The organism is Bacillus sp. FSL R9-9834 (genome assembly GCF_038006905.1).
Lineage (GTDB): Bacteria > Bacillota > Bacilli > Bacillales > Bacillaceae_G > Bacillus_A > Bacillus_A pacificus.
The window spans coordinates 155,001-247,500 of the sequence record NZ_JBBOWD010000001.1; the positions used below are offsets into that span (position 1 = coordinate 155,001).

The window sequence follows — 92,500 nt, forward strand, 5'->3', positions numbered from 1 at the left end:
CGACGGGGAGGTTTGGCACCTCGATGTCGGCTCATCGCATCCTGGGGCTGTAGTCGGTCCCAAGGGTTGGGCTGTTCGCCCATTAAAGCGGTACGCGAGCTGGGTTCAGAACGTCGTGAGACAGTTCGGTCCCTATCCGTCGTGGGCGTAGGAAATTTGAGAGGAGCTGTCCTTAGTACGAGAGGACCGGGATGGACGCACCGCTGGTGTACCAGTTGTTCTGCCAAGGGCATAGCTGGGTAGCTATGTGCGGAAGGGATAAGTGCTGAAAGCATCTAAGCATGAAGCCCCCCTCAAGATGAGATTTCCCATAGCGTAAGCTAGTAAGATCCCTGAAAGATGATCAGGTTGATAGGTTCGAGGTGGAAGCATGGTGACATGTGGAGCTGACGAATACTAATAGATCGAGGACTTAACCATATAATATGTAGCAATGTTATCTAGTTTTGAAGGAATATATAATTTTCCTCTTGACATTTCGAAAGAAATGTTTATAATGATAAAAGTCTGGTAATGATGGCAGAGAGGTCACACCCGTTCCCATACCGAACACGGAAGTTAAGCTCTCTAGCGCCGATGGTAGTTGGGACCTTGTCCCTGTGAGAGTAGGACGTTGCCAGGCTAATATTATTCCGCAGTAGCTCAGTGGTAGAGCTATCGGCTGTTAACCGATCGGTCGTAGGTTCGAGTCCTACCTGCGGAGCCATTATGCTTCCATAGCTCAGCTGGTAGAGCACTTCCATGGTAAGGAAGAGGTCACCGGTTCAAGCCCGGTTGGAAGCTTGGGAATAGGTTTAAAACTTTTTTGGCCCGTTGGTCAAGTGGTTAAGACACCGCCCTTTCACGGCGGTAACACGGGTTCGAATCCCGTACGGGTCACCACTTTTGGAGGATTAGCTCAGCTGGGAGAGCACCTGCCTTACAAGCAGGGGGTCGGCGGTTCGATCCCGTCATCCTCCACCATATATATTTTAAATGTCGGAGGGGTAGCGAAGTGGCTAAACGCGGCGGACTGTAAATCCGCTCCTTCGGGTTCGGCAGTTCGAATCTGCCCCCCTCCACCATTTTCTTTAAAATAACCTGAGAGGGTTTATTTTTTTGAAAAGATAACCATACTAGTAAATATTAATGGGCTATAGCCAAGCGGTAAGGCAACGGACTTTGACTCCGTCATGCGCTGGTTCGAATCCAGCTAGCCCAGCCATTTACGAGCCATTAGCTCAGTTGGTAGAGCATCTGACTTTTAATCAGAGGGTCGAAGGTTCGAGTCCTTCATGGCTCACCATTTTCGCGGAAGTAGTTCAGTGGTAGAATACAACCTTGCCAAGGTTGGGGTCGCGGGTTCGAATCCCGTCTTCCGCTTAATTACTAAGGGGCCTTAGCTCAGCTGGGAGAGCGCCTGCCTTGCACGCAGGAGGTCAGCGGTTCGATCCCGCTAGGCTCCATCTAATAGAGAAAGCTTACATCATATGATGTAAGCTTTTTTTGTGTTTAAAAAGACAACTTTCATACTTGTCATTTAAAATGGAGAAAACGTGAAAATAAAGGATGGGGATAATTATGAAAGTTGTTATTGCATCTGATTCATATAAAGAAAGCTTAAAAGCTATAGAAGTATGTGAAGCTATTGAAAGAGGTTTTGGAGCAATTTTTCCTAAAGCAGAGTATGTAAAAATACCAATTGGAGACGGAGGGGAAGGAACGGTTGATTCCCTTGTTGATGCTACAAGCGGGAGGATTATATCATTTCATGTGACAGGACCGCTTAGAGAGAGCGTACAAGCCTTTTACGGTATGTCTAAAGATAAAAAGACAGCGTTTATTGAAATGGCAGCAGCATCAGGCTTACAACACGTTCCAGCTAAAAAGCGAAACCCACTTATTACGACGACGAAAGGAACAGGAGAACTTATACTACATGCGCTAGACGAAGGAGCTGAGCATATCATTTTAGGACTGGGAGGAAGTGCTACAAATGATGGAGGAGCGGGTATGTTGTCAGCTTTAGGAGTCAGGTTTATAAATGGAAAAGGAGAAGTAATAGAGCCGTCTGGTGGAACGTTACATTCGATTGTCTCTATTGATTTTTCACAAATGGATTCACGCTTAAAGCATATAAAGATAGAAGCAGCATGTGATGTAGATAATCCGTTAGTTGGAATAAGAGGAGCATCTTTCGTATTTGGGCGACAAAAGGGTGCGGATGAAGAGATGATGAAAGAGCTGGATGAGAATTTAAAGCATTATGCGCATATCCTTAAACAATACCTATTTTGCGACGTATCTAAAATACCTGGTGCAGGAGCTGCAGGAGGTATGGGAGCAGCTGTTATTGCAGTGCTGAAAGGAAGCTTGCGGAGGGGAATTGAAATTGTATTAGATTATACAAATTTTGATAAGCATATAGAAGGTGCAGATTTAATTATAACTGGCGAAGGGAGAATAGATGAACAAACAGCATATGGAAAGGCCCCAGTAGGTGTTGCGGAGCGTGCAAAGCTTTTTCATATTCCTGTCATTGCGATTGGGGGATCAGTATCTCCGAATTACTCGGCTGTTCATGAAAAAGGAATTGATGCAGTATTTAGTATTACAACAAGTCCGATGACATTAGAGGAGGCATATAAAGTAGCAGAAGAGAATATTGAAATGACAGCAAAGAATATTGCAGCAGTGTGGAAAATAGCATCAGAAAAACACTTCTAAATGCGGGAGTGTTTTTTATTATTATCTAATAATAATGATAGTAGTTGTTTCATTAAGTTAACTTTATACATAGAATAGTCTTAACATTTGGATTTTTAAGCGGATATAAGTGAATAATTTGTATATCCATACAGAAAAATGTCGAGTTGAGTCAGACTATATAAAAGATTTAAAATATTTAGTGAAGGCACAAAAGGGGGATACTATCTATGAAAAAAGAAATTTCAGTTATTGGAGTTCCAATGGATTTAGGCCAGATGCGTCGTGGAGTTGATATGGGGCCGAGCGCAATCCGTTATGCAGGTGTAATTGAAAGAATTGAAGAAATTGGATATGACGTTAAAGATATGGGAGATATATGTATAGAGAGAGAAAAAGAAGTAGATGTAAATACAAGCTTAAGAAACCTTACACAAGTTGCAACTGTATGTAACGAATTAGCAAGTAAGGTGGATCATATTATAGAAGAAGGGCGTTTTCCACTTGTATTAGGTGGCGATCATAGTATCGCTATTGGTACATTAGCTGGTGTTGCGAAACATTATAAAAACCTAGGTGTTATTTGGTATGATGCACATGGCGATTTAAATACAGAAGAAACTTCACCATCTGGAAATATTCACGGTATGTCACTTGCAGCAAGTTTAGGGTATGGACATCCGGCGCTTGTAGATTTATACGGGGCATATCCAAAGGTGAAAAAAGAGAATGTTGTAATTATCGGTGCACGTGCATTAGATGAAGGAGAAAAAGACTTTATTCGAAATGAAGGTATTAAAGTATTTTCAATGCACGAGATTGATCGTATGGGTATGACGGCTGTTATGGAAGAAACAATCGCGTATTTATCTCATACTGATGGTGTGCATTTATCATTAGATTTAGATGGTCTTGATCCTCATGATGCACCAGGAGTTGGAACACCTGTAATTGGTGGCTTATCTTATCGTGAAAGTCATTTAGCAATGGAGATGTTAGCGGAAGCTGATATTGTTACATCTGCCGAGTTTGTTGAGGTAAATACGATTTTAGATGAGCGAAATAGAACGGCAACAACAGCGGTTGCTTTAATGGGTTCTTTATTCGGTGAAAAACTAAAATAAATGTAAGAAAAGCAACTGAGAAGTTGCTTTTTTTATTTGAAAATAGGCGTATAATAATGATTTATATTATACTGTACGATAAGAATGTTTGACATCTTACCAATTTAGACTAAAGGGGGTTGTTTGTAATTGTCGTTTGTTTCATGTATGGTATAATTAACTAGTTGTTGGAAATACATACAGATAGAGCATAAAACAATATTTCAATATATGGATAGAATTGCTCGTAAGTAGGAGGAAGGGTTAGCATGCCTTTTGAAGATACGACCATTTTGAAATATCTTAGTACGGCATTAGATATTGCCGTTGTATGGTTTATTATATATAAGCTAATTCTCATAATCCGAGGGACGAAAGCTGTTCAACTTTTAAAAGGGATTACAGTTATTATTGTCGTTCGGATGATCAGTATTTTCCTTGGATTGCGAACGCTATATTGGCTAACTGAACAAGTATTAACGTGGGGATTTTTAGCCGTTATTATTATTTTCCAGCCAGAATTGCGAAGAGCGCTTGAGCAGCTAGGACGCGGGAGTTTATTTTCGCGTACTGGAACTCATGAGGATGATGAGCCTGAAATGGTTGCAACAGCGATAGCGAAAGCAACGGAATATATGGGAAAACGTAGAATTGGTGCATTAATTACCTTGTCAAAAGAGACCGGTATGGGTGATTATGTAGAAACGGGTATTCCGCTAAATGCAAACGTATCATCGGAATTACTCATTAATATTTTCATTCCAAACACACCTCTTCACGATGGAGCAGTAATTATGCAAGGAAGTACCATTAAAGCAGCAGCTTGCTATCTTCCGTTATCAGAAAGTCCATTTATCTCTAAGGAGTTAGGAACTAGGCATCGCGCTGCAATGGGAGTTAGTGAAGTTACTGATAGCATTACAGTAGTTGTGTCGGAAGAAACAGGCCAAATTTCTTTAACGAAAAATGGTAAGTTGCATCGTGATTTGAAGACAGAACAACTGAAAGATATGTTGTTAGCTGAATTTAGTGCGAACGAAAAAACGACTTCTTCGTCTTTATGGAATTGGAGGAGAAAGCGTCATGGATAAGTTAATGGAGAATCATTGGTTTTTAAAGGGGATCTCATTACTATTGGCGTGTATGCTTTTTATGTCAGCGACTTTAACTGAAAAAAATACGACATCGGGGATACTACCTTTTGCAAATGATGCGAAAGAAACATTAACTAATTATGCTATTAACGTTAAGTATGATGAAGAGAAATATATTGTAAGTGGTATTCCGGCAGAGGGCGTTAAGGTGAAGTTAGAGGGTCCAAAGGCAGCAGTTGCTACGGCAAAAGCGAAAAAACAATTTGATATACCAGTTGATTTGAGAGGTAGCGAAAAAGGAACGTATGAAGTTTCTTTGAAAACGAATGGACTTCCAGATGATGTGAAAGGAACAGTTCAGCCATCAACAATTAAAATTACTCTTCATGAAAAAGCGAGAAAATATGTTCATGTAGACTTGAAATTATCAAATGAGGATCAGATGTCAGCTGGTGCTACGCTCGAAAAATCAAACATTAAACCTGATACGGTTGAGGTAGTTGGGACGAAAGAAGAAATTGAAAGTATTTCATCTGCTAAGGCGTATGTTGATTTAAAAGGTGTTAATAAAACTGTTACAAAAACACCCGAAGTGACATTATACAATAAAGAAGGCAAACGTTTAAATGTAAGAACAAGTCCATCTAAAATTAGTGTAACGTTGAATGTGGCGACGCAAGCTACGGCCAATAATACTGAAAAAACTGTTCCTATAACATATGCGAAAAAGGGGAGTTTACCGGAAGGATTGGCCGTTACAAATGTTAGCGTTGAGCCGAGAGAAGTAACGATAGCAGGTCCAAAAGATATATTGGATAATATACAATCGATAGAGGGGGTCGAAGTAGATCTTAGTCAATTGACAGAGTCTACAACATTCGATACCTCTGTTTTATTACCAAAGGGTGTAACAAGTGCGAAGCCAAATCAAGTAAAGGTTTCAGTAGGCGTACAAAAAACAAAACAAACGAAAACAAGAACGATTGATGGTATATCAATTCAAAAAAATGGACTTTCTAAAGACGTTACGGCCCAGTTACTTTCGCCGCAAGATGGGAAGATAAGCGTTGATATTTCAGGAGAAACAAGTATAGTAGATAAAATAACAGCTGCTCAAATAACAGCAGTGATTAATCTACAAAATGTGTCTCCTGGGACGAAGGATGTTGCTATTCAAGTGAGTGGCCCTGGTAATATTTCAATAGAGCCAAAACAAAAAAGTGCTAAAGTCACAATTGTGAAGAAAGAAAATCCTGATAAAGAAGTACAGGGTAACGGTGAGCAACCAAATTCAAATAATAATAAAGATAATCAAACTGAAAAACCAAAAAATCCTGAACCTGAACCTAAGCCTGATCCAGAAAAGGAAAAGGAAAAGGAGAAGGAACCGGAACAAAATAAAGATAAAGAAACTAGCCAAGAGCCAACAGTAGATAATCAAAAAGAGCCAGAAAAAGGAGCGAATCATAATGGGTAAATATTTTGGTACAGATGGAGTACGCGGGGTTGCGAATCAGGAGTTAACACCTGAATTAGCGTTCAAAATTGGACGTTTTGGTGGTTATGTATTAACAAAAGATACAGACCGTCCAAAAGTAATTATCGGCCGTGATACACGTATATCAGGACATATGTTAGAAGGAGCTTTAGTAGCAGGTCTATTATCAACTGGAGCAGAAGTAATGCGTCTTGGTGTTATTTCTACACCAGGTGTTGCTTATTTAACGAAAGCGTTAGATGCACAAGCTGGTGTTATGATTTCTGCATCTCATAATCCAGTACAAGATAACGGAATTAAATTCTTCGGTTCAGACGGTTTTAAATTAACAGATGAGCAAGAAGCAGAAATCGAAGCTTTATTAGACAAAGAAGTGGATGAATTACCACGTCCAACAGGTACGAACCTTGGGCAAGTGAGTGATTATTTTGAAGGTGGACAAAAGTATTTACAATACATTAAACAAACTGTAGAGGAAGATTTCTCAGGTTTGCATATCGCTTTAGATTGTGCGCATGGTGCTACATCTTCTTTAGCTCCGTACTTATTTGCTGATTTAGAAGCTGATATTTCAACAATGGGAACTTCACCAAATGGTATGAACATTAACGATGGAGTAGGTTCTACACATCCAGAAGTATTAGCTGAATTAGTAAAAGAAAAAGGTGCTGATATTGGTCTTGCTTTCGATGGTGATGGTGACCGTTTAATCGCTGTAGATGAAAAAGGAAACATTGTTGATGGCGATCAAATTATGTTTATTTGTGCAAAGTACATGAAAGAAACTGGTCAACTAAAGCACAATACAGTTGTTTCAACAGTTATGAGTAACTTAGGTTTCTACAAAGCACTTGAAGCTAACGGTATTACAAGTGATAAAACAGCAGTTGGTGACCGCTACGTAATGGAAGAAATGAAGCGCGGAGGTTACAACTTAGGTGGAGAACAATCAGGACATATTATCTTACTTGATTACATTACAACTGGTGATGGAATGTTAAGTGCACTTCAACTTGTAAACATTATGAAAATGACGAAAAAACCATTATCTGAGCTTGCAGGAGAAATGACAAAATTCCCGCAATTACTAGTAAACGTTCGTGTAACAGATAAAAAACTAGCACTAGAAAACGAAAAAATTAAAGAAATTATTCGTGTTGTAGAGGAAGAAATGAACGGTGATGGCCGCATTCTTGTTCGTCCATCTGGAACAGAACCACTTATTCGTGTAATGGCAGAAGCACCAACACAAGAAGTTTGTGATGCATATGTACATCGCATTGTAGAAGTTGTGAAAGCGGAAGTTGGCGCTGAATAATTTAATAAATTTATTGAAAAGGAGCACAATAAGTGCTCCTTTTTCATATGTTTTATAGATGGTGAAAAAATTTTCATTGACGGTTTATCCATGTTTGTTATAAGATGGTCTTGTTCTTTTTCTCAAAGGAAATATTGTAAATTATAGAAGCGCCAGAACTACAAGTAGTGTAGTTGACGAGGTGGGGTTTATCGAGATTTCGGCGGATGGCTCCCGGTTGTTCATCACAACCGCAAGCTTTTACTTAAATCATTAAGGTGACTTAGTGGACAAAGGTGAAAGTGTGATGAGAGAAAAGGAACGGATACAAACTAGCTGTATAAGTATATACGGACTTAAACCCAATCGAGAGGAAGGTGAAAGCCGTTACAAGCTTACAGGGCTAGCAATATGTAATCCGTTTTTTAGTATAAATAAAAATGGTATCGGACTATGTCGTTACATGTTCGCAGAGCAGTGTAAGCATTTGTAACGGCGACTAAACATGTGTGGAATCGTAGGATTTATTGGAGAGCAAGATGCAAAGGAAATTTTATTAAAAGGTTTAGAAAAGCTAGAATATCGTGGATATGATTCAGCAGGTATTGCAGTACAAGCAGAGAACGGTGTTGTTGTATACAAAGAAAAAGGCCGTATTGCAAAACTTCGCGAAATCGTAGATGAGAACGTAGCAACAAGCGTGGGAATCGGTCACACACGCTGGGCTACACATGGTGTTCCGAGCAAAGTAAACGCGCATCCGCATCAAAGTACATCAAAGCGTTTTACACTAGTTCATAACGGTGTAATTGAAAACTATGAGTTAGTGAAGAAGGAATATTTACAAGATGTAACGTTCGTAAGTGAAACGGATACAGAGGTTATCGTACAGCTTATGGAACAACAAGTGAGCACAGGACTAAGTGTAGAAGAAGCGTTCCGTAATACGCTATCTCTTTTACATGGCTCTTATGCAATCGGATTACTTGATGCTGAAAATCCAAACATGATTTATGTTGCTAAAAACAAAAGCCCGCTATTAGTAGGTGTTGGTGACAACTTTAATGTTGTGGCGAGCGACGCTATGGCGATGTTACAAGTTACAGATCAATTTATTGAATTAATGGATAAAGAAATTGTAATTGTAACGAAAGAAAGTATTACAATTAAAAACTTACAAGGTGAAACGATTGAACGTGCACCGTTTACAGCGGAATTAGACGCAAGTGATATTGAAAAAGGAACATACCCTCATTTCATGCTTAAAGAAATCGATGAGCAACCACTTGTTATCCGTAATATAATTCAAAAGTATCAAGATGAAAATGGCGAGATTGAATTAGATCAAGACATCCGCAATGCGATTTTAGATAGCGATCGTATTTATATCATTGCATGTGGAACAAGTTATCATGCAGGTCTTGTTGGAAAACAATTTATCGAGAAGTTTGCAAAAATGCCAGTTGAAGTGCATGTAGCAAGTGAATTCTCTTATAACATGCCATTATTAACAGAAAGACCATTCTTCATTTACATTTCACAAAGTGGTGAAACAGCTGATAGCCGTGCAGTACTTGTACAAACAAATGAAATGGGTCATAAAGCATTAACGATTACAAACGTACCTGGTTCTACACTTTCTCGTGAAGCGGATTATACACTTCCGTTATACGCGGGACCAGAAATCGCAGTTGCATCAACGAAAGCTTACACAGCACAGCTTGCAGTACTTTCAATTTTAGCTGCAGATATTGCTAAAGCAAAAGGTGAAGTTCTTGGTTTTGACTTAACACACGAACTAGGACTTGTAGCAAATGCAATGGTACAACTTTGTGATCAAAAAGAAGAAATGGACGCATTAGCAAAACAATTTTTAGCAACAACGCGTAACTGCTTCTTCATCGGACGTAGCGTAGACTTCTACGTAGGATTAGAAGGTGCGTTAAAGCTAAAAGAAATCTCTTACATCCAAGCAGAAGGATTTGCTGGAGGAGAATTAAAACACGGTACAATCGCTTTAATCGAAAATGGTACACCAGTTATCGCACTTGCTACACAAGAGCACGTAAACCTTGGAATTCGTGGTAACGTGAAAGAAGTAGTAGCACGAGGAGCTAACCCATGTATCATCTCAATGAAAGGCTTAGAAATGGAAGGTGACAGCTTCGTATTACCAGCTGTACACGAAGCGCTAGCACCGCTAGTAGCAGTTATTCCATTACAACTTATCTCATACTACGCAGCACTTCACCGCGAGTGTGATGTTGATAAGCCACGTAACTTAGCTAAGTCTGTTACGGTTGAGTAGGAGATTAGTAGGTTAGTAAATATAGTGTTAATGAATAATAAAGTTGTTTAAATATGGAAGTTCAACATCCGTTCGCTTATAATTAAAATAAGTGAACGGATGTTTTTTGTTTTTAAGGAGTGAGAGCAGTGGAAATCACAGTAGAAAAACTAGAACTTTCTAGTATTGATAAGCGCTTGGAACACTTATCTCAAGAACAAATTATTGATCTTATGAAAAAATATTATGATGGAGAGAAAGTTGCAAATATTTTAGAAGAGTATGAGATTAAGATTAGTGCATCTCAACTATATTCAATATTTCCTCCTGTAGCTACAGAGGAAAAGTGTGTCTATTGTGGATCAGTAATGGTGCAACCATGGGAATCTAAGTCATGGTCTACATACATAAACTCACATAAGAAGTATTGTATAAAGTGTGGACATGAAGATTCTCAATACTGTTATTGTACCTATTGTAAAGAAATTAGGGAAAAGGCTCGGTTAGAAGAAATTGAAAGAAAAAAAGAAATTATAGAAAGAAAAAAAGCAACAATATCTAGTGTTTATGATGAGAAAAAATGGGCTTTAAAAGCAGAGATTGAATTAAGCTTAGAAGACAGACTATATTTAGCTGTAATTTTAAGGAGTTCATTGTCGGAAGATACTAGATATATAGAACCTTTAAATGAAGTGATAAGTAAATTAGCTCCAATTGAAGAATTTGAAATAGAAATCATTAAAACGTTAACAGGTAGAAAAATCTTAGTTCCACACGTGATATCTGATATAAATGCTTTTGATGTGACTTATAAAGAAGATGATACTTTTGAAATTGCTTACGGAATTTATAACGTTAACTATAGAATTAATATCGAACCATATGATTTGGATTACGATGAAATGATAAAAAGACTAATGTATCCAAGTCTAGATTCAGCTGAAAATTACAAAGAATTTTGTTTCAACATGTGGAAGAAAATTGCTTTAAATGAATGCCTACAATATCTGCTATATCAAATGGAAAAGGTTGGTTACTCATTTAATCCAGGGGAAAAAACAATTAGGGTGTTTGAACATCTACTAGAACATTTTTCTGTGTCACAAATATATGGAATTATTTATAGAGCAGTTGCTAATAGTACACAAAGGTATCAAGCAGGTGAAGTTACTAGGATACATGCTCAAAATTCTGTGATAACTTCATGTGAGGGCCATGGACAAAGAGCAATAGCTCAAGGGTGGAAGCTTTCATATTATTCTAGAATTAAAGATTTACCTGAGTCTTACATTAGCCAAGTTTTATATACATCAGTTATGCAAATTGCCGAGTTAGGGTTTTCTGAAAAACCTACTATAAATTTCTGATTATTTAAAGAGGTGAGATATCAATTGTATAATTCGAAAGGAGGTATAATACTTGAAGAGAAATTTCAAACTACTACACTATGTTGGATTATTAATAGCTTTTTCACCATTATTAATTTCAATGTTTTTTATAAAACAACAACTTGATTGGAAAATTGCAGTACCATTAATTTTATTCGGTGGTACACTTATGTTAATAGCAAAAATCCAAAAAAAAGAAGGCTGAATTCAGCCTTCTTTTTTAATTAATAATACCATTTGCCTAATTCTTTATAACTTAATATCTTAGATTTACCAGATGCTACAACTTGACCATTTTTATATAATAATGTTGAAACTTTATAGCTACCATTATTATGTCTATATAGAGTTTTTACAGCATAATCCCAGGTTTGATTACCATTTAAATAACCTATAATAGACGCCCCTAAACCTAACCAAAATCCGCCAGCTAATGAGTATAAACCTATAAGTAAACTTCTCTCATTTGCTGAATTTCTAACAGTTCTATTACTTACGTATTGATTATAGCCATCTCCACCACCAGGGTTAGGATTGACATATTGAATGTCACCATCATTACCTTTATTTAAAGCGCTTTCGTAAAGTGGTGTAGAAAAATTAGTAACATCTGCATTTACTGTTTCTTTTACATTTTTTTCAACTTCACTTGCTTGTGATATTGAAGGAAAAAAAGATACTACAGAAAATGCACAAGCGGTTGCTGTAACCCCAGATAATATTTTTTTAAAGTTTGTCATTCCATTCAATCCCCTTTTTTGAATTATTTTCCTTTTCAAATTAAATGTTAAATTACATTTAATGTAAACGCAATGATAAAAAGTTGATAAAAAATAAACGGAATATTCAATTTATTTAACCGGAGTAATTACTTCGTTTTTAGGTGAAAGTGCTGGCTAGGGTCTGAGGGCTAGTACCAATAAAAGGAGAATTTTGTATGCCTAAGAAAAATACAACAAAGAAAAAGAAGATTTCCTGTAAATTAAGGAATCAATCCTTTCTTTGTTGTTGTTTAATATTAAATGTAGCTTCTTCAAAACAGTACAAATCTATTTTAAATATATATAGCTTTAAAATATATATACGAATCTGTACCCCTTTAGATATGTTATCTAAAGGGGTATTTTTATGCCGAAAAAGAACATCGAAAATTGGTAAGTGGATAGAACCCTATAGATTAAATTTTCACTTTATCAGATTTGGTTTTATTTATCTGAATTTTTCGTTAATATTTTAAGTATCCGTAAACAACTTCCTTTATTATGACAAAAAGAGACGAGAGATTTATGGACATTACAAGGGGGCATATTGATGAAAGTGAGTGAAAAAACATATTTAAGTATAGAAGAGATTATTTCATTACCAACCTTATCAAGTACCAATATAAGCGATGATGGCAAAAATGTAGCATTTGTTAAGAGGACAGCTAACTGGAAAGACAATACATATAGAAATCATGTATGGATATATGAAAAAGGTAAAGGGCAAAGTTATCCATTAACAAATGGGGATATAGATAGTACATGCCCATTATGGTCTCCAAATTCTAGGGATATTGCATACCTTAGCCCTGTTGGTAATGGGAAAAGTCAAATCTTCGTTAAGTCATTAGATGGTTACGGTGGGGTACAAATTACTAATGAGGAAGAAGGGATCAGTACATTCAAATGGGATCCTACCGGTAAAGGTTTTTATTATATTACACAGTCAAAAGAATGTGAGGAAATAAAGAAACGTAAGGAGCTATATGGAGATTTTCAACATGTAGGTAAGGAACATCAGAATAATTGTTTATGCTACATTGAAATAGAAAAAGTGATACAAAATGATAAAGAGGAACGAGAGAGTAACGGTGTTTATCAATTAACGGATGGTAAGGATTTTTATATCCATGACTTTGATATTTCAAATGATGGGAAAAAGGTTGTATGTATGGCTACACCAAGCCTAAACGATCATATGAATGGTGATCTATATATATTAGATGTTGAAGCTGAGGAACTACAAAAGATGAATGTAGATAGGTTGTTGGGCGGGAGCGTTTGCTTTTCTCCTGAGGGCAGTAAAATGTGCTACGCAGCAAGCATAAGAGAGAAGGAGTATTATAGAAACCATATACAAGAGAGTACATTAGAGATATATGATATGCATACTGGAGAGGTAATTCAGCCCTTAACAAACTTTGATAGTACGGTTATGCCATTACAGTGGACAGCTAAAGGAATTTTAATTAGATGGCAGGATAAAACGAATTATCGTATTGGATTACTAGCTGAAGATAGCACTATGGAAGTATTAAGTGACAACGTAGATGGTTTTATAATGGATGCCTCTATAACAAAGGATGGAAATCATATAACCTATAGTAAGGCTATAACAAATGAAACCTTTGAAATCTATTTGGATGATAAAAAAATAACGAATGAAAATAGCTTTTTCGACGGGAAGCTTAAAAGTAACAGGGAAATCATCTCGTGGAAAAATAGTGATGGTCTTGAAATAGAGGGTATTTTATCAATCCCAGTAGAGTTTGACGCAAATAAAAAATATCCTTTATTAGTAGTAATTCATGGAGGTCCGGCTTGGGCATCCTTTCCGATATTTTCAGACTGCTTCAATGAGAAATATCCGATTGAACAGTTTGTTGAAAAAGGCTTTATCGTTTTAGAACCAAACTATAGAGGAAGTTCTGGTTACGGTAATGAGTTTTTAAAAGCAAACTATAGAAAACAAGGAATTGCTGATTATGATGATGTTATATCTGGAGTGGATGCACTAGTTGAACAAGGGATTGTAGATAAAGATAGAGTAGGAGCTATGGGATGGAGTAACGGAGGATATATATCAGCTTTCTGTTCGACATTTAGCAGTAGATTTAAAGCTATTTCAGTTGGAGGCGGAATTACGAACTGGAGTACCCATTATGTAAATACCGATATCCCTTACTTTATTAGCATGTATTTAGGAAATAATCCATGGAATGACCCAGAGATATATAAGAAGACATCACCAATGACATATATTAAATCAGCCTGTACGCCTACGTTAATTCAACACGGAGAAAAGGATGTAAGAATTCCCATTACAAATGCATATGAGCTATATGAAGGATTAAGAGAAATGGAAGTTGATACAGAATTAATGATATTTAAAGGAATGGCATATAGTTCTGATCAGCCAGGAATGAATGTAGCTATTATGAAACAGAACTTGATGTGGTTTTCACATTATATTCTTGGGGAAAGTATGGAGGGATTTCGTACTATATAATGGATATTCGTACAGGGATTTTTCGTTGTGTAATCGGGTCAGATTGTTGTAAACTGTATGCAAACCATTATGATTATAAGGAAACGTAATTCGGAGGACGAATATGACAGCGAATAAAAATGAGTTATCTGTAGAACAACGTGAAGAACTATTAAAAGCATTACAAGCTCGTTTTGAGAAAAACATGAACCGCCATGAAGGTCTTGAATGGGCTAAAGTTGAAGCGAAGATAGAAGCTAATGCTGAAAAATTATGGTCACTTAATGAAATGGAAGTAACAGGCGGTGAGCCGGATGTTGTTGGTTATGATGAAGAGAAGGACGAGTATATTTTCTGCGATTGCTCAAAGGAGAGTCCTAAAGGTCGTAGAAGCCTTTGTTATGATCTTGAAGCGTTAGAAGCAAGAAAGAAGCATAAACCGGAAAATAACGTTATTGATGTGGCAACTGCTATGGGTATTGAACTATTAACAGAAGAACAATATCGACAGTTGCAACAACTTGGGGAGTTCGATATGAAATCATCAAGCTGGGTACAAACGCCTTCAGATATTAGAGAGCTTGGTGGAGCTCTATTTTGCGATTATCGCTTTGGACACGTTTTTGTGTACCACAATGGAGCAGATTCATACTATGCTGCTAGAGGATTTCGTGGTTCGTTAAGAGTTTAAATTTGGAGTAAGTAAGAAAAGAGCCTATACTTAGGCTCTTTTCTTATTATTTCTCTGGTTTTATATATAGATAGAAAATCTCATCTTTATTTAAAACAGCATCCAGTTCTCGGTCTGTATATTGTAATTTTGAATAAATCTCTTCAGTTAAATAGATGTTCTGTTGCTCTTTTTTTCTCTTTAAGTCAATGTATTCATTTAATGCGACTCTGAAAAACCATGGACGTATGTTATCCTCGGTTAAGCTATCTAGCAATGTGTATACTTTATAGAAAGTATTTTGGATGATGTCTTCTGCGTCTTCTTTTATATCCCCTTTCGCTAGTAATAGTTTGAACACTTCCTCCCCTAAATGGATAAGATAGGAGGTCAATACATTTTCTTTTCTCATCATTTTTCCTCCCTACACTTATACAACGGATAGGTAATAGTAAATGTATACACTTAAGTTAAAATATTTGTGTTTAATTGAGTTTATTATATAAAAGCATTTTATAAATATTTATGTCCGCGGATTTCTTCTGCAGGTAAATGTTGTATCGATTTAATAAGGAAAAGTTAAAAATCTTTTGTGAGCTGTATATTGCCATTTTATATCCAATTGTTTATAATTACGAATAGAACAAATGTTTCGGTATGGTGTTTAATATGCGGTGGAGGAGAATGGTATTTTGAAGAAGAAAGACGTTAAGTCAAAAAATGACCAGAAAGCCTTATTTAAGAAATGGTTTAAAAGCCTTATTTTTAAGAAATGGTTTAAAATCTTTATTTTTGTAGTAATTGCAATTATTGCTTTTTTTACTTTTTTACACAGAACTAATATATTCGAAGTATTTCAGGCCATTGGGGGCTTAATTTATGAAAAGGTAGAAGGGCCCTCATTAAATACATGGAAGACTATCGGAATGCTAAGCGTAATCTTTATCACAATGATACTATCTTTTTATTTGATACGCGCATCGTATTTGGATTTAGACTATGTAAAAAAACGTAGTACAAGGTATATCTCGAGGTTCGTTTATTTTGTCAGTAATATATTTTTTGTTATATTTGAGGTTTTGATGTATGGAGTTTTATTCATGTTTGTTTTTTATCAGTCATTTCCACAAAAGATACCGAAGAATACTGCTGCAATAGAACTTTTTGGTAGACCAACCATTATAGGGCTCGTAATCATGGTGATAGGATATTTCACTTGTGAGGCTATTTTAAAATTTATTTTCAAAAAAATTTATGGTGATTTTATATTATTAGAGGAGCGAAAATGGAATCGAGATGGGATTGATACGATTGCAAGTGCGCTATTTATCGTCTCAATTGTTAGTTCGTTGGTTAATTTATTTGTTAAAGACTATAAATTCACTGATACAGAAGTGCAATTGCTATTTGGTGTCTCTGTATTTTCAATTTCTTTGTATGTAATAAAATGTATTAAGAGTATCAACATTACATATTTAGAAAATAAACAAAAGTGAAGAAGGTATCTCACACTGGTGAGATACCTTCTTTTTTAATCTTTCTTCAATCTTCTTGCAACACCATTCCCTAAAGACTGCAATCCTTGTACGAGGATAATTAAAATAAAGACAGTTGCATACATTACTTCAGGTTCATAGCGTAAATGCCCGAAGCGATATGCTAAGTCCCCTAGTCCACCAGCACCGACAAGACCAGCCATTGCTGTTGCGCCGATTAAGCCAATCGTTGCAATTGTTAATCCAAGTACAAGGGAGGGACGAGCTTCTTTCACCATGACGTGCCAAATAATTTTTATAGTAGAAACGCCCATCGCTTGGTAAGCTTCAATCACACCACGATCGACTTCTAATAATGCGGTCTCCATCAATCTTGCGATATAGGGAGCAGTGAAGACGACAAGCGGTACGATAACACCTTGCACACCAATGGATGTTCCCATTAGAAATTTTGTAAAAGGTAGAATGAAGAATAATAGAATGATAAATGGAAGAGAGCGAATGATATTAATAATTGTATTAAGAATTGGATAAATGATTTTGTTTTCTCGCTGTCCACCAGGTCTCGTTAAAACAAGTGTGACACCAAGTGGCAGTGCAATAAGGATCGAGATGAGTAATGAAATAGATGTCATTTGAAAGGTTTGTATGGTCGCCTCCCATATAACTTTACCCCATTCATCCAAAAAGGACTTGTTTTCCATGGTCTGTTCTACCTCCTTCTACGATGATTCCTTGTTCTTGTAAAAATGATAAAGCACGGTTGATTTCATTTTGTTCCCCTTGCATATGAATGACAAGTTTCCCGTATGCTTCATGTTTTAATTGAGTAATATTACCGGATAAAATATTCGGATATACTTGGAAACGTTTTGTAGCGATAGCTAATGCTGGTTCTCCTGAAGAATTTCCTATAAAAGAAAGAGTTACAATTTCACCAGTAGTTTGAAGTTCTTTTTGTACGTCTTCTGGAATTTTTGCTGCAAATGCACTATTTACAAATTTTTTCGTCGTTATATGTTGTGGGCTTGTGAATATATCCTTCACAGTCCCACTTTCGACTACTGATCCATGTTCCATAACAGCAACCCGGTCACATATACGCTGGATAACGTTCATTTCATGTGTAATTAATAAAATTGTGATCCCGATTTCTTCATTAATCTTTAATAAGAGGTCAAGAATAGAATCAGTTGTTTCTGGATCTAAAGCACTCGTTGCTTCGTCGCTTAATAACACTTCAGGTTCATGTGATAGTGCACGTGCAATGGCAACACGTTGTTTCTGGCCACCAGAAAGTTCACTTGGATAGGCATCCTTTCGAGTAAAAAGATCGACAATGCGTAAATACTTTTCTACTCTTTTTTCAATTTCTACTTTTGGAATGCCAGCAAGACGTAACGGTAATGCGATATTTTCATAAACGGTAACAGTTTTAAGTAAATTGAATCCTTGAAAAATCATCCCGATTTTTTGTCTCGCTTTTGCTAGTTCCTTTGCTGATAAAGTTGTTAAGTCTTGGCCGTTTACAATGATATTTCCTGTCGTTGGTTTTTCTAATAAATTTACACATCGAATTAACGTACTTTTGCCAGCGCCACTATATCCAATGATTCCAAATACTTCACCCTTTTTTACTTGAAGGGAAGTAGACTTAAGAGCTTCCACATTCCCTTTTTTTGTTGTAAATACTTTGGATACATTTTTCAATTCAATCATTATCGTCAGCTCCTACCAAGACGGTAAAACAGAACCATCAAATTTTTTCTCGATAAATTCTTTTACTTCTTTAGATTGATAAGCTTTCTTTAGTTTATTTATAACAGCATCATCTTTATTTTCAGTACGAACAACGATCCAGTTCACATATGGTGAATCTTTCCCCTCGCGGAAGATAGAGTCTTTTGCAGGGCTTAATTTTGCACCTAATGCAAAGTTTGTATTAATTGCAGCTGCTTTTACTTCACTTAGTTGTGTTGGTAATTGAGATGCCTCTAATTCAACAATCTTTAAATTTTTTGGATTTTCAATTACATCTTTTGCAGTCGCTTTTTCTGTAGCCTTTGGGTCAACTTTTAAAATACCTGCTTTTTCAAATAGTTTTAAAGCTCGAAGTTCATTCGTTGGGTCATTCGGTACAGCAATTGCATCGCCCTCTTTTAATTCTTTTACATCTTTTATGTCTTTAGAATATACGCCCATAGGGAATGTTACTGTTGAAAATACTTCGGTTAATTTCATATTACGTTCCGCTTTAAATACGTCTAAATATGATTTTGTTTGATAGCTATTTACATCAAGGCTTTTTTCATCGAGGGATACGTTCGGTGCTACATAATCATTAAATACTTTTATATCAATTTCGAGACCGTCTTTCGCTGCTACTTCTTTTACCTTTTCAAAAATTTGTTCATGCGGCCCTCCTGTTACACCGACAGTAATCTTTTTCTCATCTAACGCTTTTACTTCTTTATCTGAACTCCCGCTACATGCGCTTAATAATAATACAGCCCCACTTACAATGCTTAATAATACTTTCTTCATCTATAATTCCCCCTTAAATATACGTTCCAAAATAAAAAGCACCTCTCAAAAATAAGAGAGGTGCCGAATAGACAAAATAGATTCCTCTCTTATCTTCCAAAACGAAAACTCGTTTTGCAGGAATTAGCACCTTAGCTTATACGTTATAAGCTCGGTTGCCGGGCATCATCGGGCCAGTCCCTCCGCCACTCTTGATAAGAGTATGTGTATGTAGTTTTTTGATATGGTACTAATAGTAAATCTTACAAAAAGAATTGTCAACATTATTTTCTGAATATATTTTATTTTAAGGTAATCGAAACGTTACCTTTCTTATGTCCCTTTTCCACATACATATGAGCTTCAGCAATTTCTTCTAATCGGTAAGTTCTATCAATAACAGGTTTTAAATGTTCTGTTTCAGTTAGTTTTTTTAGTAGAATCATATCCTCTTTACTTACCTTTGCCATCATTCCATTAACAGATACATATATTCCATTAGGTGTTAATACTTGTTTACAAAAGGATTTTTTATATTTTCCAACTGCATCAAATATAACATCATAGTATTCCCCTCGCTTAGTAAAATCTTCTTTCGTATAATCGATTACTTTGTCAGCTCCTAAAGATTGCACGAGTTCAAAATTTGAATGACTACAAACAGCTGTAACGGTTGCGCCAAAATATTTAGCAAGTTGTACGGCAGCTGTTCCTACTGATCCAGATGCGCCATATATTAGTACTTGTTGCCCCCTTTTTATACGAGCCTTTCTTAGGAAGTGTAGTGCCGAAGTTGCGCCAAAGGGAATAACTGCTGCTTCCTCATACGTTACATTGTTAGGTTTTAATGCTACTAATCCACTTTCATGTACACATGTATATTCTGCATAACCACCGACATTAAGCTCTGTTAATGCAAAAATTTGATCTCCTTTTTTAAATTGAGTTACATCTGTTCCTATTTCTTCGATTTCGCCGGATAACTCTACACCGAGTATAGGCTTTCTCGGTTTTCTAAAACCTAATATGATCCGCATAGGAATCCAAAATAATAGAGGGCTATTAAATCCGCGTATTCTACAATCTCCAGTCGATACACTTGTTGCATGAATTTTAACTAATACTTCGTTCTTTTTAGGGGTAGGTTTCTCTATATTTTGAAGCTGAAGAACGTTAGGTGGTCCATACTGTGTGCAAATGATTGCTTTCATAATGACCTCCTGAAATGAGTTGTTGTTATTTATATCATATTTAAAGTCTTCATTAAACATGTCGCTATATAGCGAATATAGATTAAAAATTATATAGATTTCATAGGAAGAGAGGTGATATTATTTTGGGAAAGGGGGCGACAGTGTGAAAAAAATTATTTTTATTTCAAGTTTAGTGCTTGCAATCAGTCTAGGGGTAGGGTGTAGTAATGAGAAAACAGCAAAGACGGATGAGCCGAAAAAAGAATCAGTTCAAAAAGAAAAGGAATTAAAGGCGAAGGATGTTTTCAAGAAAACGAACGAAGCTTTTAAAAATGAAGAACATGTAACGATGACATATGGTGTAGGGGTAAAAGCTGAGGGAACAGAGATGGATATATTAAAGGCTAAGATGCAATTAGAGCCAAAGACAAAGAATTCTCGTTCTGAAATGAATATTTCCGGTACAGATGTTGTAGTGTATACTGTGGATGGTAAAGTTGCTGGTGAGGTAAAAAACCCTAATACGGGAGAAGTTATAACCGTACCAGAGGAGCAATTAAACGCTGGTGGAATGAAAGCAACTCAAGATATTATAGATAAGTTAGAAGTACCGGAAGTAGTTTTAGATAAAATGAAGATGGAGAAAAGCGGAGATAAATATAAACTGAAATTTACATTAAAAGGGCAAGAAACAGAAAGTATGTTAACTAGCATGGATGAAACGCAGAAGAAAATGTTACAAGCACAAAATGCGAAGATAGAAGAAGTGGATGCAGAATATATCATTACAAAAGATTTTAAATATGAATCAGCAAAGATAGACATGATTATGAGTAGTAATGGCAAGGATAAAGCACACATTATTACGAACGCAAAATATACGTCGTATGAAAAGTTTGATCCAATACAATTGCCAGCAGCAAAGTAACAGTTTTGATGAGGAGGGACCTAAAATAAGGTCCCTCTTTTTTATATTCTTTATTCATAGGAAAATAGGTACAATATGAAGAGGAAAAGATGTAGAAGAGGAGAGTGTCATTTGAAAAAAAGAAAGATAGCGGTGGTTATGATGGCTTATACAGTGTTGCTTGTGACATCTGTAAATACATATAAGGAGCAATTAAATCATCCGATTATGAGTGATGTAGGAAAGTTACTCCCGACAAAAATAAAACGTGTTGAAAGTGCTACGGATGAGCACTCGTTAATAAAATTAGTGCAAGATGCGAATGTTTCTGGGGAGAAGATTTCTATTGCTGGTATGCAACATAGTCAGGGCGGGCAGACATATTATCCGCATGGGACGATGCTTGATATGAAAGGGTATAATAAAATATTAGAATTTGATCCAGAGAAGAAGCGCATTACAGTTCAAAGTGGTGCCACGTGGAATGACATTCAGAAGAAAGTAAATCCATATGGTCTTGCTGTTCAGGTGATGCAGTCGCAAAATATTTTTACGGTTGGTGGTTCATTAAGTGTAAATGTACATGGTCGTGATATTCGTCATGAAGCATTGATTGATACAGTAGAGTCGTTTAGATTGTTAATGGCAGATGGTACGGTGCGTAATGTAAGTAGAGAAGAGAATGCGGATTTATTTCCTTATGTCATTGGCGGTTACGGGCTATTTGGTGTCATTTTAGATGTGACCTTAAAGTTAACAAATGATGAATTATATGAAACGCACACGAAAATGCTAGATTATAAAGAATACACGTCTTATTTCAAAGAGAAAGTGAAAAAAGATGAAAATGTTCGTATGCACTTAGCTCGTATTTCTGTTGCTCCAAATTCATTTTTAAGAGAAATGTATGTGACAGATTATACATTGGCACAAAACCAAAATATGAGGGAGGAGTATAGTAAATTAAAAGAAGAAACTATTATAGCAGCGCCTAAATTTTTACTTGGATTATCACGCTATAGTGATTGGGGAAAAGATACGTTTTGGGATATACAAAGAAGTTATTTTGAACGTACAGATGGAAAGTATGAGACGCGAAATAATGTTATGAGGTCAGATAGTGCCTTTATGGAATATGAAAATCCAAATAGGACAGAGGTGTTACAAGAATATTTTGTGCCTATAGATTCTTTCACGGAATACATAGATGATTTACGTAACGTATTAAATGAGGAAGAATTTAATTTGCTCAATATTACGGTTCGTTACGTGGAAAAGAATGAAAATGCAGTTTTATCCTATGCGAAAGATGATATGTTTGCACTGGTTCTTTTAATTAATCAAGGGCGTTCTGAACACGAGATAAAGAAAACAGAGAATGTTATTCAGAAGATGATTGATGTTACGTTAAAGCATAACGGTAGTTATTATTTACCGTATTATTCTTATCCAACGAAAGAACAGTTAAGGAGAGCATATCCTCGTATAGAAGAATTTCTTCAGAAGAAAAAAGAAGCGGATCCAAAAGAGAGATTTGTGAATTTATTTTATAGGGAGTATACGAAATGACATATAGAAGATTTGTAGCTTCACAAAGCATTATTATGATGGCTGGAAGTATGGTATTTCCTTTTTACATTCTATTGCTTCGGAATGTTGGAAATAGCTTCTCACAGTTTGGCTGGGCATATGGCTTATTTGCCTTAACTTCAGCTCTAGTATATCCGTTAGTTGGAAGAATCTCTGATAGAGTAGGTGATAGAAAGTTATTAATTATATACGCCTGGTCCATGGCGATATTAATGCTTTGTTTTCCTATTGCAACAGAAGTATGGCATGTATACATTCTTCAAATTTTAATGGGTATTTTAGGGGCTGTGCAGCGTAATACGGAGAAGACTTCGTTAGCACGAAAAGTTGTACAAGAAAATGCTGGTTATGAGATTGGAAAATATCATGTGTGGACATCGATTGGAGGGGCAGTAGCAATTATTGCAACAGGATATTTAGTAGATTTCTTTACGATCGGCACGATTTTTTATATTGCATCTATCTTATATGTAGTGAGCGGAGTTGTATTAAGTAGTAAAAAAATATAACGATTCCCATTTTTACCTGAATAACCTTTATTTGTTATACTAAAGAGGAAGACAAAAGAAAAGGGGACATTGCCTTTGATGAAATTTTTAATTTTAGCTATTCTCACTTTGTTTTTGATTCCATGGACAAGAAGAAGCGGTAGTAAACTTCGAGCAGTGGATAAAAAAGGGGATGAGAAGGTTGTAAAGGGTAAGAAATCATCTATTTTAGTTATTCCAGTTTTATTTTGGATAGGTATTGCAATCTATGAATATTTTTGGCTAATTGATGATCGAGCAGATTCAATTCTTACTCATTATTCTGTTGCAGTAGCGATTTTAATTGGGCTTGTTTTATTTTCCCAAGATCAAATAGGTAAATTAGAAGGTACGTTAAAAGGACTTCTAATGCTTGTTTTACTTGCAAGTTACGGCTACTTTGGTTATTTGCACGATATAGTAATCTCGCAAAAGAAATATGATTCTGTTGTAAAGGTAGAGAAAGATATTTCAGAGCCATTTACTGAAAATGATCAGCCATTTACAGTGCCGCCAAAGACAGCGGAGAATAAGATGAAAAAAGTATTTGGGGATATTCCGAAAGTAGCTTATTTTGAGCTAGGAGAATTAACGCCACAAATGGTAAATGGCGAGGCTTTATATGTAGCACCGATTGAAGTTTCAGGGTTTTTTAAAGCACGTAAAGCTGAGACAATTCCAGGGTACGTCACGATGTCAGGTACGAATCCTGATGCAGAAGCGAAACTGCACCTTGGTTATAAAATGAAATACGTGCCAAGCATGTTTTTCGGAAATAATTTAGAGCGTGTGGTAAGGCAAGCAGAACCAAATTTAATCTTTAAAGGAAAACCTAAATTTGAAGTGGATGATAAAGGGAAACCGTATTATACAATGACGTACGGTGAATTTATTTCAGGAAGATCTGGATTTGAGGTAGAGGGCGTTGTAGTAGTAGATGCACAAACAGGCGAAGTGAAAAGATACGATAAAGGAAAGGCACCTAAATTTGTTGATGGCGTATTAAATCACGAGACTGCATCTACGTTAAATACGTACTTCGGTAAATATATTCACGGATTTTGGAATACAAAATTCTCGCAAACTGATATGAAGATCCCGACTGAGTGGGGAACGAAAGAAGGAGTTACACCGATTTTCGGTAAGGATGGAACATTATATTACTTTACTGATTTCACTTCTCCGAAAGAGGGAGTAGATTCTGCACTAGGTTATTCACTTATCGATGCGCGTACAGGTAAGTTGTATTACTATAACGGAAAAGAAGTAAAGGGAATTATGGATGGTTCGGCTGCTTCGGAAGTCGTGGATAATTCTTTTAAGAGAGAAAAGTGGCATGGAACGATGCCGGTTATTTATAACGTGTACGGTAAACCTTCTTGGATTGTACCTGTTATTGATGACGGAGGATTAGTACGTGCCCATACTGTTATCTATGCTTCTAATGCGAAAATATTTGCAACAGGTTCGACGCAAAAAGAAGCGCTTGAGAATTATAAAAATGCGCTGAGTGGAAGCGGAGATTCATTTAGACCGACTTCAAATGGAAAAGAGGCGCAAAAAGAAGGCACTGTACAACGTGTATATAAAGAAAAATCAGGTGAAAATACAATCGTGTACGTACTGTTAGAGAATGAACAAAAAGTATTTATGATACCTGTGAAGAAATTCCCATATGCTATGTTTACAGAAGTGGGAGATCCAATTCAAATCACATATTTAGATACAGGAGAGGCGATGTCTTCCGTATCTAAATTTACAAATAGTAATTTGAACAAGTAAAGCGATAGAAATTCTATCGCTTTTTTTTACAAAATTAAACAGGAAAATGCGCTATACTTGACGTATGTTTATGTTGTAACTATAATTGTTACGATTTAGTATGTATAGGAAAGGGTGAATGAAAAAAGTGAATGAAGTTAATCAGGAAATATATAAGCCTGTAAAGATGAACAGGTTATGGATGATTCTTGTATTAGGAACACTTACGGCGATTGGGCCATTATCTATTGATATGTATTTGCCTTCGTTACCGAAATTAACGGATGACTTGCAAACAGGTGCATCACTAGCCCAACTTACATTAACAGCTTGTTTGCTTGGGCTTTCAGTAGGACAATTATTTGTTGGCTCAATTAGTGATATTTACGGAAGACGCAAACCTCTTATTATTGCTCTCATTATTTATGTTGCTTCTTCTTTACTTTGTGCTGTTGCGCCATCTATTTGGACGTTAGTGTTATTACGCTTCCTACAAGGAGCTTCGGGATCAGCCGGGATTGTTATATCACGTGCAATGGTACGTGACATGTATTCAGGTTCTGAAATGACGAAGTTCTTCTCACTACTTATGTTAGTAAACGGAGCAGCGCCTATTTTGGCACCGATTATTGGGGGACAATTATTACAATTTACAACGTGGCGCGGTGTTTTCATCGTTCTTGGAGCAATAAGTGTATTCATGTTAATATCAGCTACTTTCGTATTGCGTGAAACATTACCTCCTGAAGAAAGAGAAACAGGTGGTTTGTCAGGGACGTTAGCGACGTACGGAAAACTATTAAAGGATCGTTTGTTTATGGGATATGCATTGTCACAAGGATTAGTAACAGCGGCAATGTTTGCATACATTTCGGGCTCACCATTTGTGTTGCAGAACATATACGGAGCATCACCACAGCAATTTAGTTTATTCTTTGCAATCAATGGTATTGGTATTATTATTGCTAGTCAGGTAACAGGTCGTTTAGCGGGGAAAGTGAATGAGAAGACATTATTTGTCTCTGGTATCATTATTGCAGCTGTTGGTGGTTTATCTTTACTACTGACAATCTTACTAGGAATAGGGTTAATTGGCGTTTTATGCTCGTTATTTCTTGTCGTATCAAGTGTTGGGGTTGTCTCAACAACTGGGTTCTCGTTAGCGATGAGAAATCAGAAACAAGCTGCAGGAACAGCATCAGCTTTATTAGGCTTATTACAGTTCATTTCAGGAGCACTTGTTGCGCCGTTAGTAGGTATTGGGGGAAGTAACACCGCATTACCGATGGGTGTTGTAATAGCTCTTTGTGAAGTTGGTGCTGTGTTATGTTATTTGTTTATGGCCAGAAGAAGTGAGAAGCAGTTTGAACTGCAACAAAGACAAAATTTAGAGGCTTAACTTATAAAAAAGAACTGATTCAAATAATTTTTGAATCAGTTCTTTTTTCATTTCTTTGAAGTAACTAAGACAGCTTTGTAAGGTGATGCAAAAGTTATTTGCATAAAGTGACGATACTGTGACAAAAATGTAGGCATGTATATTAAGGTATCTTCTTAAGTGTAAAAAGTAGGATGTTCTCGGTATAATAACAAGTGGAGATAAAAGAAACTATAATGAGTAGTAGCTGTAGATAAAAGGAGAAGAAGAGATGAAGAAGGTTTTGGGTATTGCTGTAATGGGAAGTATGATCCTTCTAGCAGGATGTAATGGAAATAAAGATACGAAAGAACCGAAAGAAAAGGTAGAGCAATCTACCGAACAAACAGAAGAGATAAAAGAATACCTTGCAGTACATGAAAAATACGATATAAAAATAAATAAAGAGATTAATAAAGCACTACAGTTATTTGAAGTAGCAAAAGAAAAGGGCGGTAAGGAAATAACGAATGCTGCATATAAAGAAGATGTGCAAGAGGTAACGACGAGCATGTTAGAAGATATTGATCATATACGTAAAGAAATTCGTGTTCCAAAGTCGAAAGAGCAAGAACATGAAGTATATGTTGGTTTCTTGAATGAATCGGAACAAGCGATGAAAAAATTACAGACGTTAGCGAAAGAAGAAGATTCATCGCTGATTCGTGATATAGAAATTAACTTTGCAACAGCATCGACATACTATAAACGTTTTCAAGCAGAAACGAAAAAATAACCTTGCCTGTGCAAGGTTATTTTTTCCTCTTACCATCGCCATCTTCATCCTCGGATACTAATACCTTCTGTTCTTCGTGAAATTCGGAAATAGTTTGCCCGGTAATATTATCAAAGGGGGTGTAAAAAGAGGTAATGCTTTTCTTTTTAATGAAAAGTTTATAAAACCCAATGATAACAAGTATAACGATTGTTAATGGTAATCCTATAGTTGATAGAAGTAAGGGGTCCATCTTATAACTCCTTTCATATCTTTTTTTATTATAAGCGAAATACGACATAGATAAATGAAAGTATTAAAAACTGATTTTTCTAAATATATCCAATTTGATTGACTTTTCGTTTTTTCAGAATTATAATTCGAAATATACAATTTGAACCAAATAATAATATAGCAATTTACTTATCCAGAGAGGTAGAGGGACTGGCCCTATGACACCTCAGCAGCGGGTTCTGTAATAGGAACACCGTGCTAATTCCAGCAAGCAAGTCTTGAAAGATAAGTGATGGGCCTTTGTTTATTAAGCCTTGATCTTATTTTTTAAGATCAAGGCTTTTTGTATTCTAAAAAGAGAAAAGGGAGTAATGGAAAAAGTACGTTCATAAAACTAAGTAAATATATGTGTTTAGGGGGTTATTGGAGTGTATGTAATTAAAAAATTATCAGTTATGGTGTTCACGCTATGGGTTATTACGACGGTGACATTTCTAATTATGCATATTATTCCGGGGGATCCATTTTCATCAGATGCAAAAATCTTTCCTGAAGAAGTGATCCAAAACATGAGAGCGAAGTATCACCTTGATGAACCGCTATGGAATCAATATGTTGCTTATTTAGACGGCGTAGTTCATTTTGATTTTGGTGAATCTGTTCAATCAACCGGGCAAGGTGTATCAGAAATTATAACAACTGGTTTTGGTCCATCAGCAATTATTGGTTTACAAGCACTTATTATTTCATTGCTAGTCGGAATTGCTGCAGGTACATTTGCTGCTCTCTATCATGGGAAGGTAATTGATTACGGTGTAAGTTTACTTGCCATCCTCGGTATTTCTATTCCGAGTTTTATTTTAGCACCACTATTTATACAAGTATTCGCTATTCAATTCGAGCTCTTACCAGTAGCTTCTTGGGGTACATTTGAACATACGGTATTGCCATCCTTTGCATTAGCGTTAGGACCAATCGCAGTGATTACAAGATTTGTTCGCTCTAATATGATCGAAGTACTGCAGAGTGATTATATTAAGTTAGCGAGAGCGAAAGGTATACCGATTAAGAAGATTATTATAAGACATGCTCTTCGAAATGCGATTGTTCCAGTACTTACATTTGTTGGACCATTAATGGCGGGACTTTTAACAGGTACTTTCGTTATCGAAAAGATTTTTTCAATTCCTGGTCTCGGAAAATATTTTGTAGATAGTATTTTTAATCGAGATTATCCAGTGATTATGGGAACAACCATTTTTTATAGTGCACTTTTAATTGTATGTATTTTTATTACAGATATTATTCATCGTATTGTTGATCCACGTATTCGTTCTATTACGTAAGGAGGGAGATGTTTAAATGGGGGCTTATGAAATTAATGACCAGTTATTAACAAATGAAGAGAAAAAAGAATTAACAATAAATAAAGATCAGCAAAAGATTAGCCGAAAGAAAGAAGTGTTTCGTAAGTTTATATCGAATCCAATCGCAGTTTTAGGAACAGTGACGTTATTACTCATTATTATTTTCTCATTAATTGGCGAAAGTTTAACGTCATTTACTGCGAGTGAACAAGTGAAAGAAGCAACGAATTTACCTCCTAGTAGCGAGCATTGGTTCGGAACCGATGATTTAGGAAGAGACATATGGGCACGTACTTGGGCTGGTGGAAAAATTTCATTAACAGTTGGATTAGTGGCAGCTGCTCTTGATATAGGACTTGGTGTGCTAATCGGAGGATTTAGTGGATATGTAAGAGGGCGCAATCGCCTTGGGACATTAATTGATGAGTGGATTATACGAGGAATCGAAGTGTTATACGGTATCCCATATTTATTAATTGTTATTTTACTATTAATTGTTATGAAACCAGGTCTTTTTACCATTATCATCGCCCTTGCATTAACAGGATGGATTGGTATGGCACGTCTCGTTAGGGCGCAAGTCTTATCTTTAAAACAAAGAGAGTTTGTTATTGCAGCGGAGCGATTAGGTACATCACATATGAAAATTATATACGGGCATTTAATTCCGAACTTAACAGGCATTATTATCGTAAATTTATCATTTACAATTCCAGCAGCTATTTTCTCAGAATCATTTTTAAGCTTTATCGGACTAGGAGTGCAATCACCAGCAGCAAGCTGGGGGACGATGACGAATGATGCACTTGGGACATTATTGAGTGGAGAATGGTGGCAGCTATTCTTCCCAGCAATCATGATTGCGCTCATTATGTTCGCGTTTAATGCAATTGGTGATGGTTTACAAGATGCAATTGATCCAAAAATCGTAAAACAGAATCGAAAGGAGAAAAAACATGGGACAGCTCTTATCTTTAGAAAACGTAACGTTAGCCGTTGAAAAAGAGAATAGTAAACAAGCAATTGTGAAGCATGTTTCCTTTTCTATTAGCGAAGGTGAAATTGTTGCACTTGTAGGAGAAAGTGGTTCAGGGAAAAGTGTTACAGCACAATCCATTATTGGCTTAAATCAAGAATCAATTCATATTGATGATGGAAATATATCTTTTGAATCAGAGGAATTAACGAATCTACAAGAATCAGAATGGAATCAAATTCGTGGAAAAGATATTTCGTTTATTTTCCAAGACCCTCTGTCCTCTTTAAATCCGACGATGAAGGTGGGAAGACAAATTACAGAGGTGATTTTGCAACACGAAAAGAAATCGAAAAAAGAAGCAAAAGAAATTGCGATTAACTTATTAAATGATTTAGGGATACATGAAGCAGAGAAACGCTTTGAACAGTACCCACATCAATTAAGCGGAGGCATGAGGCAACGTATTTGTTTAGCAATCGCATTTGCCTGCCACCCAAAACTCGTTATTGCGGATGAACCTACGACAGCATTAGATGTAACAATTCAAAAGCAAATTATGGAGTTATTAAAGGAAAGAAAGGAAAAGCAAAATACGAGTATTTTACTAATTACGCATGATTTAGCACTTGTACGTGAAGTAGCGGATCGAGTAGTTGTGATGTATGGAGGACGTGTTGTTGAAAAAGGAACGATAGAGGAAGTGATAGGTTCCCCTAAACATCCATACACGAAAAGCTTATTACAAGCAATTCCGAATATGGATGATTCTGAAAAAGTATTACGTGCAATAGAAGGGACGACACCTTCCATTGAGACGTTAAATAGCTTTGGTTGTCCTTTTGTCAATCGTTGTCCAGTAGCGATAAAAGAATGTATTCATCGTTTCCCAGAGAGAACAACATATTCCAAGGAGCATAGTTCACATTGCTGGCAACATGTTCTGGAGCATAATAAGGCGAAATCAAAAGAGAAGGTGAATGCCTCATGACGACAGATTTAATTACTGTAAAGCAAGTAACGAAAACATATGGAAGTAAAAATAAAGAAATCGCAGCGTTAAAAGATATATCACTTTCTATCCCGAAAGGAACAACGCTTGGCATTATTGGCGAAAGTGGTTCAGGAAAAACAACACTTGGAAAGCTCATAGCTGGGATTGAGAGCCCAACGTCTGGTGAAATTGATTATAACGGTCAAGTCGTTCACAAACTGAAGGCAGCTCATAAACGTGATTTCTTACAGAAAGTACAGTTTATTTTTCAAGATTCCACAGCTGCATTAAATCCGCGCTGGAAAGTACGCGATAGCGTAACGGAAGGTTATATTTCATTCGGTTTAGGTGATAAAGGGTTGAAGGATAAAGTAGCAGGTGATGCGCTAGAGCGTGTTGGATTAGATAGAAGATATATTGATCGATATCCGCATGAATTTAGCGGAGGACAACGCCAACGTATCGCTATTGCAAGAGCGTTATTGTGTGAGCCAGAAGTATTGATTCTTGATGAACCAATTTCAGCATTAGATGTTTCATTGCAAATTCAAATTGTACATTTACTGCAAAAGATTCAAAAAGAACAAGGCTATACATATTTATTTATCGCGCACGATTTACCGATGGTTCACTATTTATGTGAAAAAGTGGCTGTCCTATATAAAGGAGAACTTGTTGAATTTGGAAATACGGATGAAGTATTCCGTAATCCACAACATTCTTATACAAAAACATTATTAGCATCAACACCAAAAATTTCAGGTTAAAGGAGAATGTAGGATGAAGAAGTTTTTACTGTTTGTCATTATGACTGTTTTAGCAATTACTTCTGTCGCTTGCGGTAAGAAAGAGACGCAAAAGGCGAGTGCTGGTAAGGGGGAAGGAGATCGATTAGTAACGAATATTGGTAGCGATCCATATACACTTGATTCCGCTATTGCGACAGATAGTACTTCAGGTTATGTAATTGGACATTTATTCTCAAGCTTATATACGCAAGATAGTGATGGGAAATATCAAAATGAATTAGCAGAGAAAGAAGAAGTAAATGCTGATGGAACTGAGTATACAATTCATTTAAAGAAAGATATTAAATGGTCAGATGGTTCTCCTATTACAGCAAATGATTTTGAATTTGCATGGAAGCGATTATTAAATCCGAAAACGGGTTCTATGAATGCAACAGAAATGTATTTTATTAAAGGGGCAGAAGCATACAATACTGGAAAAGGTGAAGAAGGACAAGTTGGCATTCAAGTCATTGATCCTCAAACATTAAAGGTAACACTTGAGCACCCAGTGTCTTCTATTAAACAAAAATTGGCAAGCTCATTATTCATTCCATTATCTAAAAAATCAATTGATGATAATAATAAATTAAAAACAGATCCAAAAGAGTTAATTACGAACGGACCATTCACATTAAAAGAATGGAAGCACAATCAGGCTATTACAGTACAAAAAAATAAAGAATACTATGATAAAAAGGTAACATTAAAAGAAATTGAGTTTCGTATTATTCCAGATTCTAAAACAGCGTACCAATTATACAAATCAAAAGAATTAGATTTACTAAGTGGTTTACCACAAGAGATGATTGAGAAAGAAAAAGGAAATAAAGAATACAAGCGTGTTGCAGGATTTTCATCTTATATTTATTCGTTTAATGTAGAAAAAGAGCCGTTCACAAATGCGAAAGTACGTAAAGCATTCTCATTAGCAGTTGATCGTAAGTTTATTGTTGAAAAACTGTATAAAAACAATGCACAAGAAGCAAATGCATTCGTTCCAGAAGGAGCAAAAACACAAAGTGGGCGTGATTTCCGTAAAGAAAAAGGTGGTTACGTTAAATTTGATCCAGCAGAAGCGAAAAAATTATTAGAAGAAGGTATGAAAGAACAAGGCTGGTCTACATTACCTGAAGTAACATTAAAATTCACTACAGATACACAACATAAAAAAGTAGCAGAAGCAATGCAAGAAATGTTTAAGAAAAATCTTGGTGTAGATATTAAATTAGAAAATAAAGAGTGGAAGAGTTACATCGACACATATAAGCAAAGTGATTTCCAATTAGCTTATATGGGATGGGGCGGTTCTCTATTAGACCCAATTACTAAATTAGATTTATATGCAGGTGATGGTCCAAACAATTATGCAAAATGGCATAATAAAGAATTTGATGCTTTAGTGAAGGAAGCAGAAGTGGAACAAAATGAAGATAAGCGTTTTGACTTATTGCATAAAGCAGAAGATATTATGTTTACAGATTCACCATTAATTCCAATTATATTCCCGTCGGATTCCTATTTACAAAAACAAACGGTATCTGGACTTCAATATTATGTTGGATCTAAACCAGATTTAAGATACGCAAAAATAAAGAAGTAGGCAACCGCCTACTTCTTTATTTTATTTCTCTTTTATATTCTTTTTTCGTTCCATCAGAGAAGACAACTTCTAAATCGAATTTTTGGTAGTCTTTATCAAGTTTGAACACGTTCACTACTTGATCGATTACTTCTTGGTCAGCAGTATCTTTATCAAATTTTAATTCTTGTAGAAGTGGGCTTAATTTTGTGATAGCCTCGTCTCCTGTTAATTTTACATCTGCTTTATGATCTTCAATTTTTGCTTCCATTTTCTTATCAGCTGCTACATTTTTATAGTCTGCTTCGTAGTCTTTCTTTGTATCTTGGTAGTCTGCCTTTAAATCGAATTCATTGAAGTTTAGTTTTAAATCTGCAGGAGCCTCGTTTTTTGCTTCTTCAGTTGTCTTTTTATTAGAAGTTGTGTCTTCTTTTGCAGGAGCTTTACATCCTGTTAATGCAGGTACTAGCATAAGAGCTAATAAAACTGATAGTAGAGTTCTCATTATAAATTCCTCCTTATGTAAATTCGTTCTATACAAGTTTTTCCCAAAATCATGTAATTATGTATGTGTTAAAAATAAATTATTATTCTGTAGTTGCAAGGGCTAATCCGCAATTTAAATCAAAAAAGATTTGTATGTATATGGTAAATTGAAGTTGTGAGGGAGGGACTAAAATGCATGAAGAATATAAAGAGATAATAAAAAAATCAATTGAATATATAGAAAATCACTTGCATGAGGAGCTTACAACAGAAAGAGTAGCATCTTACAGTGCGGTGTCGATGTACCATTTTCATCGTATTTTTCAAAGTTATATTGGTATGAGTGTAACGGATTACATTCGAAAGAGAAGATTAACTCATGCTGCACAAGCTTTAGTATCGACTGAAAGAGCAGTTATTGATATTGCAATGCAATATGGTTTTTCCTCACAAGAGGCATTTACGAGAGCTTTTAAAAGAATGTTTCAATGCAAAAAGAAGGAAAAGAGGATTGTTGACAATTATTTGAAAAGTTATATAATCTAAATGTAAGTGATCACTTGCATGAGGAAGAGAGGATTTTATGGCGCGCTCAAAGACGGCAGAAAAAATTATTCAAGCAGCGATTGAATTAGTGAAAGAAAAAGGATATAAAGCAGCGACAACGAAAGAAATTGCAATGCGTGCTGGTGTTAATGAAGTAACGATATTTCGCAATTTTAAAAGTAAGAAGGGTGTTATTGAAGCAGCGGTTGCTGAATTTTCATATGTACCGCATTTAAAAAAGTTTTTGCAAACAGAGATTGTATGGGAATTAGAAACAGATTTAAAAAACTTAGCAAGGCATTATCATAATTTTTTAGATGGGGTAAAAGATATCATTGCTATCGGTATACGTGAGGCTGGAGAATTTCCTGAATTAGACGGGGAAATTGCTAAAATACCACAAGGACTAAAAGAAGAATTAAGTATCTATTTTGCAAAAATGCAGGAAAAAGGAAACATTATTGATACGAATATTGAAGCGCAAGTAATGAACTTTATCTGGATCAATTTTGGATATTTCTTATCTAAATTACGTTTTGCTGATCGCCTGACAGAAGTTGATGATGAGAAATTTATTGAAAATAATATTGTTTTATATGCTAGGGCATTAAGACCCTAGTATTTATTTAAAATAAAATGCAAGTATGTACTTGCTTGCTAAAAGGAGAGCGGGAAGATGGATACATTAAAACAGTTTTTAAAAAGACCAGGTACGTATGTAGGAATGGTAGTAGCGCTATCGTTCCAACTTATTTTCTTTTGCGTGTGGTTAACAGCATATGATGGAGTGAATGAAAGAGCAGATCAAATGCGTATCGCTATTGTGAATGAAGATGTCAATATAGGTAATAAAATAGCAGAAGGCTTACAGAGAAATTTACCATTTCAAGTGAAAGCAGAACGGTCTGTAGAAAAAGCAAACAAAGAAATGAATGACCATGTGTACGATATGATTATTGAAATTCCTGCTTCTTTTTCAAAAGATATAAATGAAACAGGAAAATCAAATTTAAACTTCCACATTAATCAAGCGAATGCCATGATGGCAAAGCAAATGATGGAAGGAGCTGCAAAACAAATTCGAGATAATGTAAATAAAGAGGTAGCAAGTTATAAGAAACAAGCGATTGTCGGAAAGCTACAAGCTGTAGGACCTGAGAATGTAGAAGTGATAAAAGGGTTAACGGAAGATTCAATTGGTTTTACAGTTCATAAAGTAAATGATGTAAAAGGATTTTCAGTGAATATGGTACCGCTAATGATCGTATTAGCTTCATTTGTAGGAGCAATGATAATGAGTATGGAACTATCAAAAGTTGCAAAAGAAGTAAAGGGCGGTTGGAGTAATTTCTTATCAAGACAAATTATAAACGGTACAGTATCGATTTTACTTGCATGTATTACAATTGGTTTGATGAAAGGCTTCCAAATTGAGATGCACGAAACAGTAGGGAGTATATGGGTGTTTCAAGCAATAGTCTTCTTCGCATTTCTTTCATTAACACAAATGTTTCTAACTGTGTTTGGAAACGCAGGTATGATTTTTAATATTATCTCACTATCGTTACAACTTGTAAGTTCCGGTGTAATTGTCCCACATGAGATGCTTTCTAAAACATATCAAACAATCGGTGAACTATTTCCCGCAACATATGCAGCGAATGGCTATTATACAATAATATTTGGAGGAGTTAGTTTAGAGAGAAATATTATTTCATTATTAGTTATTGTATTGGTTACACAATCAGTAGCAGTGATGACTTTAGCCATAAAAGGAATGGTAAAGGGAAAAAGCTCTGTAGTTAAAGAAGCATAAAATAAAAAGGTATCCTCAATTGGATACCTTTTTATTAGCACTTATTATTTTGCAACTTCTGTCCACTTGTAGTTAAACTCACCACCGAAGTCAGTTGTTACAAGTCCTTTAATAAATCCGCGTTGTAAGTAAGAACGACCTTGTTGGTATAAAGGAGCGACAGCACCGTCTTGTAATAGAATTTTTTCAGCTTGCTTCATTGCTTCCCAGCGAGCTTTTTCATCACCAGCTAAATCTGTTTTTACTTTATGAATGAGCTCATCGTACTCTTTGTTAGAGTATTTATCGAAGTTATACGCACTATCTGTTGTAAATAAATCTAAGAATGTAATTGGGTCAGCGAAGTCAGGGCCCCAGCCATCAATACCGATTTCATAGTCACCACTTAATAGTAGTTTTAACTGTTGTTTACGTGGTTGTGGTTTTAAATTCACTGTTAATCCATCTAAGTTTTTTTCTAGTTCACCTTTTAAATATTCACCAGTCTTTTTAGCTAAAGCGTTATCACTTGTTAAGAGTTCAATTGTTACTTTGTCAGTACCAAGTTCTTGCTTCGCTTTTTTCCAGTTTTCTTTCGCTGTTTTCACATCATCTTTCACTAGATTTCCGTTTTCTTTACGGAAGTCGTTGCCTTCAGGGCTTTTTGCAAATTTCGCAGGAATCATTCCTTCAGCTGGAACAGCGCCGTTATTTAAAATTGTTTCTACGTATGCTTTTTTATTCATTGCGCCGTTAATAGCAAGGCGTGCGTGTTGATTTTTTAATGTTTCATTTTTTTGATTGAGTCGTAAAAATTGAATGCCAACTTCAGCACGTTCTTTGAAGTTTGGATCGCCCTTATATTTATCAACAAACTCCGCAGTTAAAGCAACGCGATCAATTTGTCCTGAATCATATAAGTTCACTTCTGTAGACTTATCTTTAACGATATTGAAGTTGATTTCTTCTAATTTTACCGTTTTAGCATCCCAATAGTTAGGGTTTTTCTTCAATTGGAAGCCTTGTTCGTGTTTCCAGTTATCTAATGTGAAAGCACCGTTGTAAATTAAATGATTTGTTTCTAAACCGTATTTATCGCCTTGAGACTTTAAGTACTCTTCATTAATTGGTAAGAATGTTGAGAATGTCGTTAAGCTTAAGAAGTAAGGAACAGGACGGTCTAGTTGTACTTCTAACGTTTTGTCATCAACAGCTTTAATACCTAATTGATCAACTGGTAATTGTTTTTGGTTTATTTGTTTCGCATTCTGTATATCGAAGAATAAGAATGCATATTCAGCTGCTGTGTCAGGGTTTACGGCACGTTGCCAAGCGAAGACGAAGTCCTTTGCTGTAACAGGAGTACCGTTTGACCATTTTGAATCACGCAGATGGAATGTATATTTTGTTTTATCGGGACTAACGTCAACCGACTCAGCAACACCAGGAATTGGTTTATTATCTTCTCCCATTGCGTATAAACCTTCAAAAACATTTCGCATTACGCTCATGGATTCCCCATCCGTTGCTTTTGCAACATCCATTGTTGGAATTTCTGAAGCGAATGATAAGTTAATTGCCTGCTTATCAGGTGCTTTATCTTTTGCTTTCGCTCCGCTTGCATGATCTTTATTTCCCCCGCAAGCAGTTAGTAATAGACTTGCCCCTAAAACAGATGCAACAACAGGTACAACTTTTTTCTTCATTGTTCGTTCCTCCCTAAATGTGTTGTTCGTAACGTCATAATGTCCATGTCTTGAAGTGTATTTATAGAAGAAGAGAAAACCTATTATAAATATGTATATGTAGGTAATCAGGTGTTCTATATGTATATACATGTTGAAATATAATGTATCGTTATATGTTTCAACATAGGAGACGTTATATTTTGATGGTGAAATATTTCGTTTCTTTGATTATTTAGAATATTAACACTGAGAAGAACTATATGTCAATAATAAAAAGTGGAGTATTAATTTTTTAAAATAATATATTAAAAAAGCGGATTTTCTCTTATTGAGAATCCGCTTTTAATACATTTTTTCAATAAAATAATTGTTGTAGATAGAAAAACTTCAATTCAGCTTGCCTTTTATTTTTCAATTTGTGCCCATTTGAAGTTTAATTGGCCTGCAAAGTCTACTTGCACAATTCCTTTCACATAAGAACGTTCTAAATAAGATTCGCCTTTTTGGTAAAGGGGAGCGATAACTGAGTCTTTAAATAATATTTTCTCAGATGCTAGTAATGCTTCCCAGCGAGCTTTTTCATCACCAGCTAAAGTCGTTTTCACTTTTTCAATTGTTTCATCGAACTCCTTATTAGAGTAATGATCCAAGTTGTAAGGGTTATTCGTTGTAAACAATTCAAGGAATGTAATTGGATCAGCAAAGTCAGGGCTCCAGCCGTCAATACCAATTTCATAGTCACCTTTTAATAAAAGTGAAACTTGTTGTTTACGTGGTTGTGGTTTCACATTTACTGTTAATCCATCTAAATTCTTTTCTAGTTGTCCTTTTAAGAACTCACCAGTTTTCTTATCAAGGTCAGCATCACTTGTTAATAATTCTAATGTTATTTTTTCAGAACCAAGCTCTTGTTTCGCCTTTTTCCATAACTCTTGTGCAGATTTTGTATCAACTTTGGTTAAATCTCCGTTTAAAGTACGGAAGTCTTTTCCATCAGGCCCTTTTGCAAAGTTTTTTGGAACGAGACCAAAGGTTGGTGTAGAGCCATCATTTAATAACGTATTTACAAAGGATTTTCGATCAATTGTTTGATCGATTGCTTGGCGTGCAGACACGTTTTGTAGTACTTTGTTTTGTTGGTTCATACGTAAAAATTGTACGCCTACGTTCGGGCGTTCTTTAAAGTTCGCATCTTTTTTATATTTATCAACGAAGTCGGATGTTAATTTTATACGGTCTAATTGTTTTGATTCGAATAGGTTTACTTCTGTTGATTTTTCTTTTACGACGTTAAAATTGATTTCCTCTAGTTTGACAGTATCTTTATCCCAATAGGTAGGGTTTTTCTTGAATTTAAAGCTTTGTTCATGCTTCCAATCGCTTAGTGTAAAAGCGCCGTTGTACAAGATTGTATTGTCTTCTAAAGCGTACTTATCACCTTGTTTTTTAAAGAATTCCTCGTTAATTGGTAGAAATGTTGGGAACGCTGTTAAGCTAATAAAATATGGAACAGGGCGTTCTAATTCTACCTCAAACGTATGGTCATCAACTGCTTTTACACCAAGTTGGTCGGCTGGAAGTTCTTTGTTGTTAATTTTTGTTGCATTTTTAATATCAAAGAATAGAAATGCATATTCAGAGGCTGTTGCTGGATCGACAGCTCTTTGCCAAGCGAAGACAAAATCTTTCGCTGTAACAGGAGTGCCGTTTGACCATTTTGAATCTCGCAGGTGGAATGTGTATTTCGTTTTATCGCCACTTACTTCATGAGATTTTGCAACACCAGGGACAGGTTTATTACCTTCACCAAGGTTATACAAACCTTCAAATACGTTTCTCATTACTTGACCAGAATCAGTATCTGTAGCACGAGCTGTATCCATTGTTCGTATTTCAGTAGGTGAAGAGAAGTTTAAAACCTGTTTACTAGGTGCCTCGTCTTTTGCATTTGCTCCGCTTGCTTCGTTTTTATAACTACCGCAACCAGTTAATAAAATACTTACTCCTACAACTGACGCAATACCGGGTACAAACTTTTTTTTCATTTGATTTTCCTCCTAAATAATTAAGTTTGGATGATGATGAGGGAAATGAAAAATAAAAAATCCCTCTTTTCATATTGAGAAAGAGGGATTTTTACGTACAAGTTATGCACCCGTATATAAACGAAGTCCCTCATTCTATCTTTCAAGCTATAAAGCTTGCAGGAAGTGGCACAGTATTCAAAAAATGAACCTGCTGCCGAGGTTTCAAAGGGCCAGTCCCTCCACCTCTCTTGATACAATGAGTAAACGAATAAACTTTATTAATTTTTGTGTTTCTTTGATAATTCAAAATCTTACACCTTGGATGATGAAGTGTCAACTGAATGAAATATAGTTTAAATTTTCAGTTTTCTTTAACAAAAAACCACTGCATATGGCAGTGGCTTTTCTACTAGAAGTTAAAGTTATCTGGATCTGGACCAACGCGACGGTCTTCATTTAAAGCTTGAATTGCTTTCATATCATCAGCACTTAATTCAAAGTCGAAGATGTTTGCATTTTCAATAATGCGATGTTCTTTAATAGATTTAGGGATTGTTACAACTTCGTTTTGTAGATCCCAGCGTAAAATAATTTGCGCAGTTGATTTATTATATTTTGTCGCAATTTCTTGCAACGTTGGATTATCTAATAGTTGTCCTTGCATTAATGGTGACCAAGCTTCAAGCTGGATATTATGTTCTTTACAGAAAGCGTGTAACTCTTCTTGTGCTAGACGTGGGTGGTATTCCACTTGATTGACCATTGGCTTAATTTCAGCAATTTCAAATACGTCTTGTAAGTGGTGAATATGGAAATTACTCACGCCAATTGCACGAACACGGCCGTCTTTATAAAGTTTTTCTAACGCTTTCCATGATTCAGTATATTTCCCTTTTACAGGCCAATGTACTAAATATAAATCTAAATACTCTAGTCCTAATTTTTCTAATGTAGTTTCAAATGCTTGAAGTGTTGTTTCATATCCTTGATCGCTATTCCATACTTTTGATGTAATAAATAATTCTTCACGTGAAACACCTGATTCACGAATTGCTTGGCCAACACCTTCTTCATTTTGATAAATTGCTGCAGTATCTATACTGCGGTAGCCATTTTTAATTGCTGCTTTCACAGACTCAATTACTTCTGAACCATCTTCTACTTTAAAAACACCTAAGCCGAACCAAGGCATTTTTACACCGTTATGTAATGTTGTATAGTCTTTTAAACTTGTTAAACTCATATTATTTCCCCCTAGCTTTTTTGTTTGTTGCTTCTACTGCTTTTTGAATTGCCCCTGAAAAATTATATTCATATAAAGCTTTGAGACCTTCAGCTGTGGAACCACCTGGTGTTGTTACTTGTTCGCGGAGGTTAGCTGGATCTTGCGTTCGTTCGAGCATAGAGGCAGAGCCAGAAATCATTTGAATGACAAGGTGTTTGGCAGTCGCTTCATCAACTCCATAACTTTTTGTTGCTTCAATTAAGCTTTCAGCAAAGTAATAAAGGAAGGCCGGTGCACTTCCCGTAACTGCAGTAAGCTGATGAACTTCTTCCTCAGTGCAAAGTTGCGAAGTACCAATACCTCTTAAAAGCAGTTGCAAGGTTTCCTGATGCATCTCGGTTACCGATTGTCCCATTGTATATAAGGAGATAGACTTTCCGATTTCAGCAGCTGTATTTGGCATAATCCAAGCAACAGGTGTTCCTTTAGGAAGTCTTTCTTCTAAATAAGATGGGCCAATGCCAGCAGCTACCGTTACGACAAGTTGACTCGATAGTAACGGAGATAATTCCGCTAATAAACCTTCATGTGCAGAAGGCGGCATTGCTAAAACAATCGTATCAACAGATGTAACATGCTGCTTCCAATCTGTTGTAGTAGACACATTATATCGCGTTTGTAATTGTTCTAGCTTTTCTACGTTGCTTCGGTTAGAAACGATAATTTCTTCGATGTATTCTTTGCTTGTTTTCAGTAATCCGGAAAATATAGCTTCTGCCATACGACCAGCACCAATAAATAGAATTCGATGTTTAGTTAGCATATCCTCTATTCCTTTCTAGTGGAGATATGTTATAAAAAACGATACCATTTTTAAGAGAATTTTGTAAAAAGAAAAGGCTTATTGTAGATGGAATAGATAATGAAAAGTAGGAAATTAATGGTGAAAGGGAGAGTGATTCCTTATACTGGTGATAGGGAATTTATTACACATCTGGGGAGAGATGATTATGATTAGAAGTCCGCTCTTTTTACTCATTACTAGTATTATTTGTGTATTGGTTGGATTGTATATTCAATCGAGCTATATTGAAATCTTTGCATCGGTCATGGGAATTATCAATGTTTGGCTATTAGCAAGAGAAAAAGTATCCAACTTTTTATTCGGTATGATTACTGTTGCGGTATTTCTATATATTTTTATTACACAAGGTTTATATGCAATGGCAGTATTGGCAGCCTTTCAATTTATCTTTAATGTATATGGTTGGTATTATTGGATTGCACGCAGTGGTGAAGAAGAGGTAAAAGCAACAGTTCGTTTAGATTTGAAAGGTTGGATTTTCTATATAGTCTTTATTTTAGCTGCATGGATTGGTTGGGGTTATTATCAAGTTCATTATTTAGAATCAACAAGTCCATATTTAGATGCTTTAAATGCTGTATTAGGCTTAGTAGCTCAATTTATGCTAAGTCGAAAAATCTTAGAAAACTGGCATTTATGGATTTTATATAATGTAGTTAGTATTTCAATTTATATTTCCTCCGGGTTATACGTTATGCTAATATTAGCTGTTATTAATCTCTTTATATGTATAGCTGGTTTACTAGAGTGGAAGAACAATTATAAGGGACAAAAACATACAAATAATTATATCTAGAAAATAATTAGAGTTGGAAAACCCCTGAAGCACATACGCTTCAGGGGTTTATTAATAGAATATAAGTTTATGCTTTTGTCATACCTAACAATACAGCGCCACCAATAATTAAAACACTACCTAGTGCAATAAAGATCAATTGACGTTTTGTTTTCTTTTCACCTAAGAAGACAATCGCACCGAATGTTGAGATAACGATTCCAGTTTGAGATAATGGGAAGCTTGTTGCTACTCCGACACGTGGTAGTGAAAGAAGTAAGAATAAGTTTCCAGTTCCCCATAGTAAACCAGATAAAGCATTACGGATTGCATATTTGTTAAAAGGTTTATGTTTAGATGTCAGTACAACCGCACCAACAAACATACCAACTGCTTGTGGTAAAATAGCAGACCAACCATCGATGTTATACCAACGAATAATAATTACATATACAAGATAGCCAAAAGTAGAAACAATTAAAGTAAGAAGTCCTTTTTTCAATTGTCCTGGTGGCTGAGCATTTTCTTTATCATCTAATGATGTGAATACAACACCAACTACGATTAATAGGATTGCAATCGTTCCCAGAATGATCGTTGTAGTAGTAGTCCACTCGCGGAAAGCGATAACCCCAAAGATAGAAGTTGCAACAAGTTGCATACCAGTAGAAATTGTTACAGTAGTTGAAACACCTAGTTTTTCAACTGTTTTTAATTGGTTTACTTGTCCTAAAGCCCAGAATAAACCTGAAATAAAACCAACAATCAAGATTGTCATTGTTAAAGCTGGTTGAGTAAATACATACATAATTGTTGCGAAGAATAGAGCACCGATTGTCATACCTACCGTTTGGCTATATGCACCACCGCCCATTTTTACGCTTACTAATAAGATGTTTCCCCATGCAATTGCAGGAAGAAGCGCTAATAAAATGTCCATTACAAGACTCCCTTCGTTTTGCTATACCAATATAATTACATATCGTTCTAACGATCGGTAATGCCCCACTACTAGAGTAGAAGATTACCGATCGCTAAAACAGGATGAAGAATTCACGATATAAATGCGTTTTCATTTCTTCATTTTTTCAAACACCTCCATATAATAACAGGAAATTGCCTATTTTAGAAAGTAAATTCAAATAGAATGTATATTTAAATAAAAGTTAAAATTCAGTTATTTCCCGATGGTATATTTTTATTTCCTAAGAAATAAAAAAGCAGCTTCAAAAAGAGCTGCCTTAAGAGTTAGTAATTCTTTTATTAATAAGCTGAATACATAGCAAAAATAGGAGGGACATACTAATAGTGATAACGACAAGTGTCCAGGCGAGTTGCATATTACTTGCATCAATCGCCATGTAAATTGCAGTTGGGATAGTCTGTGTTTTACCAGGAATATTTCCGGCAAACATGAGTGTAGCACCAAACTCACCAAGCGCACGAACGAAGCTCAAAATCATTCCGCTTAGTAAAGCAGGAAATGCAAGCGGAAGTGTGACGTGTAGAAAAACTTGATATTCACTTGCACCAAGGTCACGAGCACTTTCTTCAATTTGTACATTCGCGATAGAAAATCCTGTTTTTGCTGATTGATACATAAGCGGAAAAGCAACAACTGTAGAAGCAATGATTGCAGCAGTAGATGTGAACATAATAGATTGCTGAAATATTGATTCTATCCACATTCCAATGGGACTGTTATTTCCAAAAATAATAATGAGAAAAAAGCCGATTACAGTTGGCGGAAGTACCATTGGTAATAAGAAAATCGTTTCTAGTATTACTTTATATCTCCATGAGGAACGTGCTAGCGCTCTTCCGATTATCGTTCCTAAAATGGTAACGATAATGGTGGCACATGCGGCTACTCGTAAAGATAGAAAGATTGGTGATAAAATAGTATCAAAGCTCATGGCAATTATGATAGGACGGTAAATCCATATTTCTTAAAGATAGATTGTGCATCTTTTGACTGCAAATACTCATAAAATGAAGTCGCCTCTTTCTTATGCTTAGATTCTTTTATAACACCTAAAGGATAGTGAATTGGCTCATGAGAAGTAGCAGCTGCTGTCTCACCAATCTTCACTTTGTCTGAAATAAGAGCATCTGTTTTGTATACAATACCAGCATCGACATTCCCTGTTTCTACATATGTTAACACTTGGCGAACATCTTTTGTAAATACGACTTTATTTTGAACATCATTCCAAAGGTTTTCGTGTGTTAGAGAAGCTTTTGCATATTTGCCAGCAGGTACAGATTCAGGTGTACCAAGTGCAATTTTTTTGATTTTCTCATCTTTTAAATCTTGAAATTTTGTAAGAGAACTATCTTTAGGGATGACTAGAACTAGTTCATTTCCAAGAAGATTTTTCCCTTCCTTTTCATTAATGAATCCTTTTTTAACAAGAGTTTGGAATTTATCTTCTGCTGCTGAGAAGAATAAATCAGCGGGTGCGCCCTGTTCGATTTGTTGTTGAAGTGCACCAGAAGCACCGAAATTAAAAGAAAGTTTAATATTAGGTTCTTTTTCTTTATATTTTGTTTCAATTTCTTTTAATGCATCTTGTAAGCTTGCAGCTGCGGATATAGTAAGTTCAACTGTTTTTTCTTCTTTAGCGGTTGATTTCTCTTTCTTATCTCCGTTTGTACATGCAACGCTAAATATAAGAAGAAAAGAAAATATAAGCGCCCCTATGGATCGTAATGTAAACTTGTTCATAAGAAAATCCCCTTTCGTTTTGACATATTTAATTATAACTAATTATAACTAAATATAACTAGTTATAATTGAATATAATTTGAAAGATGTGGTTGCTCTTAAAATATAGGAGAAATATTCTTTTCTTTGTTACAATGAAGGAAGAAAGTGAGGAATCGTCTATGGATCATCATTCCTACACAACGGAAGAAGTAGCGAAGCGATTAAAAGTATCAAAATTAACTGTATACGATCTAATTAAAAAAGGAGAACTGCCTTCTTATAGAATTGGTAGACAGATGCGCATTGATTCAGCAGATTTAGAACAATATATTAAGCAAATGAAAACAGGTAACGTACAAGTTACTCCTGTAAAGAATGACAGTAATAGTATCTCGAATACATGTATTATTAGCGGACAAGAACTAACGTTAGACATGTTGGCAAAACGTATAGAAAATCGCCTGCCAAGTTCAAATATATTAAGGGCATATCAAGGTAGTTTAACGAGTCTAGTAAAAATGTATCAAGGAGAAGGAAGTATCGTTAGCTTGCATTTGTTTGATGGCGAAACGGGTACATATAATGTTCCTTACGTAAAACGTATTTTAGTAGGACAACCATGTACGATGATTAATTTATTAGTAAGGAACGTTGGGTTTTATGTGCAAAAGGGAAATCCAAAAAATATAAAAACATGGGCTGATTTATCTCAATCATCTATACGATTTGTAAATCGAGAAAAAGGTTCTGGTATTAGGGTGTTAGTCGATGAACAATTGCGCATTCAAAAGTTAAATAAAGAACGTATTAGCGGATATGAGTGGGAAGAATCGAACCATCTTGGTGTTGCCACGCAAGTCGCGAATGGAAAAGCTGACGTCGGAGTAGGGTCAGAAAAGTTTTCGCAAATTGTAAATGTAGACTTTATTCCAATCATGAAAGAACAGTATGATTTAGTGATTTTGAAGAATAAAGAAAATGAAGAGCTGATCGAAGTTGTGAAAGACATTCTGCAATCGGAAGAATTTCATAATGAATTAAAGGCGATTGGCGGATATGATATGACGAAAACAGGTCAAATTATATATGAAATAAAGTGAAACTTTAATCAGTGAGGGGGCTTCATCCCCCACTGATTATTAGTTGAACCAATCGGACTTTAATGGGCAGCCCGACCCCCACCTAACTTCTTTGCTTTCGCTGCATTTTGAGGTGGGGGTCTTACTGCCCATTAAAGCGGGACAAACTAAAAAGCTGCTTGTCTATAAGACGAGCAGCTTTTTCTCTATATAAAGGGGTTTGGGGAAACAAAGTGTTAAACAAGACTTTGAGCAAGTGTGTAAATGAAAGCTGTAAGAAGAGTCGCTCCACTTGCAAGTCCGAAAAAGTCTGATTTGTTAAATGTAATGTTGTTCATTATAATCTCTCCTTATTTGTTTAATGTAGTTGCAACGGCTTTTGCATCGACAAGTGCGGATAGCACCATGCCCATTGTATTTAAAAATTTGTTTGATTTCATTTTGTCCATCATGCGTATCCGCTCCTTTTCGAGTTGTTGTTGCCCTGCTGTATGTCTTAATTATAGGAAATATGATCGCCTGCAACTATCGAATTAGCTTACGGAAGACTTACACTTTTGTAAGAAAAAAAGACATTCGTGTAAGAATGTCTTTTAAAGCATATTAATGTGGTGGTGCTCTTCGATTGTTTTTAAAAAGCTACGCATTGAATTCGTCATATAGCTATCTTTACGGCGTATGAAAACTGTTGAAATACTACCATATTTTTCAGGAATTGCATGGCAATGCACTTTCCCTGCTTTAGAAAGATGGTGGACAGCAGACTGTGGTACGAGTGTAATTCCAAGGCCGAGTGCAACACTGTTTAATATTGTCTCTAATATATTGAATTCCATAATTCTTTTTGGAAGCAAACCTTCGTCTTTCAGCCATCGTTCTAGTTTGGAACGGTATCCACAACCTTGGTTAAAAACGAGTAGAGGCGTTGTTGTAAATTCTTCTATATGAAAAGCTTTATTTTGAGTTACGAGCATTAATTTCTCTGTACTAACATCGTATTGTTCAATAAGTGGGTGTTTTATTGGTCCTGATATAAAAGCGCCATCTAATTGATGATCGAGTACTTCTCTAATTAATTCTTCTGTTAAACCTGCTTGTAATGACAAATCGACGTTCGGATAGCTTTTATAGTAAGAAGATAAAATGGTAGGTAATGTACTTACTGTTTCGACTGTACCGATTTTTAATATGCCAGAGGGTGTCTCGCTATCTAAAAATACTTGTTTTAGCTCATCAACATCTTGCAAAATTTTGTTAACATAAACGAGCATTTTTCTTCCTTCAGCTGTTAAAGTCATACCTCGTTTATGACGATAGAAGAGCGGTGTTTTCAGCTCGTTTTCTAATTGTTTAATACGTGCAGTTACATTTGATTGTACGTAATTTAATTCCTTTGCTGCGCTACTTACACTACCTTGGTCGGCAACGCTCTGGAAGATTTGCAAGTCTCTTAATTCCATGATACTGTCCTCCTTGATGTTAACTATCATTATAAATGATAGTTAACATCATTTTGAATCATTTTACGTGATATATTTTTTCTTTTACAATTCTCTTTGTGCAAATAGAAAGAAGCGGGGGATTGTGGTGAGAAAAGGTCAAATGATAATAGGCGCTTTTACGTGTTTAATTGCAAGTATGTCATGGGGAGCAATGTTTCCAGTTGCTGATCATGCGTTAGAATACATAGATCCGTTTTATTTTTCTCTTATTCGCTATGGAGCGGTGGCGATAATGCTGATTGTATTGTTGTTAATGAAAGAAGGGAAACAGGCATTTCGTTTAGAAGGAAGAGGAAGGCTACTCGTCTTTTTCGGAACGATGGCGTTTACTGTATATAATGTACTTATATTTTTAGGTCAAATGTTAATGGGGAAATCAGGCGTCATGGTAGCCTCCATTATGGAAGCACTTATGCCGATGATTTCTATTTGTATTTTATGGGGATATAAGCATGTAAAACCGAAAAAATATATGATAACGAGCATGATTATCGCTTTTGTAGGGGCTGTATTTGTTATTACAAAGGGCGACATGAGTTTCTTTTTAACATTGAAAGATAACATGTTTTCACTAGCATGTATATTTGTTGGAGTTGTGGGCTGGGTTATTTATACGATGGGTGGTCAAACGTGTAGCGATTGGTCGACATTACGTTATTCTACGTTGACGTGTGTATTCGGTACGACCGTTACAGGAATTATAACGATAATTATTACAGCACTTGGATATGTTTCAGTCCCTAGTATGGGAACGATTTCTATCGTGAAATATGATTTATTGTTTATGATGACATTACCAGGCATTGTAGCATTACTTGCTTGGAATTACGGTGTGAAAATTTTATCATCTATTAATGGTATTTTATTTATTAACTTTGTACCTATTACGACTTTAGTTATTATGATGATGCAAGGATATCAAATCACAATGTTTGATATTGTAGGAACTTTATTTGTTATTGCAGCGCTTATTCGCAATAATGTTTGTCAGAGAAAAGAAGAAAATATAAATAAGAAGATGTTACAAGAAGAGCAATTACGTCAAGCTGTTTAATAGGCAATTGGAGGATTTCATATGTTAGAAAGTTTATTGTTTTTCTTCGCCGTTGGAGTTGCTTGTGAGCTTGCAGCAATTAATCGAAATGGTCGTAAGAAGATAAAACAACAAGCTGAAATGATACAGCTTTTAAAAGAGTTAAAAGAAAAAAACATTTAAAAAGACGACCGGGCATAGACGGTCGTCTTCTTCTATATAAAGGGGAAAGGGGACACAAAGTTATACAAGCGTAGCAGCGTAAATCAAAGTAGTAAGAAGAATCGAGCCGCTAGCTAATCCTAAAAAATCTAACTTGTTAAATGTGATGTTGTTCATCATGTATTCTCCTTACTTGTTTAATGTAGAAGCAACAGCTTTTGCATCGATAAGAGCGGAAAATACCATGCCCATTGTATGTAAAAGATTGTTCGTTTTCATTTTGTTCATCATATTGATCCGCTCCTTTTCGAATGGTTGTTGTTTCTTTCTGATTTAATTGTATGAAAAATGGTGGAGAGTAACTATCGAATTAGCTTACAAGATAATTACACTTTTGTAAGAATTGAAATTTAATATTTAAACCTTAAAATTATTACCAACTCCTAAAACTTAGTGTTATAATTATGGTAAGGAAATGATTATACTTCGGATGTTCAGAAAGGAACGAAACAAATGTATAAACCAATTACATTTTTGTTGAAATATATATTTAAAACAGCTGGGAAAGTAGAAGTGCAAGGCAGAGAAAAGCTACCAGAAGGTGGCCCGTATGTTGTTGCGTGTACACATACAAGTTTTATGGATGTATTAATGTTAGCTACAGGGATGTACCCAACAGAGATTCATTACATGGCCAAAAAAGAATTATTTGAAGGGAAATTCAAAAATTGGTTCTTTAAAAATGTAAATGCATTCCCTGTAGATCGTGCAAATCCAGGACCGAGTACACTTAAAATTCCATCACGCTTATTAAAAGAAGGAAAAGTGGTAGGGATTTTCCCGAGTGGAACAAGATCGACAGAAGACGTTTCGTTAAAAGCTGGTGCTGTGACAATTGCGATGCGTTCTAACGTTCCATTAATACCGGCAGCTTATATTGGTCCATCAAGTGTAAAAGAATTAATAAAAGGAAAAAGAGCACAATTAATTTTTGGAGACCCAATTCAAATTGATGCTGAAGAACAAATAGATCGAAAAACAGCTATGAAAATGATGACAGATCAATTAAATGAGAGGTTTGAGGAGCTAAAGGAAGCTTTGCAATCAAATCAAAAGTAAGAAAAGACGACCGGGCATAGACGGTCGTCTTCTTCTATATAAAGGGGAAAGGGGACACAAAGTTATACAAGCGTAGCAGCGTAAATCAAAGTAGTAAGAAGAATCGAGCCGCTAGCTAATCCTAAAAAATCTAATTTGTTAAAAGTAATGTTGTTCATCGTATATTCTCCTTACTTGTTTAATGTAGAAGCAACAGCTTTTGCATCGATAAGAGCGGAAAATACCATGCCCATTGTATTTAAAAGATTGTTCGTTTTCATCTTGTTCATCATATTGATCCGCTCCTTTTCGAATAATGGTTGCCCTGTTTCTGACTTAATTGTATGAAATATCGCAAGAAGTAACTATCGAATTAGCTTACAGGAAAATTACACTTTTGTAAGAAAAACGAATGAAGGTGTAATGATGAGAAGGTTTGACATATGTTCATGGAATTTATTAATTTAAAAGTAGAGGTGAGTGTATGGCTAATATTAAAGATATCGCCAAGATGGCTGGGGTTTCAGTTACAACTGTTTCGAGGGTGCTAAATGATCATCCATACGTAAGTGAAGAAAAAAGGAGAGTTGTTTTAGAAATAGTTGAGAAATTGAATTACTCACAAAACGCAAATGCTGTTCATTTATCAAAAGGAAAGACGAATATTGTTGGTGTAATTCTCCCTTACATTAATCACCCGAGCTTCGATGCAATGGTAGGGGGAATGATGGAGGGAGCGTTAACTCATAACTACAGGGTGCTACTTTGCCAAACAAACTATAATAAAAAAGAAGAAATGAAAAGTTTACATATGTTAAAAACGAAACAATTGGATGGCCTTATTATTTGTTCGCGTGCAAATGATTGGGAAATGATAGAACCGTATGCTTCGTACGGCACAATCATTGCTTGTGAAGACAATGATATTTCAAATATCTCAAGTGTATATACAAATCATTCGGCAGCTTTCCAGCTAGGAATGAATCACCTTATTGAAAAAGGTTATAAAAAAATTGGTTATTGCACGGGGAGAAAGCTAGGACCGAGTAGTCAAAAGCGTTTTGATGTGTATAAGCGTCAATTGCAATCTATAGATGAAGAAGTGAATGAAGAATGGATTTTCACAGAATGTTTTACGTTAGAAGATGGTGTGAGAGTGGCTCATAAATTAAAGAAGATGCAGCATCTTCCTGAAGCATTAATAGTAGCAGGAGATGAAGTTGCGATTGGGGTTATGACGGAAGTTGGGAAATTGGGTATTCAAGTTCCTGAGAATTTAGCGATTATTGGTTTGGATAACCAACCTATTTCGCAAGTGTTACAACTTACAACCATTGATCAAAATTTGAAGGGAATAGGAAAAGCGGCTTTTGAAATGTTTTATCGGCAAATAAGTGACGAGAGTTCTAAACAAGAAAAGGTGGAAATTCCATATGAACTTGTGGAGCGATCTACAGTGTAGTTTTAATCCGTTATGTGTATAAGTGCATAACGGATTATTTTTTTGAAATACCTTTGACAGGAAACGCGTTTCATACTTTATAAAGGGGTTAAACCGGTTTGTAACAATCCATGGATTCTTTTCAAGAATAGTATTTGGAGGGAAATGCATGAATGAACTTTTATTAAATATAAAAAAGTTTTTAGGGAATGACGAAAATGTTTTAGCCTTTGTGGTGGGGGTTTTTGAGAAGGAACATTTCACGTTATGTTATCAACATGGGATTTTTGTTGCGACTACTAGACGTCTCCTGTTTTACGGGAAATTTCCTTACTATCCTTCAACATTTAAAGAATACTCATATTTGCATATAGAAAGCATAGATTTCCGTCCGTATTTTGAATTTACTTGTAATCATGAAACCATCCGAGCTAAGTATATTCAGAAGGGGAATGTGGAGCAATTTGTCCGTATAGTTAGAGCAAATGTGAATAATTAATCACCCCTCTGTTTAAACATAATATCCTGGTCTTTATGAGGAAAAATGCTGAATAAAAACAACTTCTAAACCTCTAGGAGATAGTGATACAATGTCAAATGGGGGGAGGGTATGAACTATGGTTAATCAACGTATAAAGGAAATAACACTAATTACAATTGGTTCATTATTATTCGCAATTGGTATTAATTACTTTGCAATTCCAAACCGTCTATCAGAGGGTGGAATTATTGGTTTAACGGTTGTTACGTACTATTTATTTGATTGGTCGCCGGGGATTGTGAATTTTGCTATAAATGCAATTTTACTAGCTGTTGGTTATAAATTTTTTGATAAGAAAACGATGGTTTATACAATTTTAGGGATTGTAGAAACATCTTTGTTTTTATATGTTACGGAACATATTGAGTACCATGTAAATAGTGATACGTTATTAGCGGCACTATTTGCTGGTGTATTTGTCGGTATCGGATTAGGCTGTATGTTCAAAGCTGGAGGTACATCAGGGGGATCGGCAATTTTAGCACGGTTAGCAAATCAATATTTAGGTTGGAGTGTCGGAAAAGGTGTACTTATTATTGATATCGTTGTAATTGCTGGTTCTGTATTTATAATAGGGCAAGAAAAAGCGATGTACACACTTGTTGCAGTATTCATCGGAGCGAAAGTAATTGATTTTATTGTAGAAGGAATGGACACAAAAACGGCTGTTACAATTATTTCAAATCAACCAGAGTTAATACGTGAGGCTATTACGAAAAACATGACACGCGGCGTTACTGTATTAGAAGGGCGCGGCGGATATACTGGTAAAAATAAAGAAGTTTTATATGTTGTTATTAATAAACAAGAGCTTGTTAAGTTAAAGCAAGTTATTAGTCGAGTAGATGACGATGCTTTCGTCGTTATCCATGATGTACGTGATGTACTTGGCGGAGGCTTTAAAGCGAGCTAAAAGGTGAACGAGTAAATTCGTTCACCTTTTTTTAATTCTTACAAAAATGTAAGTGTAATGTAATGAGATTCAATAGTAGATTGTATTCCTTCTTTTTAAAATGGATGTATATATATCCTGCAGAGGAGGAATGTTTATTATGAAGAAAAAAATGATCACTACTATAATAGCGATGATAGTCATAGTAATAATGTTACTACCTACGAAACTTGGACCGGTTATCGATAAATATAATCCATTTTATAAGACGAAAGAATACTATACGGTTGTGAATACAATTGGTCAGCATATTGGCGATGAGTGGTATGAATATGAATTTATTGCATTTGACGAACGTGGAAGAGAACAAAAAATAAAGAAGACTGTTAAGCATATGTTAAAGAGAGATGAAACATTAAAAGTGTACGCAAAAGGACGCTATGGCGAGTCAATTGAAGAAATTGAAGCTGTAAATATTCCCATTAATGCAAAGAGTAAACTTTTAGCGATGAGATAGCGAATTATACCCCCACCTATTTTTTGTCGAAAATAAAAATACTAGGTAGGGGTATTTTGATGTGTGCAAAAAAAGCCTTGGTCCATATGGACTAAGGCTTTTTTAATATATAAAGGGGAAGGGGGTACATTGTAGTAGCATGAGTGAAAGGTATAAGAAGAGTAGCTACTAGCAATGTAATTTGGTTATGTGAGTGTTCTTCTTATTTGGCTTACTTGCTAACTTTATTGTACGAGATGTCAGTAAGAGAAACTATCGAATTACATTACACATAGCTTACAAACATGTAAGTCTTCTGTAATGTAATTCGATGGTTAAAAGATAGTGAATTTTATATAGTGTAATTAGAAAGTCTCACTGTATTACTTTCTGTTTGTAATATGAATGAAGAATGAAAAACCAACTACTTTTTAATAGCCTCATCTGTATGGAGATGAGGCCCTTTTTATAAACCTTACAACATTGTAAGGTTTACGTAAGTTAATTCGATAGTAAATTTGTCATATTTTTTGCATAATAGATACAAATAGATAAAAATAATTAGGGATATAGTAAGAAGGGAGAAGAGTGGGATGCGTAAAGAAGAAGTAGTGAAGTTTCCAATTAAAGATTTCTGTAGCTACTTTACTGTTGCTGTAGTATGTATTGGATTATTTGATATCATAACAAACTTAATTGTTAAATAATATAGATGACAAAACAAGAAGGGAGATCCTTTCTTGTTTTTTTTATGGGGGAATAAAGGTGAAGTGGATTGATAGTCATATACATGTTGACCAATATAAGGATGAAGAGAAAAGTAAATTACTTAAAGATGTGGAGCATAGTAAAGAGATAAAGGGGCTTATTGCAGTATCTATGAATTATCAATCAAGTAAAGAAACTTTATCCTTAGCAAAGCGATATCCTTTTGTACATCCAGCAATAGGTTTTCATCCGGAGCAACCGATTCATAAAGAAGAATGTGAGAAAATTTATAAATTAATTGAAGAGCATGTAGAGGATATAGTTGCGATTGGTGAAGTTGGCTTACCGTATTATTTAAGAAAAGAAGATGAGCGCATTGCTGTCAATTCGTATATATCAGTGTTACAACGGTTTGTTGAACTAGCTAGTAAATATGATTTACCAATTATATTGCATGCAGTGTATGAAGATGCTGATATTGTATGTGATTTATTGGAGAAATATAAAGTTTCGCGTGCACACTTTCACTGGTTTAAAGGAAGTGAAACAACAATGAAACGTATGATGAGGAACGGTTATTATATTTCTATTACACCAGATGTTTTACATAAGGATAAGATTAGAAAAATTGTTTCGTATTATCCTCTTGAATATATGATGGTAGAAACAGATGGACCGTGGGAGTTTCAAGACGATGTTATGACGCATCCGGGAATGATTAGAGAGGTACTAAAGGAAATTAGTGTTATAAAAAACATGTCTGTTGATAAGGTTGCAGAAACGATATATGAAAATACGATTCAATTTTATTTGAAAGGATAGAAGTGTTATTTTAGCCCTTCTTATTATAGAGAAATAGAAGTTGAATTTATTTATGAAAATAATCAATGGGTTATTAATAATATGCCGCGTTTTGGTTTAAGTTAAAAAACCACCAAGCATTTTGCTTGGTGGTTTTATTTTAGGATTCTAATTTTTTAGCACGTCTTAATAACAATAGAAAGACAATGATGAAGAAACCAAGTATAAGGAAGAATCCATATTGTTTTACATAATCCATTATGTCGCTTGCGCTCGTTGGTTTTTCAACGTGAATGCCATCTTTATTAGTAGTAATATGAATATCCTTCATTTTTACTTCATTTGTTTCTTTTTGTAAATCAATCCATTCTATATTTGGAATACTTTCTAGATCCTTTAGTACTTCTTTTAATGGTTTCACACCTAAGTAAGGATGATAGAATGCACCGATAATGCCGTCAGATAGTTTTGCAACAGATACAGCACGTTCTTTCATTTTAGCGATAGCATGTGGCTTATCTTCTTCAATAAATCCAACTGTTTCAGGCATTAATTTCATGCCATGTAAAAAGGATGGGGTACTTGTATAAAATGGTGAGTGCATGGATTTCCAAGTTGTATCACTTAACTGTAGTTGTCCTACATAAGTTGAAAAGTATCTTGATAGTATTTCATATCCTTTTTGAGACATCGTGTAATGAGGTGCTTCAAATGCGACAGGATATAATTTGGCATCTACAAGTTCTTGAATGCCTTTTTCAATATGATCAGTTGTATATTTTTCTTCAAATTCTTCCCCTTTTTTTACGTATGCATTATAGGCATCTATAGTAGGAAAGTCATTTTTTGATTTTGGTTGTTCATGATTTGGTTGACGAATTGGCTGGTCTGTTTTTACGTCCCAAAATTCAAAACCTTCACCGGTTTCGCTATCATAAAATTGGTGAGTATAACCATGCATAATAATTGCTGCACCATCGTCTTGCATAGAGCGTAAAAGATCGACTAGTTCGGGTTTATCTTTTAAATGTACTGTCTTTCCTGTATCAGGATCTTTATATACTGGTATGACTGTCATCATGTAGGGGATCTTTTTCTCTTTTAGTAATTCAGCAATTTCTTTTAATTGATTTATATCTGCGGCTGGATGAACGTCTTCAAGACGTAAATAAGCTTCTACTTTATTTGTCGTTGGTTTTTGTCCAAAGTAAGAAAATAGCATTTCACCGACGTAATGAGAAATCCAGTCAAAGAGATTTGGTGTTGCAACGTAGTAAGATGTTTCATGTTGAACGATTAGTGGGTTCTTGTTATTTGAGCTTAAAGCGTTAGCAAGAATAGTTCCGTTTGTATCAAAAGATTGAATCAAACGTTCTTCTTCTAGAGTGTTTTTTAATTTATTACTTGGATATTCGATTTTATTAGTTCGTATATCATTATCCTTTAGGGTAATGAATGAAAAGCGATTAGATAATTGTTCAATATTTTGCCCTAAAACTAATACTGGACCTGAGAAATTTTCTATAAGTTGTTTTGCTTCAGTAGGAAACTCTTCTTTTTGTTCACCGATATAGACAATATGTGTATAAGAAGATGAATTAGTAATTTCATGAGCCTTGTTTAAACTTTTCGTAGTTATATCGTTTGTAAAATGTCCTAATTGAGTGTTAAGAATTTGAATATTATTTGTAATTTTATCTTCTTTTGTACTATATAAAACAAGTACTTTTGGTTTTGATGACGTTTGTGCAAAGGTGTGGATAGGGATAAGAAGTAAAATACTGAACAAGAGTATTATGCACTTTTTCATTTGGTCTGCTCCTATTCTATATGTAGAGTTCAATTTACAATTATATACAAGAAATAAGTTATAGTCTATGGAAGTTACATTTTTGCACGTATTTACCAGCTGTTTTTTCACAAAATCGGTCTAAAGCATGATGATAATATGTATAGTTATTTGCTATGATAAAAGAGTAAGAGAATGATAGAATGTGGGTAATTGTAAAGGGAAGAAGGCTGAAAGGGGACAAATTTCAGCGGAGAAAGAGGTAGAGGTAGTGAAGAAATTCTTTGTAGGATTTTTAGTTGTTCTTGGAGTGTACTTATATTTCCAAGGAAAGTCTGAAGGAATGGGCAAATTAGTAAATGAGACAAGCTATGTTGACTCAGAAGAAGCAAAACAGATGAAACAAATTATTATAGAGGAAGCAAAGAAAGTCAATCTTCCAGAATGGATACCTCTTACAATTGCCGAACATGAAAGTCGATTAAATCCAAGAAGTGTTGGAGATAACGGAACTTCATTCGGATTGTTTCAATTGCATCGCGGTGGTGGACTTGCACCGGATCATTTAACTGATGACGAGCTGAAAGATCCACGTACAAATGCGCAAATTGCAATGCCGCATTTAATGAAAGGATATAAGCGCGGGGTGCAAAAAGGTTTGACGGATTTTGCATTATTAAAATATATAGCAAATACATCTGGATGGCCAGGGAATTTAGGGCCAGAGTGGACGGATAATAACATGAAGTATAACATCGGATTAGAAGATGTGTACTATCGAAATAAAGGTGTAATTAAAGAGTAGGTTTTTGATACCTACTCTATTTTTTTATGGATAATCACGTCGTTTTGTTTTGTGAAATACGCTGCTAGTTGTATTTTTACAGATTTTCCGAATAGGAAAGCCCACTACGGTGCGATAGTACCCCCTTTAGGGGTGGGATGATAGTGAGGTCAAATGCGATGTACAGATAAAATACCGAAAGTATGTTCTGTACATCAAGTATTTGAAATGGTATAATTTTCATAACAGACAAGTAAAAGTCTCTAAAACAATCTTGTTCTCTGAAAACAGAATACATATGAGGTTGGAGTAACAAATTCTTCTGCTCCGTAAAATGTATTGAGTCGTCAAGTACAAGACGCTAAAACACATTTGAGAACTCACAATCTGACTCGTTTGGTAATAGAACGAGTGCCGTATCTGCTAGATGCACTGGATACGGAGTGGTGATGGCACACCGCAATCTTGCACGTCAGCGATACTAGAAATAGACGTCGCCTTTGGTAGCAAGAATCCCATTGACGTTAGTCAGCTTGCGGCTTTAGCCGTGGGAGTGTCAAGTCTTCTAGTTTTGTGGAAACTTGCGGTATTTTATATCCTACATATAACGGTGAAACGACAAATCTAGGAACAACTTTACAAATGATTTTTTCGTTTAAGTAATAGAAGAATAAGTTATAACTACTACATCCTTTATGGAAATCTGTCAGTATGTAACGTACAGTTTGCTGAATATAATTTGCTAGTTCATCTATGCATCCAATATCTTCAATAATGATATTAAATTCAGTAAAACCGATAATGGGACGATCTGAAATGTTGAGTTCAATGTGTTCGTTCTTTTGTACAATTACTCCTTGGAAATTGTCCTGTTCTACGTTATCGAGGTAGTTTACATATTTCATTCCAATAATCTGCATGTGTGCATGATGCAAACTTCCACCTGAGAATGGACCATGATTTTTGTATAAAATTACAGATGTGAATTCTTCATTCTTCTGTAAGTTTAACCAATGTTTAATGGAGAAACGGATTAACGATCGCATATGTTCTTCTGTATATGTCGCAATATGATCTTCACAATTATCTGTTTTGATTAGCACCGTTTGAAATGTATCTTTTAATGTAGGAAATTTGTTTTTTAGCCAAATAATTGAGCCTTCAGTTGCTAAAATATCCGTTAAATTTTCTCTGTCACAAAAAGGACATGCAGCGCTTCTATTCCGGATGCTTTCTGGTTTTTGTTTGCCGATATCGTTTAAAAAGTATAGTTGTTGTGTATCCATTTGTATATATGCCCCTTTAAAATATGTGTAAAAATCCCGCTTAATACATTCGGGAAAAGAAGAGGAAAATCCTTTAAAGGGAATAGGAAAAATAAAAGACAAGATATCCTCATTAAGATAGGGTACCTTGTCTTTTATTTTTTCTTTAATAATGTGTATGGATAATATAGATCGTTTTTATTGTGCTTCTTTTTTCTATTTTTTATTGTGTAAAAGGCAATTGCTGTACTTGCGATTACAATAATGGCTTTCTTCATATTCATTTACCCCTTTTTATTGTTGGTTTAATTCTTGGCTAACTGCTTTTGCATCAACTAAAGCGTGTAAAATCATTTTTACCATGTTCATCATATTCTTTCACTCCTTTTTATAGTTCGTTTAGTTCTTTTACAACTGCTTGTCCGTTCACTAATACCTCAAAGATTGCTTTTACGATTTCCTTCATCATGATTGTTTCCTCCTTTTGGTGTCTCTTTTGTTTACATCTTTATTGTATAGGGAGGCATCTTTTCGTACTATCGCTTTCCATTACGTGAACATAACAGTTTTGTAAGATTTGATGTCACTTATCGAAATGTTTAGTCTATCTTCATTATTTTCAGAAAAATGACTATTCAAACATGGAATGGGAAAGTATAATAAAGAAGTAAGTATTAAATTCCGTACGAAAGAGGTGAATGAGATGAAACGTTCTTTAGCTGCACGTGCCAAATTTTTAGATTTTATCTATTTTTGTCGTGCGATTTTTCATGATGTAGTTGTTAACGGGATACGTCTGCCCTTTTTTAACAATTGCATAGTAGCTATAGAACGATAGAAATCTCTTCACCCATTTTTAATAAACGTGTGAAAAGGGAGCTATTTAGCTTCCTTTTTCTATGCCGAAAACCATGGGGAGTGTTTCTTCCCCATGGTTTTTTATATTGAAAGGAGTACGGAAAATGACAATTTGTAGTGTAAATAATGTAACGAAATCTTTTGGTGGAAACATCATATTTGAAAATATATCGCTTGAAATAAAGAATGGTGAACGTGTTGGATTAGTTGGTCGTAACGGTAGTGGAAAGACAACAATCTTTCAGCTTTTAACTGGAATGGAAAGTTTGGATGCAGGTGCCATTCATATAAAGAAAGGTACACGTATTGGGCATGTAGCACAAATTCCGAAATTTGATGAAAGTATGACTGTATATGAAGTATTGAGTTCCGCTTTTAAAATAGAAAAGGAATTAGAAAGAGAAATGCGTACTTTAGAAAAACATATGGCGGAAGAACAGGAATCTTCTGTTTTACAAAAATTAATGGAGAGATACGGAATCATCCAAGAAAAGTTTGCGTTTCTTGGTGGTTATGAAATCGAAGCGAACATTATGAAGGTAGCAAATGGTTTACAGGTGACAGAACTATTCCATCGATCATTTCTGGAGCTAAGTGGTGGGGAGCAAACAAAAGTAAGCCTTGCATACATGCTGTTGCAGAAACCAGATTTACTTTTATTAGATGAACCAACCAATCATTTAGATTTATTTGCAGTCGAATGGTTAGAGCAATTTTTAAAAGAATACAACGGAACAGTTATGGTTATTTCACATGATCGCTATTTTCTTGATGAAGTTGTAAAGAAGATTTTTGATTTAGAAGATGGAGAGATTCACGTGTATCATACAAACTATTCTCAGTTTGTTGAGGAAAAGGAAGAAAGGTTGCTTCAGGAGTTTCAGGCTTATCAAGAACAGCAAAAGAAAATAAAGAAAATGAAAGAAGCAATTAAGCGACTACGTGAATGGGCAAATCAGGCGAATCCTCCAAATGAAGGATTGCATAAGAGAGCAAGAAGTATGGAACGTGCACTGGAACGTATGGAAAAACTAAAGAAACCTATTTTAGAACGAAAACAAATGGGACTTCAGTTTGAAGGGCAAGAGAGAAGTGGAAAAGATGTTGTTGTAATGAAAGAAGTGAGTAAAAGATTTGCGGAACATCTTTTATTTAACGAAGCAAATTTACATGTTCGTTTTCAAGAGCGTGCAGCTATCGTTGGTCGCAATGGTACAGGAAAGACAACGCTATTAAAGTTATTATTAGAAGAAATAGAACCAGACGCTGGAGAAATTCGAATTGGAAGTAGTGTGAAAATCGGTTATTTATCCCAGCATGCGTACGGAAATATGAAGAGTAATGTATTGGAGGCTTTCAGGGAATGTGTAGCTGTAACAGAGGGAGAAGCGAGACATATATTAGCTAAGTTTTTATTTTATGGTCCAGCGGTGTTTAAGAAAGTAACGCAACTGAGCGGTGGAGAAAAAATGAGGTTAAGACTTGCGCAACTTATGTATCAAGATATCAATTTTTTAATTTTAGATGAGCCGACAAATCATCTCGACATTGAATCAAGAGAAGTTTTAGAGGAAGCTCTTGAACAATATAATGGAACGATTTTAGCTGTTTCACATGATCGTTATTTTTTAAATAAGTTATTTGAAAAGACGTATTGGATTGATGAGTGTAAATTATTTGAGTTTGCAGGGAACTATGCATGGGCGCGTCAAAAGTGGGAGGAAAAGCTCGAGACGCAAGTGATAAAGCAGCGACGCCAAGGAAGAAAAAGTATGGAAACAGTCCCTGTAAAAAAGAAAGAAGTTAGGAATATTGAGGAGATTGAAACCGAGTTAATGCATGTTGAAGAAGATATATATACGCTTGAGTGTAAGATGGAACAAGTAGTTGATGTTGAAATGCTTGAACAATTGTATGAAGAAAAAACGAAGAAAGAGTTGTTACGAGCGGAGTTATATAATGAGTTAGAGAATATTGTGGAGTGAAAAATAAAAAGCGAATCCTTTCAGTTTTACTGAAGGGGTTCGCTTTTTATACTGCTGTTTTGCTTTAAGAGATAAATAAAAGTTGTGTTTCACGTGAAACAGTAAATTTGATAAATCTTTGTTTCGTAACTTGCATAGGTTGTGAAACATAAATAGTATTAGGAGCTTTTTAGATCGGTTAATTATTTCCCGAGACATAAGTATGTGTAACAGCAAAGCATGATTGAAAACAAAAAAACAGAGTTACAGCTTTACACGCTGAACTCTGTTTTCTTGTTGTGTCGTATCTTCTCTTGTCGAAATGATAATAGCGATCCCGAGCATAATAAAAAAAGCTAAAAAGAGGACGAACTTTGGGAAGAATGGGAATAGTAATAGCGCCCCGACTATCATAATTGTTAATAATACGTAGTGCAGGACGTATTGGAATAGGTTGTCCATGTTTTCGCCCCCTTTTTGGTTATTGGTTATTAGTATTCTATGTTTTATACGGAACGAATAGAAGTGAATTTTTAATTTTTTAATAAGAAATAAAAGAGAACGGTTGACATATTTAAAGGAAAGGAATAATCTTGAAATTAATTCATACTATTTTTATAGGAATAATGAATATGGTTGTAGAAAGGAGTCCTATGTTCCTACATCGTTAAAAATTAAGAAGGTAAAGGTGATAGTGCAATGAAAAATGTTTTTAAAGGAGCAATTGCTACATTTTTGAGTGTATCAGTATTACTAGCCGGATGTGGTCAAGAGGAAGCGAGTACAAACGAAGCTGGGAACGTACCGAAAGTAAAAGATGAATTTATTCAGGCGAGCGACAAAGCAAAAAGTCCCGTAAAAGCAAAAGAAAGAAAAGATACTTTTGTAGTTGGAATGCCGAGTCCTGGAGGGATATTCCTTCCGCACTTTATGGAGAATGGATGGGATGGTAATATAACGCAAGCTATCTTTGCACCTCTTGTTGGACTCGATAAGGAAGGAAAACCAATTCCAATTTTAGCGAAGAAGTGGGATATTTCGGAGGATCAGCTTACATACACGTTCTATTTGAAAGATGGTTTAAAGTTTAGTGATGGATCACCACTAACTGCAGATGATGTAGCATTTACATTAACGCTATTACACGATCCAACTTATAGTGGAGCGACTGATATAAGTCAAACAGCAATAAAGGGTGGGCAAGCGTATAAAGAAGGAAAGGCAACCTTTATTGAGGGAATTCAAGTCATTGATCCGAAAACAATTACGATTACGACTGAAAAGGTAAATGCCCAAACACTATCATTAATCGGTGGAGAAGTTATATCTAAAGCTTATTACGGGAAAGAGTATAAACAAGGGCACCTGGAGTATTTAAAAGAGTTATATGGAAAACCGATGGGAGCAGGAGCTTATAAATTAGATAAATATATTCCTGGTCAAGAGGTTCGATTTGTAGCTAATGAAAATTATTTTGAAGGAAAACCGAAGATTGAGCACTTTATTTATAAAATTTCAAAAGGTGATACAAAGCTACAACAATTTCAAGCCGGGGAAGTAGATTATGATGGTTTTACGACAAATACGGAGACGATTGAACAGTTAAAGGATTTAGGTTTTGCCAATATTAATGTATATACAGGAAGCTCTTACGGCTACATTAAAATGAATTATAAGAAACCATACTTTAAAGATAAGCGTGTCCGCCAAGCATTTATTTACGGATTAGAGCGTCAAAAAGTTGTTGATACGTATTTCCAAGGTTATGCTTCACTCGTTAATGTACCGATTACGCCAGTTTCTTGGGCGTATACAGAAGAAGGTATTAATAAATATGAGTATAACTTAGAGAAAGCAAAGAAATTATTGGATGAGGCTGGATGGAAAGCTGGTTCAGATGGAATCCGCGAAAAAGATGGTCAAAAATTGAAGGTAAGTTATTTTGCTTCTTCTGCAAGTAAAATAAATGATGTAATGATCCCGGTGATGAAAGAGGATTATAAAAAGCTTGGTGTAGAGTTTAACCCAGAATATATGGACTTTAATACGATGATTTCAAAAGTGATAAAAGGTGATTATGATTTAGCAATGGTATCTACGCCAATGATTGATGATCCGAGTGGAACAATTGAGGAGTTTGTTTCAACAAGTAAACGAAACTATGATGGATACCATAATCCGAAAGTAGATGAATTAGCGAAGCAGGCACTAGAAACATTAGATATTGAAAAACGAAAAGAAATTTATAAAAAGTTGTACCAGGAGTTGAGTGAAGATCCGCCTGTAATCTTCTTAAATAATAGTAAAGTTGTGTCTGCACATCATGCACGCATTCAAGGATTACAAGAAGATAACTATAACGGTATCTTGTTAAGTTTACCTAAATTAAAGATAGAACAATAATTTTGAAAAAATTCTAAAAATATTTATTTAGAAAGAATTGACAAAATATAACGAAAGATATAAGCTAATAACCATAAAGTCTACCGGAAAGGTCGGAATAGGATTGTTACCCCTCAAAAACATCTATTTTTTTATGATTAAAACCGACTTTTCCGATTGGCTATAAATGTGCTGTGGGAGGCATACATAAGCTAATAAGTTCAAAGGGTATCACTATTAAAAAGTTAGGGTGGGGACAATGAAGAAAAAGACAAAAAAATGGGCTGGTGTATTTTCGGTATTACTGAGTAGTTCGCTTGTGTTATCTGCTTGTGGGGGACAGGAAGAGACGGCTTCTACAGAACCGGTAAAAAAACAAGACTTAAAAGACGCTAAGATTGAATCAATTCCAGCTACAGATAAAAAGAAAAGTCCAGAGAAAGCAAATCAGCGAAAGGATACTTTTATTACGGCTATTTCTAAGCCAGGGGGAGTTTTCCTTCCATATTTCCAAGAGAATGGTTGGGATGGAAATGTAACGTCTGTAATTTTTGCATCACTAGTAACAACAGACAAACAAAGTAAACCTATTCCGGACCTTGCAGAAAAATGGGATATTTCTGCTGACCAGTTAACATATACATTCCATTTACGTAAAAATCTAAAATTTAGTGATGGTTCGCCTTTAACGGCTGAGGACGTAGCATTTACATTAACACTACTTCATGATAAAGCGTATGAAGGTGGAATGGACATTGCTCAGTATGCTGTTAAAGGTGGAAAAGAATATAAAGAAGGAAAAGCAACTTCTATTGAAGGAATTCAAGTTGTTGATCCACAAACAATTAAAATTACAACTGAAAAAGTTAATTCACAGGCGCTAATTAATTTAGGTGGTCCAGTGCTATCAAAAGCTTATTATGGAAAAGATTATAAACAAAATACAAGTTTAGACTATTTAAAAGCATTATATGGGCAACCAATTGCGGCGGGTCCATATAAATTTGAAAAATATGTTCCAGGTCAAGAAGTACGCTTTGTTGCTAACGAACATTATTATGCAGGTAAACCAAAAATCAAAAACTTTATTTACAAAATCACATCAGGTGATACTGGATTCCAATTATTCCAAACCGGTGAACTGGACTATAGTGGATTTAGAGCAAATCCTGAGAATATAGACCAATTAAAAGGATTAGAGTTTGCAAACATTAATCTTGAATCATCAAGTGATATTGCTTATATCTATGTAAATAATAAGAAATCGTATTTGAAAGATAAAAAGGTACGTCAAGCACTTACTTATGGATTAGACCGTAAGAAGTATGTGGATACAGCTTTACAAGGATATGGCTCTGTTGCTAACGTACCAATTGCGCCAGTTTCATGGGCATATACAGAAGAAGGTATTAATAAATATCCACACGACGTAGAAAAGGCTAAAAAATTATTAGATGAGGCTGGTTGGAAGGTAGGTTCTGACGGGGTTCGTGAAAAAGATGGTCAAAAATTAAAATTAACATACTACGCATCAAATACAGGTAAAACAAATGATATCTTTATTCCAATTGCAAAAGAAAGTTACAAAGAAATCGGTGTTGAATTAAATCCAGAGTTGATGGACTTTAATACGATGCTTTCAAAAGTAGGGAAAGGTGACTACGATTTAGCGGCAGTTTCAACACCAGGAATTAGTGATCCAAGTGAAGTTGTAAGTGATTACTTATCGACTAATCCAAAAAGTGATACGGGTTATAGTAATCCGAAAGTAGATGACTTGATTGTAAAAGGTATAGGGACGACAGATATTGAAAAACGTAAAGCAATTTATAAAGAACTGTATAAAGAGTTAAGTGATGATCCACCAGTTATTTTATTAAACTATCGTAAACTACTGTATGCTCATAATGCACGTATAAAAGGAATTGATCCAGAAAAGTACGATAGCATCAGTTCTAACTTACCAGTATTATCTATTGAACAATAAGGATTGACCTAAATAATAGAAGACGTTTTTTCACACAGCAATGGAATGGTAGCTGTTTTGAAAAAATGTTCTTCTATTTTTAAGTAAATAGGATTGGGGAGACAAAAGGTGAAAACATATATCATTCGTAGGTTCCTTCAAATGATCCCTACATTGTTTGGTACATCTATTATTATTTTTTTCTTATTTGCACTTTTGCCGGGAGATTATATTGATTCAAATCCAAAGTTAACACCAGAGAGAGCCCAAGAATTAAGGGAATTATACGGCTTAAACAAACCAATTATTGAAAGGTATTTTCATTGGTTAGTGAATGCTTTGCATGGTGATTTTGGATTTTCTTTACAGTATCAAGAACCGGTAACTTCATTACTTAATAAATTCATTTGGAATACATTTATTGTTGCTGTTGCAGCTTTATTTTTCACTTGGATTATTGCTCTTATTATTGGGGTTATTTCTGCAACAAAGCAGCACTCTTGGTTTGATAGATTGGTAACAATTGGTGTCTTTGCAGCAATGTCATTTCCATCATTCTTTATCGGACTATTTTTAATTAAATTATTAGCAGTTGATTTAAAGTTATTACCTATTGGTGGCATGATTGATATTGGGAGTAACTCAACAGGGGTAGCATACATATTAGAAGTATTACGTCATATGATTCTACCTGTATTTATTTTAACGCTTCTTGGTGTAGGATCGTTAACACGATATTTTAGAACCGGCATGTTGGATGTTATTAGACAAGATTATATTCGTACCGCTCGTGCAAAAGGTTTAAAAGAAAGAACCGTTATTTATAAACATGCATTGAAAAATGCAATTTTGCCAGCAATTACATTACTCGCTTTTGAATTACCGGGTTTATTTTCAGGAGCTATTATTATTGAACAGATTTTTAATTGGCCAGGGATTGGGAGTATTCAATTAGAGGCATTAAACTTCCGTGATTATACCGTATTAATGGCGTTTACAATGTTTCTTTCTTGTTTAACAATTATGGCTAATTTCTTAGCTGATATTGTATATGCGTTTGTTGATCCAAGAATTCGATTGAAGTAAAGGGGGGAAAGATATGGAGACTATTACACCAATAATAGGGAAAAAGAAAAATGAATCATCACCATGGCGCCAAGCGTATAAAAAAATCAAGAAAAATAAGATGGCACTGTGTGGCTTATACGTTTTAATATTTATGTTTTTATTTAGTTTTATCGGTCCAATCTTTTCACCATATGCAGATGGGAAAGTACAAGTAACACAAATTAATAAACCGCCCAGCCTGTCACATTGGCTTGGAACAGACCAGTTGGGGCGGGATATTTTAACTAGACTTATGCAAGCAGGGCGTATTTCATTAACAATTGGTTTAGCGTCGATGCTACTATCCGTTATACTAGGAGCTTTATTAGGAGCAATTGCTGGTTTTTATCGAGGGGTTGTGGATCATTTAATTATGCGTGTTGCGGATGTGCTAATGTCCATTCCGGGATTACCGCTACTTATTATAATGGGAGCGATTTTATCAGAATGGAAATTACCATCAGAATACCGTTTATATGTTGTAATGATTATTTTAAGTTTAGTAGGATGGCCAGGGCTTGCTCGTCTTGTGAGAGGACAAATTTTAACATTGCGGGAGCAAGCCTTTATGCAAGCAGCAGATGTATTAGGATTAAAGGATTCTCGAAAAATTATTCATCATTTAATTCCTAATGTCTTTCCGTTACTTATTGTTGTAGCAACTTTGGGCGTGGCTGGATCTATTTTAAGTGAGTCCGCACTAAGCTACTTAGGTCTCGGAGTCGTCCCACCTACACCGTCATGGGGGAATATGATTAGTGCAGCGAACTCATTAATTGATTTTCAAAAGCGTCCATGGTTATGGATTCCGCCTGGTTTTGCAATTTTTATAACAGTTGTATCCATTAATTTACTTGGTGATGCACTTCGTGATGCGTTAGATCCAAAGATGAGACGGTAGGTGAGGGAATATGAGTAAAGCGGTAGTAGAGTTGAAAGACTTACAAACACACTTTCAGACAGAAGAAGGAACAGTAAAAGCTGTGCATCATGTTAGTTTTACAGTTCGAGAAGGTGAAACTGTTTGTGTTGTAGGTGAATCTGGTTGCGGGAAAAGTGTAACGGCTTTATCTATTATGGGACTTATTGCTGAATCAGGCAGTGTAGTAGGTGGAGATATTTTATATGAAGGAAAAAGTCTTTTAGGAATGAAAGAGAAAGAGCTTCGTAGTTTACGAGGGAATGATATTGCGATGATTTTCCAAGAACCGATGACATCGCTAAATCCAGTATTTACTGTAGGGGAACAAATTGTAGAGACGTTAAGGGAGCATGAACTGCTTAGTAAAAATGAAGCATATAAGAAGGCGATTGAGTTAATTCATAAAGTCGGCATAGCTCGTGCGGATGAAATCGTCCATTCTTATCCACACGAACTAAGTGGTGGTATGTTACAACGTATTATGATTGCTGTTGCACTTAGTTGTAATCCTAAGTTATTAATTGCGGATGAACCGACAACGGCTCTTGATGTTACGATTCAGGCTCAAATATTGGATCTACTAAGACAAGTGAAAGAAGAATTTAAAACGTCGATTTTATTAATTACACATGACTTAGGTGTCGTAGCGGAAATGGCTGATTATGTTGTCGTTATGTATGGCGGGAAAGTTATTGAAGAAGCCCCAGTACTAGAGATATTCAAAAATCCGAAACACCCGTATACGAAAGGTTTGTTGAAATCAAAACCAGTGATGGGTAAACGAATAGATAAACTATATTCTATTCCAGGGCAAGTTCCTAATTTAGTTGGTTTAGATGAGTTTTGCTACTTTAGCGGCCGTTGTGAGCATTGTATGGAAATATGTAGAGAAGAAGTGCCAAGTTTGAATGTACATGATGAGAATCATAAAGTTGCTTGCTGGTTATATGAGGAGCGTGCGGAACAATGAGTGAACCATTACTAGAAGTAAAAAACTTAAAAACATATTTTCCAATTAAAGGCGGCATATTTAGTAGAACGGTTGGACATGTAAAAGCAGTTGATGGGGTAAGTTTTACTATTAATAAAGGTGAAGTGTTCGGCCTCGTTGGTGAATCGGGAAGCGGAAAAACGACGATAGGAAAAACAATTTTACGTCTCGTTCAAAAAACGGAAGGGGAAGTGAAGTTTAAAGGGCAAGATGTTCACTCTTTATCTAAGGACGAATTGAGAAAACATCGTCCTAATATGCAACTTGTTTTCCAAGATCCATTTAGCTCATTAAATCCGAGAATGAGAATTGGGGAAGCGCTTGGTGAGCCGATGTTAGCTCACGGATTAGCGACGAAAGAAAATGTTCGTGAGAAGGTGACAGAAGTATTAGAGTTATGTGGCTTAGCTCCATATCATATTGACCGGTACCCTCATGAGTTTTCTGGTGGACAACGTCAACGTATCGTTATCGCAAGAGCTATGGTATTAAATCCAGAATTTATTGTAGCTGACGAACCTGTGGCAGCACTAGATGTATCTATTCAAGCACAAATCATTAATTTATTTAGTGAGTTACAGGAGAAAAAAGGACTATCTTATTTATTCATTTCACATGATTTAAGCGTAGTAGAGCATTTATGTACGAAGATTGGAATTATGTATTTAGGAACGATTGTGGAAACAGCGCCACGTGATGAGTTATTTATAAATCCACTTCATCCGTATACAAAAGCATTGTTATCCGCTGTGCCAATACCAGATCCAACAGTGAAGCGAGAGCGAATTATACTAGAGGGTGATATTCCAAGTCCAGCGAATCCACCTTCAGGTTGTCGCTTTCATACACGTTGCCCATTTGCAACAGATATTTGTAAACAAACGGTACCAGAATTCCGTAATGTTGGTGAAGAGCACTTTGTTGCTTGTCATCATGTATAAAAGAGAAGGACCCTTTCAGAAACTGAAAGAGTCCTTTTTTTATTTACTAGATGAAGTTTGTTTCAATACAAATTGCTCGATTGCATGAGCAACACCATGTTCATTATTTGTTAATGTGACAACATCACATAGTTTTTTTACATCTTCTTCAGCATTTCCCATTGCCACTGATAAGCCAGCTACTTGTAACATTGGCACATCATTAAAGTTGTCCCCGATTGCAATAGTATCTTCAATTGGTATATTGAAATAAGCAGCCATTTCTTGTAGACCGTTCCCTTTATGACCATGCTTATCCATAATTTCTACATTAGTAGGAGCGGATGCTGTAACTGAAATATCGGTGTCTTCTTGTAACACGCTTAATAGCTGTGTACGATGCTCTGCGTTAAACGTCAAAATGAAGAATTTAGATATTTCTAATTCTGGATTATTTACAACATCTTCGATTTTTTGGAAATCAGTAATTAAGTTTGATTTCTTTTGTTTTTCTGTAATTCTTTCAAGTTCCTCAAGTGTAACATCTAGTGCATGCTTGTTCTCTTCGAACGCTTGCATGACTTGATCTTGCCATGTATATGGAGAATAAACTCCTTTATTCGTATATAGCTTATAAGGAAAACCTTCAGATTCTAGTAATTTTGCAAGCTTGTATACTTTATCGTTTTGTAAACAACGCGAGTTAATTACTTTTCCATCCACATAAACAATTGCCCCATTGCTCGCTCCAACTGGAAGAGATAGTTTATATTCTTCCAATAATTTCAAAGCATCCTCTTTTGCACGACCAGAACAAATCATGACTATATGACCAGCCTCTTTTGCAGTTTGGATAGCTTGTAAGTTCTCTTTGGAGATTTCAAGACTAGATGATAGTAGTGTTCCATCCATATCTAATGCGATTAATTTCAAAATGACCACCTCTTTGTTTTTATTATACATAGTTATATGGAGGAAACATATAAACTTATCTTGGAAAGATTGTATTTTACCTCTCATGAACTATCAGTAAGAATTTGATAGATTCCACTTTATTAATGAAAGATTTATGTTAATTTGTAACAAAAGTAGAGGTGAGTATGGCGATATTTCGTTATATGACTGTAATGTTACAATAACATTACAAACATAAACTTAGTAGAAATTGCATTAAAACAAGGTTTTTAAGGGTATTTATAAAAAAACGTAAAAAAAGTGTAATAAAATTTACGTAATTATATTGCAACGTAACAATAGTTATGTTACATTAATGTTACAAACGTTACGTTATTAAATTTAATGTAACGTCAACATAAAAACTATGAAATAAACATTTCTTAGAAATTACATATAGATAACTTATTAAGAGGAGGATACATAATATGAAAGAGCAAGTATTACAAGTAACAAAAGGTGACTTCGTAGGATCAGCAAGTGGAGCAGTAGTATTAACAGCATTAATCGTATTTCTATCAAGCGTATTAGTATAATAGAAGTTTTGTAACAAAAGAAAACGAGAGGAGAATGCAAAATGAAAGAGCAAGTATTACAAGTAACAAAAGGTGATTTCGTAGGATCAGCAAGTGGAGCAGTAGTATTAACAGCGTTAATCGTATTTCTATCAAGCGTGTTAGTATAATAAAAGTTTTGTAACAAAAAACAAATGAAGGGAGAATGAAAGAAATGAAAGAGCAAGTATTACAAGTAACAAAAGGTGACTTCGTAGGATCAGCAAGTGGAGCAGTAGTGTTAACAGCATTAATCGTATTTCTATCAAGCGTGTTAGTATAATAAAAACTTTGTAACAAAAGAAAAATGAGAGGAGAATGCAAAATGAAAGAGCAAGTATTACAAGTAACAAAAGGTGACTTTGTAGGATCAGCAAGTGGAGCGGTAGTATTAACAGCATTAATCGTATTTCTATCAAGGGTATTAGTGTAATAGAAGTTTTACATTATACAAAATGAAAGGAGAATGAGGAATATGAACAGTGAACAAGTGTTACAAGTAACAAAAACAGATTTATTAGGATCATTAGGTGGAGCGGTAGTATTAACATCATTTATTCTATTCCTTGCAAATGTATTAGTATGAGACATATAAATACAATTATTCAAAAAAAATAAAGACTCTAGCATATTAGTAAGTAATTAATATGTTGGGGTCTTTTTTATTTTTCTTCTATATATCCCTTCAAGTATGAATAGTCACCTTTATTTTAAAGAGAAAAAAGTCGAATTTTATATGTAAGAAAAAAAGAGGAATTTGACAGAAAAGATAGAAAATTTTAAAGGTCAGAATTTGTTAGCTTGCTAACTAATTTCTATTAATTGATGTTGGAAGCGTTTTCGGTTGGTTTTAAGTATGGACCATTTAATCTATTTACAGGGGGATGAGGATTTTATGAAACAAAAATCTATGGATACGCTAGCTGCACAAATGGAGGACTTTTTTCCAGTACGTGATGTAGATCATTTGGAATTTTACGTAGGAAATGCAAAGCAATCAAGCTATTACCTTGCGAGAGCATTCGGATTCAAAATTGTGGCTTACTCTGGATTAGAAACTGGTAATCGTGAAAAAGTATCTTATGTTCTTGTGCAAAAAAATATGCGTTTCGTTGTGTCTGGGGCTTTAAGTAGCGACAATCGTATTGCAGAATTTGTAAAGACTCATGGTGATGGCGTGAAAGATGTGGCGTTACTTGTTGACGATGTTGATAAAGCATACTCGGAAGCGGTGAAACGTGGTGCCGTCGCAATTGCTCCACCTGTAGAGTTAACAGACGAGAACGGTACATTGAAAAAAGCAGTTATTGGTACGTATGGTGATACAATTCATACGCTTGTAGAGCGTAAAAATTATAAAGGAACATTTATGCCAGGATTCCAAAAGGCTGAGTTTGATATTCCATTTGAAGAGTCAGGTTTAATTGCTGTAGACCATGTAGTTGGTAATGTTGAAAAGATGGAAGAGTGGGTTAGTTATTACGAGAACGTTATGGGCTTTAAACAAATGATCCATTTTGATGATGATGATATTAGTACAGAGTATTCAGCATTAATGTCGAAGGTTATGACAAATGGAAGTCGTATTAAGTTCCCTATTAACGAACCAGCAGATGGAAAGCGAAAATCACAAATTCAAGAATATCTAGAATTCTACAATGGAGCAGGTGTACAGCATCTTGCTTTACTAACAAATGACATTGTTAAAACAGTAGAAGCGCTTCGTGCAAATGGTGTGGAGTTTTTAGATACACCAGATACTTATTATGATGAATTAACTGCACGAGTTGGAAAAATTGATGAAGAAATTGATAAGTTAAAAGAATTAAAGATCTTAGTAGATCGCGATGATGAAGGCTATTTACTACAAATTTTTACGAAACCAATTGTAGATCGTCCAACTTTATTTATTGAAATCATTCAGCGTAAAGGGTCTCGTGGATTTGGAGAAGGAAACTTTAAAGCGTTATTTGAATCAATTGAAAGAGAACAAGAGCGTCGCGGAAATTTATAAAATTTATATCCACCAGCAGGGATTCTTTTGCTGGTGGAAATTTCATTTTCATAAGGAGGAATCATGATGAAATTTGTTACATTTCGTCTTCCTTCAAAAGAAATGCGAGCTGGATGGCTTGAAGGTGACAAAGTAATCGATATGAATCTTGCTAGTGGTGGAAAATTACCTTCTTCTATGTTCGCCTTTTTAGAGAAAGTGGATGAGTATGTAGAAGTGTTGCGTAATATTAACAAGCCGGAAAAGGGCATATATTCTTTAGAGGAAGTGCAATTAGTAGCAGCGATTCCTAATCCGAGTAGTATTAGGGATTTTTATGCATTTGAACAGCACGTAAAAACGGCACGTGGCCGAAGAGGGTTAGATGTTGTACCTGAATGGTACGATATCCCGGTTTTTTATTTTACGAACCATCGTGCTGTAATTGGTCCAGATGATGTTGTAATTAGTCCGAAGAAATCTAAAAAACTTGATTATGAGTTAGAGATTGCTTGCGTAATTGGGAAAGAAGGAAGAAATATTTCTCGTGAGCAAGCAGAGGAATATATTTTTGGTTATTGTATTATGAATGATTGGAGTGCAAGGGACTTACAAGCAACAGAAATGAAGGTAGGACTTGGTCCAGCGAAAGGAAAAGATTTTGCAACTTCATTAGGAGCGTACCTTGTTACGAAAGAGGAACTAGATATTTATCGTAATGGTGACCGTTATGAGTTAGAGATGACTGCTCATGTAAATGGAAAGCTATTATCAAAAGGGAACTTCCGAGATATTTACTATACATTTGCTGAAATGATTGAACGTGCTTCGGAAGACGTTACGTTATATCCAGGCGATGTGATTGGTTCTGGAACAGTAGGAACAGGTTGCATTTTAGAACTAGGCACAGAAGAGTGGCTACAAGATGGTGATGTGGTAGAACTTACGATTACTGGTTTAGGTACATTACGTAATACGGTCAAAATAGAAAGGGAAGCAGGTGATGGGCATGTTTTATCGTCACATGGGGGAGCTACCTCATAAACGACATGTACAATTCCGTAAAAAAGACGGGTCGCTTTATCGTGAGCAGGTAATGGGAACAAAAGGTTTTTCTGGTACGCAATCTATTTTGTACCATCATTATATGCCAACGGAAGTAGGGCATGCGGCATTATCTCATTCTTGTCAGTTGCAGTATGAAGAAGATGTTGCTCTTTCTCATCGTCACTTTCGCACGAAAGAAAATAAAAAAAGTGGTGATGCAGTAAGCGGAAGAAACTTTATACTTGGAAATGAGGATTTATTAATCGGAGTAGTGAGCCCAACAGAAAAAATGGACTATTTCTACCGTAATGGTGATGGCGATGAAATGTTGTTTGTCCATTACGGAACAGGAAAAATTGAAACGATGTTTGGAACGGTTCATTATAGAAAAGGCGATTATGTAACAATTCCAATTGGAACGATTTATCGTGTTATTCCAGATGAAGGAGAGACTAAGTTTCTTGTTGTAGAGGCAAATAGTCAAATTACAACACCGCGTCGCTATCGTAATGAATATGGACAATTGTTAGAGCATAGCCCGTTTTGTGAGAGAGATATTCGTGGTCCTGAAAAATTAGAGACGTATGATGAAAAAGGTGAGTTTGTCGTAATGACAAAGTCGAGGGGATATATGCATAAACATGTTTTAGGACATCATCCGTTAGATGTTGTTGGTTGGGATGGCTATTTATATCCGTGGGTCTTTAATGTAGAGGATTTTGAACCAATTACAGGTCGTATTCATCAGCCACCTCCAGTACATCAAACGTTCGAAGGTCACAATTTCGTTATTTGTTCTTTCGTACCACGTTTATATGACTATCATCCAGAATCTATTCCGGCACCGTATTATCATAGTAACGTGAATAGTGATGAAGTACTGTACTATGTAGAAGGTAACTTTATGAGCCGAAAAGGTGTGGAGGAAGGGTCTATTACACTTCATCCGAGCGGCATTCCTCACGGGCCACATCCTGGGAAAACAGAGGCGAGTATAGGGAAAAAAGAAACGCTTGAATTAGCTGTTATGATAGATACATTCCGTCCGCTTCGTATTGTAAAACAAGCACATGAAACAGAAGATGAAAAATATATGTATAGCTGGATTGAAGAGGGATCATATACTGTGAAATAAGTAAGAAAAAGGCATGCTCAATAACAGAGCATGCCTTTTTCATGGAATCGACATGTATAATAATACCAAAAAAAATTATAGAAAGATATATAGAAAGAATGATAAAAATCGTGCATATTCATAAGAGTTTCTACTTATTTCGACAAAAGTATTGACTGGGAAAAGTGCTATGAGTAAAATAAAAAAGCGAATTAAAAATTTTCAGAAAATTTAAAACTTGGAGGAGCATGCTATGAAGCAAATTTTTCAAAAGAAGCCTATTGCAAAGTTAATGCAAGAGAGTAAACAAAAGACGTTAGCAAGAACATTGGGCGCACTAGATTTAACGATGCTTGGAATCGGGGCAATTGTTGGAACGGGTATTTTTGTTCTAACGGGCGTGGTAGCAGCGAAACATTCTGGACCAGCTATTATATTATCATTTGCGATAGCCGCGTTAGCATGTGCCTTTGCTGCATTTTGTTATGCTGAATTTGCTTCTTCAGTTCCTGTCTCAGGCAGTGTGTACACGTACACATATGCGACGATGGGAGAAGTATTCGCATTTTTAATTGGATGGGACTTAATGCTTGAGTATTTACTTGCTACATCTGCTGTGGCAAATGGTTGGTCCGCGTACTTCCAATCTTTATTAAAGGGATTTGGAATTCATATTCCTACCATTCTTTCCTCAGCCCCTGGTACAGGAAAGGGTGGAATAATTGATTTGCCAGCAGTTCTCATTATTTTAGTGATGACAGTTCTTTTATCTAGAGGTGTTCGTGAAAGTGCACGTGTAAATAATATTATGGTATTTATTAAACTAGCGGTTGTTCTTATTTTTATCTTTGCTGGTTTTAATTATGTGAAACCTGAAAACTGGACGCCTTTTATGCCATTTGGCTTAGATGGTGTAATGGCTGGAGCTGCTACAGTGTTCTTTGCATTCATAGGGTTTGATGCAGTTTCAACGGCAGCAGAAGAAGTGAAACGTCCACAACGTGATTTACCAATTGGTATTATTGCATCTTTATTAATTTGTACGGCTCTTTATATTATTGTTTCGCTTATTTTGACAGGAATTGTTCCATACGGACAGTTGAATATATCAGATCCAGTCGCTTTTGCACTTCAATTTATTGGACAAGATAGTTTAGCGGGAGTAATTTCAGTAGGCGCAATTACAGGAATCACAACAGTAATGTTAGTTATGATGTATGGGCAAGTACGAGTTTCATATGCAATGAGTAGAGACGGATTGTTGCCGAAACGTCTTGCTAAAGTTCACCCGAAATTTAAAACACCGTTTTTAAATACGTGGACAACGGGAATTATTGCAGCACTTATTTCAGGATTAATAGATTTAAATGTGTTAGCGCATCTTGTAAATATGGGGACTTTATCAGCCTTTGCACTTGTAGCTGTTGCTGTTATTGTAATGAGAAGAACGCATCCTGATTTACCAAGAGCATTTAAGGCGCCGCTTGTACCGTTTTTACCAGCGTTAACGGTAATTTTTTGTTTATACTTAATGCTTCAATTATCCGGGACGGCTTGGATTAGTTTTGGTGTATGGATGATTATCGGTATTGCGGTTTACTTCTTATATAGCCGAAAACATAGTGCTTTAAATAATAGTAAAGAAGAAGACGATGCAGCCAATTTATAAGTAGAAAAATCCATTCTAATTCTGTTAGAATGGATTTTTAATTTTGAAAATTTACATTATTCTAAACTTGTTATAAGATAATTATTGGTGAACAAAAGGGGTGAAATAATGAAAAATACGTGGCGTGAGTTAAGGGAGATGGATCGTAACGTATGGATTCGGTTTATTGGTGAGACGTTAAATGGAATTGCAATGATGATGTTGATGCCTTTTTTTGCATTATATTTAAAAGATAAGGTAGATTCATTATTACAGGTCGGAGTGATTATGGCACTGTCTCCAATTGCTGCAAGCTTTGGATCAATTATAGGGGGAAGAATTGCTGATATATATGGAAGAAAACCGATTATGATATTTTCGATGGCGAGCAATGCGGTATTCATGCTCGGTTTTTTATTTATAGAAGGATTTATTCCATATGCGATTTTATCTATTTTTTTAGGATTAAGTAATTCGTTATTTCATCCAGCTGCATCAGCGATGGTTGCGGATGTAACGGCGCCAGAAAAAAGAACAGAAGCATATGGTTTATTGCGAATGGGACACAATATAGGTGCTGCAATTGGTCCGATAATGGGGGCTTCAGTAGTTATGTTATCGAAGAACCTTGTGTTTATTATTGCCGCATCTACGATGTTATTTTATGCATTACTTGTATTCGTCCTTATTCAAGAGACAATGCCAAAGAGTACGAATAAAGAAGGTGATACAGAAAAAGAATCAGGAGCAGTGTGGAAAATTGTATTGCGAGATAAGGCACTCATGATTTATTTATTAGCTGGTATCATTATTTCGATGGGATTTTCTCAAACAGAAGGCATGTTGCCGCTGCACTTTGACAATGAAATGAAAGATATTTTTGGAACTAACAATCCATATCCATATTTAATGGCTTTAAATGGACTATTAGTTGTGTTGTTCCAATTTCAAATTTCAAAATGGGTCACAGATAAACCTGTTGGAAAGACGATGTTATATGGTGCATGTTTGTTTGGGATTGGGTTATTTTTCATAGGGTGGTTACCGAAGTGGTTTGGAGGACTTGATACAAATGCTACGATTATTTTAATAACTTTACTGTTTGTATATGCCATATATACGTTAGGTGAGATGATTATGTCGCCTGTACAGATGACGTTTGTAGCGAATTTGGCCCCTGAGCATTTGAGGGGGACTTATATGGGAGCTGCAAGTTTGCAGTGGATTACAGGAAGTGCATTCGGCCCACTTCTTGGAGGTTTTTTATTAGACCGATTACTTGGCCACTTTCTATTTACAATTTTAGCTGTAGGTTGTGTAGTTGCAGGTATTGTATATATTTCTTTAGACCGCCTTGTTGAACAAAGGCAAAAAAGCACACTAACCAAACAATCTTCTTAATAATTAGATGACATACACAAAAAGGGGATTTCTACATATTTTAGGTACATAACTAGATTGAGTTGCAATTTTATATATCTATGAAGAAATTTAAGTGGAAAAAGTATAGAAAACCAATAAGTGGTGTCATTTAATTATTTGTGGAAGTTGCATTTTATTTCAAATAGGAACTACCTATTTTTATAAAAAGTGCTAAAATAGAAAAATGAAAACAATTGGTTAGGGTGATTTCAGTGACAAAAATTAAATTAGGTTTATTATATGGTGGAAAATCAGCTGAGCATCAAGTTTCGCTACAAACGGCTCTTGCTGCTATTAAAGCATTAAATCAAGATAAATTCGAGATTCATCCAATTTATATTACAGAACAAGGTCAATGGGTACGTGGTGAGCGTATTGAAGGTGAAGTAACAGATGTTGAAGTTCTAAAAATGAGCGGTGCAGAAAATGCGATTTCTCCGTTATCATTAAGCACAGAAATCATTCCATCTACAAATGCTGAGGAAAATGCTATCGATGTTATTTTCCCATTACTACATGGACCAAATGGTGAAGATGGAACGGTGCAAGGATTATTAGAATTAATGAATATTCCGTATGTAGGAAATGGTGTTCTAGCATCTGCTGCTGGTATGGATAAAGTTGTTATGAAAAACATCTTTGCAGAAGCTGGATTGAAACAAGCAAAATATGCATCATTTATTCGTAGTGCATGGGAAAAAGATCGTGAAACAGCATATGAAAAAGTAGAAGAAGTATTAGGATACCCTTGCTTCGTAAAACCAGCAAACCTTGGTTCAAGTGTTGGGATTAATAAGTGTAAAAATCGTGAAGAACTTGAGAATGCATTTGAAGAAGCATTCCAATTTGACCGTAAAATTATTGTGGAAGAAAATATCGTTGGACGTGAAGTAGAAGTTGGTGTACTAGGTAATGATGAACCGAAATGTTCAGTTGTAGGTGAAATCGTACCTAAAAAAGACTTCTATGATTATAAGTCGAAATACATCGATGGTGATACAGCGTTAATTATTCCAGCTGAAATGACAGAAGAAGAGTCTAATGTTATTAAACGAGATGCGATTGTTGCATTCCAATCGTTAGATGGTGCTGGCTTAACGCGAGCTGATTTCTTCTTAACGAAAGATGGAGAAGTATATATTAACGAAGTGAATACGATGCCAGGATTTACGCCGTTTAGTATGTTCCCTCTACTATGGCAACATACTGGATTACCGTATCCAGAATTAATTGAAGAGCTAATTCGTTTAGCAATGGAGCGTCACGAAGAAAAACAAAAAATTAAATATACAATCTAACAAAAAAAGGAGGAGGCACTATTCGAAGGAATAGTGCTTCCTCTATGTAAGGAGTGTTTTTATGATAAATCGAACGTTAAAACAAGTAGAACAAATGACAAATGGTACGGGATTAGCAGAGCAGTATGAGGGAATTACTATACAAGGAGTGTCTATTGATACGAGAAAAATCGAAAAAGGAAACTTATATGTTCCGATTCAAGGTGAACGTTTCGATGGACATGCTTTTGTAGATAAAGCTGTTGAAAATGGAGCTGTGGCGACATTATGGATGAAAGATGTAGCAAATCCACCTGAGAATCTTCCGGTTATTTTTGTAGAAGACACGCTATCAGCATTACAAATGTTAGCAAAAAACTATCGCGACCAATTGGATGTTAAAGTGATTGGTGTGACAGGTAGTAACGGTAAAACATCTACAAAAGATATTGTAACAAGTCTTCTTGCGACTAAATTCAAAGTTCAAAAAACAGAAGGAAACTTCAATAATCATATCGGGCTACCTCTTACTATTTTAAACTTAGAAGAAAATACAGAAGTAGCTGTATTAGAAATGGGAATGTCAAGCCGCGGGGAAATTGAATTCTTATCTAAGTTAGCTCGTCCAAATGCAGCTATCATTACGAACATTGGTGAAGCGCATTTAATGGACTTAGGCTCTCGTGAGGCAATTGCTGAAGCGAAATTAGAAATTGTGACAGGATTACAAGAAGGTGGAGTGTTCGTATATAACGGAGATGAGCCGTTATTAACGAATCGTGTTCCTGAAATGAATTTAATAGCTGAAACAGTTACGTTTGGTGATGCTAGAGCAAATGATTACTATCCAACGACTGTAACGTTACAAGCAACTGGGACACACTTTAAAATGAATAGAGAAGAAAACATTTCATTCTATCTACCGGTATTAGGGAAACACAATGTGTATAATACGCTTGCTTCTATGGCAATTGCGAAACATTTTGGTGTAACGTGGGAAGAGATGAAAGAAGGTTTAGTAACACTTCAAATGACAGGCATGCGTATGGAAATTGTAAAAACAAATAGTGGATTAACAATTATCAACGATGCTTATAATGCAAGTCCAACAGCTATGGAAGCAGCATTCCACCTAATGAATGGTTTAGATGGATTCTCTAAAAAGATTGTTGTTCTCGGCGATATGTTAGAGCTTGGAGATCAAGAAGTACAGTTTCATTATGAGGTAGGTAAATTAATCGATCCAGCAAAAATCTCCTATGTGTTCACATATGGTAAATTAGGGGCTCAAATTGCTGAAGGAGCGAAAATTAATTTCCCTAACGAACGTGTAAAGGCTTATGATAATAAAGAAGAGTTAGTAAAAGAGTTGCAAGCAGTAGTCGATGCAAAAGATGTTGTATTAATAAAAGCATCTCGCGGTATGAAATTGGAAGAAGTAATTACGATGTTGAAATAATTGGTGTATATAAATAGGGATGATAGCAACGAAAAAAGAAGAAACTTATAATAAGCGCTTACAGTAAATATAAAAAAATAAAAGTGAAGAAAAAACCTCTGAATATGAAAATAAGGTAACAGTTGGGTTTGCTTTTTACACATACAAAACTTATAATTGATAAAGTGTAATAACGTTTAGAAGTATTTTCGTGAAGAATATACGCCCGTTTATATACGTGAGCATTCAGGAAAAGGGCTTTTCCGCAAATTCGGAAAACGCCTTTTTTTAAATGATAAGTATAGGATAGAAAAGGAGAAGTAACATTGACAACATTTCGAGAATTAGGATTAAGTGATTCTTTACTGCAATCTGTTGAAAGTATGGGCTTTGAAGAGGCTACGCCAATTCAAGCTGAAACAATTCCACATGCATTGCAAGGTAAGGATATTATTGGGCAAGCACAAACAGGTACAGGGAAAACAGCAGCATTCGGATTACCACTATTAGATAAAGTGGATACACATAAAGAATCGGTTCAAGGTATTGTTATCGCGCCAACGCGTGAATTAGCAATTCAAGTTGGAGAAGAGCTATACAAAATTGGTAAACATAAACGCGTTCGTATCTTACCAATTTACGGTGGTCAAGATATTAACCGCCAAATTCGTGCTCTAAAAAAACACCCACACATTATTGTTGGTACGCCGGGTCGTATTTTAGATCATATTAACCGTAAAACACTTCGCTTACAAAACGTAGAGACAGTGGTTCTTGACGAAGCGGATGAAATGTTAAACATGGGCTTCATTGAAGATATTGAAGCAATTTTAACAGATGTGCCAGAAACACACCAAACATTACTATTCTCAGCGACAATGCCGGATCCAATCCGTCGTATTGCTGAGCGTTTCATGACTGAGCCTCAACACATTAAAGTAAAAGCAAAAGAAGTAACAATGCCAAACATTCAGCAGTTCTATTTAGAAGTGCAAGAAAAGAAAAAGTTTGATGTATTGACACGCTTATTAGACATTCAATCTCCAGAGCTTGCGATTGTATTCGGTCGTACAAAGCGTCGTGTTGATGAATTATCAGAAGCATTAAATTTACGTGGTTATGCTGCGGAAGGTATCCACGGTGATTTAACTCAGGCGAAACGTATGTCTGTATTACGTAAGTTCAAAGAAGGTTCTATTGAAGTTCTTGTTGCAACAGACGTTGCTGCGCGTGGTCTTGATATTTCAGGTGTAACACACGTATACAACTTCGATATTCCACAAGATCCAGAATCATACGTTCACCGTATTGGCCGTACTGGTCGTGCAGGTAAAAAAGGTATTGCAATGCTATTTGTAACACCACGTGAATCTGGACAATTAAAAAATATCGAGCGTACAACAAAACGTAAAATGGACCGCATGGATGCACCAACACTTGACGAGGCACTAGAAGGTCAACAACGTTTAATCGCTGAAAAACTTCAAAACACAATTGAAAATGAAAACTTAGCATACTACAAGCGTATTGCGGAAGAAATGTTAGAAGAGAACGACTCTGTAACAGTAGTAGCTGCTGCTTTAAAAATGATGACAAAAGAGCCAGATACAACTCCAATCGCTTTAACATCAGAACCACCAGTTGTTGCAAGAGGTGGCGGTTCTAAAAAACGCGGCGGTAACGGAGGCGGATACCGTGATGGTAACCGTAATCGTAGTCGTGATGGACGCGGTGGCGATGGTCGTAACCGTGACCGCAATCGTGATGGTCGTAATCGTGACGGTAACCGTGATCGCAATCGTGATGGCGGCAACCGTGGTCGTCGTGGAGAAGGTCAAGGTCGCCCAGGATCTTCAAACGGACGCGGCGAAAGAAAACATCATAGCCGTAAGCCACAAGCTTAATAGTAAAAAAGAGAATGCCCTTTTCCGGCATTCTCTTTTTTTATTTCTGTAATTGTACATACTACATAATAACTTGTGTAGAAATGAGGTGCTACATGCTTGTAAGACTTGGGTATGTTGCGATGAGTGTACATTTGAAAAACGCATCCCCATCTCAAACGATGACGTACGCGCAGTTTCAAAAAATAGATGATCGGGAAGCGGCGATTCGTAAACTTGAAAGAATTGCTAATTCGAATTTGGAAAATTGCTTACGGTTATTAAAACATAACAAAGGCCATGATATATCCTTTTTTCGACTTAGTTCTAAGTTGATTCCTTTAGCGAATCATGAGGAGTTGTTAGAGTGGAACTACATTCGTCCCTTAAAAGAAAATTTAAAAGTGCTAGGTGATTACGCTATTCGAATGAATATGCGTATTGATTTTCATCCAGATCATTTTGTTGTACTTAATTCACCCGAGGAGAATATTTTTAAACAATCTGTCAAGACATTACAAATGCATAGAAAATTATTAAAAGGTATGGGAATTGAGCATAAGCAACGATGTGTAATGCATGTTGGTGGCGGATATAAAGATAAAGAGCTCGCATTAGAGCGTTTTATAGAGAATTGGTCTAACGTCCCAAGAGGTATTCAGGAAATGATTATGTTAGAAAATGATGATACAACTTTTACGCTCGAGGACACATTATATTTAGGAGAAAAGTTGGACATTCCCGTTGTATTTGATTTACATCATCATATGATGAATCATGATCGAGAAGATTGGCATGAAGATTGGGCGCGTGTTGTACATACGTGGGAATCGTCTTTGTTACCGGTGAAAATGCACATTTCTAGTCCTAAAGAGGGAAAAGACCCAAGGGCACATGCGGACTTTATTAATGTAGATACTTTTTTATCTTTTTTAAAAAAGATAAAAGGAAGTGTTCCGCAAATTGATTGTATGATTGAAGCGAAGAAGAAGGATGAGTCTTTATTTCAACTCATGAGAGATTTAAGTGAACAAACAGATGTGGAAATTGTCGATGGTGCGAGCTTTTATATTAAATGAGCTCTGCACCATCGAGTTTTTTTATTAATAGAGGAGTGCAAATACCACCAATGATCAATCCTGTTAAATGGCTGATAGGGTTGGCAGAGGGATTGAAGAAAGTGAATAGTAGCAATATACATATCATAATTGAAAAAATAGCGATGTCTCTTGGATTGGAAGAACGATATCGGCTATACAATAGAAATAACTGTGCGCCTAGCAATCCGAAAATGCCACCAGATGCCCCGGCATGAATATATTCATGAGGCATAATAAGATAAGAGGACATATTTCCGAGAATGCCAGAAAGGAAAAAAATAATGATGAAAGACAAGTGCCCTAGTTGTTTTTCAATAGAAGAGCCAAGCACGAATAAACAAATACTATTAAAAAGAAAATGTTGTAAGTCTACATGTACGAGCAGGGAAGTTAGGAGACGCCACCATTCTCCTTTAGCGATATATTCATTAGAAGCTGCCATAGGAAAGAGGGGAAAATCACCTAATATAATCATGATTAATTGTATGAGAAGTAAAGCGATGGTGATTGGTTGTAAGGAAATGCGGGCGGATGGTATTAGCATGTTGTGAGTATCACTCCTTTTGCATCAGAAAGATTCTCTGTTATTCTTACAATATGAAAAAAGAAAGCTAAATAGAAGAAGGGGATTTTGAAATGATTGTAGGGATTGGAATCGATATTATTGAATTGAATCGAATTGAAAAAATGATAGATGGAAAGCTTAAATTTATGGAACGTATTTTAACTGAAAGTGAACGTAATGTTGCTAAGGGGCTGAAGGGAAGTCGCCTTACAGAGTTTGTAGCTGGAAGATTTGCAGCGAAAGAGGCGTATTCCAAAGCGGTAGGGACTGGTATCGGGAAAGAAGTGAGTTTTTTAGATATTGAAGTAAGAAATGATGATAGAGGTAAGCCGATTCTTATTACAAGTACAGAGCATATTGTTCATTTATCAATTAGTCATAGTAAGGAATTTGCTGTTGCTCAAGTTGTTTTAGAAAGCTCGTCACGCTAGTCTGCATATTTTATATCTTTGTCTCATATATTTGTGGTAGCGATAAGGAAGGTACATCTTCCATTCATTTATAGGGGCAAAGGGGCTGAAGTGATGAAAAGGCGTCTGTTTTTAGTTCTTGTCGGTTTATTAACCGTTTTTGTGTTGGCCGGTTGTATGGAAAAGAAACAAGATGATGTTGTGAGAGATTTAGAGGCGAAAGTAAAAGGGTTGAAAAGCTATCAAGCTGAAGCGAAATTATCTATTAAAACAGGGAATGAGCCTCAGGAGTATAAGGTAGAAATATGGCATAAGGAACCTTCTTTTTATCGTGTGAATTTGCAGAATGCGAAAAAAGATCAAAGTCAAATTATTTTAAGGAATGAAGAAGGTGTATTTGTATTAACACCAGCGCTTAATAAGAGTTTCCGTTTCCAAAGTGATTGGCCGCAAAATAGTAGCCAGGCTTATTTATACGAATCCCTTGTGAGGGATATTTTGCAGGATAAGAAAAACCTTACTTTTGAAAAAACAGATAAGTATTATATCTTTAAAACAAAAACAAATTATCAACACCAAAACATGTTGCCGAAACAAGAGATTACATTGAAGAAAAGTGATTTAACACCAGTTTCGGTGAAGTTAATGGATAATGATCAAAATGTTCTTGTGAAAGTAGATTTCTCTAAAGTGAAATTTGATGCGAAATTTGATAAAGGTGCATTTGATACGAAACAAAATATGTCTAGAGCGCAAGTAGATGTTCAAACGACAGCGAAAGAAGACAAACCATTTGCTATTTTGTATCCGCGTGATACGCCGCAAGGTATGACTTTGAAAGATGAAAAAGAGTTGAAGACAGACAGTGGCAAGCGTGCGATACTCACATACACTGGAAGTAAGAAATCCTTTACTTTAATACAAGAAAAGGCAAAAGTTGCAGAGGCTTCGTCAGCGATAAGTGTGAGCGGAGAATTGGTTGATCTTGGCTTTACAATTGGAGCATTGACGAAAGACTCTTTAACGTGGTCGCATAACGGAGTAGAATATATGCTCGTGTCTAAAGGTTTAGAGCCGAAGGAGCTGTTAATGGTTGCTCGTTCAGTTACAGAGAAGCAAGTGAAGTAAACTTCTTAGACGTGGTGATATATGTGCACCACGTCTTTTCTTAGTTTGAAGGGTGGATTTCATAAAAGAAGCATATAAAAGAATAAGCTTCGCATATCGTGTATAAGGAAGTGTGTTTATGGAAGAAGCGCCATTTTACCGTGACACTTGGGTGGAAGTGAATTTAGATGCGATTTATAACAATGTTACACATATTAAAGAATTTATCCCAAGTGGTGTAGAAATTTTTGCCGTAGTTAAAGGGAATGCATATGGGCACGATTATGTACCGGTGGCTAAAACAGCATTAGAAGCGGGGGCGACAAGGTTAGCAGTTGCGTTCTTAGATGAAGCTTTAGTGCTTCGAAGAGCTGGTATTACTGCGCCGATTTTAGTGTTAGGTCCTTCTCCTCCTCGTGATATAAATGTAGCTGCTGAAAATGATGTAGCATTAACTGTTTTTCAAAAGGAATGGGTAGATGAAGCAATCAAACTTTGGGATGGTTCGTCTACGATGAAATACCATATTAATTTCGATAGTGGTATGGGGAGAATTGGAATACGTGAACGTAAAGAATTAAAAGGATTTTTAAAAAGCTTAGAAGGTGCACCATTCTTAGAATTGGAAGGAGTTTATACGCATTTTGCAACGGCAGATGAGGTGGAGACTTCTTACTTTGATAAGCAATATAACACATTTTTGGAGCAGTTAAGTTGGTTGAAAGAATTCGGAGTGGATCCTAAGTTTGTTCATACAGCTAATAGTGCTGCAACGCTACGTTTTCAAGGGATTACATTTAATGCAGTACGAATTGGCATTGCGATGTATGGGTTATCTCCATCTGTAGAAATACGCCCTTTTTTACCGTTTAAATTAGAACCAGCGCTATCATTGCATACGAAAGTTGCTCATATTAAACAGGTGATTAAAGGGGATGGAATTAGTTATAACGTCACTTATCGAACGAAAACTGAAGAATGGATTGCGACTGTTGCAATTGGTTATGCAGATGGCTGGCTTAGAAGATTACAAGGATTTGAAGTGCTTGTAAATGGTAAAAGGGTACCGATTGTAGGGCGAGTAACAATGGATCAATTCATGATTCACCTTCCTTGTGAAGTGCCACTTGGCACGAAAGTTACACTCATTGGAAGGCAAGGAGATGAATATATTAGCGCTACAGAGGTTGCGGAATATTCAGGGACTATTAATTATGAAATTATTACAACGATTAGTTTCCGTGTGCCGAGAATATTTATACGGAACGGTAAAGTTGTGGAAGTAATCAATTATTTGAATGATATATAGAATGTAGTATGATTTGCTTCTTGTCATGTGAGAGGACTTTTCGGTGGCTAAGAATAAGTTCGTTTTTTGACGAGAAGCTTTTTACTTATCATTACTTTTAACATAATTTAACGTGGAAACTCTTCCGTTTCTTGTTGTAATGAGATAAAAAATAAAAGAATATGAATGTTTTGTTTGTGAATTGGAAAACATAAGCAAGGAATAAGGAAGTCTTTGCAACAGGCTCCATACAATGGTATTATTACAATAGGTGTCATATATATATTTGGGTGTGTAGTTGACGGTGGAGGTGTATTTTTGTGTCCGAATCAAGTGTAACTACTGAAATCGTGGTTCGGTTGCCAAAGCAAATGGTAACGGAATTGGACGGAATTGGAAAACAAGAGAATAAGAATCGCCATGAACTAATTTGCCAGGCAACACAACTGTTATTGCGTCAACATAAGACGAAGAAACGCTACCAACATGAATCAATGCGACGTGGGTACATTGAAATGGGAAAAATTAATCTTGGTATTGCATCTGAAGCTTTCTTAGCAGAGTATGAAGCAGCTCATACAGTAGAACGCTTAGTTAGCGGGGGGTAATATTTTGATTGTAAAACGCGGCGACGTGTATTTTGCAGACCTTTCCCCAGTTGTTGGTTCTGAGCAAGGAGGCGTTCGTCCGGTTCTTGTCATTCAAAATGACATCGGAAATCGTTTTAGTCCAACGGTGATTGTAGCGGCTATTACTGCACAGATTCAAAAAGCGAAATTACCCACTCATGTGGAAATTGATGCGAAAAAGTACGGTTTTGAGAGAGATTCTGTTATTTTACTTGAGCAGATTCGAACAATCGATAAGCAGCGCTTAACGGACAAAATCACTCACTTAGATGAAGTGATGATGATTCGTGTAGATGAAGCGCTACAAATTAGTTTAGGACTAATAGATTTTTAAATCGGCAGTTTAAGTTGCTCTCTTTGAAGGGCAACTTTTTTTATTATAGAGGAGGTTGCGGTTGTATATGGAAATGGTAGATAATCGACAAGCGTTAATGAAAATGTTAGTGAAGGAATTAGGCTTTACCGAAAAGCAAGTTCGTCATGTTATTCAATTAACAGAAGAAGGTAACACAGTTCCATTTATTGCTCGTTACCGAAAAGAATGGACAGGCTCTTTAGATGAGGTGCAAATTCGTACGATTTTAGAGAGATGGCAATATATGATGCAGCTTGAAGATAGGAAAGAAGAGGTTCTTCGTCTTATTGATGAGAAGGGGAAACTGACAGGAGAATTACGTCAGCAAATTGTGAAAGCTACAAAGTTGCAAGAAGTAGAAGATTTATATCGTCCGTATAAAGAGAAGAGAAGAACGAAAGCAACGATTGCAAAAGAAAAAGGATTAGAGCCATTAGCTGAATGGTTATTGTTATATACGAAAGAAGATCCGAATCAGAAGGCAATAGAGTTTATAAATGCCGAGAAAGAAGTGCAATCTGCAGAAGAAGCATTGCAAGGTGCTCAAGACATTATTGCAGAAATCGTTTCAGATGAAGCGGTATATCGTAGTTGGATTCGGAACGTGACTTTTAGAAAAGGTGTTATGTCTTCGGCTGTAAAAGATGAAGAGAAAGATGAAAAAAATATATATGAAATGTATTACAGCTATGAAGAACCGTTGCAGAAAGTCGTGCCGCATCGCGTATTAGCGATGAATCGAGGTGAGAAAGAAGATATATTGAGAGTTTCTGTTGTTCCACCAGTAGATGAGATAGTAACTTTCTTATATAAGAAAGTAATTCGTGATAACGATTCAAAAAGTGCACAGTATGTAAAATTAGCAATAGAGGATGGTTATAAACGATTAATTCAACCCTCTATTGAAAGGGAGATTCGAAAAGAATTAACAGAAACAGCTGAGGAACAAGCGATACATATTTTCTCTGAGAACTTACGTAATTTATTATTACAGCCTCCAATGAAAGGAAAGGTTGTGTTAGCTGTAGACCCTGCATATAGAACGGGTTGTAAATTAGCTATCGTAGACGATACGGGGAAAGTTCTATATATTGATGTTATTTATCCGCATCCACCAGTGCGTAAATATGAAGATGCAAAAGCGAAAGTTCTTTCTATTATAGATAAATATCAAGTTGAAATGATTGCGATTGGGAATGGTACAGCTTCTAGAGAATCGGAAGAATTTATAGTTGATGTATTACAAAATGTGAAACGAGAAGTCTTCTATATTATTGTAAACGAAGCTGGTGCGAGTGTGTATTCGGCTTCTGATTTAGCACGTGAGGAATTCCCGGATTTACAGGTTGAAGAAAGAAGTGCGGTTTCTATCGGTAGACGTCTGCAAGATCCACTTGCTGAACTTGTAAAGATTGATCCGAAATCAGTTGGGGTTGGACAATACCAACATGATGTATCTCAAAAAAGATTAAATGAATCATTAACGTTTGTAGTAGAGACGGCAGTTAACCAAGTCGGTGTGAATGTAAATACAGCTTCAGTTGCGTTGTTGCAATATGTTTCGGGTTTATCAAAAACTGTTGCGAAAAATATTGTAGCAAAGCGTGAAGAAGAAGGGAAATTTACAAAACGAACAGACTTAAAGAAAATACCACGTCTAGGCGCGAAGACATATGAACAATGTATAGGTTTCTTACGTATATTAGAAGGGGCAAATCCGTTAGATCGTACAGGTATTCATCCAGAACAATATAAAAATGTTGAATTGTTATTGAAGAGTCTAGGATTATCAAAAGATGACGTAGGGCAACCGCAATTACAAAAGAGTTTAGAAGAAGTAGAGATTTCTAAGTTGTCGCAAGAAACGGGAGTTGGAGAACCAACATTAGTTGATATTATAGATGCACTCATTAGTCCAGAGCGAGACATGAGGGATGAGTTGCCTAAACCGCTTCTGAAAAAAGGGATTTTGAAATTAGAAGATTTAAAACGTGGTATGGAACTGGAAGGAACAGTTCGTAACGTTGTTGATTTCGGTGCTTTTGTTGATGTAGGTGTGAAACAAGATGGTTTAGTACATATTTCTAAACTAAGCAAACAATACGTGAAGCATCCGTTAGATGTTGTATCTGTCGGACAAATCGTCAAAGTATGGGTAGATGATATTGATACGAAAAAAGGTCGCGTTGCATTATCTATGTTGCCGATTGAATAGTAAGAGAAGAGAGCAGATGAAACTGCTCTTTTTTTATAGGATAAAACGTGTAATGGATTAGGAACTTTGATGGATTTTGCTATAATAAAACCAGCATTCATTTAGTAATTTAATTTGATACCGGTTTTTTTCAAAATATGCGCGTTGCATTTGTTTTTTGAGCCATGTAGGCATAGGAATCCCTCCTTGTTTAATCCTACTCTCATAAATGTAAAGTACTATTGATGAGAGGTTGGTGAGTGGATTTCTATTTTTGCTATGTTTTTAGAAACCACGCTTCTTGAATGAGGATGGGTATATGTACTATTTAATATATGTATAAGAGAGGAGAAAAGTGTAAAAATATTTTTTTGTTTAGGAGGAATGAAAATGGATGAGCAAGAAATACAGCGGCTAGTGGAAGAAGTATCGCTACAATATTTCGGAATGCCGTTTTTACATAAGGCACTGTTTAATAGTAGGTTGCGTACAACTGGTGGACGTTATCTATTGAATACACACAATATTGAACTGAATTATCGATATTACGAAATGTATGGGAAAGAAGAATTAGTTGGAATTGTTAAACATGAACTTTGTCATTATCACTTACATATTACAGGAAGAGGGTATAAGCACCGGGATAAGGATTTTCGCGAACTGTTAAAGGCAGTTGATGCGCCGCGGTTTTGTAAACGAATGATGAATGAAGAGAAGGAAAAAAAGGTTTATATGTATGAATGTATGGGATGCTCACTTCAATATGTAAGAAGACGTCAAATTAATACAAAAAGATATGTCTGCGGAAAGTGTAAAGGGAAACTAATCTTGATAAAGAAAACATCTTGACAGTGAAAACGCAATCCAGTATATTATAAACATGTCACGTTTGTACAAGATGTTGTGAAAAAACTTCTTGACTTACGATGAGAATTTTTATAAGATACAAATTGTCTTTATTATTCCGCAGTAGCTCAGTGGTAGAGCTATCGGCTGTTAACCGATCGGTCGTAGGTTCGAGTCCTACCTGCGGAGCCATACAGAGAAGTACCCAAGTGGCTCAAGGGGCTCCCCTGCTAAGGGAGTAGATCGCGAACGCGGTGCGAGGGTTCGAATCCCTTCTTCTCTGCCATTCATATTGGCCCGTTGGTCAAGTGGTTAAGACACCGCCCTTTCACGGCGGTAACACGGGTTCGAATCCCGTACGGGTCACCACTTCGGAGGATTAGCTCAGCTGGGAGAGCACCTGCCTTACAAGCAGGGGGTCGGCGGTTCGATCCCGTCATCCTCCACCATAATATTATAATGAAAAGTAAAATGACATTAATGTAAAGATTAAATGGTCCCGTGGTGTAGTGGTTAA

90 protein-coding genes, 14 tRNA genes, 2 rRNA genes, 2 pseudogenes and 3 riboswitches (2 of these 111 only partly in view) are annotated in these 92,500 nt (G+C 35.7%); of the genes and pseudogenes, 82 read left to right on the top strand and 26 right to left on the bottom strand.

What is annotated here, in order from left to right; translation table 11 throughout:
• The 20 genes from MKY00_RS00885 to MKY00_RS00980 all read left to right on the top strand — a co-directional run.
• Positions 1–420, top strand: a 23S ribosomal RNA gene (locus MKY00_RS00885) (it extends 2,503 nt beyond the left edge of the window).
• A gap of 86 nt (positions 421–506) precedes the next feature.
• Positions 507–622: ribosomal RNA gene (rrf, locus tag MKY00_RS00890) — 5S ribosomal RNA — on the top strand.
• A gap of 9 nt (positions 623–631) precedes the next feature.
• A tRNA-Asn gene (locus tag MKY00_RS00895) sits at positions 632–706 on the top strand.
• Between the two features lie 4 nt (positions 707–710).
• Positions 711–783 (top strand) — tRNA-Thr (locus tag MKY00_RS00900).
• Between the two features lie 24 nt (positions 784–807).
• Positions 808–882: transfer RNA gene (locus MKY00_RS00905), tRNA-Glu, on the top strand.
• Between the two features lie 5 nt (positions 883–887).
• A tRNA-Val gene (locus MKY00_RS00910) sits at positions 888–963 on the top strand.
• A 17-nt stretch (positions 964–980) separates the two neighbouring features.
• Positions 981–1,064: transfer RNA gene (locus tag MKY00_RS00915), tRNA-Tyr, on the top strand.
• A 65-nt stretch (positions 1,065–1,129) separates the two neighbouring features.
• Positions 1,130–1,204 (top strand) — tRNA-Gln (locus MKY00_RS00920).
• Between the two features lie 5 nt (positions 1,205–1,209).
• Positions 1,210–1,285, top strand: a tRNA-Lys gene (locus MKY00_RS00925).
• A gap of 5 nt (positions 1,286–1,290) precedes the next feature.
• Positions 1,291–1,362 (top strand) — tRNA-Gly (locus tag MKY00_RS00930).
• Between the two features lie 10 nt (positions 1,363–1,372).
• Positions 1,373–1,445 (top strand) — tRNA-Ala (locus tag MKY00_RS00935).
• Between the two features lie 115 nt (positions 1,446–1,560).
• Positions 1,561–2,706 carry a glycerate kinase gene (locus MKY00_RS00940; protein ID WP_016716251.1) on the top strand — a complete coding sequence of 382 codons (1,146 nt, stop codon included), beginning with the start codon at positions 1,561–1,563 and terminating at the stop codon, positions 2,704–2,706.
• A gap of 209 nt (positions 2,707–2,915) precedes the next feature.
• Positions 2,916–3,809 carry an arginase gene (rocF, locus tag MKY00_RS00945; RefSeq protein ID WP_000711567.1) on the top strand — a complete coding sequence of 298 codons (894 nt, stop codon included), beginning with the start codon at positions 2,916–2,918 and terminating at the stop codon, positions 3,807–3,809.
• A 248-nt stretch (positions 3,810–4,057) separates the two neighbouring features.
• Positions 4,058–4,879 (top strand): diadenylate cyclase CdaA, encoded by an 822-nt coding sequence (gene cdaA, locus MKY00_RS00950; RefSeq protein WP_001115703.1) that lies wholly within the window; start codon positions 4,058–4,060, stop codon positions 4,877–4,879.
• Complete coding sequence (locus MKY00_RS00955) at positions 4,872–6,359, top strand: CdaR family protein (protein WP_000359581.1); 1,488 nt, start codon at positions 4,872–4,874, stop codon at positions 6,357–6,359. The genes cdaA and MKY00_RS00955 overlap by 8 nt, the downstream gene beginning before the upstream one ends.
• A complete protein-coding gene (glmM, locus tag MKY00_RS00960) occupies positions 6,352–7,698 on the top strand; it encodes a phosphoglucosamine mutase (RefSeq protein ID WP_000521482.1) in 1,347 nt (448 codons plus the stop codon). The genes MKY00_RS00955 and glmM overlap by 8 nt, the downstream gene beginning before the upstream one ends.
• Before the next feature lie 286 nt (positions 7,699–7,984).
• Positions 7,985–8,170 (top strand): hypothetical protein, encoded by a 186-nt coding sequence (locus MKY00_RS00965; protein WP_001208183.1) that lies wholly within the window; start codon positions 7,985–7,987, stop codon positions 8,168–8,170.
• A gap of 12 nt (positions 8,171–8,182) precedes the next feature.
• Entirely contained in the window at positions 8,183–9,985 is a 1,803-nt protein-coding gene (gene glmS / locus MKY00_RS00970; RefSeq protein ID WP_000334168.1) for a glutamine--fructose-6-phosphate transaminase (isomerizing), read from the top strand.
• 128 nt (positions 9,986–10,113) lie between these two features.
• Complete coding sequence (locus MKY00_RS00975) at positions 10,114–11,331, top strand: hypothetical protein (RefSeq protein ID WP_016716252.1); 1,218 nt, start codon at positions 10,114–10,116, stop codon at positions 11,329–11,331.
• Positions 11,332–11,383: 52 nt separating this feature from the next.
• Positions 11,384–11,557: a hypothetical protein gene (locus MKY00_RS00980; protein WP_016716253.1), complete on the top strand. Its 174-nt coding sequence runs from the start codon at positions 11,384–11,386 to the stop codon at positions 11,555–11,557.
• A 19-nt stretch (positions 11,558–11,576) separates the two neighbouring features.
• On the opposite strand, the gene MKY00_RS00985 is transcribed toward MKY00_RS00980, so the two are convergent.
• A complete protein-coding gene (locus tag MKY00_RS00985; protein ID WP_016716254.1) occupies positions 11,577–12,092 on the bottom strand; it encodes a hypothetical protein in 516 nt (171 codons plus the stop codon).
• Positions 12,093–12,663: 571 nt separating this feature from the next.
• Here MKY00_RS00985 and MKY00_RS00990 point away from each other — a divergent pair.
• Positions 12,664–14,622, top strand: a complete 1,959-nt coding sequence (locus MKY00_RS00990; RefSeq protein ID WP_016716255.1) for a S9 family peptidase — start codon at positions 12,664–12,666, stop codon at positions 14,620–14,622.
• Positions 14,623–14,725: 103 nt separating this feature from the next.
• The gene (locus MKY00_RS00995) at positions 14,726–15,292 is read left to right on the top strand and encodes a DUF4256 domain-containing protein (protein WP_016716256.1); all 567 of its coding nucleotides are present in this window, start codon (positions 14,726–14,728) and stop codon (positions 15,290–15,292) included.
• A 67-nt stretch (positions 15,293–15,359) separates the two neighbouring features.
• Here MKY00_RS00995 and MKY00_RS01000 read toward each other — a convergent pair.
• Positions 15,360–15,683 (bottom strand): annotated as a pseudogene (locus MKY00_RS01000) (RNA polymerase sigma factor); the annotation flags it as partial.
• A gap of 280 nt (positions 15,684–15,963) precedes the next feature.
• On the opposite strand from MKY00_RS01000, the gene MKY00_RS01005 reads away from it, so the two are divergent.
• Positions 15,964–16,767: a hypothetical protein gene (locus MKY00_RS01005; RefSeq protein WP_016716258.1), complete on the top strand. Its 804-nt coding sequence runs from the start codon at positions 15,964–15,966 to the stop codon at positions 16,765–16,767.
• Positions 16,768–16,802: 35 nt separating this feature from the next.
• Here MKY00_RS01005 and MKY00_RS01010 read toward each other — a convergent pair whose 3' ends face one another.
• From MKY00_RS01010 to MKY00_RS01025, 4 genes are all read right to left on the bottom strand, one after another.
• Positions 16,803–17,471: a methionine ABC transporter permease gene (locus MKY00_RS01010; RefSeq protein ID WP_016716259.1), complete on the bottom strand. Its 669-nt coding sequence runs from the start codon at positions 17,469–17,471 to the stop codon at positions 16,803–16,805.
• Positions 17,446–18,486 (bottom strand): methionine ABC transporter ATP-binding protein, encoded by a 1,041-nt coding sequence (locus MKY00_RS01015; protein WP_016716260.1) that lies wholly within the window; start codon positions 18,484–18,486, stop codon positions 17,446–17,448. Before MKY00_RS01015 ends, MKY00_RS01010 begins: the two co-directional genes overlap by 26 nt.
• 12 nt (positions 18,487–18,498) lie before the next feature.
• Positions 18,499–19,311, bottom strand: coding sequence for a MetQ/NlpA family ABC transporter substrate-binding protein (locus MKY00_RS01020; protein WP_016716261.1), 813 nt, complete (start codon positions 19,309–19,311; stop codon positions 18,499–18,501).
• Positions 19,312–19,397: 86 nt separating this feature from the next.
• Positions 19,398–19,512, bottom strand: a riboswitch (SAM riboswitch).
• A gap of 80 nt (positions 19,513–19,592) precedes the next feature.
• Entirely contained in the window at positions 19,593–20,501 is a 909-nt protein-coding gene (locus tag MKY00_RS01025) for an NAD(P)-dependent alcohol dehydrogenase (protein WP_016716262.1), read from the bottom strand.
• A gap of 145 nt (positions 20,502–20,646) precedes the next feature.
• Here MKY00_RS01025 and MKY00_RS01030 point away from each other — a divergent pair, with 145 nt between their 5' ends.
• The 6 genes from MKY00_RS01030 (at position 20,647) to MKY00_RS01055 (ending at position 27,421) form a co-directional block, all read left to right on the top strand.
• A complete protein-coding gene (locus tag MKY00_RS01030) occupies positions 20,647–21,411 on the top strand; it encodes a DUF6612 family protein (RefSeq protein ID WP_016716263.1) in 765 nt (254 codons plus the stop codon).
• A 111-nt stretch (positions 21,412–21,522) separates the two neighbouring features.
• On the top strand, positions 21,523–22,959 hold the full coding sequence (locus MKY00_RS01035; protein WP_016716264.1) for an FAD-binding oxidoreductase: 1,437 nt from the start codon (positions 21,523–21,525) through the stop codon (positions 22,957–22,959).
• Entirely contained in the window at positions 22,956–23,489 is a 534-nt protein-coding gene (locus tag MKY00_RS01040) for an MFS transporter (RefSeq protein WP_000222369.1), read from the top strand. Before MKY00_RS01035 ends, MKY00_RS01040 begins: the two co-directional genes overlap by 4 nt.
• A 78-nt stretch (positions 23,490–23,567) precedes the next feature.
• A complete protein-coding gene (locus tag MKY00_RS01045) occupies positions 23,568–25,289 on the top strand; it encodes a DUF3981 domain-containing protein (RefSeq protein WP_000670270.1) in 1,722 nt (573 codons plus the stop codon).
• Positions 25,290–25,407: 118 nt separating this feature from the next.
• Complete coding sequence (locus MKY00_RS01050; RefSeq protein ID WP_016716265.1) at positions 25,408–26,667, top strand: multidrug effflux MFS transporter; 1,260 nt, start codon at positions 25,408–25,410, stop codon at positions 26,665–26,667.
• Between the two features lie 250 nt (positions 26,668–26,917).
• Positions 26,918–27,421, top strand: a complete 504-nt coding sequence (locus MKY00_RS01055; protein ID WP_016716266.1) for a hypothetical protein — start codon at positions 26,918–26,920, stop codon at positions 27,419–27,421.
• A 16-nt stretch (positions 27,422–27,437) separates the two neighbouring features.
• Here the strand turns inward: MKY00_RS01055 and MKY00_RS01060 are convergent, their stop codons facing one another.
• The gene (locus MKY00_RS01060) at positions 27,438–27,653 is read right to left on the bottom strand and encodes a DUF3951 domain-containing protein (protein ID WP_016716267.1); all 216 of its coding nucleotides are present in this window, start codon (positions 27,651–27,653) and stop codon (positions 27,438–27,440) included.
• Positions 27,654–27,820: 167 nt separating this feature from the next.
• A riboswitch (SAM riboswitch) is annotated at positions 27,821–27,926 on the top strand.
• Positions 27,927–28,062: 136 nt separating this feature from the next.
• On the opposite strand from MKY00_RS01060, the gene MKY00_RS01065 reads away from it, so the two are divergent.
• The 5 genes from MKY00_RS01065 to MKY00_RS01085 are packed head-to-tail and all read left to right on the top strand — an operon-like array spanning position 28,063 to position 33,362.
• Complete coding sequence (locus MKY00_RS01065; protein WP_000289310.1) at positions 28,063–28,980, top strand: ABC transporter permease; 918 nt, start codon at positions 28,063–28,065, stop codon at positions 28,978–28,980.
• Positions 28,981–28,996: 16 nt separating this feature from the next.
• Entirely contained in the window at positions 28,997–30,001 is a 1,005-nt protein-coding gene (locus tag MKY00_RS01070; protein WP_000501518.1) for an ABC transporter permease, read from the top strand.
• Positions 29,958–30,968 carry an ABC transporter ATP-binding protein gene (locus tag MKY00_RS01075; RefSeq protein WP_000531253.1) on the top strand — a complete coding sequence of 337 codons (1,011 nt, stop codon included), beginning with the start codon at positions 29,958–29,960 and terminating at the stop codon, positions 30,966–30,968. The genes MKY00_RS01070 and MKY00_RS01075 overlap by 44 nt, the downstream gene beginning before the upstream one ends.
• Complete coding sequence (locus tag MKY00_RS01080; RefSeq protein ID WP_000205672.1) at positions 30,965–31,738, top strand: ABC transporter ATP-binding protein; 774 nt, start codon at positions 30,965–30,967, stop codon at positions 31,736–31,738. Before MKY00_RS01075 ends, MKY00_RS01080 begins: the two co-directional genes overlap by 4 nt.
• A gap of 13 nt (positions 31,739–31,751) precedes the next feature.
• Positions 31,752–33,362 (top strand): peptide ABC transporter substrate-binding protein, encoded by a 1,611-nt coding sequence (locus MKY00_RS01085; RefSeq protein WP_000714111.1) that lies wholly within the window; start codon positions 31,752–31,754, stop codon positions 33,360–33,362.
• Positions 33,363–33,378: 16 nt separating this feature from the next.
• On the opposite strand, the gene MKY00_RS01090 is transcribed toward MKY00_RS01085, so the two are convergent.
• Positions 33,379–33,846 (bottom strand): YusW family protein, encoded by a 468-nt coding sequence (locus MKY00_RS01090; RefSeq protein ID WP_001259643.1) that lies wholly within the window; start codon positions 33,844–33,846, stop codon positions 33,379–33,381.
• A 173-nt stretch (positions 33,847–34,019) separates the two neighbouring features.
• Between MKY00_RS01090 and MKY00_RS01095 the strand changes: the two are divergent.
• The 3 genes and pseudogenes from MKY00_RS01095 to MKY00_RS01105 all read left to right on the top strand — a co-directional run.
• Positions 34,020–34,370, top strand: a pseudogene (locus MKY00_RS01095) (helix-turn-helix domain-containing protein); the annotation flags it as partial.
• Positions 34,371–34,410: 40 nt separating this feature from the next.
• Entirely contained in the window at positions 34,411–34,992 is a 582-nt protein-coding gene (locus MKY00_RS01100; protein WP_016716269.1) for a TetR/AcrR family transcriptional regulator, read from the top strand.
• A 57-nt stretch (positions 34,993–35,049) separates the two neighbouring features.
• Positions 35,050–36,189 (top strand): YhgE/Pip domain-containing protein, encoded by a 1,140-nt coding sequence (locus MKY00_RS01105; protein ID WP_016716270.1) that lies wholly within the window; start codon positions 35,050–35,052, stop codon positions 36,187–36,189.
• Between the two features lie 44 nt (positions 36,190–36,233).
• On the opposite strand, the gene MKY00_RS01110 is transcribed toward MKY00_RS01105, so the two are convergent.
• From MKY00_RS01110 to proC, 4 genes are all read right to left on the bottom strand, one after another.
• Positions 36,234–37,874 (bottom strand): peptide ABC transporter substrate-binding protein, encoded by a 1,641-nt coding sequence (locus MKY00_RS01110; protein ID WP_016716271.1) that lies wholly within the window; start codon positions 37,872–37,874, stop codon positions 36,234–36,236.
• A gap of 386 nt (positions 37,875–38,260) precedes the next feature.
• Positions 38,261–39,901 (bottom strand): peptide ABC transporter substrate-binding protein, encoded by a 1,641-nt coding sequence (locus tag MKY00_RS01115; protein WP_016716272.1) that lies wholly within the window; start codon positions 39,899–39,901, stop codon positions 38,261–38,263.
• Between the two features lie 132 nt (positions 39,902–40,033).
• A riboswitch (SAM riboswitch) is annotated at positions 40,034–40,141 on the bottom strand.
• A 151-nt stretch (positions 40,142–40,292) separates the two neighbouring features.
• Entirely contained in the window at positions 40,293–41,126 is an 834-nt protein-coding gene (locus tag MKY00_RS01120; protein ID WP_000060176.1) for an aldo/keto reductase, read from the bottom strand.
• 1 nt (position 41,127) lies between these two features.
• Entirely contained in the window at positions 41,128–41,931 is an 804-nt protein-coding gene (gene proC, locus MKY00_RS01125) for a pyrroline-5-carboxylate reductase (protein WP_016716273.1), read from the bottom strand.
• A 187-nt stretch (positions 41,932–42,118) separates the two neighbouring features.
• Between proC and pnuC the strand changes: the two genes are divergently transcribed.
• Positions 42,119–42,769, top strand: a complete 651-nt coding sequence (pnuC, locus tag MKY00_RS01130) for a nicotinamide riboside transporter PnuC (protein WP_016716274.1) — start codon at positions 42,119–42,121, stop codon at positions 42,767–42,769.
• A gap of 67 nt (positions 42,770–42,836) precedes the next feature.
• Here pnuC and MKY00_RS01135 read toward each other — a convergent pair whose 3' ends face one another.
• The 3 genes from MKY00_RS01135 to modA form a co-directional block, all read right to left on the bottom strand.
• A complete protein-coding gene (locus MKY00_RS01135) occupies positions 42,837–43,688 on the bottom strand; it encodes a GRP family sugar transporter (RefSeq protein WP_000353544.1) in 852 nt (283 codons plus the stop codon).
• A gap of 301 nt (positions 43,689–43,989) precedes the next feature.
• Positions 43,990–44,664 carry a molybdate ABC transporter permease subunit gene (modB, locus tag MKY00_RS01140; protein WP_016716275.1) on the bottom strand — a complete coding sequence of 225 codons (675 nt, stop codon included), beginning with the start codon at positions 44,662–44,664 and terminating at the stop codon, positions 43,990–43,992.
• Positions 44,665–44,669: 5 nt separating this feature from the next.
• A complete protein-coding gene (modA, locus tag MKY00_RS01145) occupies positions 44,670–45,476 on the bottom strand; it encodes a molybdate ABC transporter substrate-binding protein (protein WP_016716276.1) in 807 nt (268 codons plus the stop codon).
• A gap of 134 nt (positions 45,477–45,610) precedes the next feature.
• Here modA and MKY00_RS01150 point away from each other — a divergent pair, with 134 nt between their 5' ends.
• A complete protein-coding gene (locus tag MKY00_RS01150; protein ID WP_016716277.1) occupies positions 45,611–46,558 on the top strand; it encodes a helix-turn-helix transcriptional regulator in 948 nt (315 codons plus the stop codon).
• 215 nt (positions 46,559–46,773) lie between these two features.
• Here MKY00_RS01150 and MKY00_RS01155 read toward each other — a convergent pair whose 3' ends face one another.
• Both MKY00_RS01155 and MKY00_RS01160 read right to left on the bottom strand, forming a co-directional pair.
• A complete protein-coding gene (locus tag MKY00_RS01155; protein WP_001060014.1) occupies positions 46,774–46,875 on the bottom strand; it encodes a DUF3948 family protein in 102 nt (33 codons plus the stop codon).
• Between the two features lie 255 nt (positions 46,876–47,130).
• Positions 47,131–47,997, bottom strand: a complete 867-nt coding sequence (locus MKY00_RS01160) for a LysR family transcriptional regulator (RefSeq protein WP_000423054.1) — start codon at positions 47,995–47,997, stop codon at positions 47,131–47,133.
• Positions 47,998–48,124: 127 nt separating this feature from the next.
• On the opposite strand from MKY00_RS01160, the gene MKY00_RS01165 reads away from it, so the two are divergent.
• Positions 48,125–49,093: a DMT family transporter gene (locus tag MKY00_RS01165; protein ID WP_016716280.1), complete on the top strand. Its 969-nt coding sequence runs from the start codon at positions 48,125–48,127 to the stop codon at positions 49,091–49,093.
• A gap of 21 nt (positions 49,094–49,114) precedes the next feature.
• On the top strand, positions 49,115–49,255 hold the full coding sequence (locus MKY00_RS01170; RefSeq protein ID WP_000894067.1) for a YrzO family protein: 141 nt from the start codon (positions 49,115–49,117) through the stop codon (positions 49,253–49,255).
• Between the two features lie 60 nt (positions 49,256–49,315).
• Here the strand turns inward: MKY00_RS01170 and MKY00_RS01175 are convergent, their stop codons facing one another.
• Entirely contained in the window at positions 49,316–49,411 is a 96-nt protein-coding gene (locus tag MKY00_RS01175) for a DUF3948 family protein (RefSeq protein ID WP_001060004.1), read from the bottom strand.
• Positions 49,412–49,747: 336 nt separating this feature from the next.
• Here MKY00_RS01175 and MKY00_RS01180 point away from each other — a divergent pair, with 336 nt between their 5' ends.
• Positions 49,748–50,353: a lysophospholipid acyltransferase family protein gene (locus MKY00_RS01180; RefSeq protein ID WP_000277773.1), complete on the top strand. Its 606-nt coding sequence runs from the start codon at positions 49,748–49,750 to the stop codon at positions 50,351–50,353.
• 62 nt (positions 50,354–50,415) lie between these two features.
• Here MKY00_RS01180 and MKY00_RS01185 read toward each other — a convergent pair whose 3' ends face one another.
• Positions 50,416–50,511: a DUF3948 family protein gene (locus MKY00_RS01185; protein WP_001060004.1), complete on the bottom strand. Its 96-nt coding sequence runs from the start codon at positions 50,509–50,511 to the stop codon at positions 50,416–50,418.
• A 305-nt stretch (positions 50,512–50,816) separates the two neighbouring features.
• On the opposite strand from MKY00_RS01185, the gene MKY00_RS01190 reads away from it, so the two are divergent.
• The 5 genes from MKY00_RS01190 to MKY00_RS01210 all read left to right on the top strand — a co-directional run bounded on the left by MKY00_RS01190 (position 50,817) and on the right by MKY00_RS01210 (position 55,232).
• Complete coding sequence (locus tag MKY00_RS01190; protein ID WP_001273929.1) at positions 50,817–51,794, top strand: LacI family DNA-binding transcriptional regulator; 978 nt, start codon at positions 50,817–50,819, stop codon at positions 51,792–51,794.
• A gap of 148 nt (positions 51,795–51,942) precedes the next feature.
• Positions 51,943–52,272, top strand: coding sequence for a PH domain-containing protein (locus tag MKY00_RS01195; protein WP_016716282.1), 330 nt, complete (start codon positions 51,943–51,945; stop codon positions 52,270–52,272).
• A gap of 118 nt (positions 52,273–52,390) precedes the next feature.
• Entirely contained in the window at positions 52,391–53,227 is an 837-nt protein-coding gene (locus MKY00_RS01200) for a YitT family protein (protein WP_000248047.1), read from the top strand.
• 139 nt (positions 53,228–53,366) lie between these two features.
• Positions 53,367–53,723 carry a YxeA family protein gene (locus MKY00_RS01205; RefSeq protein WP_000728419.1) on the top strand — a complete coding sequence of 119 codons (357 nt, stop codon included), beginning with the start codon at positions 53,367–53,369 and terminating at the stop codon, positions 53,721–53,723.
• Between the two features lie 744 nt (positions 53,724–54,467).
• A complete protein-coding gene (locus MKY00_RS01210) occupies positions 54,468–55,232 on the top strand; it encodes a TatD family hydrolase (protein ID WP_016716283.1) in 765 nt (254 codons plus the stop codon).
• A gap of 139 nt (positions 55,233–55,371) precedes the next feature.
• Here the strand turns inward: MKY00_RS01210 and MKY00_RS01215 are convergent, their stop codons facing one another.
• Positions 55,372–57,021, bottom strand: coding sequence for a DUF2334 domain-containing protein (locus MKY00_RS01215; protein ID WP_016716284.1), 1,650 nt, complete (start codon positions 57,019–57,021; stop codon positions 55,372–55,374).
• Positions 57,022–57,271: 250 nt separating this feature from the next.
• On the opposite strand from MKY00_RS01215, the gene MKY00_RS01220 reads away from it, so the two are divergent.
• The gene (locus tag MKY00_RS01220; protein WP_000713259.1) at positions 57,272–57,805 is read left to right on the top strand and encodes a transglycosylase SLT domain-containing protein; all 534 of its coding nucleotides are present in this window, start codon (positions 57,272–57,274) and stop codon (positions 57,803–57,805) included.
• Between the two features lie 503 nt (positions 57,806–58,308).
• On the opposite strand, the gene MKY00_RS01225 is transcribed toward MKY00_RS01220, so the two are convergent.
• Together MKY00_RS01225 and MKY00_RS01230 are read right to left on the bottom strand one after the other, a co-directional pair.
• Entirely contained in the window at positions 58,309–59,070 is a 762-nt protein-coding gene (locus tag MKY00_RS01225) for a DUF4931 domain-containing protein (RefSeq protein WP_016716285.1), read from the bottom strand.
• A gap of 134 nt (positions 59,071–59,204) precedes the next feature.
• Positions 59,205–59,333, bottom strand: a complete 129-nt coding sequence (locus MKY00_RS01230) for a hypothetical protein (RefSeq protein ID WP_003266122.1) — start codon at positions 59,331–59,333, stop codon at positions 59,205–59,207.
• A 419-nt stretch (positions 59,334–59,752) separates the two neighbouring features.
• Here MKY00_RS01230 and MKY00_RS01235 point away from each other — a divergent pair, with 419 nt between their 5' ends.
• Positions 59,753–59,887 (top strand): RAxF-45 family protein, encoded by a 135-nt coding sequence (locus MKY00_RS01235; RefSeq protein ID WP_000830641.1) that lies wholly within the window; start codon positions 59,753–59,755, stop codon positions 59,885–59,887.
• A 124-nt stretch (positions 59,888–60,011) separates the two neighbouring features.
• On the top strand, positions 60,012–61,892 hold the full coding sequence (gene abc-f / locus MKY00_RS01240; RefSeq protein ID WP_016716286.1) for a ribosomal protection-like ABC-F family protein: 1,881 nt from the start codon (positions 60,012–60,014) through the stop codon (positions 61,890–61,892).
• A gap of 243 nt (positions 61,893–62,135) precedes the next feature.
• Here abc-f and MKY00_RS01245 read toward each other — a convergent pair whose 3' ends face one another.
• On the bottom strand, positions 62,136–62,333 hold the full coding sequence (locus tag MKY00_RS01245; protein ID WP_016716287.1) for a hypothetical protein: 198 nt from the start codon (positions 62,331–62,333) through the stop codon (positions 62,136–62,138).
• 237 nt (positions 62,334–62,570) lie between these two features.
• Here MKY00_RS01245 and MKY00_RS01250 point away from each other — a divergent pair, with 237 nt between their 5' ends.
• From MKY00_RS01250 to MKY00_RS01275, 6 genes are all read left to right on the top strand, one after another.
• Positions 62,571–64,274, top strand: a complete 1,704-nt coding sequence (locus MKY00_RS01250; RefSeq protein WP_016716288.1) for an ABC transporter substrate-binding protein — start codon at positions 62,571–62,573, stop codon at positions 64,272–64,274.
• A gap of 238 nt (positions 64,275–64,512) precedes the next feature.
• Positions 64,513–66,240, top strand: a complete 1,728-nt coding sequence (locus MKY00_RS01255) for an ABC transporter substrate-binding protein (protein WP_000730690.1) — start codon at positions 64,513–64,515, stop codon at positions 66,238–66,240.
• 108 nt (positions 66,241–66,348) lie between these two features.
• Positions 66,349–67,305: an ABC transporter permease gene (locus tag MKY00_RS01260; RefSeq protein ID WP_016716290.1), complete on the top strand. Its 957-nt coding sequence runs from the start codon at positions 66,349–66,351 to the stop codon at positions 67,303–67,305.
• A gap of 13 nt (positions 67,306–67,318) precedes the next feature.
• Positions 67,319–68,227 (top strand): oligopeptide ABC transporter permease, encoded by a 909-nt coding sequence (gene opp4C, locus MKY00_RS01265; protein WP_016716291.1) that lies wholly within the window; start codon positions 67,319–67,321, stop codon positions 68,225–68,227.
• A gap of 10 nt (positions 68,228–68,237) precedes the next feature.
• Complete coding sequence (locus tag MKY00_RS01270) at positions 68,238–69,218, top strand: ABC transporter ATP-binding protein (protein ID WP_016716292.1); 981 nt, start codon at positions 68,238–68,240, stop codon at positions 69,216–69,218.
• Positions 69,215–70,180, top strand: a complete 966-nt coding sequence (locus MKY00_RS01275; protein WP_016716293.1) for an ABC transporter ATP-binding protein — start codon at positions 69,215–69,217, stop codon at positions 70,178–70,180. The genes MKY00_RS01270 and MKY00_RS01275 overlap by 4 nt, the downstream gene beginning before the upstream one ends.
• A 39-nt stretch (positions 70,181–70,219) precedes the next feature.
• On the opposite strand, the gene MKY00_RS01280 is transcribed toward MKY00_RS01275, so the two are convergent.
• On the bottom strand, positions 70,220–71,092 hold the full coding sequence (locus MKY00_RS01280; RefSeq protein ID WP_029141034.1) for a Cof-type HAD-IIB family hydrolase: 873 nt from the start codon (positions 71,090–71,092) through the stop codon (positions 70,220–70,222).
• 449 nt (positions 71,093–71,541) lie between these two features.
• On the opposite strand from MKY00_RS01280, the gene MKY00_RS01285 reads away from it, so the two are divergent.
• From MKY00_RS01285 to uvsE, 14 genes are all read left to right on the top strand, one after another.
• Positions 71,542–71,649, top strand: a complete 108-nt coding sequence (locus MKY00_RS01285) for a DUF3948 family protein (RefSeq protein ID WP_000664237.1) — start codon at positions 71,542–71,544, stop codon at positions 71,647–71,649.
• A gap of 41 nt (positions 71,650–71,690) precedes the next feature.
• Positions 71,691–71,798, top strand: coding sequence for a DUF3948 family protein (locus MKY00_RS01290; RefSeq protein WP_000664237.1), 108 nt, complete (start codon positions 71,691–71,693; stop codon positions 71,796–71,798).
• 35 nt (positions 71,799–71,833) lie between these two features.
• Positions 71,834–71,950, top strand: a complete 117-nt coding sequence (locus MKY00_RS01295) for a DUF3948 family protein (protein ID WP_000661718.1) — start codon at positions 71,834–71,836, stop codon at positions 71,948–71,950.
• A gap of 42 nt (positions 71,951–71,992) precedes the next feature.
• Positions 71,993–72,100 carry a DUF3948 family protein gene (locus MKY00_RS01300; RefSeq protein ID WP_016716295.1) on the top strand — a complete coding sequence of 36 codons (108 nt, stop codon included), beginning with the start codon at positions 71,993–71,995 and terminating at the stop codon, positions 72,098–72,100.
• Positions 72,101–72,142: 42 nt separating this feature from the next.
• Positions 72,143–72,253: a DUF3948 family protein gene (locus MKY00_RS01305; protein WP_001083700.1), complete on the top strand. Its 111-nt coding sequence runs from the start codon at positions 72,143–72,145 to the stop codon at positions 72,251–72,253.
• Positions 72,254–72,562: 309 nt separating this feature from the next.
• The gene (hppD, locus tag MKY00_RS01310) at positions 72,563–73,681 is read left to right on the top strand and encodes a 4-hydroxyphenylpyruvate dioxygenase (protein ID WP_000810913.1); all 1,119 of its coding nucleotides are present in this window, start codon (positions 72,563–72,565) and stop codon (positions 73,679–73,681) included.
• Positions 73,682–73,747: 66 nt separating this feature from the next.
• On the top strand, positions 73,748–74,704 hold the full coding sequence (locus tag MKY00_RS01315) for a fumarylacetoacetate hydrolase family protein (protein ID WP_016716296.1): 957 nt from the start codon (positions 73,748–73,750) through the stop codon (positions 74,702–74,704).
• Positions 74,670–75,842 (top strand): homogentisate 1,2-dioxygenase, encoded by a 1,173-nt coding sequence (locus MKY00_RS01320; RefSeq protein ID WP_000499917.1) that lies wholly within the window; start codon positions 74,670–74,672, stop codon positions 75,840–75,842. The genes MKY00_RS01315 and MKY00_RS01320 overlap by 35 nt, the downstream gene beginning before the upstream one ends.
• Positions 75,843–76,074: 232 nt before the next feature.
• On the top strand, positions 76,075–77,490 hold the full coding sequence (locus tag MKY00_RS01325; RefSeq protein ID WP_000809368.1) for an amino acid permease: 1,416 nt from the start codon (positions 76,075–76,077) through the stop codon (positions 77,488–77,490).
• Positions 77,491–77,598: 108 nt separating this feature from the next.
• Positions 77,599–78,870 (top strand): MDR family MFS transporter, encoded by a 1,272-nt coding sequence (locus MKY00_RS01330; RefSeq protein ID WP_000799734.1) that lies wholly within the window; start codon positions 77,599–77,601, stop codon positions 78,868–78,870.
• 233 nt (positions 78,871–79,103) lie between these two features.
• On the top strand, positions 79,104–80,189 hold the full coding sequence (locus tag MKY00_RS01335) for a D-alanine--D-alanine ligase (protein WP_000161446.1): 1,086 nt from the start codon (positions 79,104–79,106) through the stop codon (positions 80,187–80,189).
• A 61-nt stretch (positions 80,190–80,250) separates the two neighbouring features.
• Entirely contained in the window at positions 80,251–81,627 is a 1,377-nt protein-coding gene (murF, locus tag MKY00_RS01340) for a UDP-N-acetylmuramoyl-tripeptide--D-alanyl-D-alanine ligase (protein ID WP_000610682.1), read from the top strand.
• A 305-nt stretch (positions 81,628–81,932) separates the two neighbouring features.
• Positions 81,933–83,510, top strand: a complete 1,578-nt coding sequence (locus MKY00_RS01345) for a DEAD/DEAH box helicase (RefSeq protein WP_000206582.1) — start codon at positions 81,933–81,935, stop codon at positions 83,508–83,510.
• A gap of 95 nt (positions 83,511–83,605) precedes the next feature.
• On the top strand, positions 83,606–84,568 hold the full coding sequence (uvsE, locus tag MKY00_RS01350) for a UV DNA damage repair endonuclease UvsE (protein ID WP_074585871.1): 963 nt from the start codon (positions 83,606–83,608) through the stop codon (positions 84,566–84,568).
• On the opposite strand, the gene MKY00_RS01355 is transcribed toward uvsE, so the two are convergent.
• Positions 84,561–85,133: a rhomboid family intramembrane serine protease gene (locus MKY00_RS01355; RefSeq protein ID WP_016716299.1), complete on the bottom strand. Its 573-nt coding sequence runs from the start codon at positions 85,131–85,133 to the stop codon at positions 84,561–84,563. The genes uvsE and MKY00_RS01355 overlap by 8 nt on opposite strands.
• A 92-nt stretch (positions 85,134–85,225) precedes the next feature.
• Here MKY00_RS01355 and acpS point away from each other — a divergent pair, with 92 nt between their 5' ends.
• From acpS to MKY00_RS01385, 6 genes are all read left to right on the top strand, one after another.
• Positions 85,226–85,585: a holo-ACP synthase gene (gene acpS / locus MKY00_RS01360; protein ID WP_000635037.1), complete on the top strand. Its 360-nt coding sequence runs from the start codon at positions 85,226–85,228 to the stop codon at positions 85,583–85,585.
• Positions 85,586–85,741: 156 nt separating this feature from the next.
• Positions 85,742–86,692, top strand: coding sequence for a LolA family protein (locus tag MKY00_RS01365; protein ID WP_029141035.1), 951 nt, complete (start codon positions 85,742–85,744; stop codon positions 86,690–86,692).
• 118 nt (positions 86,693–86,810) lie between these two features.
• Positions 86,811–87,980 (top strand): alanine racemase, encoded by a 1,170-nt coding sequence (gene alr, locus MKY00_RS01370; RefSeq protein ID WP_016716300.1) that lies wholly within the window; start codon positions 86,811–86,813, stop codon positions 87,978–87,980.
• A gap of 299 nt (positions 87,981–88,279) precedes the next feature.
• Positions 88,280–88,567: an antitoxin EndoAI gene (locus tag MKY00_RS01375; RefSeq protein ID WP_000004570.1), complete on the top strand. Its 288-nt coding sequence runs from the start codon at positions 88,280–88,282 to the stop codon at positions 88,565–88,567.
• A gap of 4 nt (positions 88,568–88,571) precedes the next feature.
• Positions 88,572–88,922, top strand: coding sequence for a type II toxin-antitoxin system endoribonuclease NdoA (gene ndoA / locus MKY00_RS01380; RefSeq protein ID WP_000635963.1), 351 nt, complete (start codon positions 88,572–88,574; stop codon positions 88,920–88,922).
• 67 nt (positions 88,923–88,989) lie between these two features.
• Positions 88,990–91,158 carry a Tex family protein gene (locus tag MKY00_RS01385; RefSeq protein ID WP_016716301.1) on the top strand — a complete coding sequence of 723 codons (2,169 nt, stop codon included), beginning with the start codon at positions 88,990–88,992 and terminating at the stop codon, positions 91,156–91,158.
• Positions 91,159–91,215: 57 nt separating this feature from the next.
• Here the strand turns inward: MKY00_RS01385 and cmpA are convergent, their stop codons facing one another.
• Positions 91,216–91,332, bottom strand: a complete 117-nt coding sequence (gene cmpA, locus MKY00_RS01390) for a cortex morphogenetic protein CmpA (protein ID WP_001143642.1) — start codon at positions 91,330–91,332, stop codon at positions 91,216–91,218.
• Positions 91,333–91,527: 195 nt separating this feature from the next.
• Between cmpA and MKY00_RS01395 the strand changes: the two genes are divergently transcribed.
• The 6 genes from MKY00_RS01395 to MKY00_RS01420 all read left to right on the top strand — a co-directional run.
• Entirely contained in the window at positions 91,528–91,986 is a 459-nt protein-coding gene (locus MKY00_RS01395; RefSeq protein ID WP_000344243.1) for a SprT family protein, read from the top strand.
• Positions 91,987–92,100: 114 nt separating this feature from the next.
• Positions 92,101–92,175, top strand: a tRNA-Asn gene (locus MKY00_RS01400).
• A gap of 3 nt (positions 92,176–92,178) precedes the next feature.
• Positions 92,179–92,269: transfer RNA gene (locus MKY00_RS01405), tRNA-Ser, on the top strand.
• An 8-nt stretch (positions 92,270–92,277) separates the two neighbouring features.
• Positions 92,278–92,352 (top strand) — tRNA-Glu (locus tag MKY00_RS01410).
• A gap of 4 nt (positions 92,353–92,356) precedes the next feature.
• Positions 92,357–92,432 (top strand) — tRNA-Val (locus MKY00_RS01415).
• Positions 92,433–92,478: 46 nt separating this feature from the next.
• A tRNA-Asp gene (locus MKY00_RS01420) sits at positions 92,479–92,500 on the top strand (it continues 54 nt past the right edge of the window).

What these genes read in the sequence shown, in the direction of transcription:
- MKY00_RS01190 (WP_001273929.1), top strand. Translation starts at nt 50,817, where the DNA reads ATGGCTAATATTAAAGATATCGCCAAGATGGCTGGGGTTTCAGTTACA.
- MKY00_RS01230 (WP_003266122.1), bottom strand. Translation starts at nt 59,333, where the DNA reads ATGAATATGAAGAAAGCCATTATTGTAATCGCAAGTACAGCAATTGCC.
- MKY00_RS01385 (WP_016716301.1), top strand. Translation starts at nt 88,990, where the DNA reads ATGGAAATGGTAGATAATCGACAAGCGTTAATGAAAATGTTAGTGAAG.
- modA (WP_016716276.1), bottom strand. Translation starts at nt 45,476, where the DNA reads ATGAACAAGTTTACATTACGATCCATAGGGGCGCTTATATTTTCTTTT.
- acpS (WP_000635037.1), top strand. Translation starts at nt 85,226, where the DNA reads ATGATTGTAGGGATTGGAATCGATATTATTGAATTGAATCGAATTGAA.
- MKY00_RS01135 (WP_000353544.1), bottom strand. Translation starts at nt 43,688, where the DNA reads ATGGACATTTTATTAGCGCTTCTTCCTGCAATTGCATGGGGAAACATC.
- MKY00_RS01235 (WP_000830641.1), top strand. Translation starts at nt 59,753, where the DNA reads ATGAAACGTTCTTTAGCTGCACGTGCCAAATTTTTAGATTTTATCTAT.
- MKY00_RS01120 (WP_000060176.1), bottom strand. Translation starts at nt 41,126, where the DNA reads ATGAGTTTAACAAGTTTAAAAGACTATACAACATTACATAACGGTGTA.
- MKY00_RS01325 (WP_000809368.1), top strand. Translation starts at nt 76,075, where the DNA reads ATGAAGCAAATTTTTCAAAAGAAGCCTATTGCAAAGTTAATGCAAGAG.
- MKY00_RS01330 (WP_000799734.1), top strand. Translation starts at nt 77,599, where the DNA reads ATGAAAAATACGTGGCGTGAGTTAAGGGAGATGGATCGTAACGTATGG.
- MKY00_RS01215 (WP_016716284.1), bottom strand. Translation starts at nt 57,021, where the DNA reads ATGAAAAAGTGCATAATACTCTTGTTCAGTATTTTACTTCTTATCCCT.
- MKY00_RS00940 (WP_016716251.1), top strand. Translation starts at nt 1,561, where the DNA reads ATGAAAGTTGTTATTGCATCTGATTCATATAAAGAAAGCTTAAAAGCT.
- uvsE (WP_074585871.1), top strand. Translation starts at nt 83,606, where the DNA reads ATGCTTGTAAGACTTGGGTATGTTGCGATGAGTGTACATTTGAAAAAC.
- MKY00_RS01055 (WP_016716266.1), top strand. Translation starts at nt 26,918, where the DNA reads ATGAAGAAGGTTTTGGGTATTGCTGTAATGGGAAGTATGATCCTTCTA.
- MKY00_RS00985 (WP_016716254.1), bottom strand. Translation starts at nt 12,092, where the DNA reads ATGACAAACTTTAAAAAAATATTATCTGGGGTTACAGCAACCGCTTGT.
- hppD (WP_000810913.1), top strand. Translation starts at nt 72,563, where the DNA reads ATGAAACAAAAATCTATGGATACGCTAGCTGCACAAATGGAGGACTTT.
- MKY00_RS01195 (WP_016716282.1), top strand. Translation starts at nt 51,943, where the DNA reads ATGAATGAACTTTTATTAAATATAAAAAAGTTTTTAGGGAATGACGAA.
- glmS (WP_000334168.1), top strand. Translation starts at nt 8,183, where the DNA reads ATGTGTGGAATCGTAGGATTTATTGGAGAGCAAGATGCAAAGGAAATT.
- MKY00_RS01365 (WP_029141035.1), top strand. Translation starts at nt 85,742, where the DNA reads ATGGAAAAGAAACAAGATGATGTTGTGAGAGATTTAGAGGCGAAAGTA.
- MKY00_RS01100 (WP_016716269.1), top strand. Translation starts at nt 34,411, where the DNA reads ATGGCGCGCTCAAAGACGGCAGAAAAAATTATTCAAGCAGCGATTGAA.
- MKY00_RS01225 (WP_016716285.1), bottom strand. Translation starts at nt 59,070, where the DNA reads ATGGATACACAACAACTATACTTTTTAAACGATATCGGCAAACAAAAA.
- MKY00_RS01160 (WP_000423054.1), bottom strand. Translation starts at nt 47,997, where the DNA reads ATGGAATTAAGAGACTTGCAAATCTTCCAGAGCGTTGCCGACCAAGGT.
- abc-f (WP_016716286.1), top strand. Translation starts at nt 60,012, where the DNA reads ATGACAATTTGTAGTGTAAATAATGTAACGAAATCTTTTGGTGGAAAC.
- MKY00_RS01285 (WP_000664237.1), top strand. Translation starts at nt 71,542, where the DNA reads ATGAAAGAGCAAGTATTACAAGTAACAAAAGGTGACTTCGTAGGATCA.
- MKY00_RS01105 (WP_016716270.1), top strand. Translation starts at nt 35,050, where the DNA reads ATGGATACATTAAAACAGTTTTTAAAAAGACCAGGTACGTATGTAGGA.
- MKY00_RS00955 (WP_000359581.1), top strand. Translation starts at nt 4,872, where the DNA reads ATGGATAAGTTAATGGAGAATCATTGGTTTTTAAAGGGGATCTCATTA.
- MKY00_RS01040 (WP_000222369.1), top strand. Translation starts at nt 22,956, where the DNA reads ATGACATATAGAAGATTTGTAGCTTCACAAAGCATTATTATGATGGCT.
- murF (WP_000610682.1), top strand. Translation starts at nt 80,251, where the DNA reads ATGATAAATCGAACGTTAAAACAAGTAGAACAAATGACAAATGGTACG.
- proC (WP_016716273.1), bottom strand. Translation starts at nt 41,931, where the DNA reads ATGCTAACTAAACATCGAATTCTATTTATTGGTGCTGGTCGTATGGCA.
- MKY00_RS01080 (WP_000205672.1), top strand. Translation starts at nt 30,965, where the DNA reads ATGACGACAGATTTAATTACTGTAAAGCAAGTAACGAAAACATATGGA.
- MKY00_RS01155 (WP_001060014.1), bottom strand. Translation starts at nt 46,875, where the DNA reads ATGAACAACATTACATTTAACAAATCAGACTTTTTCGGACTTGCAAGT.
- MKY00_RS01395 (WP_000344243.1), top strand. Translation starts at nt 91,528, where the DNA reads ATGGATGAGCAAGAAATACAGCGGCTAGTGGAAGAAGTATCGCTACAA.
- MKY00_RS01250 (WP_016716288.1), top strand. Translation starts at nt 62,571, where the DNA reads ATGAAAAATGTTTTTAAAGGAGCAATTGCTACATTTTTGAGTGTATCA.
- MKY00_RS01175 (WP_001060004.1), bottom strand. Translation starts at nt 49,411, where the DNA reads ATGAACAACATCACATTTAACAAGTTAGATTTTTTAGGATTAGCTAGC.
- MKY00_RS01300 (WP_016716295.1), top strand. Translation starts at nt 71,993, where the DNA reads ATGAAAGAGCAAGTATTACAAGTAACAAAAGGTGACTTTGTAGGATCA.
- MKY00_RS01180 (WP_000277773.1), top strand. Translation starts at nt 49,748, where the DNA reads ATGTATAAACCAATTACATTTTTGTTGAAATATATATTTAAAACAGCT.
- MKY00_RS01270 (WP_016716292.1), top strand. Translation starts at nt 68,238, where the DNA reads ATGAGTAAAGCGGTAGTAGAGTTGAAAGACTTACAAACACACTTTCAG.
- MKY00_RS01110 (WP_016716271.1), bottom strand. Translation starts at nt 37,874, where the DNA reads ATGAAGAAAAAAGTTGTACCTGTTGTTGCATCTGTTTTAGGGGCAAGT.
- MKY00_RS01170 (WP_000894067.1), top strand. Translation starts at nt 49,115, where the DNA reads ATGTTAGAAAGTTTATTGTTTTTCTTCGCCGTTGGAGTTGCTTGTGAG.
- MKY00_RS01315 (WP_016716296.1), top strand. Translation starts at nt 73,748, where the DNA reads ATGAAATTTGTTACATTTCGTCTTCCTTCAAAAGAAATGCGAGCTGGA.
- pnuC (WP_016716274.1), top strand. Translation starts at nt 42,119, where the DNA reads ATGATTAGAAGTCCGCTCTTTTTACTCATTACTAGTATTATTTGTGTA.
- MKY00_RS01050 (WP_016716265.1), top strand. Translation starts at nt 25,408, where the DNA reads ATGAAAAAAGTGAATGAAGTTAATCAGGAAATATATAAGCCTGTAAAG.
- MKY00_RS00965 (WP_001208183.1), top strand. Translation starts at nt 7,985, where the DNA reads ATGAGAGAAAAGGAACGGATACAAACTAGCTGTATAAGTATATACGGA.
- cdaA (WP_001115703.1), top strand. Translation starts at nt 4,058, where the DNA reads ATGCCTTTTGAAGATACGACCATTTTGAAATATCTTAGTACGGCATTA.
- MKY00_RS01305 (WP_001083700.1), top strand. Translation starts at nt 72,143, where the DNA reads ATGAACAGTGAACAAGTGTTACAAGTAACAAAAACAGATTTATTAGGA.
- rocF (WP_000711567.1), top strand. Translation starts at nt 2,916, where the DNA reads ATGAAAAAAGAAATTTCAGTTATTGGAGTTCCAATGGATTTAGGCCAG.
- MKY00_RS01150 (WP_016716277.1), top strand. Translation starts at nt 45,611, where the DNA reads ATGAAGGAAGAAAGTGAGGAATCGTCTATGGATCATCATTCCTACACA.
- MKY00_RS01025 (WP_016716262.1), bottom strand. Translation starts at nt 20,501, where the DNA reads ATGAAAGCAATCATTTGCACACAGTATGGACCACCTAACGTTCTTCAG.
- alr (WP_016716300.1), top strand. Translation starts at nt 86,811, where the DNA reads ATGGAAGAAGCGCCATTTTACCGTGACACTTGGGTGGAAGTGAATTTA.
- MKY00_RS01205 (WP_000728419.1), top strand. Translation starts at nt 53,367, where the DNA reads ATGAAGAAAAAAATGATCACTACTATAATAGCGATGATAGTCATAGTA.
- MKY00_RS01070 (WP_000501518.1), top strand. Translation starts at nt 28,997, where the DNA reads ATGGGGGCTTATGAAATTAATGACCAGTTATTAACAAATGAAGAGAAA.
- MKY00_RS01115 (WP_016716272.1), bottom strand. Translation starts at nt 39,901, where the DNA reads ATGAAAAAAAAGTTTGTACCCGGTATTGCGTCAGTTGTAGGAGTAAGT.
- opp4C (WP_016716291.1), top strand. Translation starts at nt 67,319, where the DNA reads ATGGAGACTATTACACCAATAATAGGGAAAAAGAAAAATGAATCATCA.
- MKY00_RS01060 (WP_016716267.1), bottom strand. Translation starts at nt 27,653, where the DNA reads ATGGACCCCTTACTTCTATCAACTATAGGATTACCATTAACAATCGTT.
- MKY00_RS01075 (WP_000531253.1), top strand. Translation starts at nt 29,958, where the DNA reads ATGGGACAGCTCTTATCTTTAGAAAACGTAACGTTAGCCGTTGAAAAA.
- MKY00_RS01295 (WP_000661718.1), top strand. Translation starts at nt 71,834, where the DNA reads ATGAAAGAAATGAAAGAGCAAGTATTACAAGTAACAAAAGGTGACTTC.
- glmM (WP_000521482.1), top strand. Translation starts at nt 6,352, where the DNA reads ATGGGTAAATATTTTGGTACAGATGGAGTACGCGGGGTTGCGAATCAG.
- MKY00_RS00990 (WP_016716255.1), top strand. Translation starts at nt 12,664, where the DNA reads ATGAAAGTGAGTGAAAAAACATATTTAAGTATAGAAGAGATTATTTCA.
- MKY00_RS01255 (WP_000730690.1), top strand. Translation starts at nt 64,513, where the DNA reads ATGAAGAAAAAGACAAAAAAATGGGCTGGTGTATTTTCGGTATTACTG.
- MKY00_RS01020 (WP_016716261.1), bottom strand. Translation starts at nt 19,311, where the DNA reads ATGAAGAAAGTATTATTAAGCATTGTAAGTGGGGCTGTATTATTATTA.
- MKY00_RS01355 (WP_016716299.1), bottom strand. Translation starts at nt 85,133, where the DNA reads ATGCTAATACCATCCGCCCGCATTTCCTTACAACCAATCACCATCGCT.
- MKY00_RS01290 (WP_000664237.1), top strand. Translation starts at nt 71,691, where the DNA reads ATGAAAGAGCAAGTATTACAAGTAACAAAAGGTGATTTCGTAGGATCA.
- MKY00_RS01320 (WP_000499917.1), top strand. Translation starts at nt 74,670, where the DNA reads ATGTTTTATCGTCACATGGGGGAGCTACCTCATAAACGACATGTACAA.
- MKY00_RS01090 (WP_001259643.1), bottom strand. Translation starts at nt 33,846, where the DNA reads ATGAGAACTCTACTATCAGTTTTATTAGCTCTTATGCTAGTACCTGCA.
- cmpA (WP_001143642.1), bottom strand. Translation starts at nt 91,332, where the DNA reads ATGCCTACATGGCTCAAAAAACAAATGCAACGCGCATATTTTGAAAAA.
- MKY00_RS01010 (WP_016716259.1), bottom strand. Translation starts at nt 17,471, where the DNA reads ATGGAAAACAAGTCCTTTTTGGATGAATGGGGTAAAGTTATATGGGAG.
- MKY00_RS01185 (WP_001060004.1), bottom strand. Translation starts at nt 50,511, where the DNA reads ATGAACAACATTACTTTTAACAAATTAGATTTTTTAGGATTAGCTAGC.
- MKY00_RS01245 (WP_016716287.1), bottom strand. Translation starts at nt 62,333, where the DNA reads ATGGACAACCTATTCCAATACGTCCTGCACTACGTATTATTAACAATT.
- MKY00_RS01275 (WP_016716293.1), top strand. Translation starts at nt 69,215, where the DNA reads ATGAGTGAACCATTACTAGAAGTAAAAAACTTAAAAACATATTTTCCA.
- MKY00_RS00995 (WP_016716256.1), top strand. Translation starts at nt 14,726, where the DNA reads ATGACAGCGAATAAAAATGAGTTATCTGTAGAACAACGTGAAGAACTA.
- MKY00_RS01015 (WP_016716260.1), bottom strand. Translation starts at nt 18,486, where the DNA reads ATGATTGAATTGAAAAATGTATCCAAAGTATTTACAACAAAAAAAGGG.
- modB (WP_016716275.1), bottom strand. Translation starts at nt 44,664, where the DNA reads ATGAGCTTTGATACTATTTTATCACCAATCTTTCTATCTTTACGAGTA.
- MKY00_RS01200 (WP_000248047.1), top strand. Translation starts at nt 52,391, where the DNA reads ATGGTTAATCAACGTATAAAGGAAATAACACTAATTACAATTGGTTCA.
- MKY00_RS01085 (WP_000714111.1), top strand. Translation starts at nt 31,752, where the DNA reads ATGAAGAAGTTTTTACTGTTTGTCATTATGACTGTTTTAGCAATTACT.
- MKY00_RS01045 (WP_000670270.1), top strand. Translation starts at nt 23,568, where the DNA reads ATGAAATTTTTAATTTTAGCTATTCTCACTTTGTTTTTGATTCCATGG.